Source organism: Limibacillus sp. MBR-115 (assembly GCF_040549425.1).
Classification (GTDB): domain Bacteria; phylum Pseudomonadota; class Alphaproteobacteria; order Kiloniellales; family CECT-8803; genus Limibacillus; species Limibacillus halophilus.
In genome coordinates, this window is sequence record NZ_JBEPTJ010000006.1 from 1 (window position 1) to 111,100 (window position 111,100).

109 protein-coding genes, 4 tRNA genes, 1 other RNA gene and 1 pseudogene (1 of these 115 cut by a window edge) are annotated in these 111,100 nt (G+C 59.9%); 64 read left to right on the forward strand and 51 right to left on the reverse strand.

The window, feature by feature from the left end; all coding sequences use genetic code 11:
- Positions 1 to 1,533: hypothetical protein (locus tag ABIE63_RS12695; RefSeq protein WP_354504886.1), on the forward strand; the 1,533-nt coding region annotated here is incomplete at its 5' end.
- 755 nt (positions 1,534 to 2,288) lie between these two features.
- Here the strand turns inward: ABIE63_RS12695 and ABIE63_RS12700 are convergent.
- From ABIE63_RS12700 to ABIE63_RS12710, 3 genes are all read right to left on the reverse strand, one after another.
- Positions 2,289 to 2,534: a DUF2312 domain-containing protein gene (locus ABIE63_RS12700; protein ID WP_183417805.1), complete on the reverse strand. Its 246-nt coding sequence runs from the start codon at positions 2,532 to 2,534 to the stop codon at positions 2,289 to 2,291.
- A gap of 189 nt (positions 2,535 to 2,723) precedes the next feature.
- Positions 2,724 to 3,026 (reverse strand): DUF1244 domain-containing protein, encoded by a 303-nt coding sequence (locus ABIE63_RS12705; RefSeq protein WP_354504887.1) that lies wholly within the window; start codon positions 3,024 to 3,026, stop codon positions 2,724 to 2,726.
- A gap of 71 nt (positions 3,027 to 3,097) precedes the next feature.
- Positions 3,098 to 4,102, reverse strand: coding sequence for a 4-hydroxyproline epimerase (locus ABIE63_RS12710; RefSeq protein ID WP_354504888.1), 1,005 nt, complete (start codon positions 4,100 to 4,102; stop codon positions 3,098 to 3,100).
- Between the two features lie 104 nt (positions 4,103 to 4,206).
- Here ABIE63_RS12710 and ABIE63_RS12715 point away from each other — a divergent pair, with 104 nt between their 5' ends.
- The 8 genes from ABIE63_RS12715 to hpnE all read left to right on the forward strand — a co-directional run bounded on the left by ABIE63_RS12715 (position 4,207) and on the right by hpnE (position 13,084).
- On the forward strand, positions 4,207 to 5,088 hold the full coding sequence (locus ABIE63_RS12715; protein ID WP_354504890.1) for an N-formylglutamate amidohydrolase: 882 nt from the start codon (positions 4,207 to 4,209) through the stop codon (positions 5,086 to 5,088).
- Positions 5,057 to 6,190, forward strand: a complete 1,134-nt coding sequence (locus ABIE63_RS12720) for a carboxylate-amine ligase (RefSeq protein ID WP_183417801.1) — start codon at positions 5,057 to 5,059, stop codon at positions 6,188 to 6,190. Before ABIE63_RS12715 ends, ABIE63_RS12720 begins: the two co-directional genes overlap by 32 nt.
- A gap of 173 nt (positions 6,191 to 6,363) precedes the next feature.
- On the forward strand, positions 6,364 to 8,718 hold the full coding sequence (locus ABIE63_RS12725) for a xanthine dehydrogenase family protein molybdopterin-binding subunit (RefSeq protein WP_354504892.1): 2,355 nt from the start codon (positions 6,364 to 6,366) through the stop codon (positions 8,716 to 8,718).
- Positions 8,715 to 9,491, forward strand: coding sequence for a 3'(2'),5'-bisphosphate nucleotidase CysQ (gene cysQ, locus ABIE63_RS12730; protein WP_354504893.1), 777 nt, complete (start codon positions 8,715 to 8,717; stop codon positions 9,489 to 9,491). The genes ABIE63_RS12725 and cysQ overlap by 4 nt, the downstream gene beginning before the upstream one ends.
- 2 nt (positions 9,492 to 9,493) lie before the next feature.
- A complete protein-coding gene (locus tag ABIE63_RS12735; protein ID WP_354504895.1) occupies positions 9,494 to 10,099 on the forward strand; it encodes an HD family hydrolase in 606 nt (201 codons plus the stop codon).
- 41 nt (positions 10,100 to 10,140) lie between these two features.
- Positions 10,141 to 10,995 (forward strand): squalene/phytoene synthase family protein, encoded by an 855-nt coding sequence (locus tag ABIE63_RS12740; RefSeq protein ID WP_354504896.1) that lies wholly within the window; start codon positions 10,141 to 10,143, stop codon positions 10,993 to 10,995.
- A complete protein-coding gene (gene hpnD / locus ABIE63_RS12745; protein WP_354504898.1) occupies positions 10,992 to 11,837 on the forward strand; it encodes a presqualene diphosphate synthase HpnD in 846 nt (281 codons plus the stop codon). The genes ABIE63_RS12740 and hpnD overlap by 4 nt, the downstream gene beginning before the upstream one ends.
- Complete coding sequence (hpnE, locus tag ABIE63_RS12750) at positions 11,834 to 13,084, forward strand: hydroxysqualene dehydroxylase HpnE (RefSeq protein WP_354504900.1); 1,251 nt, start codon at positions 11,834 to 11,836, stop codon at positions 13,082 to 13,084. The genes hpnD and hpnE overlap by 4 nt, the downstream gene beginning before the upstream one ends.
- A 31-nt stretch (positions 13,085 to 13,115) precedes the next feature.
- Here the strand turns inward: hpnE and ABIE63_RS12755 are convergent, their stop codons facing one another.
- Positions 13,116 to 13,598: a copper chaperone PCu(A)C gene (locus tag ABIE63_RS12755; protein WP_354505055.1), complete on the reverse strand. Its 483-nt coding sequence runs from the start codon at positions 13,596 to 13,598 to the stop codon at positions 13,116 to 13,118.
- Positions 13,599 to 13,795: 197 nt separating this feature from the next.
- Here ABIE63_RS12755 and ABIE63_RS12760 point away from each other — a divergent pair, with 197 nt between their 5' ends.
- Positions 13,796 to 14,617, forward strand: coding sequence for a sulfotransferase domain-containing protein (locus ABIE63_RS12760; RefSeq protein ID WP_354504901.1), 822 nt, complete (start codon positions 13,796 to 13,798; stop codon positions 14,615 to 14,617).
- Positions 14,618 to 14,661: 44 nt separating this feature from the next.
- Here the strand turns inward: ABIE63_RS12760 and ABIE63_RS12765 are convergent, their stop codons facing one another.
- Positions 14,662 to 15,039 carry a helix-turn-helix domain-containing protein gene (locus tag ABIE63_RS12765; RefSeq protein ID WP_183417792.1) on the reverse strand — a complete coding sequence of 126 codons (378 nt, stop codon included), beginning with the start codon at positions 15,037 to 15,039 and terminating at the stop codon, positions 14,662 to 14,664.
- Positions 15,040 to 15,162: 123 nt separating this feature from the next.
- Here ABIE63_RS12765 and ABIE63_RS12770 point away from each other — a divergent pair, with 123 nt between their 5' ends.
- Positions 15,163 to 16,074, forward strand: coding sequence for a cysteine synthase family protein (locus ABIE63_RS12770; protein ID WP_354504903.1), 912 nt, complete (start codon positions 15,163 to 15,165; stop codon positions 16,072 to 16,074).
- Positions 16,075 to 16,168: 94 nt separating this feature from the next.
- On the opposite strand, the gene ABIE63_RS12775 is transcribed toward ABIE63_RS12770, so the two are convergent.
- On the reverse strand, positions 16,169 to 16,561 hold the full coding sequence (locus tag ABIE63_RS12775) for a GFA family protein (RefSeq protein WP_354504905.1): 393 nt from the start codon (positions 16,559 to 16,561) through the stop codon (positions 16,169 to 16,171).
- Positions 16,562 to 16,760: 199 nt separating this feature from the next.
- On the opposite strand from ABIE63_RS12775, the gene dusA reads away from it, so the two are divergent.
- Positions 16,761 to 17,771 carry a tRNA dihydrouridine(20/20a) synthase DusA gene (gene dusA / locus ABIE63_RS12780; protein ID WP_354505056.1) on the forward strand — a complete coding sequence of 337 codons (1,011 nt, stop codon included), beginning with the start codon at positions 16,761 to 16,763 and terminating at the stop codon, positions 17,769 to 17,771.
- A gap of 7 nt (positions 17,772 to 17,778) precedes the next feature.
- On the opposite strand, the gene ABIE63_RS12785 is transcribed toward dusA, so the two are convergent.
- A complete protein-coding gene (locus tag ABIE63_RS12785; RefSeq protein WP_354504906.1) occupies positions 17,779 to 18,678 on the reverse strand; it encodes an NAD-dependent epimerase/dehydratase family protein in 900 nt (299 codons plus the stop codon).
- A 1-nt stretch (position 18,679) separates the two neighbouring features.
- Complete coding sequence (locus ABIE63_RS12790) at positions 18,680 to 20,047, reverse strand: MATE family efflux transporter (protein WP_354504907.1); 1,368 nt, start codon at positions 20,045 to 20,047, stop codon at positions 18,680 to 18,682.
- A 136-nt stretch (positions 20,048 to 20,183) separates the two neighbouring features.
- On the opposite strand from ABIE63_RS12790, the gene nhaA reads away from it, so the two are divergent.
- Positions 20,184 to 21,386 carry a Na+/H+ antiporter NhaA gene (nhaA, locus tag ABIE63_RS12795; RefSeq protein ID WP_354504909.1) on the forward strand — a complete coding sequence of 401 codons (1,203 nt, stop codon included), beginning with the start codon at positions 20,184 to 20,186 and terminating at the stop codon, positions 21,384 to 21,386.
- Positions 21,387 to 21,388: 2 nt separating this feature from the next.
- Here nhaA and ABIE63_RS12800 read toward each other — a convergent pair whose 3' ends face one another.
- Genes ABIE63_RS12800 through dgcN form a run of 3 tightly spaced genes read right to left on the reverse strand, consistent with a single transcriptional unit; the run spans position 21,389 to position 24,645 of the window.
- Positions 21,389 to 22,609 carry a threonine synthase gene (locus ABIE63_RS12800; protein WP_354504911.1) on the reverse strand — a complete coding sequence of 407 codons (1,221 nt, stop codon included), beginning with the start codon at positions 22,607 to 22,609 and terminating at the stop codon, positions 21,389 to 21,391.
- Positions 22,610 to 22,656: 47 nt separating this feature from the next.
- Entirely contained in the window at positions 22,657 to 23,643 is a 987-nt protein-coding gene (dgcA, locus tag ABIE63_RS12805; protein WP_354504913.1) for an N-acetyl-D-Glu racemase DgcA, read from the reverse strand.
- A gap of 3 nt (positions 23,644 to 23,646) precedes the next feature.
- Entirely contained in the window at positions 23,647 to 24,645 is a 999-nt protein-coding gene (gene dgcN, locus ABIE63_RS12810; RefSeq protein ID WP_354504914.1) for an N-acetyltransferase DgcN, read from the reverse strand.
- 160 nt (positions 24,646 to 24,805) lie between these two features.
- On the opposite strand from dgcN, the gene ABIE63_RS12815 reads away from it, so the two are divergent.
- Positions 24,806 to 26,587, forward strand: coding sequence for a gamma-glutamyltransferase family protein (locus tag ABIE63_RS12815; protein WP_354504916.1), 1,782 nt, complete (start codon positions 24,806 to 24,808; stop codon positions 26,585 to 26,587).
- A 172-nt stretch (positions 26,588 to 26,759) separates the two neighbouring features.
- Positions 26,760 to 28,145, forward strand: coding sequence for a hypothetical protein (locus ABIE63_RS12820; protein WP_354504917.1), 1,386 nt, complete (start codon positions 26,760 to 26,762; stop codon positions 28,143 to 28,145).
- Here the strand turns inward: ABIE63_RS12820 and ABIE63_RS12825 are convergent.
- The 4 genes from ABIE63_RS12825 to ABIE63_RS12840 form a co-directional block, all read right to left on the reverse strand.
- Entirely contained in the window at positions 28,142 to 29,260 is a 1,119-nt protein-coding gene (locus ABIE63_RS12825) for an aminotransferase class V-fold PLP-dependent enzyme (RefSeq protein ID WP_354504918.1), read from the reverse strand. The two genes, ABIE63_RS12820 and ABIE63_RS12825, sit on opposite strands and share 4 nt — an antisense overlap.
- A 73-nt stretch (positions 29,261 to 29,333) precedes the next feature.
- Positions 29,334 to 29,648, reverse strand: a complete 315-nt coding sequence (locus ABIE63_RS12830) for a hypothetical protein (protein WP_354504919.1) — start codon at positions 29,646 to 29,648, stop codon at positions 29,334 to 29,336.
- 3 nt (positions 29,649 to 29,651) lie between these two features.
- The gene (locus ABIE63_RS12835) at positions 29,652 to 30,353 is read right to left on the reverse strand and encodes a class I SAM-dependent methyltransferase (RefSeq protein WP_354504920.1); all 702 of its coding nucleotides are present in this window, start codon (positions 30,351 to 30,353) and stop codon (positions 29,652 to 29,654) included.
- A 62-nt stretch (positions 30,354 to 30,415) separates the two neighbouring features.
- Positions 30,416 to 31,516 (reverse strand): aminotransferase class I/II-fold pyridoxal phosphate-dependent enzyme, encoded by a 1,101-nt coding sequence (locus ABIE63_RS12840; protein ID WP_354504921.1) that lies wholly within the window; start codon positions 31,514 to 31,516, stop codon positions 30,416 to 30,418.
- A gap of 118 nt (positions 31,517 to 31,634) precedes the next feature.
- Here ABIE63_RS12840 and ABIE63_RS12845 point away from each other — a divergent pair, with 118 nt between their 5' ends.
- From ABIE63_RS12845 to ABIE63_RS12870, 6 genes and pseudogenes are all read left to right on the forward strand, one after another.
- Entirely contained in the window at positions 31,635 to 32,801 is a 1,167-nt protein-coding gene (locus ABIE63_RS12845) for an acyl-CoA dehydrogenase family protein (protein ID WP_354504922.1), read from the forward strand.
- Positions 32,802 to 32,804: 3 nt separating this feature from the next.
- A complete protein-coding gene (locus ABIE63_RS12850; RefSeq protein WP_354504923.1) occupies positions 32,805 to 33,929 on the forward strand; it encodes a CaiB/BaiF CoA-transferase family protein in 1,125 nt (374 codons plus the stop codon).
- Positions 33,926 to 34,558, forward strand: a complete 633-nt coding sequence (locus tag ABIE63_RS12855) for a histidine phosphatase family protein (protein ID WP_354504924.1) — start codon at positions 33,926 to 33,928, stop codon at positions 34,556 to 34,558. Before ABIE63_RS12850 ends, ABIE63_RS12855 begins: the two co-directional genes overlap by 4 nt.
- On the forward strand, positions 34,555 to 35,394 hold the full coding sequence (locus ABIE63_RS12860; RefSeq protein WP_354504925.1) for an acyl-CoA dehydrogenase: 840 nt from the start codon (positions 34,555 to 34,557) through the stop codon (positions 35,392 to 35,394). The genes ABIE63_RS12855 and ABIE63_RS12860 overlap by 4 nt, the downstream gene beginning before the upstream one ends.
- Complete coding sequence (locus ABIE63_RS12865; protein WP_354504926.1) at positions 35,391 to 36,404, forward strand: lipid A deacylase LpxR family protein; 1,014 nt, start codon at positions 35,391 to 35,393, stop codon at positions 36,402 to 36,404. Before ABIE63_RS12860 ends, ABIE63_RS12865 begins: the two co-directional genes overlap by 4 nt.
- Before the next feature lie 133 nt (positions 36,405 to 36,537).
- Positions 36,538 to 36,885 (forward strand): annotated as a pseudogene (locus ABIE63_RS12870) (nuclear transport factor 2 family protein); the annotation flags it as partial.
- Between the two features lie 4 nt (positions 36,886 to 36,889).
- Here ABIE63_RS12870 and ABIE63_RS12875 read toward each other — a convergent pair.
- Positions 36,890 to 37,633 (reverse strand): sulfite exporter TauE/SafE family protein, encoded by a 744-nt coding sequence (locus ABIE63_RS12875; protein ID WP_354504927.1) that lies wholly within the window; start codon positions 37,631 to 37,633, stop codon positions 36,890 to 36,892.
- An 82-nt stretch (positions 37,634 to 37,715) separates the two neighbouring features.
- Here ABIE63_RS12875 and ABIE63_RS12880 point away from each other — a divergent pair, with 82 nt between their 5' ends.
- Positions 37,716 to 39,110 carry an FAD-linked oxidase C-terminal domain-containing protein gene (locus ABIE63_RS12880; protein WP_354504928.1) on the forward strand — a complete coding sequence of 465 codons (1,395 nt, stop codon included), beginning with the start codon at positions 37,716 to 37,718 and terminating at the stop codon, positions 39,108 to 39,110.
- A gap of 48 nt (positions 39,111 to 39,158) precedes the next feature.
- On the opposite strand, the gene ABIE63_RS12885 is transcribed toward ABIE63_RS12880, so the two are convergent.
- Positions 39,159 to 39,752 carry a cell wall hydrolase gene (locus ABIE63_RS12885; RefSeq protein WP_183417768.1) on the reverse strand — a complete coding sequence of 198 codons (594 nt, stop codon included), beginning with the start codon at positions 39,750 to 39,752 and terminating at the stop codon, positions 39,159 to 39,161.
- Positions 39,753 to 40,292: 540 nt separating this feature from the next.
- Here ABIE63_RS12885 and ABIE63_RS12890 point away from each other — a divergent pair.
- Positions 40,293 to 44,306 carry an AsmA family protein gene (locus ABIE63_RS12890; protein WP_354504929.1) on the forward strand — a complete coding sequence of 1,338 codons (4,014 nt, stop codon included), beginning with the start codon at positions 40,293 to 40,295 and terminating at the stop codon, positions 44,304 to 44,306.
- Here ABIE63_RS12890 and ABIE63_RS12895 read toward each other — a convergent pair.
- The 5 genes from ABIE63_RS12895 to ssrA all read right to left on the reverse strand — a co-directional run bounded on the left by ABIE63_RS12895 (position 44,293) and on the right by ssrA (position 47,954).
- The gene (locus tag ABIE63_RS12895) at positions 44,293 to 44,553 is read right to left on the reverse strand and encodes a ribbon-helix-helix domain-containing protein (RefSeq protein WP_354504930.1); all 261 of its coding nucleotides are present in this window, start codon (positions 44,551 to 44,553) and stop codon (positions 44,293 to 44,295) included. The genes ABIE63_RS12890 and ABIE63_RS12895 overlap by 14 nt on opposite strands.
- Positions 44,554 to 44,578: 25 nt before the next feature.
- Positions 44,579 to 45,982, reverse strand: coding sequence for a class II fumarate hydratase (gene fumC, locus ABIE63_RS12900; protein WP_354504931.1), 1,404 nt, complete (start codon positions 45,980 to 45,982; stop codon positions 44,579 to 44,581).
- A gap of 93 nt (positions 45,983 to 46,075) precedes the next feature.
- A complete protein-coding gene (locus ABIE63_RS12905; protein WP_354504932.1) occupies positions 46,076 to 46,705 on the reverse strand; it encodes an alpha/beta family hydrolase in 630 nt (209 codons plus the stop codon).
- Positions 46,706 to 46,727: 22 nt separating this feature from the next.
- Positions 46,728 to 47,345 carry a ClpXP protease specificity-enhancing factor SspB gene (locus tag ABIE63_RS12910; RefSeq protein WP_354504933.1) on the reverse strand — a complete coding sequence of 206 codons (618 nt, stop codon included), beginning with the start codon at positions 47,343 to 47,345 and terminating at the stop codon, positions 46,728 to 46,730.
- A 231-nt stretch (positions 47,346 to 47,576) separates the two neighbouring features.
- Positions 47,577 to 47,954: a transfer-messenger RNA gene (ssrA, locus tag ABIE63_RS12915) on the reverse strand.
- A 166-nt stretch (positions 47,955 to 48,120) separates the two neighbouring features.
- Between ssrA and thyX the strand changes: the two genes are divergently transcribed.
- Entirely contained in the window at positions 48,121 to 49,059 is a 939-nt protein-coding gene (gene thyX / locus ABIE63_RS12920; RefSeq protein ID WP_183417762.1) for an FAD-dependent thymidylate synthase, read from the forward strand.
- Positions 49,060 to 49,143: 84 nt separating this feature from the next.
- The gene (locus tag ABIE63_RS12925) at positions 49,144 to 49,566 is read left to right on the forward strand and encodes an SRPBCC family protein (RefSeq protein WP_183417761.1); all 423 of its coding nucleotides are present in this window, start codon (positions 49,144 to 49,146) and stop codon (positions 49,564 to 49,566) included.
- A gap of 177 nt (positions 49,567 to 49,743) precedes the next feature.
- Here ABIE63_RS12925 and ABIE63_RS12930 read toward each other — a convergent pair whose 3' ends face one another.
- From ABIE63_RS12930 to ABIE63_RS12955, 6 genes are all read right to left on the reverse strand, one after another.
- Positions 49,744 to 50,013 (reverse strand): hypothetical protein, encoded by a 270-nt coding sequence (locus ABIE63_RS12930; protein ID WP_354504934.1) that lies wholly within the window; start codon positions 50,011 to 50,013, stop codon positions 49,744 to 49,746.
- Positions 49,982 to 50,509 carry a hypothetical protein gene (locus tag ABIE63_RS12935; protein WP_354504935.1) on the reverse strand — a complete coding sequence of 176 codons (528 nt, stop codon included), beginning with the start codon at positions 50,507 to 50,509 and terminating at the stop codon, positions 49,982 to 49,984. Before ABIE63_RS12935 ends, ABIE63_RS12930 begins: the two co-directional genes overlap by 32 nt.
- Positions 50,510 to 50,576: 67 nt before the next feature.
- The gene (locus tag ABIE63_RS12940) at positions 50,577 to 51,332 is read right to left on the reverse strand and encodes a hypothetical protein (RefSeq protein WP_354504936.1); all 756 of its coding nucleotides are present in this window, start codon (positions 51,330 to 51,332) and stop codon (positions 50,577 to 50,579) included.
- A gap of 38 nt (positions 51,333 to 51,370) precedes the next feature.
- Positions 51,371 to 52,345, reverse strand: a complete 975-nt coding sequence (locus tag ABIE63_RS12945) for a hypothetical protein (protein WP_354504937.1) — start codon at positions 52,343 to 52,345, stop codon at positions 51,371 to 51,373.
- A 30-nt stretch (positions 52,346 to 52,375) separates the two neighbouring features.
- Complete coding sequence (locus ABIE63_RS12950) at positions 52,376 to 54,820, reverse strand: hypothetical protein (RefSeq protein WP_354504938.1); 2,445 nt, start codon at positions 54,818 to 54,820, stop codon at positions 52,376 to 52,378.
- 319 nt (positions 54,821 to 55,139) lie between these two features.
- Positions 55,140 to 55,216, reverse strand: a tRNA-Pro gene (locus tag ABIE63_RS12955).
- 159 nt (positions 55,217 to 55,375) lie between these two features.
- Between ABIE63_RS12955 and ABIE63_RS12960 the strand changes: the two genes are divergently transcribed.
- A complete protein-coding gene (locus ABIE63_RS12960; RefSeq protein ID WP_354504939.1) occupies positions 55,376 to 55,879 on the forward strand; it encodes a rhodanese-like domain-containing protein in 504 nt (167 codons plus the stop codon).
- 16 nt (positions 55,880 to 55,895) lie between these two features.
- Here ABIE63_RS12960 and ABIE63_RS12965 read toward each other — a convergent pair whose 3' ends face one another.
- From ABIE63_RS12965 to ABIE63_RS12995, 7 genes are all read right to left on the reverse strand, one after another.
- A complete protein-coding gene (locus tag ABIE63_RS12965) occupies positions 55,896 to 56,660 on the reverse strand; it encodes a hypothetical protein (RefSeq protein WP_221205938.1) in 765 nt (254 codons plus the stop codon).
- A gap of 101 nt (positions 56,661 to 56,761) precedes the next feature.
- Positions 56,762 to 57,640 carry an SUMF1/EgtB/PvdO family nonheme iron enzyme gene (locus ABIE63_RS12970; protein WP_354504940.1) on the reverse strand — a complete coding sequence of 293 codons (879 nt, stop codon included), beginning with the start codon at positions 57,638 to 57,640 and terminating at the stop codon, positions 56,762 to 56,764.
- Positions 57,613 to 58,041, reverse strand: coding sequence for a universal stress protein (locus ABIE63_RS12975; RefSeq protein WP_183417748.1), 429 nt, complete (start codon positions 58,039 to 58,041; stop codon positions 57,613 to 57,615). Before ABIE63_RS12975 ends, ABIE63_RS12970 begins: the two co-directional genes overlap by 28 nt.
- A gap of 21 nt (positions 58,042 to 58,062) precedes the next feature.
- The gene (locus tag ABIE63_RS12980; RefSeq protein ID WP_354504941.1) at positions 58,063 to 60,708 is read right to left on the reverse strand and encodes a TRAP transporter permease; all 2,646 of its coding nucleotides are present in this window, start codon (positions 60,706 to 60,708) and stop codon (positions 58,063 to 58,065) included.
- 109 nt (positions 60,709 to 60,817) lie between these two features.
- Entirely contained in the window at positions 60,818 to 61,801 is a 984-nt protein-coding gene (locus ABIE63_RS12985; protein WP_183417746.1) for a TAXI family TRAP transporter solute-binding subunit, read from the reverse strand.
- Positions 61,802 to 62,128: 327 nt separating this feature from the next.
- Positions 62,129 to 62,983, reverse strand: a complete 855-nt coding sequence (locus ABIE63_RS12990) for a 3-keto-5-aminohexanoate cleavage protein (RefSeq protein ID WP_354504942.1) — start codon at positions 62,981 to 62,983, stop codon at positions 62,129 to 62,131.
- Positions 62,983 to 64,323 carry an aspartate aminotransferase family protein gene (locus ABIE63_RS12995; RefSeq protein ID WP_354504943.1) on the reverse strand — a complete coding sequence of 447 codons (1,341 nt, stop codon included), beginning with the start codon at positions 64,321 to 64,323 and terminating at the stop codon, positions 62,983 to 62,985. The genes ABIE63_RS12990 and ABIE63_RS12995 overlap by 1 nt, the downstream gene beginning before the upstream one ends.
- A 151-nt stretch (positions 64,324 to 64,474) precedes the next feature.
- Between ABIE63_RS12995 and ABIE63_RS13000 the strand changes: the two genes are divergently transcribed.
- Complete coding sequence (locus tag ABIE63_RS13000; protein WP_354504944.1) at positions 64,475 to 64,990, forward strand: adenine phosphoribosyltransferase; 516 nt, start codon at positions 64,475 to 64,477, stop codon at positions 64,988 to 64,990.
- Between the two features lie 153 nt (positions 64,991 to 65,143).
- Here the strand turns inward: ABIE63_RS13000 and ABIE63_RS13005 are convergent, their stop codons facing one another.
- The 4 genes from ABIE63_RS13005 to hflK form a co-directional block, all read right to left on the reverse strand.
- Positions 65,144 to 66,607 carry a DegQ family serine endoprotease gene (locus ABIE63_RS13005; protein ID WP_354504945.1) on the reverse strand — a complete coding sequence of 488 codons (1,464 nt, stop codon included), beginning with the start codon at positions 66,605 to 66,607 and terminating at the stop codon, positions 65,144 to 65,146.
- A 173-nt stretch (positions 66,608 to 66,780) separates the two neighbouring features.
- Entirely contained in the window at positions 66,781 to 66,969 is a 189-nt protein-coding gene (locus tag ABIE63_RS13010; RefSeq protein WP_354504946.1) for a DUF2065 family protein, read from the reverse strand.
- A 43-nt stretch (positions 66,970 to 67,012) separates the two neighbouring features.
- Complete coding sequence (locus ABIE63_RS13015; RefSeq protein ID WP_354504947.1) at positions 67,013 to 67,900, reverse strand: protease modulator HflC; 888 nt, start codon at positions 67,898 to 67,900, stop codon at positions 67,013 to 67,015.
- Positions 67,901 to 67,919: 19 nt separating this feature from the next.
- Positions 67,920 to 69,077, reverse strand: a complete 1,158-nt coding sequence (gene hflK / locus ABIE63_RS13020) for an FtsH protease activity modulator HflK (RefSeq protein WP_354504948.1) — start codon at positions 69,075 to 69,077, stop codon at positions 67,920 to 67,922.
- Between the two features lie 143 nt (positions 69,078 to 69,220).
- On the opposite strand from hflK, the gene apbC reads away from it, so the two are divergent.
- On the forward strand, positions 69,221 to 70,396 hold the full coding sequence (gene apbC / locus ABIE63_RS13025) for an iron-sulfur cluster carrier protein ApbC (RefSeq protein WP_354505057.1): 1,176 nt from the start codon (positions 69,221 to 69,223) through the stop codon (positions 70,394 to 70,396).
- Between the two features lie 27 nt (positions 70,397 to 70,423).
- On the opposite strand, the gene ABIE63_RS13030 is transcribed toward apbC, so the two are convergent.
- Positions 70,424 to 71,392, reverse strand: a complete 969-nt coding sequence (locus ABIE63_RS13030) for a polyprenyl synthetase family protein (RefSeq protein WP_354505058.1) — start codon at positions 71,390 to 71,392, stop codon at positions 70,424 to 70,426.
- A gap of 189 nt (positions 71,393 to 71,581) precedes the next feature.
- On the opposite strand from ABIE63_RS13030, the gene ABIE63_RS13035 reads away from it, so the two are divergent.
- The 7 genes from ABIE63_RS13035 to ABIE63_RS13065 all read left to right on the forward strand — a co-directional run bounded on the left by ABIE63_RS13035 (position 71,582) and on the right by ABIE63_RS13065 (position 79,472).
- Complete coding sequence (locus tag ABIE63_RS13035) at positions 71,582 to 71,800, forward strand: DUF2007 domain-containing protein (protein ID WP_354504949.1); 219 nt, start codon at positions 71,582 to 71,584, stop codon at positions 71,798 to 71,800.
- The gene (locus ABIE63_RS13040) at positions 71,797 to 72,573 is read left to right on the forward strand and encodes a methyltransferase (RefSeq protein ID WP_354504950.1); all 777 of its coding nucleotides are present in this window, start codon (positions 71,797 to 71,799) and stop codon (positions 72,571 to 72,573) included. Before ABIE63_RS13035 ends, ABIE63_RS13040 begins: the two co-directional genes overlap by 4 nt.
- 34 nt (positions 72,574 to 72,607) lie before the next feature.
- Positions 72,608 to 72,982, forward strand: a complete 375-nt coding sequence (locus ABIE63_RS13045; protein WP_183417736.1) for a hypothetical protein — start codon at positions 72,608 to 72,610, stop codon at positions 72,980 to 72,982.
- 84 nt (positions 72,983 to 73,066) lie between these two features.
- Positions 73,067 to 74,008 carry a glycine--tRNA ligase subunit alpha gene (locus ABIE63_RS13050; RefSeq protein ID WP_354504951.1) on the forward strand — a complete coding sequence of 314 codons (942 nt, stop codon included), beginning with the start codon at positions 73,067 to 73,069 and terminating at the stop codon, positions 74,006 to 74,008.
- Positions 74,001 to 76,139 (forward strand): glycine--tRNA ligase subunit beta, encoded by a 2,139-nt coding sequence (gene glyS, locus ABIE63_RS13055; protein ID WP_354504952.1) that lies wholly within the window; start codon positions 74,001 to 74,003, stop codon positions 76,137 to 76,139. The genes ABIE63_RS13050 and glyS overlap by 8 nt, the downstream gene beginning before the upstream one ends.
- Positions 76,140 to 76,149: 10 nt before the next feature.
- Complete coding sequence (gene ppdK / locus ABIE63_RS13060; RefSeq protein WP_354504953.1) at positions 76,150 to 78,825, forward strand: pyruvate, phosphate dikinase; 2,676 nt, start codon at positions 76,150 to 76,152, stop codon at positions 78,823 to 78,825.
- A gap of 26 nt (positions 78,826 to 78,851) precedes the next feature.
- Positions 78,852 to 79,472: a flavin reductase family protein gene (locus ABIE63_RS13065; protein WP_354504954.1), complete on the forward strand. Its 621-nt coding sequence runs from the start codon at positions 78,852 to 78,854 to the stop codon at positions 79,470 to 79,472.
- Positions 79,473 to 79,498: 26 nt separating this feature from the next.
- On the opposite strand, the gene ABIE63_RS13070 is transcribed toward ABIE63_RS13065, so the two are convergent.
- Both ABIE63_RS13070 and ABIE63_RS13075 read right to left on the reverse strand, forming a co-directional pair.
- Positions 79,499 to 79,858, reverse strand: a complete 360-nt coding sequence (locus ABIE63_RS13070; protein ID WP_354504955.1) for a hypothetical protein — start codon at positions 79,856 to 79,858, stop codon at positions 79,499 to 79,501.
- 106 nt (positions 79,859 to 79,964) lie between these two features.
- A tRNA-Thr gene (locus ABIE63_RS13075) sits at positions 79,965 to 80,040 on the reverse strand.
- Between the two features lie 170 nt (positions 80,041 to 80,210).
- Here ABIE63_RS13075 and meaB point away from each other — a divergent pair.
- Positions 80,211 to 81,137, forward strand: coding sequence for a methylmalonyl Co-A mutase-associated GTPase MeaB (gene meaB, locus ABIE63_RS13080; protein ID WP_354504956.1), 927 nt, complete (start codon positions 80,211 to 80,213; stop codon positions 81,135 to 81,137).
- A gap of 16 nt (positions 81,138 to 81,153) precedes the next feature.
- Here meaB and ABIE63_RS13085 read toward each other — a convergent pair whose 3' ends face one another.
- The 3 genes from ABIE63_RS13085 to ccmI all read right to left on the reverse strand — a co-directional run bounded on the left by ABIE63_RS13085 (position 81,154) and on the right by ccmI (position 83,876).
- On the reverse strand, positions 81,154 to 81,489 hold the full coding sequence (locus ABIE63_RS13085) for a hypothetical protein (protein ID WP_354504957.1): 336 nt from the start codon (positions 81,487 to 81,489) through the stop codon (positions 81,154 to 81,156).
- Between the two features lie 67 nt (positions 81,490 to 81,556).
- Positions 81,557 to 82,459, reverse strand: coding sequence for a folate-binding protein (locus ABIE63_RS13090; protein WP_354504958.1), 903 nt, complete (start codon positions 82,457 to 82,459; stop codon positions 81,557 to 81,559).
- 46 nt (positions 82,460 to 82,505) lie between these two features.
- Positions 82,506 to 83,876, reverse strand: a complete 1,371-nt coding sequence (gene ccmI / locus ABIE63_RS13095) for a c-type cytochrome biogenesis protein CcmI (RefSeq protein ID WP_354504959.1) — start codon at positions 83,874 to 83,876, stop codon at positions 82,506 to 82,508.
- Between the two features lie 166 nt (positions 83,877 to 84,042).
- Here ccmI and ABIE63_RS13100 point away from each other — a divergent pair, with 166 nt between their 5' ends.
- The 8 genes from ABIE63_RS13100 (at position 84,043) to ABIE63_RS13135 (ending at position 91,460) form a co-directional block, all read left to right on the forward strand.
- Positions 84,043 to 85,371 carry a dihydroorotase gene (locus ABIE63_RS13100; RefSeq protein ID WP_354504960.1) on the forward strand — a complete coding sequence of 443 codons (1,329 nt, stop codon included), beginning with the start codon at positions 84,043 to 84,045 and terminating at the stop codon, positions 85,369 to 85,371.
- Between the two features lie 16 nt (positions 85,372 to 85,387).
- Positions 85,388 to 85,738 carry a DUF6614 family protein gene (locus tag ABIE63_RS13105; RefSeq protein WP_183417725.1) on the forward strand — a complete coding sequence of 117 codons (351 nt, stop codon included), beginning with the start codon at positions 85,388 to 85,390 and terminating at the stop codon, positions 85,736 to 85,738.
- A 121-nt stretch (positions 85,739 to 85,859) separates the two neighbouring features.
- Positions 85,860 to 87,026, forward strand: a complete 1,167-nt coding sequence (locus ABIE63_RS13110) for an acetyl-CoA acetyltransferase (RefSeq protein WP_354504961.1) — start codon at positions 85,860 to 85,862, stop codon at positions 87,024 to 87,026.
- 154 nt (positions 87,027 to 87,180) lie between these two features.
- Positions 87,181 to 87,870, forward strand: coding sequence for a hemolysin III family protein (locus ABIE63_RS13115; protein WP_354504962.1), 690 nt, complete (start codon positions 87,181 to 87,183; stop codon positions 87,868 to 87,870).
- A 95-nt stretch (positions 87,871 to 87,965) separates the two neighbouring features.
- Positions 87,966 to 88,448 (forward strand): SxtJ family membrane protein, encoded by a 483-nt coding sequence (locus tag ABIE63_RS13120; RefSeq protein WP_354504963.1) that lies wholly within the window; start codon positions 87,966 to 87,968, stop codon positions 88,446 to 88,448.
- A gap of 15 nt (positions 88,449 to 88,463) precedes the next feature.
- Entirely contained in the window at positions 88,464 to 88,613 is a 150-nt protein-coding gene (locus ABIE63_RS13125; RefSeq protein ID WP_183417721.1) for a DUF5989 family protein, read from the forward strand.
- Between the two features lie 5 nt (positions 88,614 to 88,618).
- Positions 88,619 to 90,454, forward strand: a complete 1,836-nt coding sequence (locus ABIE63_RS13130) for a carbamoyltransferase (RefSeq protein WP_354504964.1) — start codon at positions 88,619 to 88,621, stop codon at positions 90,452 to 90,454.
- Between the two features lie 250 nt (positions 90,455 to 90,704).
- Complete coding sequence (locus ABIE63_RS13135) at positions 90,705 to 91,460, forward strand: hypothetical protein (RefSeq protein ID WP_354504965.1); 756 nt, start codon at positions 90,705 to 90,707, stop codon at positions 91,458 to 91,460.
- A gap of 23 nt (positions 91,461 to 91,483) precedes the next feature.
- On the opposite strand, the gene ABIE63_RS13140 is transcribed toward ABIE63_RS13135, so the two are convergent.
- Together ABIE63_RS13140 and ABIE63_RS13145 are read right to left on the reverse strand one after the other, a co-directional pair.
- Entirely contained in the window at positions 91,484 to 92,581 is a 1,098-nt protein-coding gene (locus ABIE63_RS13140) for a hypothetical protein (protein ID WP_354504966.1), read from the reverse strand.
- Positions 92,582 to 92,704: 123 nt separating this feature from the next.
- Positions 92,705 to 93,289 (reverse strand): DUF4410 domain-containing protein, encoded by a 585-nt coding sequence (locus tag ABIE63_RS13145; protein WP_183417717.1) that lies wholly within the window; start codon positions 93,287 to 93,289, stop codon positions 92,705 to 92,707.
- 175 nt (positions 93,290 to 93,464) lie between these two features.
- On the opposite strand from ABIE63_RS13145, the gene ABIE63_RS13150 reads away from it, so the two are divergent.
- Positions 93,465 to 93,989 carry a YtoQ family protein gene (locus ABIE63_RS13150; protein WP_354504967.1) on the forward strand — a complete coding sequence of 175 codons (525 nt, stop codon included), beginning with the start codon at positions 93,465 to 93,467 and terminating at the stop codon, positions 93,987 to 93,989.
- Positions 93,990 to 94,221: 232 nt separating this feature from the next.
- Positions 94,222 to 95,946: a tail fiber domain-containing protein gene (locus ABIE63_RS13155; RefSeq protein WP_354504968.1), complete on the forward strand. Its 1,725-nt coding sequence runs from the start codon at positions 94,222 to 94,224 to the stop codon at positions 95,944 to 95,946.
- 12 nt (positions 95,947 to 95,958) lie between these two features.
- Here the strand turns inward: ABIE63_RS13155 and ABIE63_RS13160 are convergent.
- Positions 95,959 to 96,033: transfer RNA gene (locus ABIE63_RS13160), tRNA-Thr, on the reverse strand.
- A gap of 117 nt (positions 96,034 to 96,150) precedes the next feature.
- On the opposite strand from ABIE63_RS13160, the gene ABIE63_RS13165 reads away from it, so the two are divergent.
- The 15 genes from ABIE63_RS13165 (at position 96,151) to ABIE63_RS13235 (ending at position 106,260) form a co-directional block, all read left to right on the forward strand.
- Positions 96,151 to 96,348: a hypothetical protein gene (locus tag ABIE63_RS13165; protein WP_183417716.1), complete on the forward strand. Its 198-nt coding sequence runs from the start codon at positions 96,151 to 96,153 to the stop codon at positions 96,346 to 96,348.
- Positions 96,349 to 96,720: 372 nt separating this feature from the next.
- Complete coding sequence (gene dcd / locus ABIE63_RS13170; RefSeq protein ID WP_183417715.1) at positions 96,721 to 97,275, forward strand: dCTP deaminase; 555 nt, start codon at positions 96,721 to 96,723, stop codon at positions 97,273 to 97,275.
- Between the two features lie 84 nt (positions 97,276 to 97,359).
- A complete protein-coding gene (gene murA / locus ABIE63_RS13175; protein WP_354504969.1) occupies positions 97,360 to 98,652 on the forward strand; it encodes a UDP-N-acetylglucosamine 1-carboxyvinyltransferase in 1,293 nt (430 codons plus the stop codon).
- Positions 98,653 to 98,676: 24 nt separating this feature from the next.
- The gene (locus ABIE63_RS13180; RefSeq protein ID WP_183417713.1) at positions 98,677 to 99,249 is read left to right on the forward strand and encodes a DUF2948 family protein; all 573 of its coding nucleotides are present in this window, start codon (positions 98,677 to 98,679) and stop codon (positions 99,247 to 99,249) included.
- A gap of 58 nt (positions 99,250 to 99,307) precedes the next feature.
- Positions 99,308 to 99,970 (forward strand): ATP phosphoribosyltransferase, encoded by a 663-nt coding sequence (hisG, locus tag ABIE63_RS13185; protein WP_354504970.1) that lies wholly within the window; start codon positions 99,308 to 99,310, stop codon positions 99,968 to 99,970.
- Positions 99,960 to 101,267, forward strand: coding sequence for a histidinol dehydrogenase (hisD, locus tag ABIE63_RS13190; RefSeq protein ID WP_354504971.1), 1,308 nt, complete (start codon positions 99,960 to 99,962; stop codon positions 101,265 to 101,267). Before hisG ends, hisD begins: the two co-directional genes overlap by 11 nt.
- Before the next feature lie 9 nt (positions 101,268 to 101,276).
- The gene (locus ABIE63_RS13195) at positions 101,277 to 101,753 is read left to right on the forward strand and encodes a UPF0262 family protein (RefSeq protein WP_354504972.1); all 477 of its coding nucleotides are present in this window, start codon (positions 101,277 to 101,279) and stop codon (positions 101,751 to 101,753) included.
- 4 nt (positions 101,754 to 101,757) lie between these two features.
- Positions 101,758 to 102,204, forward strand: a complete 447-nt coding sequence (locus ABIE63_RS13200; RefSeq protein WP_354504973.1) for an arsenate reductase ArsC — start codon at positions 101,758 to 101,760, stop codon at positions 102,202 to 102,204.
- A 160-nt stretch (positions 102,205 to 102,364) separates the two neighbouring features.
- Positions 102,365 to 102,583, forward strand: a complete 219-nt coding sequence (gene infA / locus ABIE63_RS13205; RefSeq protein WP_183417708.1) for a translation initiation factor IF-1 — start codon at positions 102,365 to 102,367, stop codon at positions 102,581 to 102,583.
- Between the two features lie 15 nt (positions 102,584 to 102,598).
- A complete protein-coding gene (locus tag ABIE63_RS13210) occupies positions 102,599 to 103,189 on the forward strand; it encodes a nucleoside triphosphate pyrophosphatase (RefSeq protein ID WP_183417707.1) in 591 nt (196 codons plus the stop codon).
- Positions 103,186 to 104,352: a ribonuclease E/G gene (locus ABIE63_RS13215; protein WP_354504974.1), complete on the forward strand. Its 1,167-nt coding sequence runs from the start codon at positions 103,186 to 103,188 to the stop codon at positions 104,350 to 104,352. Before ABIE63_RS13210 ends, ABIE63_RS13215 begins: the two co-directional genes overlap by 4 nt.
- On the forward strand, positions 104,349 to 104,594 hold the full coding sequence (locus ABIE63_RS13220) for a DNA gyrase inhibitor YacG (RefSeq protein WP_183417705.1): 246 nt from the start codon (positions 104,349 to 104,351) through the stop codon (positions 104,592 to 104,594). The genes ABIE63_RS13215 and ABIE63_RS13220 overlap by 4 nt, the downstream gene beginning before the upstream one ends.
- Positions 104,591 to 105,529, forward strand: coding sequence for a trypsin-like peptidase domain-containing protein (locus ABIE63_RS13225; RefSeq protein WP_354504975.1), 939 nt, complete (start codon positions 104,591 to 104,593; stop codon positions 105,527 to 105,529). The genes ABIE63_RS13220 and ABIE63_RS13225 overlap by 4 nt, the downstream gene beginning before the upstream one ends.
- A 128-nt stretch (positions 105,530 to 105,657) precedes the next feature.
- A tRNA-Phe gene (locus tag ABIE63_RS13230) sits at positions 105,658 to 105,733 on the forward strand.
- A gap of 287 nt (positions 105,734 to 106,020) precedes the next feature.
- Positions 106,021 to 106,260, forward strand: a complete 240-nt coding sequence (locus tag ABIE63_RS13235) for a (2Fe-2S)-binding protein (protein WP_354505059.1) — start codon at positions 106,021 to 106,023, stop codon at positions 106,258 to 106,260.
- A gap of 109 nt (positions 106,261 to 106,369) precedes the next feature.
- On the opposite strand, the gene bfr is transcribed toward ABIE63_RS13235, so the two are convergent.
- The 3 genes from bfr to ABIE63_RS13250 all read right to left on the reverse strand — a co-directional run bounded on the left by bfr (position 106,370) and on the right by ABIE63_RS13250 (position 108,829).
- Entirely contained in the window at positions 106,370 to 106,849 is a 480-nt protein-coding gene (gene bfr, locus ABIE63_RS13240) for a bacterioferritin (protein WP_354504976.1), read from the reverse strand.
- A gap of 109 nt (positions 106,850 to 106,958) precedes the next feature.
- Entirely contained in the window at positions 106,959 to 108,158 is a 1,200-nt protein-coding gene (locus ABIE63_RS13245; protein ID WP_354504977.1) for a tyrosine-type recombinase/integrase, read from the reverse strand.
- Positions 108,159 to 108,163: 5 nt separating this feature from the next.
- Complete coding sequence (locus ABIE63_RS13250; protein WP_354504978.1) at positions 108,164 to 108,829, reverse strand: hypothetical protein; 666 nt, start codon at positions 108,827 to 108,829, stop codon at positions 108,164 to 108,166.
- Between the two features lie 106 nt (positions 108,830 to 108,935).
- On the opposite strand from ABIE63_RS13250, the gene ABIE63_RS13255 reads away from it, so the two are divergent.
- The 3 genes from ABIE63_RS13255 to ABIE63_RS13265 all read left to right on the forward strand — a co-directional run.
- A complete protein-coding gene (locus tag ABIE63_RS13255) occupies positions 108,936 to 109,139 on the forward strand; it encodes a helix-turn-helix domain-containing protein (RefSeq protein ID WP_354504979.1) in 204 nt (67 codons plus the stop codon).
- A gap of 278 nt (positions 109,140 to 109,417) precedes the next feature.
- Complete coding sequence (locus tag ABIE63_RS13260) at positions 109,418 to 109,966, forward strand: hypothetical protein (RefSeq protein WP_354504980.1); 549 nt, start codon at positions 109,418 to 109,420, stop codon at positions 109,964 to 109,966.
- Positions 109,963 to 111,100, forward strand: the 5' portion of a protein-coding gene (locus ABIE63_RS13265) for a DUF3987 domain-containing protein (protein ID WP_354504981.1). Its footprint extends 374 nt past the window's final position; only the first 1,138 of its 1,512 coding nucleotides appear in the window; it begins with the start codon at positions 109,963 to 109,965; its stop codon lies off the right edge, out of view. Before ABIE63_RS13260 ends, ABIE63_RS13265 begins: the two co-directional genes overlap by 4 nt.

Sequence of the window (111,100 nt, forward strand, 5' to 3'; positions counted from 1 at the left end):
CCCCTGGCGTTCCTGAATGCCCGGCTGCCCGATACCGACGAGGATGACCTGCTGGAGGCCGAAGGCCTGATCTCGGCGGCCGAGACCACGCTGGCGGAACAGAGCGCCAACGCCGATGACCCCTTGACCGCCAAGCTGATCGCTACTCGGGCGGAGGAGGCCAAGTCCATGATGGCCGCCCTGGCGGGCGAGAAGGCCATCCGTGAAACCTCCCTGCCGTCGTCCTCTGACTTCGAGACGGGGTCTTCGACCCGTCGCCATAACCCTCACCCTGAGGAGGGGCAACAAGAGGCGGGGAGGGGCGAAGCCCCGACAGGGACGAGACAAAGCCCCGTCTCGAAGGGTGGCGACGCTGGCAGCAGCGGCGCCGGTAGCCCCAGCCAAGCCGCAGCCAAACCGCAGGATGATCCAGTAAAAGCCGATCCGCCTCAGTCCGATCCACCGGCAGACTTCGATGCGGAGCGCAACGAGGCCCCGGCCCAGGCGGATCTGGAGGCCGTGAAGGCCGACGCGCCGCTGCTGACCCAGGCTCAGCAGGAGCGCCTGCGCGGTGAGGCGCTGTCCAAGGCCGAGGCGAGCAGTCAGTCCTTTCAGGAGGAACGCCAGCGCCTTCTCAATCAGCCGATCCCCGACACCCAGGCCCTGGTGGCCCTGGAAAAGCAGCACGACGAAGGCCTCGATGCCTTGCTGCAGGACCTGCAGGCGCAAGGCGTCGCCCCGCCGGAGCCAGAATTCCGCCGTCTGGAGGGGGCTGACGCCCTGGGCGGTCTGATCCTCGATCTGCTGCCTGGCATCGGCGAACTACGCAGCGCCGAGGATGCGGTGGAGTCCTTCGAGGCGACCGCCAAGTCGCTGGAAGAAGGCGACATGCTGGGAGCCGCCTTCAACGGCGCCATGACACTGTTGGATGGCCTGGGGACCGTGCCGGTCGCAGGCAAGGCCGCAAAGATCGCCGGGTTGGGCGTCAAGGGCCTGGCCTCTTCCTTCCTTGGCATCGCCGCTCGCCAGGCGACGCGAAATCCCGAGCGCCATGCAAAGGAATTCTCCGACTGGGCGGGGGAGATCATCGAGACCGGCCGCGCCAGCAGCAAGGCCCGCGTCGTCCCGGCGGGCCGGCTGAGCCCGGAGGTCAAGGGCTTCCTGGAAGAAAAGGGCATCGAGATCACCAGCGACGCCATCGTCGCCTTCGACAAGCGCATTCTTCGCATGGTGCGGGACTCCAAGACTGCCGGTGGAAGGGCCCTGCCTCAAGAGATGATCCAGAAGATGCCGGAAGCCCTGGCCAACCCAAAGGCCGTGCTGTTCGACAAGGCAGATAACATCAGTCGTGGCAGAAACCGCTTGCTCTACGTCGTGGAAATACCGGGCGAGGATGGTAAGGCTGCGAAATTCGTCGTGGATATCGAATTCCCTACAACAACACGGGAGGGTAGGTCCGTCCAGCCCACGGTCATCAGCGCAGGCCGGGTACAAAGCGAATCCCTAATAAATGACGGCAGCTTTGACGTTATTGCCGGTTCGCTGCTGGAGTAACTCTCACAGAATTGAGGGTGGTTGCCAGGGTGGGTCGCCCATCTCCCACATACCGCCACGGGCCAAAGCCAACGGCGCCCAGGATCAAGCGTTTTCCCTGACGTCCTGGCAACCACTGGTAAGATAGTGCGATGGCGCTTAAACAGCAAGAGGTTGTATGTTTTCAGAGGGCCATGGGTGTGATCATCGCGGTGGGTCGCCTATCTCCCACATACAGTTTCACTGCTACCAGGGCAGGATAACCCCCAGGACCTAGCGATTTTCCTGACGTCACGACGATCACAATATCAAATTAAGGGTGTATATAATCTAAATCAAGAGATCGAACTGGTGGTTGCCAGGGTGGGTCGCCCATCTCCCACATACCGCAGCCAGCCAAAGCCAGACGCGCCCAGGATCAAGCGTTTTCCCTGACGTCCTGGCAACCACTGGTAAGATAGTGCGATGGCGCTTAAACAGCAAGGGGTTGTATAGAGGTTAAACGCCTCGCCCTCATCCTTCGAGACGGTGACTGCGTCACCTCTTCAGGATGAGGGGTCTTCGACCCATCGCAACAAAATCCTCGCCCTGAGGAGGGGTCGAATGACCCCGTCTCGAAGGGTGAGGGCGGCCAACAAGAGGCGCGGAGGGGCGAAGCCCCGACAGGGAACGACAAGAGGCGCGGAGGGGCGAAGCCCCGACAGGGAACCGACAAGAGGCGCGGAGGGGCGAAGCCCCGACAGGGAACCGACAAGAGGCGCGGAGGTCGTCCGGCGTTACGCCATGCCGATGGCGGTTTTGTAGAGATCGAGGAGTTCTTCCTGCTCAGCGCGGTCGCTGGCGTTCATCTTACGGAGGCTGATCAGCTTGCGCATGACCTTCGTATCGAAACCGTTGCCTTTGGCTTCGGCATAGACTTCCTTGACGTCTTCAGCCAGCGCTTTCTTCTCTTCTTCAAGGCGCTCGATGCGCTCGATGTAGGATTTTAGCTGCTCACCCGTCACGCCGGCGACATCCGCCATGCTGGCACTCCTTCAAATCTGTTGGTCTGACAAATCAGTACTGATCGCCGTCCGGCCTCCGCTGTTCAGAACGAGGCCGGAAGCTTTGCTGCGGGCGGGGAGACTAGCCCGCGGCAAAGCCACTGGCAAGCGCCCCCGGATGCACCCTCGGATACCCCCTCGGATACCCCCGAATGACCGGATTACGGGTTAGTGATTGGCTTGGGATTGGCTACGCAGGAACTCCGCCTGTTGCTCGGCGGTCGGCTCGGTGTGATAGCGCTTCTTCCATTCGTTGTAGGGCATGCCGTAAATCTCCGCACGGCTTTCCTCGTACTCCCGTTCCGCGCCGAGATCCGTGAGTGCGGCGTGATACCATTTCGACAGGCAGTTGCGGCAGAAACCGGCCTGGTTCATCAGGTCGATGTTCTGCACGTCGGTCCGCTTGCGAAGGTGTTCCACCAACCTGCGAAACGCCGCGGCTTCCGCCTGGATCGTTTTATCGTCGCTCATGTTTGCCTCCTGAATGATCAAGTCCCGGCTCAAGGTTTCTATGTAGGTACGCTTGCGAGGCCTGTCACCCATTAAACCACGAGGAAGCCCTCGGCGAAGGGATCGCGCTCGTCGATGAAGATCGTGTTGAAGCCGGTGATGCGCGCCCAACCCTCGATCGAAGGAATGATGCCCGGCTTGTTGCCAACCGTCGTTTCGTTCTCGACCCGGCCCTTGAACAGCGAGCCGATGATCGATTCGTGAACGAAACTGTCGCCGACCTTCAAACGGCCCTTGGCGGCAAGCTGGGCCATGCGGGCCGAGGTTCCGGTGCCACAGGGGCTGCGGTCGATGGCCTTGTCGCCATAGAAAACCGCATTGCGCGCGTCGGCGCCCGCGACCGTGGGCGCGCCGGTCCAGAGGATGTGGCTGACGCCCCGGATGGTTTCGTTCTCCGGGTGAACCACTTCCAGTGTCTCGTTTAGAATGCGCCGCAACTGCGGGGAGAGGCGCTGGATATCGCCCGGCGAAAGCTGGGCCATGTCCTGGTAATTCTCCTGCGGCTCGACGATGGCGTAAAAATTGCCGCCGTAAGAGATATCGACCGTCAGGCGCCCTAGCTCCGGGCAGTCGACCGTGACGCCTTCGGCCGCCAGATAGGAGCCGATATTGACGATGCGGACCGAATCCACATGCGCGCCGTTTTGCGTGTAGTAGGCATCCACCCGGCCCGCCGGCGTTTCCAGGCGTAGCAGCCCGGGTTCGCGCGGGGTCGCCAAACCACGCTCGATGGCGAAGGTGACGGTGCCGATGGTGCCGTGCCCGCACATCGGCAGGCAACCGCTGGTCTCGATATAGAGGACGCCGATGTCGCAGTCCTCGCGCGTCGCCGGATAGAGGATGGAGCCGGACATCATGTCGTGTCCGCGCGGCTCGAACATCAAGCCGGTGCGAATCCAGTCGAAGTGCTTGAGGAAGTGCTGGCGTCGCTCGCTCATGCTGGTGCCCTGCAAAAGCGGCCCGCCGCCCGCCACGAGCCTGACCGGGTTGCCGCAGGTATGTCCGTCTATGCAGAAGAAGGTGTGATGGCCCTTCATGATTTGTCCTTCGATGAGCGCCCTGCTGCGGTGCGGCCAATGCTGACCAAAGCCGGAGCCGAACGTTGAATGCTTGTTGCCGGGGAGGTTATAGTCGCATCCCCATGTCCGAGAATTTGACCCAGGAAATGCCGCGCTTCAAGAGCCAAGAGCACGCAGGGCCGTCGCCGCTTTTGGCACCGGATGAACCCGCGCCATTCCGCTTGCTCAACCCGGAAGGCCGTGGACGGAGGGCCTTGCTGGTTTGCGACCATGCAACGAACTTCGTGCCGCGCGCGCTGGACGGACTTGGCTTGCCGCCCGACGAGATTAGCCGCCATATCGCCTACGACATCGGCATTGCCGGGGTCGCGGAGCGGCTCTCGGCCCTCCTCGATGTCCCTGCAATCCTCAGCCACTTCTCTCGGCTGATCGCCGATCCCAATCGCCCACCCGACGATCCGACCCTGGCCGCGGCGGTCAGCGACGGCACGATCATCGCGGCTAACCAATCGCTCACCGCCGCCGAACTGGCGCTGCGCAAGGCGACCTTCTACGACCCCTATCATGCGGCAATCGCCAGCCAGCTCGACCGGATGCTGGAGACGGGGCCTCGCCCAGCCTTCGTATCGCTGCATTCCATGACGCCCATGATCCGAGGCGAGCGTCGCCCCTGGGAGGCCTGCATTCTATGGAACGACGATCCGCGCTTGCCGAATCTGGCCTTCGAAGACTTACGCGGTCGCGGGCTGATCGTTGGTGACAACGTCCCCTATTCAGGGCAGGACGGTCACGGCTGCACCGTGCATCGCCATGCCGAACCGCGCGGGCTTGCCAACATCCTCTTTGAAATTCGCCAGGATCTGATCGATACGCCCGCCGGTCAGGAATACTGGGCCAGCTTGCTGGCAGAGACACTTTCGTCCATCCTTGCAAAGGCGGACCTGGACCGGAACTGGAACGAGGAGCGGCAGCGTGACGGAACCCAGCTTCACGGTAGGGATTGAGGAGGAGTATCTCCTTGTCGACAAGAGCACGCGCGATCTGTGCCAGAGCGTTCCCAAAACCCTGATCGATGAATGCGTGGCCGCCTTGCCTGAAGGGCAGGTGACGCCTGAATTTTTGCAGGCGCAGATCGAAATCGGCACACGCAAGTGCGACAATATCAAGCAAGCCGCCAAGGAAGTCGCGCAGTTGCGCCGCGTGGTGGCCGAAACTGCCGGGCGGCACGGATTGGCCCCGATCGCCGCCTCGACCCACCCTTTCGCCGCGTGGGACGTGCAGCAACATACAGACAAAGAACGTTATAACATACTGGCCCGTGATATGCAGGGTGTGGCGCGCCGTCTGGTGATCTGCGGCATGCATGTCCATGTCGGCTTGGATGATGACGAGTTGCGCTGTGACCTGATGGGCCAGATCACCTATTTTCTGCCGCACCTTCTGGCGCTTTCGACTTCCTCGCCCTTCTGGCGGGGACAGGAAAGCGGCCTCAAGTCCTATCGTATCGCCGTGTTCGACGAGCTCCCGCGTACCGGATTGCCGGAGAGCTTCGATAGCTATGGAGAGTTCAAGCGGCATATCGATGTGCTGATCGCCGCCGGTGTGATCGAGGATGCCAGCAAGCTTTGGTGGGATGTGCGGCCGAGCCAGCGTTTCCCCACGCTTGAATTGCGCATCCCCGATGTCTGCACGCGCCTGGAGGACGGCATCACGGTGGCCGCGCTCTATCTGTGCTTGCTGCGGATGCTCTACCGGCTCAAACGCAGCAATCAACGTTGGCGGCGCTATGGATTGATGCTGGTGCAGGAGAACCGCTGGCGCGCCCAACGCTATGGCGTGGACGAGGGGCTGATCGATTTCGGCAAGGGCGTGATCGTGCCCTATCCCGATCTGTTGGAAGAGATACTCGATCTGGTGCGCGAGGACGCCCTGGCACTCGATTGTCTGGAGGAGGTGGAGCGGGCCCGCGAGATCATCCAGCGAAAGACATCGGCACACCGGCAGCTCGCACTTTACCACCGCGCGCTGGATCAAGGAGCGAGCAAGGAAGACGCACTGAAGTCAGTGGTGGATTTCCTCATGGAAGAGACCGTGGCGGGCCTTTGAGCATTGCGAATTGTCCGGCAGCACTTGTCTTGTCGTCGCCACAGCACCCCCCACAAACCGCGATTACATTGGATTGCGGGCTTGTTGCACTGCTTACGGCTTCCTAAGATCGCAACCGAAAAAGGCAATTAAAGCAGGCCGCAAATCGCGCCGCGTGCAGGAGAAATGAAAGCATGAGAAAATTCGGGGTGGGCCAGCCGCTGAGGCGCTTTGAAGACCAACGGCTCTTGACCGGCGAGGGAAGCTATACCGACGATCAGCGTCCGGAAGGGGCGCTTCAAGCGGTCGTGCTGCGCAGTCCGCATGCGCATGCGGTGCTGGCATCGATCGATTGTGAGGATGCACGGGCCTTCCCCGGCGTGCGCGCCGTCTATACCCACGCTGAACTCGATGCCGCCGGGATTGGTGATATCCCCTGTTTGACGCTCTTCCCCGGAAAGGGTGGCAAGCAAGCCATTACGCCCGGCCATCCCGTGCTGGCGCGCGGTAAGGTGCGCCACGTCGGCGATCCCGTTGCTTTCGTGGTCGCCGAGACCTTGGAGCAGGCACAAGATGCCGCCGAAGCCATCATGGTCGACTTTGATGATCTGGAAGCCGTGGTGGACCTGGAAGCAGCCATCGCCCCAGGCGCGCCGCAGGTTTTCGACGAGGTGCCGGGAAATGTGTGCTTCGATTGGGATATCGGTGATGCGGCAAAGACCGAGGCTTTGCTGGAGTCCGCCGAACGGGTCGTTGAGCTTTCGCTGGTCAACAGCAGGATCGTCGTCAATTCGCTTGAACCCCGGAACGCCATTGGGGAATACGACCCAGCCAGCGGCCGTTTCACCTTGACCACGTCGACCCAGGGCGTTTTCAAGCTGCGTGATCAGTTGGCGGACAAGATTTTCAAGCTTCCGCGTGACCGGTTCCGTGTTTTGACACCGGACGTTGGCGGCGGCTTCGGCATGAAGATATTTCTCTATGCCGAGCAGGTGCTGGTGTTGTTTGCGGCACGCGATCTCGGCCTGCCGGTGGTATGGAACGGCACGCGAAGCGAATCCTTCCAATCCGACAGCCAGGGGCGCGATCACCTTAGCAAAGTCCGCGTGGGCCTCGACGCTCAGGGGCGGATGAAGGCCCTGCATGTATCGACCCTGGCGAACCTGGGTGGGTATCTATCCAACTTCGGGCCCTATATTCCAACGGCCGCCGGCGCGAAAATGCTCTCCGGCCTTTATGGCCTGGAGGCTGTTTATTGTGAGGTAAAGTGCGTTCTGACCCACACGGTTCCGGTTGACGCTTATCGGGGGGCCGGGCGTCCCGAAGCGGCGTATCTGCTGGAGCGTTTGGCTGACTATGCCGCTACCGAAATAGGCCTGACGCCGGAGGAATTTCGACGCCGCAATTTCATTCCGAAGACGGCCATGCCCTTCGATACCGCAACCGGAATTACCTATGATTCCGGGGATTTCACGCGGGTCATGGAGCGCGCCTTGGAGAAAGCGGATTGGTCGGGGTCGGTTTCTCGCAAGGAGGCTGCGGCCAAGGCAGGACGGTATCGCGGTATCGGCATCGGCTGCTACATCGAGGCCTGCGCGGGTATCGGCGAGGAGGAAGCCAGGGTTCGCCTGGATGAAGACGGCGGCATGACGGTTTTCGTCGGAACGCAGACGAATGGCCAGGGGCACGCGACGGCCTATTCCCAGATCATGGCAGAACAGATCGGCATAGACCCGGCTATGGTGCGGCTGCGCCAGGGCGACAGCGATGAACTGTCCCAGGGTTCCGGCACGGGTGGATCCCGATCCCTTTTGATGGGGCGCTTGGCGATTGAAGGCGCTAGCGAAAAGGTTATTGAGCGCTTGCGTCGCATCGCCGGATTTCTTCTGGAAGCCGCGCCCGAGGATATCGAGCTTGCGGATGCCAAGTTCGCCATCGTCGGCACCGATCGTCACGTGGGGTTGGCCGAGATAGCACGGAAGGTCTATGCGCAGTCTGAAAGTTTGCCGGAGGCACTGCGCGGCGAGGTTCTGGAAGCCTATATTGCTAAGAACCCGCCGCTAACCTACCCCAACGGCTGCCATGTTTGCGAACTGGAGATCGATCCGGAGACCGGCCGTTTGATCATCGATCGTTACACGGTCGTCGACGATTTTGGCACTATCGTCAATCCATTGCTGGTCGCCGGACAGGTTCATGGCGGCTTGGCGCAAGGTTTGGGGCAGGCTTTGCTGGAGGTCACGGCCTACGATCCCGAGAGCGGGCAGTTGTTGACCGGATCCTTTATGGACTATGGCATGCCGCGCGCCGACGACATGCCCCGGATCGACTTGGAATTTATCCAGGATATTCCCTGCGCAACCAATCCTTTCGGGATCAAGGGCGCGGGCGAGGCAGGGGCCATCGGCGCGCCGCCAGCGATTGTCAACGCGTTGGTCGACGCCTTGAAACCATTGGGCGTGCGGCATCTGGACATGCCTGTAACGCCGGAAAAACTTTGGCGGCTAGCCAACGGGCTAGGCGATCAAAAAGGGGAGGCCGCCGAGTGAACGACATAGCGGCCTTGTTGCCCAATGTAACCGCGATCGCCGAGGATGCCGGGCGGGCGATCCTGGATATCTATCGTGACGAGAGTCGTACCGCCGAGAGGCAGAAAGACGATGCGTCGCCGGTCACGGCGGCAGATGAGGCGGCCGACGCATTGATCCTCTCGGCGTTGGGCAGCCTGACCCCAGAGATTCCGATCATTACCGAGGAAAGTTTCGCACCTGATCGCCTGCCGGATCTTTCGGGCGGCCTTTTCTGGTTGGTCGATCCGCTGGATGGCACCAAGGAATTCCTCAGCCGAAACGGCGAGTTCACCGTCAACATCGCCCTGATAGAAAGCGGTTTGCCGGTGTTGGGTGTCGTGCATGCGCCGGCACTGGATAGAACCTGGACCGGTGCCGGGCCGGGAAGTGCTGCGTTCCGAGATCAAGGGGCCGATGCCGTATCCGTACGCGTACGCTCGGCGCAGATGAACGCCATAACCGTTATTGCCAGCCGCCGCCACGGCAGCGGCGGCGAACTGGATCACTTCCTGTCGCGGTTCAAGGTCGCTGAGCGGGTGTCCGCGGGTTCATCGTTGAAGTTCTGTCTGATCGCCAGTGGACAGGCCGACCTCTATCCCCGCTTCGGGCGCACGATGGAGTGGGATACCGCCGCGGGCCATGCGGTCCTGCTGGCCGCCGGGGGACGCGTCGAGCGCAGCGACGGCGCCGCTTTCGTCTATGGCAAGGCGGGCTTCGAGAATCCGGCCTTCGTCGCCTATGGGGGGCTTTGAGCGTGGCGGTTCGTCGTGAAAGCAAAACCGCTCCCCGGGCATGGCAGCGAATGTTGTCGGGCCGCCGTCTTGACCTGCTGGACCCAACCCCGCTGGATGTCGAGATCGAGGACATAGCGCTGGGCCTGTCTCGCGTCGCCCGCTGGAACGGACAGACCGTGGGAGATTGGTCTTTTTCGGTCGCACAGCACAGTCTGTTGGTCGAGGAAGTCGTCGCACGCCTGCGCCCTCAGGCACCCAACAAGTGGTTGCTGGCGGCTTTACTGCACGATGCATCGGAGTATGTCGTCGGCGACTTGATCTCGCCCTTCAAGGCGGCGGTCGGTTTCGACTACAAGGCCTTCGAGAACCGCCTGATGGAGGCGATTCATATTCGCTTCGGGCTGCCGCCGCAATTGAGCAAGGAGGCTCAGCGGGTGATCAAGCGCGCCGATCACGTCGCGGCCTACCTGGAAGCCACACAGCTTGCCGGGTTCGGCGATAAGGAGGCACGGAAGTTTTTTGGGCAGCCGGGAAGCCACGTGCAGGACCTTCGTCTTGCTCCCTTGAAACCGGATCAGGCGCGGGCCCGGTTCCTCAAGCGCTTCAGAGCGCTTACACCATCCTGAGGCGCGCGACAGGGTCTTTGAGATCAGTTAGCGTGGCTGCCATGAAACAGCGGGACCCCAATGAACCACTCCAGGGTAAGACAGCGTCACAGGAGAACTTCCCAGTGGCGTCGCGCCTGTTGGCGCGCGATAAGCGCGCCACGGTGATGGCTTACTACGCTTTCGCCCGCGCAGCCGACGATGTGGCTGATGCGCCAGACATCCCGGCCGAGCGCAAGCTTGCTGATCTCGCTGCCTTCGAGAAAGGATTGCTGGAAGGAACGGGGCCGATTCAGCCTGCACTCGCGCTCCGGGGAGAGCTGATGAACCGGGCGTTGCCGCTCGATCTCGCCGGTCAGTTGCTGACTGCCTTTCGTCAAGACGCGGAGGGTGTGGAGATCGCAACCTGGAGTGATCTGCGTGCCTACTGCCGATACTCAGCGAATCCGGTGGGCCGCTTTCTGCTGGCGCTTCACGGCGAGGATGCAGCGCTTGAAGCGCAGAGTGATGCGCTTTGCAGCGGGCTGCAGATCCTCAACCATTTGCAAGATTGTAAGTCGGACTGGCAAGCCCTTACCCGCTGTTATCTACCGGGGAATTGGATGGCCGAATGCGGCTGCGATATCGGGGACCTGGAAGCAGAAGCCAGTTCACCGGGCTTGCGCCAAGTGTTGGACCGTTGTCTTGATGAAACGGGGCGACTGCTGTCCAAATCAGCGCCGCTCGCCCGCTGTATTAAAGACCGGCGCCTGGCTTTTCAGGCGGGCACCACACAAGCCCTGGCTGTAAAATTGCTGTTACGCCTGCGCAAGCGCGATCCTTTGGCCCGGTCGGTCCGGCTGTCCCGGTTCGATTTCCTGGTTGCGGCCCTATCCGGCTTCATTGCCGCAATGGGTTCGCGAAGGGAGGCGGCATGATGGACGCGGCGGCAGCGGAGAGGGAAGCACTGCGAATCGTGCGCGATTCCGGCAGTTCCTTTTTCTGGGGCATGCGCCTTGTCTCGGCCCCGCGCAGGCGCGGCATGTATGCGCTTTACGCCTTCAGCCGGGCCGTTGACGATGTGGCCGACGGCGACGGTCCTGTAAAGGAGCGTTTGGCGGGTTTGGACGCCTGGCGCGAGGAGATCGAAGCGCTTTATGCGGGATGCCCACAGACACTGATTGGCAAGGCCTTGCAGGGTCCGGTTGAGGAGTTTGATCTGCCGAAAGCGGAGTTTCTGGCCCTGATCGAGGGCATGGCGTCGGACCTGGCGACGCCGGTTTGTGCGCCTTCCTGGCAGGATCTCGCGCAGTACTGCCGCCGGGTCGCCGGCTCGATCGGTGTGCTGACCCTGCGTATCCTGGGATTTCCGGCGACGGCGGACGACCGCTTGGCCATCGCGCTTGGCGAAGCCCTGCAACTCACCAACATCTTGCGGGATTTGGCCGAGGATGCGCGTCGGGGAAGACTCTATCTGCCTGCCGAGATTCTGGCCGAGGCCGGGATCGGATCATCCCTTCCTGATGCGGTCTTGCGCGACCCCAAACTGGCGTTGGCTTGCGGTCGGGTGGCCAAGCACGCCGAAGCGGACTTTGCCGAAGCGCGCAGCGAGATTCAGCGGCGCGGCAGCCGCTCCTTGTTGGCGCCACGGATCATGCTAGCGTTCTATGCCCGCTTGCTGGTCAAGCTGTCGAACCAAGGCTGGCGGCCACATGAACCTGTGCGCCTTTCCGCTCCAGAGAAGCTATGGCTTGTTTGCCGGGAACTGCTGCGGCGATGAGCAGGGTACATGTCATCGGTTGCGGATTGGCCGGATTGAGCGCGGCGGTTCGACTGGCGGCGGCGGGCCTGAAGCCTCTGCTTTACGAGCAATCCGGTCACGCCGGCGGGCGCTGTCGGAGCTATCGGGATCCAGCCCTCGAATGCCTTCTGGATAACGGTAACCATCTGCTGCTCAGTGCCAACCGCGAGGTCCTGGCTTATCTCGATCTTCTGGATGCAAGACGCGGGCTGCGCGAGAATTTGCCTGCGCGGTTTCCCTTCGTCGATCTTGCCGACACGCGCCGTTGGGCCCTGAATTTGGAATCCGGCCGGCTGAAAGGCGCCCTGGATCTTTGCAAGGCCTTGCCCGGCGTGCGCCCGCGCGACCTGTCGGCGCTGCTGCGATTTCTGTTTGTCCGCGAGGGGGCGGTGGTGACGGACCTCGTGTCATCCAACCACGCACTGTATCGTCCTTTGATCGAACCCTTGACCCTGGCTGTGATGAACGGCCCGCCGGAGGCGGTGTCGGCAAGCCTTCTCGCTCGGGTACTGCGACAAACCTTGTTCAAGGGCGCATCCACCTGTCGCCCGCTGCTGCCCGCCGAAGGCCTCGGCCCGGCGCTGGTCGAGCCGGCCCTGGCGTTTCTGGCGGAAAGAAACATTCAGCCGCTTTATCATCATCGATTAAAGGATATCGGCCTGTCGGCCGGAGGCGTCGATCATCTCGAGTTTGCCGCCGGGCGCAGTGATTTGAAGCCGGGGGAGGCTGTCGTTCTGGCCATTCCGCCCTGGGGCTGCGATGCGTTGCAGGAACGCTTCCTCCCTCAAGTGGAAACCAAGGCCATCGTCAATCTGCATTACCGGTTGCCCAAGTCGGTCGATCACAAGACCCTGGAGCCCTTCCTGGGTGTTCTGGGCGGCAGGATTCAGTGGATTTTCAGGCGCGGCGATGTGGTTAGCGTAACGATCAGCGATGGCGAGCGCTGGATGGCGGATGCACCGGAGACACTGGCCCAAATGCTATGGCCCGAAGTGGCAACGGCCTTGCAACTGGGCGAGATCGATACGCCGCCTTTCCGGGTCATCAAGGAGCGCCGCGCAACTCCCTTGCAAAGTCCGGCAGCGGCAGGGCACCGTCGCGGAAGTCGCACGGCGTTCTCCAACCTGTTTATCGCCGGCGATTGGTGCGATACCGGTTATCCAGCCACGATCGAGAGCGCCGTCCTGTCTGGCCGTTTGGCGGCAGCGGCAATCCTGTCTAGGTGATGATTTCCGCCGGGGGTTGGAGTCCTGGGAGTCAGTTGGTCGTGTGGCTGGAGCCGGAGTGGTTGCCCATATGGCCGTCCATAGCGCCACCCATGTGGCCAATCGGCATGACCATCACGGTCGCCGTGACCTCCGCGCCGTCGTCGAACATCAGCTTGACATCGAAATGCTCACCTTCCTTAAGCGCCCGGGTCAGCCCGAAAAGCATGACATGCAGGCCACCAGGCTCCAGGGTCACGGTCTCGCCCGCTGGAATCTCGATTTCCTCCATGCGGCGCATTTTCATGACGCCGTCGACCATTTCATTGCTGTGCACCTCTGCGCGCTCGGCAAGGCTCGTTTCCGCCGAGACCAGACGTCGCGGCTCCTGGCTCTGGTTGGTGATCTCCAAAAAGACGGCTCCTGTATGTCCGGCACCCATGGTGACCCGCGACCAGGCGTTGTTGGTGGAGAGATCACTTGCCATGGCTTGCGTGGCGGCAAGGAGGAGCGCGGCGGCAAAGAAGCTGAACATCAGTCTCACGGGGATTCTCTCCGGATTGTTGTGGCGAGCGCAGCATAAAGTCCAGAGTGCGGTAGGGCAAAGGTCAGAAGCGTCGCAGGGATCGCTACAAAGCATGATCTGGGTGGTTGCCTCGCGACAAGGCTCTGTGCGAGGTAAAGAGGGCGGGACGTTAGTAAGACAGCAATTGGACGGGTGGTGTCGGGGCGATGGCGAAGATCCTTTGGTTGGCGAGTTATCCAAAGAGCGGAAACACTTGGTTGCGCACCATCGTCGACCGTTTGTTGTCGCAGGGCGAGGCGCTGGATTTAAATCTCTTGCCGCCGTCCTTCAACGGCGCGACGAACAGCTATATCAAGGACCGCAAGCTGCCGCTGGCCGAGGGTGTGCAGGGGGCAGCCAGCGCATACTGGCGCGATGTCCAGGCTTTCCTGGTTTCTGAGGCGACGCGGGACCGGGTCTTCATGAAGACCCATAACATTGCAGCGCGTTTTGGAGGCGTGCCTTTTCCGGACAGTGAGATGACCGAGGGGGCGATTTACGTCGTGCGCGATCCGCGCGACGTGGCGATTTCCTATTCCTATCATTTTCAATGCGGCCTGGCGGATGCCGTGGCAGCGCTCTGCAATCCGGAGAAGTTCATCACCAGGAAGGGCGAGCCGGGTAAGGCAGAGATGTTGGGCAGCTGGGGCCTGCATGTGAAGAGCTGGACCCAGCAAAAGCGCTTTCCATTGTTGCTGCTTCGCTACGAGGACATGCACACCAATCCGGCCAAGTCTATCGCGACGATTAGCCGGACGCTCGGGTTTTCCCATTCCATGGCCGAGATCGCACGGGTGGTCGAGGAAACCTCATTCTCTTCCCTGAAGGAGGCCGAATTGCGTGGCGGCTTCAAGGAGGCCGTACGCGAGGGCGGGTTTTTCAGAAAGGGCCGCGCCAAGCAATGGCAGGTGGTTGAGGACCAGGGCGTCTTTGCGCCGATAACGACGACCTTCGGCCCCCTGATGGAAAAGCTAGGTTATTCGCGCTGACGCCCCGGGCCTGAAGGCAGGCGGAGGCCAGTGTCCGCTAACGTCTAGAAGCGCGCTTCAGCCACGGTCTTGTCCTGAGCTGGATCATAAAGCCCGCCTCCCAGATGAGAATGTCCCCAGCTCATGATCTGCAAGAGGATGGGTTCCAACTCAATCCCCTTGTCGGTCAAATAGTAGCAATAGCGAAGCGGCCGATCCTGGTAGGGTTCGCGCCGTACCAATCCCCATTCCATCAGTCGCTTCAGGCGTTCTGATAGCAGGTTGGTTGGCATGCGCTCCTCGCTGCCTTGCAGATCCCGGAAAGTGTGCTTCCCGTGCCACAACAGGTCTCGCACGACCAATAAAGTCCATTTATCGCCCAGAATTTCCAAACTTCGGGCAATTGAGCAGCGCGAGCGAAAGTCATGATGTTGATGCGGCATATCCTGCTCCAAGGGTTTCTACCTGCTCATTCATACAATGGTCACTTTTAAAATGAAAGTTTGACGTCGGCAGTAACTTTCAATATGCAAGTGACATTAGGCGCACAACTGCGGAGAACATCGATGCGGGCGATCGGGAACACGCCATTGATCAAGTTGAACCATTTGCCTGGTTCAGACAGCGCGGATGTATTTGTGAAATGGGAGGGAGCCAACCCGACCGGCAGCATGAAAGACAGAATGGCTCTGTCGATGATTGAAGGTGCAGAACGGCGTGGCGATCTGAAGCCAGGCGGATGCGTCGTCGAATACACCGGCGGCAGTACGGGTAGTTCCCTGGCGATGGTTTGCGCAACCCGTGGCTATAAGGCCCGTTTCGTGTCTTCAAACGGCTTTTCCGAAGAGAAGCTGCAAACCATGCGCGCCTTTGGTGCGGAGGTAGAAATCATTCACGCGGACGGGGGTATTCTGACCGCGGATGTGATCAATCGAATGATCGCCCGCGCCAAGGAACTGGCGGACAAGCCGGGCACGTTCTGGCCGGATCAGGTGAACAACCTGGACAATAAGCTGGGTTATCACGGTATGGCGCGTGAAATTATCTCGCAGATTGACGGTCCCATAGACGAGTTTGTCATGGCAGCGGGCGGCGGCGGCTGTATTTCCGGCAATGCGGAGATACTGAAGGACCACAACCCCAAAACGCGCGTCACCGCAATCGAACCTTACCATGTCCGCAATATATCGGGCGGTGACACCAGGGGAAGTCACAAGCTCGAAGGGATCGGGTTGTCGTTCGTGCCGTCCATTCTGCGGCGCGATCTGATTGACCATGTTGTGTCCGTGAAAGATGAAGACGCCTATTGGGGCGCGCGTTCCTTGGCGCGGTGCGAAGGTCTGCTCGGTGGCATAACCTCCGGCGCCAACATCTGGACCGCCCTCCAACGGGCCAGGGAACTGGGACCCGGAAAGAAGATTGTGACCGTGGTCATCGATACCGGCCTGCGATACTTGAACAACGACCTTTACAGGTGATTTTCCGGCGCCGTCCTAAAATCTTTCCTGGCGTGCTCCGTATCCCCGAACGGCACGGTCCTGTTACCGGGGGGCTAGGCGCTTTTCCTTTGGCCTAGTCCTCGGAGCGGCCGGTGTCGTCACGGTCGCGGTCATATCGTCTTTTAATCGGAAAGGGCGGCAGCCAGGACTCGCGACGAACGATCCAGCTTTCGTAAGTGGGTTTCAATTGGTCGGGGGCATCGAGCGACCCCAAATTCACCTCGACCTCGTCGCCGCTGCGCGCGAAAACGGAGGAGCCACAGCCGGGACAGAAATGCCGTCCGGCGTAGTCGCGCGTTTCGCCCTCGATCGTCACCGCATCCTGAGGAAAGATGGCCGAGGCGTGAAACAGCGCCCCATGATGTTTGCGGCAGTCGAGGCAGTGACAAAGACCGACCCGATAGGGCGGGCCCGAGGCTGTGATTCGGACCTTGCCGCAGAGGCAACCGCCAGTGACTCTTTCCATGCCGCGTCTCCTCTGAGATCAAGCTGTCAGAAAAGGGGTACAACGAACGGCAGATACCTTGCAATCGCCGCTTTCGGCGCGGCCCCAAGCGTCGCGGGAATGCCTGCCCATGACTCAAAGGGGGCAGACGTGGTAGAGAATTGCCCCTTAGTGGCATCGATGCGGTTGGTGAGAGTTCAGGGCGTCAAGAATTACCGTGATAAATCAACAAACTACAATAGATCGGCGGCTGAGCGTCGCGCCTATGATGGACTGGACGGATCGGCATGATCGTTTTTTCCTCAGGCTGCTGACGAAGCGCACGCTGCTCTATACCGAGATGGTGACGACCGGCGCCCTGCTGCACGGCCCGCGTGAGCGCCTGTTGGCCTTCGATAGGGCGGAGCATCCCGTGGCGTTGCAACTCGGCGGCTGCGATCCGGCTGAGCTGGCCGAGGCGGCGGCCATGGGCGAAACCGCCGGTTACGACGAGATCAACCTTAATGTCGGTTGCCCCAGCGACCGCGTTCAGAACGGTCGTTTTGGTGCCTGCCTGATGGCCGAACCGACGGTCGTGGCGGCGGGTGTCGCGGCCATGCGCCAGGCGGTGAAAATCCCGGTTACGGTTAAATGCCGGATCGGTATCGACCAAATGGACGACTATGGGGACTTGCGCGCCTTCGTGGATATCGTCTCCCAGGAAGGCGGTGCGGACTGTTTCATCGTCCATGCGCGCAAGGCCTGGTTAAAGGGCTTGAGCCCGAAGGAAAACCGCGAGGTGCCGCCTTTAATCTACGGCAGCGTCTACCGCTTGAAGCAGGAGCGCCCCGATCTGATTGTCGTGATCAACGGCGGTATTCAAAGTCTGGAGGAAGCGTCGGCGCATCTGGACGAAGGTGTGGACGGCGTGATGATCGGCCGGTCTGCCTATCAGAATCCCTACATTATGGCGGCGGCGGATCGAGCCTTCTTCGGCGGCCAAGCCGCGGTGCCGGAGCGGCGGGAGATTGTTGCGCAACTCTTGCCCTACATCGAGCGACAGATGACCCGCGGCGTGCCCTTGAAATCCATCACCCGGCATATTCTGGGGCTCTACAACGGTCTGCCCGGTGCGCGTGTCTGGCGGCGGGTCTTAAGCGAAGAAGCCCATAAGCCGGGCGCCGGGCCCGAAGTCGTGTCACGCGCCTGCGAGCAGGTCGAAGAACTGCTGGCGCGTAAGGCGGCGGCCTGACCGGTCTCTACTCAAGCTTTGCCTGAGCCATTTCCTCGATCGCCGCTTCCAGAGATACCGTGGGCCTCCAGCCCAAAGTGTTGCGAAACTCCGCCGGATTGGCAGTCAGGTTTCCCAACAGACTTTGTGCCATCTCCCCGCGGCCCAGCAGCATAAGAACGCCACCCAGAAGCACGGGCGGCATGGGAAAGAGCCGAGCGGGCTTGCCCATGGCCCGTGCCAGGGCCTTGATCAGCCCAGGCGTTGATAGAGGCGGGGTGTCCGCAACCTCGAAGAGCCGTCCGGCGGCGCTGGGGTGATCGAGGCAGGCAGCGATCGCGGAGGCCAGATTTTCCCGGGCGATGAAGCTGCGGGCATTCTGAACGCTGGCGAAGGGCAAAGGACGCCCCTTGTCGATCCAGCGCATCAGCGTTGCCAGATTGCCGGGCGGCTGCGGTCCAATGACCAAAGGCGGTCGCAGTACAACCAGTTCCAGGGAAAGCTCGCGACAGAGCACCGCTAACTTCTGCTCGGCTTCTCGCTTGGCGATCTGGTAGGGCGTGCGCTCCAGACCCGCGCCGATGGAGGAAACAAATACCAGGCGCGCCACGCCAGCGGCCTTGGCTTGATGGGCTAGCGCCAAACTTGCCTCGACATTGGCTTGGCGTTGCAGACGAAGTCCGGCTTGGCTTTGATCTGCCCTATGGGCGCGGGCGGCTAGATGCACCGCGACCCCGGCGCCCGCTACGAGAGACCGCCAATCGCTATCGCCGGAGAGTTCTTCGATGTGGTGCCAAGAGACGCGTGCGTCCGCGGCCAAGGGCGAACGGTTGGCGTAGCTGCAAGCGAGGTCGTGTCCGCGCGCCAACAGGTCTCGGATCAGGGCTTCGCCGACAAACCCGGAGGCTCCTGTAACGGCCACGCGCATTTCAACCACTCCCAGCTGAGGCGGGCTCAGGCGTTGATTGATCTCGCTCGCTTATTGAACGCACCAGCGCCGGATAGAACGCACCCAGGGTAACAGCCCGTCCGGCCATGAAAAGCGACAGTGCAAGCCAGAGGCCGTGATTGTCGTAGTTTGGCACGAGCAACCACGATGCGAGGATAAATATACCAAGCGAAAGGACCATTGCATTACGCATCGCGCCGGTCCGCGTCGCACCAATGAAAATGCCGTCCAATTGATATGACCAAACCGACAGTAACGGCAGGGCCACGACCCAGGGTAGATACAAGGCCGCTGTTTCGCGCAGAGGCTCGATATCAGTGTAAAGCGCGATGATCGACTTGCCGGTAAAGGCGAAAAGGAGCGTGAAGAACAGCGCGAAGCCCGCCGCCCAGATAGTCGATGTCTTGATAGCGCTGCGGAATGCCGCGCGTGACCTTGCGCCGATAGCATTGCCGGTCAGGACTTCGACCGCATGGGCGAAGCCGTCGACGGCGTAGCCCATGAAGGTATGCATCTGCAGAAGGATGGCGTTGGCGGCGAGTTGCAATTCGCCAAGCTTGCCGCTCTGCGAGGTAAAGCTGAAAAAGGCAATCTGTAGACAGAAGGTGCGTAGGAATATATCGGCATTGACCCGCAGCAATGCCCCCTGTCGCTTGCGGTTTAGGAGGCTTTGCAGGTTCCAGTTTCCAGGCCAGGCGCTTAATGCCCGCGCCGCGATGACCAGACCCAGCGCCAGAGCCGCGTATTCAGAAATGAGGGTCGCCAGCGCCACGCCGTCGACAGTCATGCCAAAACCCAGCACGAACAGCAAATTGAGGATTATGTTGAGGCCGTTGAGGACGACCTGCAGCAGAAGGATCGCCCGCGCGTTCCCAATACCCAGAAGCCAACCAAGCAGGGCGTAGGTGATGAGTGTCGCAGGCGCACCCCAGATACGAATGTCGAAATAAACGACGGCCAGCGCTTCGACTTGGTCCGATGCGGACATAAATGTGAAGGCCAAGGGACGGATAACAACCTGCAAGACGACGATGGCAACGCCTAGAATCGTCGCCAGCAAGATCGGTCTTGCCAGCGTGGCGCGGAGCTCATTGCTGTCTTTCGCGCCGAAAGCCTGGGCTGCAAAACCCGTTGTTCCCATGCGAAGAAACCCGAATCCCCAATAGAGGAAACTGAAGATGATTCCGCCAACCGCGACGGCGCCGATGTAGGCGGGATCCGGTAGATGACCCATCACGGCGGTGTCCACCGCACCCAACAGGGGTACGGAGATGTTGGAGAGAATGATCGGCACAGCCAGCGTCAGGATACGCTTGTGCCACATTCTGCTGTCGTCGCTCAGTTTCATGATATCCCGGTTGTATAGCGCAAGCTCGCAGGGGCTAGACAGTGCAGAGTGTTGGTTTTAGGTCAAGATTGCCTTTGTAATAAAACCGCGCTCCGTCATAGTCGCTACTACTGAATAGCTCAGAGGAAGATATGCCGTGCCAATGGTCTTGATCCGCGATTTTTTGAAGATGGAAGCGACCGCCGGGTTGTTTCTGGTTGCCGCTGCAATTCTGGCAATGGTCTTTGCCAATGGTGGCCTGGGAGATGTCTATGCGGATTTTCTCAACACCCCTGTAAAGGTTCAGATCGGCACGTTGCTGATAGCCAAGCCGCTGCTTCTCTGGGTAAACGACGGCCTGATGGCGATCTTCTTCCTGTTGGTCGGACTGGAAATCAAGCGCGAGGTTTTGGTGGGCGAACTGTCGCGCCGGGATCAGGTCATGTTGCCTGCGGTCGCGGCGCTGGGCGGCATGGTGGTGCCGGCTGCGATTTATCTCATCTTCAATGGTGGTGACCCGGTCGCCCGACTGGGTTGGGCAATCCCGGCGGCTACGGATATCGCATTTGCGCTGGGTGTTTTGGCGTTATTGGGCAGCCGTGTTCCGCTGGCGTTGAAGGTGTTCCTGACGGCGCTGGCGATCATCGATGACTTGGGAGCCATTGTCATCATCGCGCTGTTCTACACGGCCGACCTGTCCGTCGTATCTTTGGGTTTTGGCGCGCTCTTCCTGGTGGGGCTCGTGACATTGAATCTGATGGGCGTGACCCGCATGTCGCTATACTGGATTCTGGGAATTGCGCTGTGGGTCTGTGTATTGAAGTCCGGCGTGCACGCCACATTGGCGGGCGTCGCCCTGGCTTTCTGCATACCGCTGAAAGCGAATGAAAAAACACCTCTTTATGACCTTGAGCACGCCCTCCACCCCTGGGTGGCCTACGGTATTCTGCCGCTTTTTGCCTTTGCCAACGCCGGTGTTTTCCTGGGCGGTATCACGATGGACGATGTTCTGTCGCCGATCCCGATGGGTATCGCTTTGGGCCTGTTCTTCGGCAAGCAGATCGGCGTCGTCGGCTTTTCCTGGGTGGCCATTCGCGCCGGTCTTTGCAAACTGCCGCAAAGCGTGGCTTGGCCGCATTTCTATGGCGCAGCGCTGTTGGCCGGTATCGGCTTTACGATGAGCCTGTTTATCGGAACTTTGGCCTTTCCCGCCGAGGGCTACGGCGCACCCGTGCGCATCGGCGTCTTGGGCGGATCGCTCATTTCCGGGTTGGCGGGATATCTGCTTCTGGCGCGAACGTTGCCGCGCGGCGGTGTGACCTCCGCTGCCGATCGCCCAAATCCGGCTGAGGCCGGTTGAGATTAAAACTGGCTGTAGTCGATCGGCTTGGTGCGATCCAGGCTCGCCGTCGCCTCGGGCAACGGATACTTAAGGCCGGTGGCGCAGTTGAAGAGAATCGCTTTGTCGGTCGGCTTCACCAATCCTTCCCTGAGTGAGCGCTCGTAGGCAGCCAGCGTCGCTGCGCCCTCAGGGCAAAGCAACAGTCCTTCTTCCCGCGCACAGCGGTCGCGGGCCTCCATGATGACGTCATCGTCAAGCGCCATGGCGAAACCGCCCGATTCACGCACGGCCCGCAGGATCAGAAAATCACCGACAGCGACCGGGACGCGAATTCCCGCCGCCACCGTATGTGCGTTCTCCCAGAGCGGCGCGTGTTCCACGCCGTCTTCCCATGCCTTGACGATAGGGGCACAGCCGGTTGCCTGGACGGCCACCATGCGGGGGCGCTTGCCGCCGATCCAGCCGATTTCGGCCAACTCCTGGAAAGCTTTCCACATGCCGATCAAACCGGTGCCGCCGCCGGTCGGATAGAAGATCACATCCGGGAGCTTCCAGCCCAATTGTTCGGCCAGCTCCAGGCCCATGGTCTTCTTGCCCTCGATCCGGTAGGGCTCCTTCAGCGTGGAAAGGTCGAACCAGCCGGTCTTATCCTTGCCCTCGCCGACGATCTTGCCGCAGTCGTTGATCAGACCGTTGACCCGATAAACATCGGCGCCTTGCGCGGCGATCTCCCGTAGATTGATCTCGGGCGTGTCCGCCGGCGCAAAGACTGTTGAACGCAACCCCGCGTGGGAGGCGTAGGCGGCCATGGCGGCACCGGCATTTCCGTTCGTCGGCATGGCCAGATGCTTCAAGCCCAGTTCCTTGGCCATCGCCACCGCAAGCGCCAGCCCTCTGGCCTTGAATGAGCCCGTGGGAAGCCTGCCTTCGTCCTTGACCAAAAGCCGACCGCGTTGCTGTCCCAGGCGGTCAAGAGCGATCAAGGGCGTGATGACCTCACCCAAACTGACAACATTCGCCGCACGGCGCACGGGCAGGAACTCACGGTAGCGCCAGAACCCATGGCCGCGGCGTTCGCGTAGCGCGGTCTTCGTAATCGAACGACCCAGTTCCTCCAGGTCGTAGCGAACCAACAGAGGCCGTCCTGCTTCGGACAGGCCATGAACCCGATCAGCTTCGTAAACCTTGCCGGTCATGGAGCATTCGAGATGAGATACGAACGTCGGCGTTTCCAGTTGCATTTCCTAAATCCTTCGTATCCTGCCGCAACCCCGGCTTATGTCCGGATTCAGCCCCAAAGTTTGGCGCTTGGCGGCACCATGCGGCTACCCTCGAACTGCAAGGCGTCTGCTCGGTCCTTGGCCATCCACAAGGGGCCGTCCAGATCTGTGACTTCAACACCCTGGGCAACCAGCATGGCGGGCGCCATTGCCAAGGAAGTTGCCATCATACAACCCACCATGATGCGGTACCCGGCTTTTTCGGCTTCCTGCCTGAGGGCCAGGGCTTCGGTCAAGCCTCCAGCCTTATCCAGCTTGATATTGATGAAATCGTATTTGCCGGTCAGCTTCGACAGGCTGCTGCGATCATGGCAGGATTCATCGGCGCAGAGCGGCACAGGCCGCGCTTCTCCAGAGAGTGCGTCGTCATCCCCTGCCGGCAAAGGCTGTTCGATCATCGCCACGCCGAGATCGGCCAGTTTTGGCGCCAGCGTCCGATATGCATTGATGTCCCAACCTTCGTTGGCATCGACGATCAAACGCGCGTCTGCTGCGTTCTTACGCACGGCGGCGACGCGATCCAGATCTTCCGGCCCGGCCAATTTCAGCTTCAACAGCGGTCGGGAAGCAGCCGCCAGGGCGGCTTCGCCCATTTTTTCCGGCGTATCGAGTGACAGGGTGTAGGCGGTCACAACATCCAGCGGCTCCGGCAGCCCGGCAAGGTCCCAGGCGCGTTTTCCGGCGAGCTTGGATTCCAGGTCCCAGAACGCACAATCGAGCGCATTCCGGGCGGCACCGGCGGGCAAGGCGGACTGAAGACCCATGCGGTCCAGCCCTTGCTCCAAGGCCGGGCGCATCCCTTCGATGTCCCGCATGACACCCTCGATAGTCTCGCCATAGCGCCGATAGGGTACGCATTCGCCCCGCCCGGTGACGGTGCCATCCGAGATGGTGGCGACCACCACCTCCGATTCCGTGCGCGAACCGCGCGAAATTGTGAAGGCGCCTTTGAGCGGCCAGGCTTCGCGCTTGATCTCTAAGGCCAGCCTCGCCATGGCTCAGGCCAGATTATCGACGATGCGGGCGACGCCCTGTCGCACCGGGTCGGTCGTCGCCAATCCTGTTTCGGCTTCGACTTTCTGCAGGTAGCCAAGGGCTTCGTCTTCACCTAAGCCCGAGGTGTTGATCGCCACGCCCACAAAGCGGACATCCGGGTTTGTCAGCCGCGCCATGCGGAGGTTCAGATCAATGGCCTCTTCAATGCTCGGCAGCTTGTATCCCGGGAGCCCACGCATGTGCGTGCGGGTCGGCTCGTGGCACAGCACCAGTGCATCGGGCTGCGAACCGTGCAGAAGCCCCAGGGACACGCCCGCGAAAGAGGCATGGAAGAGCGATCCCTGACCCTCAACGATGTCCCAATGATCCGGAGCGTTCTCAGGCGTCAGCCATTCGGTCGCGCCAGAGATGAAGTCGGAGACAACGGCATCGACGGAAACACCATCACCGGCGATGAAAATGCCCGTCTGACCGGTAGCACGGAAGTCGGCTTTGATGCCGCGCTTGCGCATTTCTTGCTCAATGGCCAGAGAGGCATACATTTTGCCCACCGAACAGTCCGTCCCGACGGCCAGCAGACGCTTACCGCTTCGTTTGACACCACTGGCGACGTCGAAGCTGCGGGTCGGGTGGCGCACGTCGAAAAGCTTGCGGCCGTTGCGCGCCGCGGCTTCGGCGAGGCGTGGAACGTCTGCGACCTTCTGATGCAGACCGGCGGCGATATCCATCCCCATGTCGAGTGCCTGTTCCAGCACTTCGACCCAGGAAGCGCCGATCACGCCGCCCCGGTTGGCGACGCCGACCACCACGGTTTTGACGCCCTTCTCCCTGGCGTTGGCCAAGGTCATGTCCGGGAGCTTCAGATCGGCTTTGCAGCCTTCCAGGCGAAGCTGTCCCAAACACCATTCCGGGCGCCAATGAGCGACCCCCTGGGCGACCTTTGCAGCCAGTTGATCGGGCGAATCGCCGAGAAACATCAGATAGGGGTGCTGGATAGCCATGACTTATTTGTCTCCGAACTACGACCTTGGGTTAATTACCGCCCGGCATACTAGTGAATTTTGCGCTGCTTTCCAGGGCTTGCTTTCCTGGTCCATTCTCGGCCTCATTAACGGCCTTTGATAAGGCTTTGCAAGCGGCAAGATTAGGAGCGAATCACAAATGTTCACCACGAGACCGGAAATCAAAGGCACTTACGGCGTCGCCGCGAGCACCCACTGGCTTGCAAGCGCCGCAGGGATGGCGATCTTAGAGCGCGGCGGCAATGCGTTCGATGCCGCGGTCGCCATGGGTTTTGCCTTGCAAGTGGTGGAGCCTCATCTGAACGGACCCGGTGGCGAGGTCCCGATCATCTTCCATTCCGCCAAGACCGAGCGCGCCCAGGTGATCTGCGGCCAGGGAACTGCCCCGGCGGGTGCGACTATTGCGCACTACCGTAGCGAAGGCCTGGATTTGGTTCCCGGCAGCGGGTTACTGGCAACAGTCGTTCCAGGCGCATTCGATGCCTGGATGATTATGCTGCGCGACCACGGCACACTCTCACTGGCCGAGGTGCTGGGGCATGCTATTGCCTATGCTCAAGATGGCTATGCACTGGTGCCGCTAATCTGTCAGACCATCGAGCGCGTCGAGAGCCTCTTTCGCGATGAGTGGCACACTTCGGCCGATCTCTACCTGCCGAATGGCTCGGTACCGAAACCCGGCAGCCTTTTCAGCAATCCGGTCCTGGCCGGAACCTACCGGCGATTGATCACTGAAGCGGAAGCTGCCGGGGGCAGCCGTGAGCAGCAGATCGAGGCGGCGCGCCGGGCATGGTATCAGGGCTTCGTCGCCGAGGAGATGGAGCGCTTTTGCAAGTCCGAGGCCGTCATGGATTCCTCCGGTGAGCGCCATCGTGGTGTCCTGACTGCATCGGATATGGCGGGCTGGCAGGCAACTTATGAAGAACCCGTGGGATTCGATTATCACGGCTACCGCCTGCTCAAAGGCGGTCCCTGGAGCCAGGGGCCGGTTTTCCTCCAGCAGCTAGCGTTGCTTTCCGGGTTCGATTTTACGGAACTGGACCCGACCGGGCCGGATTTCGTGCATCTCGTCGTGGAGAGCGCAAAACTCGCCTTCGCGGACAGAGAGGCCTACTACGGCGACCCGAATTTTGTTGAGGTACCGCTAGAGACACTGCTGTCGAAGGAGTACAACGACGCGCGGCGCAACCTGATTGGAGACAACGCGTCGCTCGAACTTCGGCCAGGGTCGATCGCAGGGTTCGATGCGCGCATCGTGACGGGCAAGGAGCTGGACGATGATGACGACTTCGACGCCATGGGGGCGGGCGAGCCTACTGTCCAGACGAACGGCGAGAGCAAGGGCGATACCTGCCATATCGACGTGATTGATCGTTGGGGCAACATGGTCTCGGCGACCCCGTCGGGCGGATGGTTGCAGTCCTCCCCTGTGATTCCGGCGCTGGGCTTCGGATTGAACAGCCGCGCCCAGATGTTTTGGCTGGAGGAGGGCGTGCCGGCCAGTCTTGCACCAGGTAAGCGACCGCGTACGACCCTTTCGGTCAATCTGGCCTATCGCGACGGCGAGCCCTACATGGCCTTCGGGACGCCCGGCGGGGATTACCAGGATCAATGGCCGCTGACTTTCCTGCTGCGGCATATTCACCACGGCATGGGGCTTCAGGAAGCGATCGATTGCCCGATGTTTCAGACCGATCACATGCCCTCTTCCTTCTGGCCGAGGAGTGCCGATCTGGGGTCTTTGACACTGGAGGATCGCTTCCCGGATGCGACCGTGGCGGAACTGCGCCAGCGCGGCCATCGGGCGACGACCGTCGACGGCTGGTCGTTGGGACGTCTTTCGGCGGCAACCCGGCAGGGTCGGCTATTGAAAGCCGCCGCAAACCCGCGGTTTATGCAGGGTTATGCAATCGGGCGCTAAAAGAAGGGAGGAATCAGCCCTGCGATGGTAAGGTAAATCTATTGCGCGTTAAGCATTTCGTAAGGATAAAATTTTAAATTAGTTTAACGGAATTGCCCATTTAGATGTGTTATCGCAGATATTGCACTAGGTTAGATGGGTAGAGCAAACACTGTAACCAAGGTTTGGTAAGATGAGCGGTAGTAGCAGGAGCGATGCCATCCAACAACGCTTGGGGCTCAGACGAAAGCCTGGGCAGGATGCTAATGGGGGTGCGCCGACACGGATGCCGGCGTCGCGGAAAATCCCATCGGAACCACGCAGCTTGGCGGACAGCGGGCTTAGCAAGGCGCTGGTTGAATCGCTTGTTCTCAAGGCTCTGTTACTGGGCAAGCAACCTACTGTCGCCAGTATCTCCAAGCGCTTGCTGCTCGCCTATCCCATCGTTGACAAGGTCATGGACGATCTCAAGGCGATCGGGCTCATGGAGATATTGGGCTCGACCGGAAGTGGGGCCACTGATCAGTTTCGCTTTGCGTTGACCACGGCCGGTCGCTCGGCGGCCATTGAGAGCTACGAGCACAACAAATACGCCGGCCCGGCACCGGTTTCCCTCGATGCTTTTCGAGAGCAGGTCATCGAACAATCAATCATGGGCGAGGCCATTCCGCGCGCCCGAATTGCGGAATGCTTTGACGATCTTGTGGTGCCGGATGCTCTGATTACACAGCTCGGCCCGGCCGTGAATTCAGGCCGTTCGTTGCTGCTTTATGGCTCGGCGGGAAACGGCAAGACCTCGCTGGCCGAGCGCATGGGGAAGATGTTCCAGAGTGATATCCTGATTCCCTACAGCATCGAAGTCGATGGCGAGATCATCAAGTACTTCGATCCTTCGGTTCACAAGATGGTGGATGAGCCGGAACCTGAGTCAAAGTCGATCATGCAGAAGCTTGCCATCGAGCGGGACGATTTCGACAAGCGATGGCTGCGTATTCGTCGCCCATTGGTCATCGTTGGCGGCGAGTTGACTCTTGAGATGCTGGATCTCCAGCTCAACGAAAAAAGCGGATTCTATGAGGCTCCGTCGCATATGAAGGCGTTGAACGGCATCATGATGATCGACGATTTCGGTCGGCAGTTGGTGGCGCCCGAACATCTGCTCAATCGCTGGATCGTGCCGCTGGAAAAACGCATCGACTACTTGAAACTTCACACGGGCAAGACTTTCGAAATTCCTTTTGATGCATTGGTGGTTTTCTCGACCAACCTGACGCCTAAGAAGCTGATGGATCCGGCGTTTTTGCGGCGCATTCCCTACAAAGTGAAGATCGAAGCCCCCGTTTTTGAGCATTTTGCTCAGATATTTAGGCGTTCCGCAGAGCAGGCCGACATCGCACTGGAAGAGGATACGATCCGCAAGGTCGCGGCCTTCATCGAAGACCGTGGACTGCCTCTAGCGGCCTACCAGCCTAAGTTCATCATCGATCAGGTCATCGCAACCTGCCGTTATGAGGATATCGAGGAAACCTGCGATCCGGAATTGATCGAACGGGCCTTGAGCAACCTGCACGCCGACTAGAGGCTTTTCAAGGCGGCTATCAAGCGTTCCAGGTCTTCTTCATCGTTATAGAGATGGGGTGTTACCCGGACCGACCGGCCGCGAACGGAAACAAAAATTTTCTCGGCCGCCAGACGCGCCGCTGTGCCGTCGGGCACCCCGTCAGGGAATACCAAACCCAAGAAATGCCCGGCTCGCCGTTCCTCGGGCAGCACTTTCAACCCCATTTCCTGACCGATCGCAGCGACGCGCGCGTTCTTCGCGCGCAGCTCGCTTTGAATCCATTCGGGCGTCCAGTCTAGGAGCTGCTCGACCGCGGCGATAGCGCCGGGCAGCAACGTGAAGTTAGCGCGCTCGCCAACGTCGTAGCGCACCGCACCGGGATCGTAGGCATCCACATAATCCGCCAACCGTGCAAAAGCCCGTGAATCCCTTCTGTTCATCGGGTTCTCTTCGATAGGCCGCCCGTTGTGATGGCGCGGTGCCGCATAGAGGAAAGAGATGCTGTAGGGGCAATGCATCCACTTGTAGCCGCTGGTGACGAGAAAATCGGGTTGGATACGCGTCACATCGAAGGGCATGGCGCCCAGCGACTGGCTGGCATCGACCACGAGCAATGCGTTTTGTTTACGCAGGGCACCGCCGATCCGCTCCAAATCGACCAACGCGCCGTCCATCCAGTGATTGTGCGCCAGGCTCGCCAGCCCGACATCGCCGTCCAGCGCCTCGAGGATCGCCGAGGTCCAATCACCGTCGCCGGGCCGGGCAACGAAGCGCACGACGCCACCTTGGTCTTCAGCCAAGCGTTTCCAGGTATAGACGTTGCTGGGATACTCATCCTCCAGCAGTAAGATACTTTGGCCGCGCTTCAAGGTGATGTTGGCGGCGGCGGTTGCGATGCCGTAACTGGCTGAGGGAATCAGCGCGATGTCGGCAGCTCCTGCACCGATCAGGCGGGCAAATCCGCGACGCAGGCGGTCCGGTGGGTCAAAGAAATGATCCGGCGTGATGACCCAGGGATGAACTTCACTCTGAAGCCCCGCTTCGATGGCGGAACGGACGCTTTTCATCAAAGGTGAGACGTAGGCGCAGTTGAAGTAAGCAACATCGCGCGGAATATCAAAAAGCTCTCGCATGGTCCCTCTTGCCGATCTTGGAGGATGAAATCGCCCGGTATAGTGCGTCAGGTTGGGTGTCGCTGAAAACCCGTCACGATTGCGAGCGGTTGCGTCCCCTGGCGCCGCCACGCCGCCTGGCCGTCACGGTCTGTCCCTTGGCGGCTTCGCGGATGAGCGTGACGAGCTTTGCGTGCTCGCCGCCATGATCTTCCGCTGTGTCCAGGTGATAGTCGCGGATTACGGCGCGCGCGGCTTCGGCAACGTTGCTGTCCAGCCCTAAACGCAGAGTCCAGGCAAGGAAGACATCAGCGGCGGGACCTGGAAATTCAGAGCCCATCGCCAGTGTTTGCTTAAGAATTCCCTGTGGGTCTTCGGGGGAATCATATTCCGAGATGTAGATCACCATTGCTCAGGCCGCCTTTTGGAAGACTGTGGCGCGATAGGGCGACCAGAACCGGTGCGTCCCATCTTCAAGTATTTCATCTGCCGCCGTATCGAAAGCAGCTCGAAGCTGCGTTTCGTGACGCTGAAAAGCGTCCTGACGGGCCGGATCTATGGACAGAATATCAACCTTGAGGTCGGCAAAGCTTCGATAGTCGTTCGCGCTGGCATACTCTTTGCGCGCCGTCTGTTTGAACCCGGGAAGAGCAGCGGCGCGGCGCAGTGCCTCTTCCGCCTTGGCCCGCACGAAGGTTTCGTCGTCAACCGGTCGCATGAAGGTGAACCACGGGCCTTCAGCCAGCGGTTCCAGCACATAGAGCGTCCCACCGGATTTCAGGCAACGGCAGGCTTCCATCAAGCCGGTGTCCATAAGCTCGAGCGGCAGATGATGCAGCGAGTTGAAGAATATCACCGCATCCAGAGAGCCGTCCTCGAAGGGCAGCGCTTGCGCCCCGGCTTGCAGGTACTGTTCACCACCGGCGGGGGGGACCGCTCTTGCACGCTCTAGCTGGCCTGGCTGAGGGTCGATGCCCACGGCCTTGGCCCCTTTGCGGGCAAGATAGCGGACCAATCCGCCGTCGCCGCAACCGACGTCGGCCACATGCTTTCCCTCCGGCTGCACGAACTGCTTCAGGACTTCGGTATGGCGGCTGCGGGGTCGATCGGTCACAGGCTGCAGGTCTCCGTGTTGAGGTGACGCGGGATCGCAGTGACCTTAGCGTCAAACGTTCATCAGATTAAAGACCGGAAAGCATCGGCGAAGCGTTCCTTGAGGGCGACACGTTCTGGTGTCTTGCCGACCGTCAGGCGGACAAAGCGTCCTAAAATGGGGACACCCGGGCGGCGAACGAAAACACCCATCTCGTGTAGCTTGTGCACCATCTGCTGTGATCGGTCCTCACTACCGACGTCCAAGGCCACGAAATTGGTGAATGAGGGAATGGAGGGGATATTGAGATCGCGGGCCAGCGCTTCGTAGTCGTCGCGGCCTTTGGCGACGTCGGCGATGACCGTGGCAACGAACGCCCTGTCTCCAAGGGAGGCCGCCGCCGCCAGTTGCGATAATCTGCCTACGCCGAAGTGCAGGCGAATTTTATCGAAAGCGGCGATGGTATCCCGGCTGGCGATGGCATAGCCGATGCGCAGTCCCGCCATGCCGTGAGCCTTTGAGAAGGTTCTGAAACGAATGAGCCGTGGATCTTCGGCAATGACCGGCAGTAGATCCTGATCCGGAGCAAATTCGTAGTAGGCTTCGTCCAGGAGCAAGAGGCAATGCTGCGGCAAAGCTTCGAGAATTTCCTCGACAGCGCTGCTGCCCAGGAACGTACCGGTCGGATTATCCGGGTTCGCAAGATAGAGTAGTTTGGCATTTTCGCGCCGGGCCAGATCAACCAGCGCCGCGGTGTCATTGTGGCAATCCGGTCTGTAGGGCGTGGTCAACAAGCGCGCGCCGAACCCGGCCACGTGGTAGTTGAAGGTCGGGTAGGCGCCCAGGGAGGTAACGACCGCATCGCCCGGGTCGCAATAAGCGCGCACCGTCAGTCCGAGAAGACCGTCTATTCCCTCGCCGACAACGATGTTTTCTCGGGCGATGGAGAACTCGGCCGCCAGTAACTCGCGAAGATCGAAATGTTCCGGGTCGCAATACCATGACGCGCGGTCGGCCTCGCTGCGCAAAACGGCCATGGCCTTGGGCGACAGTCCAAAGGCGCTCTCGTTGGCTCCAAGCCGAACCTCGTAGGGAGAGCCACGCATACGCTCCAGCGTTTCCGGCCCGACAAAGGGGGTGCTGGCGGGCAGGGCGGAAAGGATCTTCGAGAAGCGGGCAGACATCGTTGCACTCTCCGGTATCTTGTCGAAACGCCCCGCCGCCTCTAGACGAGAGGGCTTGGTTCCAGTCTCATGTCCTGTCAGTTTCCTAGAGGAAACGGTGCCGGGGCAAGGAGAGAGAATGCTTCAGGAAGAATATAGCGATATCCGTGCGGCGGTCAGGCAGCTCTGTCAGGAATTCCCGGGTAGCTATTGGCGCGAACTCGACCGCGAGCGCGCCTATCCAACGGCTTTCGTCAAAGCGCTGACCGACGCGGGCTGGCTGGCCTGTTTCGTGCCGGAAGCCTATGGCGGTTCCGGGCTCCCGCTTTCGGCGGGCGCGGCGATCCTGGAGGAAATTCAGAAGAGCGGCTGCAACGCCAGCGCCTGCCACGCTCAGATGTACACCATGGGCACACTGTTGAAACATGGTTCGGACGCACAAAAGGAAAAGTGGCTGCCGGACATCGCCAGCGGTGCATTGCGCTTGCAGGCCTTTGGCGTGACCGAGCCGACGTCTGGCACCGATACCCTGAGCCTACGGACAAGCGCTCGGCGCGATGGGGATTACTACCGCGTCAGTGGCCAGAAGGTCTGGACCAGCCGAGCCGAGCACTCCGACCTGATGGTGCTTCTAGCCCGCACGACACCCAAGGAAGCTGTCGCCAGGAAGGGAGAAGGGCTCTCGGTGCTGCTGGTCGATCTGCGTGAAGCGCGACAGCAGAATGGTGGTAAGGCGATGGAGATCAGGCCTCTGCGGACCATGATGAATCATTCTTCGACCGAGATCTTCTTCGACGATCTCAAGGTTCCGGCGGAGAACTTGATCGGCGAGGAAGGCAAGGGCTTTCGTTATATTCTCGATGGCATGAACGCGGAACGTATCCTGATCGCCGCCGAATGCATCGGGGATGCTCGCTGGTTTATTGAAAAATCCAGCGCCTACGCGGGTGAGCGTCAGGTCTTCGGCCGGCCTATCGGACAGAACCAGGGTGTCCAGTTTCCCATTGCCCGCGCCTATGCTCAAACCGAGGCAGCCAACCTTATGGTGCGAAAGGCCGCGGGGATGTTCGACAGCGGCCAACGCTGCGGAGCGGAGGCCAATATGGCCAAACTCCTTGCCAGCGAGGCTGCCTGGGCCGCGGCGGAGGCCTGTATCCAAACACATGGCGGGTTCGGTTTTGCCGAGGAGTACGATGTCGAACGGAAATTCCGGGAAACCCGCCTCTATCAAGTGGCGCCGATCTCCACCAATCTGATTCTCTCTTACATCGCCGAGCACGTGCTCGGCTTGCCGCGGAGTTACTGATTCATGCCCGGTCCCTTATCCGGCATTCTAGTCGTGGCGCTTGAGCAGGCCGTCGCCGCGCCCTACTGCTCGTGCAAGCTGGCGGAGGCGGGCGCGCGGGTGATCAAGGTAGAGCGTCCCGAAGGCGATTTCGCACGCGGCTACGATCACGCGGTCATGGGTGAGTCTACCTACTTTGTCTGGCTCAATCGCGGTAAGGAATCCATCGCGCTGAACGTCAAGGACGATGCGGACCGCGCCTTGCTGGAGCGCATTGTTTCCAAGGCCGATGTCTTTCTGCAGAACCTGGGGCCGGGCGCGGCGGAGCGTTTGGGTTTCGGCGCTGAAGACCTGACGGCTCGTTACCCGAACCTCATCACCTGCTCGATTTCCGGCTACGGCGAGGAAGGGCCCTACGCCGCAATGCGGGCTTATGATCTGCTTGTGCAGGCCGAGAGTGGTCTAGCTTCGGTGACGGGCCGCCCGGAAGGTCCCGGCAGGGTCGGTGTTTCGGTTGTCGATGTCGGCACCGGCATGTATGCCTATCAGGCAATTCTGGAGGCGCTCATAGAGCGGGGAAGGACCGGCCGCGGCAAGGCGATTTCGCTTTCTCTTTTTGCTGCGATGGCTGATTGGATGACAGTGCCGTTCCTGCAGTGCAGGTATGGCGGAAAGGCGCCCGAGCGTGTCGGTCTGGCTCATCCCTCCATCGCACCCTACGGAGCCTTCGCGAGCCAAGAAGGTAAGTGGATCGTCATCTCCATCCAGAACGAGCGCGAATGGATGCGGCTCTGCGAGCAGGTTCTGCAGCGGCCAGATTTGCTGAAAGACCCCGCCTATGCGGGCAATGCGCAACGAGTGGCCAACCGGTCCGCATTGGACGCTTTGATAGCCGAGCATTTTGCCTGTCATGGCCTGGAAGAGCTTGCCGCCGCATTGGAAGCCGCACAGGTGGCCTTCGGTCGGGTGAGCGAGGTGCCGGACCTTCTGCGGCATCCGGCCCTTCGCGAAGTTAAGGTGGAGACGCCCGGCGGTTCCGCCGCCATGCCGGCACCGCCGGCAAGTTTCGATGGACGGTTGCGGCAACCGGGCCCGGTGCCCGCGCTGGATGAGCAGGGCGAAGCCTTGCGCCGGGAGTTTTCCCTATGAGCCGTCTTCATCCCTATCCCTTCATTTATCTGCGGCATGGCGAGACGGACTGGAACAAGGAGAACCGCCTACAGGGCCGAACCGATGTGGCTTTGAACGCGAAGGGCATAGGTCAGGCCGAAGCGGCACGTGATGCCCTGGCGCACAGTGGCGTGACGGTGATTTACCATTCGCCGTTGGCGAGGGCGCGGCGTACGGCGGAAATCGTCAATGAAACACTCGGTCTTCCGATGCGAAGCGTCGACGATCTGCGGGAGGCCTCCTTCGGGGAAATGGAGGGGCAGATCACGGAGCGGGGTTCGGGATCATGGTATGAGGCCTGGCAGTCAGGCCATCACACGCCTGCGGGTGCCGAATGCTTCGAGGCATTCGTCTTTCGTGCCTTGACGGCGATCAATAGTTGCCTGCAAGACGCCCGGACTCGTGGCGCAAGACCCCTCATCGTTGCGCACGGCGGTGTATACTGGGCCGTTCGACGCGGCGCCGGCCTCACCTACGAGGGGCCCATCGCCAATGCCTTGGCTAGACTTCACTTGCCAACGGATGGGGCCAATGGCCTAAAGTGGCGGATAGAAGACCTGTCCAGCCGATCGGAGCCCAGCCGATCAGAGCAAGGAGCGCTCGCATGACCGAAGCCCTGCAGCAAGGGAACTGGACCGCCAAGCCGGAAGTAATCTCCGATCACGTGGACCTGATGCGCGCGCGTGCCATGCAGGCGAGCCTTGATCTTGAGGAGCGCGCCTTTGAAATCGGCGATACCCTGCCGCCGCTATGGCACTGGCTTTACTTCTGGAAGGTCGCTCCCGACCATGCGCTTGGACCGGATGGGCATCCCGAACGCGGTGGCTTTTTGCCGCCGGTCGCGCAGGCGCGCCGCATGTGGGCAGGCGGCCGTTTGATTTTTCATCGTCCTATACCGCTGGGCGTTAGGGCCGAACGCCGTTCCGAGGTGACCCGCATCGAGGAAAAGCAAGGCCGCAGCGGCCCGCTCACTTTTGTTACCGCGATCCATACCATCAGCGTCAACGGCATTGCCGCGGTCACGGAAGAGCAGGATATCGTTTACCGGCAACCTGCCGCCGGAGCGTTCGAACGACCGCCAGGCAAACCGCCGCAGGCGGAGCCGCGCTGGCAGCGCGAGTTTTGCGTCGACCCGGTGTTGTTGTTTCGCTACTCCGCCTTGACCTTTAATGGCCATCGCATCCACTACGATGCGGATTATGCCCGCGACGAGGAAGGTTATCCGGGGCTTGTCGTGCATGGTCCCTTGCTGGCCACGTTGGCGTTGGAGCTTTTTAGAGCCCACAATCCGCGTGCGCTGGTCACCGGCTACCGGTTTCGCGCACTGCGCCCTATTTTCACGGGCGAAGGATTCACCGCCGCGGGCGCTGCGGACGGGGGCTTGTGGATCATCGATTCTGAAGGGCTCGTCGCGATGGAAGCCGAAGCGGAGAGCGAATCTTGAAAGATTGCGGCCCATTCTGGCTTCTTTTACCAGTGGCCATCCTATTGGGGATGATCGGGCCGGCCGCAGCGCAGGAAGAGGCGATTCCGCCGGATGACCGTTGGGGCCTCAGTCTGGTTTGGGAGAATGACACCGTTGCCGATACGGACCGGCATTACACCAACGGCGTCATGGCTTCCCTGTTGTCCCCTCAGAACGAGACCCTGGGGTTGCCTATCGAGCTCTGGGATATCCTGCCCGGCCATGGAGAAGATGATAAGCGCCGCGTTGCATTGCACGTCGGGCAGTCCATGTTCACGCCGGAGGATATCAGCGTTGAGGCGCTGATCCCTGACGAGCGACCTTACGGCGGCTGGCTGCACGGCGGTATATCCCTGGTCTCCGAAACACGGAACCAACTACGCAGTCTGACGCTGGATCTGGGTGTGGTCGGCCCCTATTCCTTGGGTGACGAAACCCAGACCTTCGTGCATGAACTGGTGGGCGCGGGGGAACCGAAGGGATGGGGCAACCAAATCAAGAATGAACCTGCCATACTGGTCGCCTATCAGCAGAAGTGGCGCTTTCACAAGGCGCTGCTACCCGATTGGGACATCGGCGTCGATGTCATGCCGCATGTAACCGGTGCTGCTGGTAACGTCCATACCTTCGCCGGGGGTGGAGCAACCTTGCGCCTGGGCGCCGATCTACCCGGCGATTTCGGACCGCTTTTCAATCGCCCCGGTGAAGTGGGCGCCACTCTGTTCAGGCCGCAAAGAGGCTTTTCCTGGTATCTTTATGCCGGAACGGAGGGCCGTTATGTACTGCGCAACATCTTCCTGGACGGCAATACCTTTAGAGACAGCCATTCGGTAGACAAGAAGCCTTTTGTCGCCGATTTGCAGATGGGCCTGGCGTTGGAATTTCAGCAAGTGCGCCTGTCCTACAGCTTCGTCTTGCGCAGTCCGGAGTTCGATGAACAGGAAGAATCCGATCGCTTCGGTTCCCTGAATCTCACCTTCAAGTTTTAGGCTCTCGAGAAGGAGACATTACGGCCCAGGACTTCCGGGCCGAGTCACGGCTGAAAAAGCAGAGGAGAAAACGATGCCTTTGACATTGGACGCAGTTCGAACAATGGCGGAAAGCTAAGCTAGAGCCTGGAGTTCCCACGACCCTGTTGCGGTTGCATCGTTTTATGAGGAAGACGGCCGAATCACGATCAACCACGGTGAACCTACAATCGGTCGGGCGGCTATTGCGGAGGTTGCGCAAAGCTTTTACGACGCGTTTCCAGACCTCGTGGTCTATCTCGACGACATCAGGCTTGCAGGCAATGATGCGGTCTTTCTCTGGACGCTGGAAGGCACCAACAGCGGATCTGGGGGAACCGGTAATCGCGTGCGTGTCAGCGGTTGGGAGGCCTGGCGCTTGTCGGAGGATTGCCGGGTCGCCCAATCCATGGGTTACTTCGATGCGGTGGAGTACGCACGGCAGATAGAAGAGGGTGTATGACGGCTCAAAGGATCAACCCCATGACACCGACGGCACCGACGATCACCAACGCAAGGCCTTTGTAGAGAGCAGGAGAGGCCCCTCGATTGAACAGAACGGTACCGAGAAGCGTCCCTATCGCCAGAGGAATGACCATCAGGACGGCAAGCGCGGCAACCTGCAGGGTCAGCTTCCCGACAATGATCAAGCCGATGCACCCGATTAAATCGGTGAAGAGAAAGAATAGGCTGAGACTGCCGCGTATCGTGGCCGGTGTGTTACCGCCGGAAAGGAAAAACAGGATCACGGGCGGGCCGGCCATGCCACTGGCGCCGTTGGTGATTCCGGACAATGCCCCGGCGATCAAGGCGCCGCCTGTTCCGGGCATTTCTCGCCGCGGCTTCATTGCCATGACCACAACGGCCAAGAGTACGACAGCAGCGATGGTGCGCTGAAGCACCTCTGCCGGCATGACATCGAGTGCCCAAATCCCAATCGGCAAGCCGACGAGCGCCGCTGGACACAAGGTTCTGAGCGTTCTCTTGTGCCCGGTCCGCAGCGCCTCGGGCATCATCTGCAAGGCGACGACCAAGTCCAGCAACAACAGCAGCGGCACCCCGACCTGGGGGCCATAGAGCCAGGCTAGAGACGGGGATAAAACCATCGCCGAGCCGAATCCCGAAAACCCGCGCACCAGCCCCGCGAGAACGACAAATCCAATGGCCAGGGGAAACTCAGGGTTTGTCAGGAAGGGCGAGAGATCAGGCATGATTTATCCAGATTGATGGCGTGACGGCTAGTCAAAGACTGCGATTTGACTATTCTTAACAGCAATCGTTGGAGGATGCCCCATGACTTTGCCTGCTTTAAAAAAATGCGACGCTGGACCTGCGGTTGCTGAACTGAAAACGTTGCTGGGCGAGCGCCTGTCGACGGCCGCGGCAGTGCGCGAACACCACGGCAAGGATGTCTCGTATCATGAGGGCGCGGCGCCTGATGCCGTCGCTTTCGCCGAGAGCACCGAGGAGGTGGCGGAGATCGTCAAGATCTGCGCCCGCCATGCCGTACCAGTCGTTGCCTTCGGGACCGGCACCTCGCTTGAGGGGCATATCGCGGCCCTGGCGGGCGGGGTTTGTATCGACGTCTCCGGGATGAAGGCAATCCTGGAGGTCAATCAAGCCGACTTGGACTGCCGCGTGCAAGCCGGGGTAACACGCAAGCAATTGAATACCTACTTGCGCGACCAGGGGCTGATGTTTCCGATCGATCCCGGCGCGGATGCCTCGTTAGGGGGTATGGCGGCCACGCGCGCCTCAGGTACCAACGCCGTTCGCTACGGCACGATGCGGGAGAATGTACTGGGCCTGACCGTCGTGTTGCCCGATGGCCGGATCGTGCGCACTGGGGGACGCGCACGCAAGTCATCGGCCGGATACGATTTGACCAGGCTCTTCGTTGGCTCTGAGGGAACACTGGGCGTCATCACCGAGGTCCAGCTGCGGCTCTACGGTATCCCCGAGGCGATAGCGGCGGCGGTCTGCTCGTTCGACAGTCTGGAGGGGGCCGTAGATACCGTGATCGCGACCATTCAAATGGGGGTGCCGGTCGCACGCATCGAGTTGCTTGACGCCGTGCAGATGGATGCCTGCAATCGCTATTCTTCCTTGAATTACCCGGTGCAGCCGACGCTCTTCTTCGAGTTCCACGGTACTGAGCAAGGTACGCGTGAGCAGTCGGAGATGGTCGGCGCCATCGCCGCGGAGAACGGCGGCGGGGAATTCCGTTGGGAAACCCTTGCCGAGGCGCGCAACAAATTATGGCAAGCCCGGCACGACGCCTATTTTGCCGCCTTGGCGCTGCGCCCGGGCGCAGGGGGATGGCCGACCGACGTTTGCGTGCCCATTTCGCGTCTGGCCGAGTGCATCAGAGAAACCCAGAAGGATATCGAAGAGTCCGGCTTGCTGGCGCCCATCGTCGGACATGTCGGCGATGGGAACTTCCATCTTGTTTATCTGATCGACCCGGAGAATGCCGAGGAACTGGCGCGAGCGAGCGCACATAACGAGCGGATGGTCATGCGGGCGATCGCCATGGGCGGCACCTGCACGGGCGAGCACGGCGTGGGTTATGGCAAGAAAGGCTTCCTGCTGGCCGAGCAGGGTGAAGCGGTGGCCGTCATGCGCACACTAAAACAGGCGCTGGACCCTCAGGGGATCATGAACCCCGGGAAGATCTTCAGCGCCTGATTGAGTGCAATCAAGAATGCCGACGGGCATTGTCGCCCTTCGCGACAATCAGTTGCTGTTCGCTGTCTGCAGGCCCGGCTTGGCCAAAGGCTGTCCAATGTTCTTATCGGCGGCGGCCTCGGGCGTCGAATAGAAGATGTGCTGCCCGATCTTCACCGTTTGAACCAGCTTCTTGCGCCAGCTCGGCTTGACGTAGGTCGCGTGATAGCTGACGGCGCCTTGCGTCGGGTCCTTGGCGTAGCCCCAGAAAATGGCACGCGCCAGCGCCACGGAACGTTTCCACGCCTTGGCGTTGGCTGGGTGGTCGCTCTGCCCATCGCACCACCAGCTAAACTGGCAGCGATTCAGGACTTCTTGGCCGCCCTGCTTGACGACGCCGCAGATGTTGTCGGGATAGCGCTCGTCGGCAACGCGATTCAACACCACGTAACCTACCGCGATCTTCCCTTCGTCCGGCTCTCCACGTGCTTCGTGGTAGAGCGTCAAAGCCAAACATTCCAGCTCTTTATCCACGGTCGGCGCGAGATTTGCCGAGGCCTGCGGTAAAGGCGCTGTGATGCTCAAGGCCAATACGGCCAAAACCCACGTTAGAATTCTTTTCGAAACACGGGTCGGTGTAACGATGAAACTGTTCTTCATCATTCCCACTCTCGTTCTTGTTTCAACTGAGCTAACCGCCCCCGATAAGTCCCCTGCGCGGAAGACAGCGATTAACTGCCCGTTAAGATATTCATTTACCTGCAGTGGTCAACCAGGAAGAATCGCCTGCATGGCAGTCATGAGCTGAGCGGCGCATGAAGATATCAAACAATAGATGTCTGTTGTTTGTAGTACTTGTTTTATGATCTGTATTTATGATTTGTATAAATTCGTTAGTATTCCAAGAAATAGGCTATGTAATCGTACAGTGGCATTTATGACACAGTTATGCCGTAGGAATTATGGTTCTTTTGTGGCGTTACTGAGATCGCACCTGGGATCAAGCCTTTAGGCCTGCTCCGTGAAAAATTGCTTCAAGTTTTTCAAAATAATGTATTTAGCTAAAAATGTAGGGAAATTGGCGTTGGTTAAGAAGAGCTATGGTCGCTGGGCGGCCTTCTATTATGCTGAACAAACAAAAAACGATAGTCTGGCCTTCTGGCGAGGGGCGGACGCCTCCTGCGAACAGGGAGTCAAGCGTAAGTGAAGAGAGTCTTAGTCAGCCTGTTGGGCCTTCTGTTTCTCGCGATTGCGGCCGTAATCGTGGCGCCGAGCTTCATCGATTGGAACGCCTATCGCGGTGAGTTGGTGGCGGAAATTGAGCAGGCGACTGGCCGCGAAGTGAGAATTGCCGGCGACATAAGCCTGCGCATCGTGCCGAGCACGACTTTTTCCGTGGAAGGTGTGGCGATAAGCAACATCGAAGGCGGTAGCGAGCCGGAAATGTTGACGCTGGGGGGGCTGCTGGTTGAGGTGGCCCCGCTGGCACTCTTGGAGCGCCGCCTGGAGATACGCCGGATCGAGGTGCGCAAAGCCGAGATACTCTTGGAACGGTTACCCGATGGTCGTGTGAACTGGGCTTTCAGCGGGGCGTCCAAGGGAAATGGGTCCGCAGCCGAGCCCGGTCGGGGCCAAGGCCTTCTCTCTCAAGTCACGTTGCAAAAGGTGCTGATCGCGGAGTCGGCTCTGGTTTACCGCGATGGGGCAGCAGGCGTTGAAGAGCGTTTGGAGAAAATCGCTGTGGAACTCTCCGCGGAGTCGCTCACTGGGCCCTTTCGGATCAACGGAAGCCTTGATGCCCGTGGGCTGCCGCTGGCGGTCGATCTGCGCGCAGGGCGAATCGATGGAACCGAAACACCCCTGGCGTTGGAACTGGCGCTTCCTCGCGAGGGCGCCGAGTTAAAGTTCCTCGGTAAAGTAATCGAGTTGACCGGCAAGCCGAGCCTGGAGGGAAACCTGCAAATGACGGCCGGCCGCCTGGACAGGCTTATTGCCGGAGTTTCGGGGCAGTCGGGAAACGCCCCTCTGCTTGGACAGCCCTTCACGCTGGCCGGGACACTCTCGGCCAACGATAGCGCGGTTAGTCTTTCCGATGCCGAGTTGGCGTTAGGCGAGATCAAGGGGGCGGGACAGCTTTCGACGAACCTTGGCACAAGCCCCCTCGATATCGACCTCAATCTTCAGGTTGCCAGAGTCGACCTAGACGGCCTGTTGGCTCTTTCGGACACGGCGACGGCAACCCCAGGCGATTCGCTCGACCCCGGAGAGGCCGACTTTTCTCTCCCATCGGAGATGAACCTTTCCTTCGACCTGTCATCCGAAGTGCTGATCTATCGCGGTCAGGTCGTGCGGCAATTGCGCCTGGGCGGTACTCTGGCCGACGGTTTGATGACCTTGGAGCGGTTTCAGGCTCAGGTACCCGGAGGCTCGGATTTCTCCGCTAACGGCACCTTGCGGGCGGTTGAAGGGAAGCCGCAGTTCTCTGTTGATCTGGAATTTGCCTCCGACAATCTACGTTCGGTTCTGTCCTGGATGGGGGTGTCTATTGGCGAGGTGCCTGCTGACCGTCTGCGCCGCAGTCTCCTGACATTGCGCCTGCAAGGTGTGCCGGACAGCTTCTCGGCTACCGATATCGATCTGCAGGTCGATGTCAGTCGTGTAACCGGCGGTATTGCCGTGGTGACCGGGCCGCGCCTTGGGCTGGGGGCAGGTCTGACGCTCGATAAACTCGATCTGGACGCTTATTTTCCTGCCGACGGCAGCGCTCACGATTCCTCAGGGAGTTCAAGCAGCGAGGAGCGGCCCTCGCCGTTTGCTTTGCTTGAGGCTGTCGATGCGAATTTCGACCTGCGCGCCCAGCAAATCACTTATCGCGGCAAGACGGCCGAGCAACTCCATCTCGACGGGACCTTGGCGGCGGGCAAAGTAACCTTGCGCCGAGCTTTTGTCGGCAAGATTGCGAATGCGCGGCTGGAAGCCAGCGGAACTTTCTCGGACCTTTCCACGAATCCGAACGGGCGCTTGGACCTGGAACTTACGGCACAGGAACCGGCGGCACTGGCGTCACTTTTCGCCGTGCAGCATCCCTTGCTCGACCGCCTGGCGGACAGCCATTTGGTTGGCAGTGTTGCCAGCAAGGAGGGCCGCTTCGATCTGGAGGGTACGTTGGAAACGCTAGGTGGCCGTTTTAGTTTGCGTGGGGTGGTCTCGCCGCTGAAGCAGCCTGCAACCTTTGATTTGACGCTGACTGGAAAGCATCCGGCGGGTGAGCGCCTATTGGCGCGGCTTCAACCTGGCGGCCCCGCCCTGGGAGCGTTGGGAGCGTTGGGTTTCGAGGCTTCGGCCAAAGGCGATGGCAGTCGGTTCGATCTCGACAGCCGGGTCAGCTTAGGAGAGGCCGAGGCACTGCTGAAGGGACCGCTTACCCTACCGGTTTCGGGCTCGCCTGAAGTCGATTTGCAGATCACCCTGAACGCGCCTAAGCCGCTTTCGTTGTTGGCGGCCTTGGGCGTCTCTGCGCCCAACGGTTCAAACCCGGGTGCGCTGACGATTGCCGGACGATTGAAAGGCAGTGGCGATCACCTCGAGAACATGCTCGAAGGAACCCTGGGCCAGGGTCGCTATAGCCTTCGCGGTGTGCTGCAGCCTGGCAACGATCCCATCGCTTTCGAGCAATCCGTTGAATTGCATCATCCCGATGCCGGGGCGCTTGTGCAGTCCTTTGGCTCGGGGGCCGATTCTTCTGCCGGGATCGCGCAACCGCTGGACCTGGCATCGACGCTACGAGGGACGAGCCGGGAAGGGCGGGCTGACAAACTATCGGTGAAACTGGGCGCCAATGAAGTAAAGGGCTCGCTCGTCTATATGATGGACGATCGGCCGGCCTTGGAAGCCGAACTCTACGCGGGGGAACTTGATCTCGCAGTTCTATCCGCGCTGAGCGGTTCAGGGAGCGATGCCGACCGGGCGACGACCGGTAAAGTAGACAACAGTAAGAAGGGAGGCCAAGAGCGCTGGTCCGATGAGGCTATCGATTTGACGGCCTTACAGGCATATGACGGCCGCCTGACCTTGACGGCCGACCATCTGGTGCTGGCGCCTTACCGCCTGAGTGATGCTCGAGTGAGCGCGGCACTCAAGGCTGGACGCCTGACCCTGGAGCGCCTTACAGGCCGCAGTTTTGGCGGCCGCGTCTCCCTTACCGGGGTGATCGATGCCAACGGCACGCCGGCGATCTCAGGTGACTATGACCTCACGGATATCGATAGCGAAGCCGCGTTGCGTGTCCTGGCTGATTTCGATCGGATTTCGGGGCCCGTAAGCCTGACGGGAACGATGGGCACCAAAGGCGTTTCCCAAAGAGCCATGATCTCAAATTTGGCGGGCAGAGGACGAATCGATGGGCGCGTGACGTTGAAGGCGAAGACGCAGGAGCAGGCGGCAAATCTGCTCGTGGGCATCTTGGGTCAGCAGGTCGGGCAGGTTCGGGGACTGGCGGATGCGACTAACAGTGTGTTTTCCGCTTTTGCCGGCCGCGAGGCGCGATTGTCGGGAACCCATGTGACCGAGCAGGGCGTGGTGACTTCCGACGATCTGCTGCTTGAAAGTGATCGCGCGACGGCCAGAGCGAGGATGACGGCGGATTTACCGCGCTGGCTTCTGGATTTGGAGAGCAAGCTGTTCCGGCAGCAAGACGGCGACGTTCCCTTCCTCACGGTCACGGCAAAGGGGCCATTGGACTCCCCAAGCCTAAAGGTCGGCGGACAGGCGTTGAGCGGCGCACAAGCGCCTCAACAGCAGATACAGCAAGGGATTGAAGGACAATTGCAAAAGCTGGTGCCCGGGCTCATTCCCGGTACGCAGGTTGCCCCGACGTCAGCGCCAACAGCCGCTCCGAGTCCGGCGCCGGCTCAGGCGCCGATAATCCAACAGGCCCCACTTCAGCAGACTGCACCCACAGCGGCACCGACGGTTCGCAAAATCGAGCCAGTGACGGGCGCAGCCAGCAAGACGGTCGTACCGACCCAGCAACCACAGCAGGAATCCACCCCGCTGGCCACGCCGACGCCTAAACCTGCCCCCACGACCACTGAGCAGGTCGCACCCGCCCCGGCACCCGCCCCGGCACCTTCACGACCGCCGGTTCCTGGAGAGGAGCATCAGCCAGAGACGAACGACTTGGTCAAGGGCATCCTCAAGAGCCTCAAGAAGAAGTAGCGCGGTCAAGCCGTTCGCGAAGCCGGGCGAGGATCGCCAGACGAAGTGCGCTGGAGAGGTTCACACCGCGACCCTCATCTGTGTTGTCGTCGATGCGCGCGCCGTCGATCTGGGCCACCAGTTCGTTCAGGGAACGGTCTTCTTCGCTCGCCCAGTTCTTCAACTCTTGCCAGAACGCGTCCTCCAGCGAGAAGCTGGTGCGGTGACCCGCGATGGTGACGGAGCGTTTTCTAAGCGCTTGCGGCACGGTCCAGCTCTCCTTGGAAGAACCTTCAGGCTTTGCGAGGGCCCAGCATGTCGGCAGGGCTGACCCAAGCGTCGAACTGCTTCTCGTCCAGCAGGCCAAGATCGATTCCGGCCTGCTTCAAGGTTTTGTTCTCGGCATAGGCCTTTTTGGCGATCTTGGCGGCGTTGTCGTATCCAATATGTGGGTTCAATGCCGTGACCAGCATCAGGGACTCGTTCATCAGGGCCGTGATGCGGGCCGCGTCGGCTTCAATTCCGTCGACGCAGTTGCTGCGGAAGGAATCGCTGGCGTCGCCGATCAATTTTGCAGACTGCAGGAGGTTGTAAATCATTACCGGCTTGAAGACGTTCAGCTCGAAATGACCGTTCGACCCGGCAATCGTGATCGTCGAATGATTTCCCATTACCTGGGTGCAAACCATGGTCATGGCCTCGCACTGAGTCGGATTGACCTTGCCAGGCATGATCGAAGAGCCAGGCTCGTTTGCGGGTAGCAGGATCTCGCCCAGGCCGCAACGCGGGCCGGAACCCAGCAACCGAATGTCGTTTGCGATCTTCATCAGCGAGACCGCGACGGTATTCAGCGCACCGGAGGCCTCGACGATGGCATCATGAGCGGCCAGTGCCTCGAACTTGTTGGGTGCCGTCGTGAAGGATAAACCGGTAATACTGGAAACCTCAGCCGCGAATGCTTCGGCGAAGCCTTCAACAGCATTCAGTCCCGTTCCGACAGCGGTTCCGCCTTGGGCGAGCTCGCCGAGCCGTTCCAGCGTTCCCTCGATCCGCTTGACACCGTAAGCCAATTGCTGGGCGTATCCTGAGAATTCCTGACCCAACGTAAGGGGCGTTGCATCCATCAAGTGGGTGCGGCCGATCTTGATAATATCATTGAAGCTGGCCGCCTTCTCGGCGAGGGCCGCCTGCAACCGGGACAGCCCGGGCAGGGTCGTTTTAGATATCTCGCGGACCGCGGCGATATGCATTGCTGTCGGGAAGGTGTCGTTTGACGACTGCCCCCGATTGCAATGGTCGTTTGGATGTACCGGTTCCTTGCCGCCACGCTTCCCGGTAAGGATTTCGTTTGCGCGTCCGGCGATGACCTCGTTGGCGTTCATGTTCGACTGTGTGCCCGATCCAGTCTGCCAGACGACCAAGGGGAAATGATCCAGCAGCTTGCCGTCGGCGACTTCCTGAGCGGCCGCTTCGATGGCTTCAGCGATCTTGCTGTCGATCTGACCCAGCGCGCGGTTGACGCGGGCTGCCGCCAGTTTCTGGATACCCAGCGCTTCGACGAGGGCGGGCGGCATCTTCTCGCCGCCAATCTTGAAGTTCTGCAGGGAACGCTGAGTCTGGGCGCCCCAGTAGCGGTCGGCTTGAACTTCGATGTCACCCATGGAATCGCTTTCCATGCGTATTGCCTCGTTCGTCATCGTGGTTACCTTCTGTTGCGTCAAATGATCCTGTAAAAAACAGCCATGGCCGACATCGCCCCCGGCGTTCGAGCATGTAATAGCACGTCTATGTTACCCGGAAAGCCCCCGCAAGAAAGCGTCGGCAGCCAATATGGCCTCGTCCAGCGCTTCCCCATGGGATCGTCCGCTTGCCTTGCGCGGGGCCAAATGATGATCGCCGTCCTCGGTCCAGTGAATCTTGATGCCGGGAGCCAAGGTGTAACCGGCGACATCTTCGCGGTTGCCTAGGGCGTCGCGTGTTCCTTGTAGAATCAGCCCTGGCGTCTTGAGGCTCTCTAGGTGGTCCGTGCGAGTCTTTTCCGGTCGGCCCGGCGGGTGAAAGGGGTAGCCGAAGCAAAGCCATCCGATAGCCTCGGAATCATCGGCCACCATGCTGGCCATCCGACCGCCCATGGATTTTCCGGCCAACACCAGGCGGCGGCCGGTCTCGGTCGCAATCTCCTCGCGAAACCGATCCAAAAGCCGGGGTAGCGGATCGGGCGGGCGCCTGGGACCGCCGTTTCGCATGCTGGCCATGTAGGGAAACTCGAAGCGCTTGACCCTCCAGCCTCGCCTTCCCAGGGTAGCTGCGACTTTTTCCATGAACGGCGCATCCATCGGCGCACCGGCGCCATGGGCAAACAGCAGCGTGATGGGGGCATCATCGGGCCCATCGATCTTGGTTTGTGTTGGATCCGGCATAATTCCGTCCGCCAGACGGCGGCTACTTGTTCTTGCGGAAAGAGTCGAGCGTGACGACGTTGTCGCCCTCTCCAGGCTCCTTGTCATCGTCCCCGGCTTGCTTTGCGCTGCGGGCGGGCTTTTTTCCCGAAGCCTTGGTCGCGGTCGTGGGAGAGTCGGGTTGGCTCGACGTCTTGGCGTTGGAGTCTATTTCCTCCAGGCCGTCCGGTACCGGGCCATCCAGGTCGTTTGCGCTCTTGATGTCGTCGCTATCTTCTTCTTCGCTGCTGCTGAAAAGGGCCTCGAATTGCAGTCCAAAGCGAACGGCAGGATCGGCAAAAGCGCTGACTGCCTCGAAAGGTACGACCAATCGTTCCGGTCTGCCGTTGAAGGAGAGTGTGATAGCAAAGTATTCGTCCGCGACCGCCAGATCCCAGAACTGATGCTGGACGACAACGGTCATTTCCTCGGGGTAGCGGCTGCGCAGGGTCTCGGAGATTTCAACCGAGGGATGGTCGGTCCGGAAGGTGATGTAGAAGTGGTGGTCACCCGGCAACCCGCTTTCGACCGCAACCTTCAGTGCGTCGCGAACCACCGCGCGCAGGGCCCGCTCTACCATGATGTCGTATCTCAGAATGTCGTCGTCGTTGTCGTCGGCCATGGAACCTGTCGTCGTTACTGTTCAATTTACCGTTGACCATAATCCGTAGCACGCTTGTAAGCGCGAGGCGAGAGGAAGGGATAGGTTCGTTGCGGAATTTCCCGAATTTCGCTGCCGATAGCAACGTTAGCAGCGGTGGCGGTCGGGGGATAATGCCGGGGTTTTCGAAAAGGACCGGAGCTCGCAAAAAGGACCGGGGCTCGCGAAAAGGACCGGGGCTCGCGAAAAGGAAATGCCGGGCTTCTGTTGCTAGGTGCCCGACAGACCCCACCTGACGTTGCAAAACGGCAGGGATTCAGTTCAGGTCGCTAGGCTGCATTAAGCAGCTGCGCGAGCCTCAGCAAAGTTGTCGTTGGCAACTATTGCGATGGCCCGATAACGGTGGTGCCATGCCGAGCGAAAATCGTCCCTTTCAACATGCGTCGATCCTGGTTCGCCCCCTTAAAGTCCGCCCCAGTCTCTAACGAGAAACCATTGGGGCGGACGAAACTGGTGGAGGCGCCGGGTACTGCCCCCGGGTCCGCTCTGCCTATTACGAACGGCGTTTATCGCCATAGTCTCCGAGGAGACGTCTCTAATATAGGCCGAGTCCCGTCCAAACAAAAGGGGTGTGGTTTTAGTTTGCCGATGAAGGTAGGGGCAGGGGAGAGCGGCAGGGCGACCAGGGAGCCTTTGCTTTCAATAGTTTGTCCAAGGCGCTGGCGATAGGGCGCGTCAGGCGCTACCGTCGCCACGATACGACGGTCGATTCGCATATAGGAGGCAGCAACCCGCCATGTCGCTCACGCCGGAGCAGAAACAGGAGATCGAAGCCCTTAAAGGGCAGACTCAAGCCACACGCCGCGCTGTCGTCCCGGCGTTGGAGGAAATTCTCTATGACGCCATTCCCGTTCTCGACCACGGGTTCGTCAGGGTTATCGACTATATGGGTGATGATGCCGCCATCGTGCAGGCTGCTCGCGTTTCCTACGGCAAGGGTACCAAGCAATTGCGGGAGGACCGTGGGTTGATCCGCTATCTTCTGCGCCACCGGCATACGACGCCCTTCGAGATGTGCGAGATCAAGTATCATGTCAAACTGCCGATCTTCGTTGCCCGGCAGTGGATTCGGCATCGGACCGCTAACGTGAACGAATACTCGGCGCGCTATTCGATCCTGGACAAGGAATTCTATGTCCCGCCGCGCGAGCAATTGGCCGCGCAGTCGGCAAGCAATCGGCAAGGCCGCGGCGACGTTCTGGAGGGCGCGGAGGCCGAGGAAACGCTGCGTATTCTGCGCGAGGATGCCGAACGCTGCTATGCCGACTATCAGATGTTGCTGAACGAAACATCGGACGGCCAGACGATCGATCCAAACCGGCAGGGCTTGGCGCGTGAACTGGCGCGTATGAATCTGACGCTCAACCTCTACACCCAGTGGTACTGGAAGGTGAATCTCCATAACCTCCTGCATTTCCTGTCGCTGCGTGCCGACCCGCATGCTCAGTATGAGATTCGGGTTTATGCGGAGGCGATGCTGGAGACGCTGAAGCGCTGGGTCCCCGCAAGCTACGAAGCCTTCGAGGATTACGTGGTCGGGGCAGTGACCTTTTCGCGAGGCGCCTTGGACGTCGTGCAACGCCTGTTGGCGGGGGAGACGGTTGACCCTGCCGACACCGGTTTGTCTCCGCGCGAGTGGCGAGAGCTTATGCAGACCTTGGGACGCGAGGTCTGAAGGCCAGGTGGCCGAGGATGCTTGCCATCAGGGCCCAGGAGGCTCACCCTTGGTGAAATAGAAAAGCCAAGGGAGGACCTAGCAATGGCAAGTGTAAACCTGAAGCAGCCCCTATTGGTGCCAGCCGATATCGTTTGGGGATTGATCGGCCAATTCAATGGCGTGCCGGATTGGCATCCCGCAGTCGAAAAGTGTGAGATCGAAACCAAGGATGGTGAAACTATCCGTCATCTGGCGCTGGCCGGCGGCGGATCCATCGTTGAGCGCCAGACGACCCATGACGGCGGTGCGCGCAGTTATAGTTACGAGATACTCTCGCCGGGGCCGCTGCCGATCGCTAACTACAAGGCGACTATCACGGTACACAGCAAGGGCAGTGGCTGCGAAGTCGAATGGTCAAGCGATTTTGAGGCCAAGGGCGCAGCGGAAGGCGATGCTGTCGCGGCCGTTCGCGGCGTGTATGAGGCGGGCTTTGCCAATCTCAGAAAGATGTTCGGCGCAGGCTGACGTCTCAGGGCCCTAGCGGCGCTGGCACAGGCAAGACCCCAAAAAGGATTAACAAGGGCTTTGTTGAGGAGCGCCTGGACGAAGGTTCGTTCGTCCAGGTCAGAGGTGATGGCCGGGTGGCGATCAGCTTGGCCGAACCCTGTGCGATCCGCGCCTTCACGCCTTTTTCTTGCCATATCAATGATAGAATATAGGGGGCAGCTTGCGCCTTTCGTCGGCTGCGTTGGCCGAGCCCTTTCGGAAGGCGCAGCGCTCCTCGGCAAGCTGTTCCTTCAAGGTCTGGGCGACTTTCTTATTGCCGAGCAATTCCTTGTAGGCCTCCAGGGTGCCAAGACCCGGCTTGCCGTCCACTGGCAGGCTGGCCAGCGATAGGCCATGGCTGCGCGGGCGTTGGCCGGTCTTGTTCTCGATCGCGCTAATCCAAGAGGAGTTCGGTGATTGGCTCAAACATACCTATTACAAAAAGGGTCAGCGCCGAAAAATAACCAATTATTGAATTCTTTAATAAACTCCATGAGTTTATGGATTCATAGTAATAAGACTGTGTAATTATATTATCCGCATAAACAATAAAAAAATGAATCTGCTGCTTGTTTTCCATATATTCTGTAGGTGGTTTGAACCACTTATGCTTAATTCTCTCTCCTTGATCGAGTAGAATAATCAAACGCCCTAGTCCATTCTCGGTAAGGGGTATCATCCTTGGAGCTAGAGGCAATTGATCATTTAGCAGGACCTGCCGCTGCGGCAACCTGATGTTCTCTTGCTCTATCTTAAAACGTCCCTCGCTCTCTGGTGCTGACATAACAATTATGCACCCGGGCTTCACCTTGCATTGGGGAATACCTGATTCCATCGTTCCTGTGTTGTATCCCCACAGATACAAGAAGCTGCCTGCAAGAACCGACAAAACTATTGATAGATTCGTGCTGAGCTTGACCACAGGGGAATTCCATCTGCCTCACGATTGGAGATATTGAATTCTTGTTTTAATGTCATAATCATTTCTGTCATACAACCTTAAATGGCTTATCTCTAAGCTTGTTATTGCTTAGGGCATCGAGGATCACGTCTTCATCCGGCTTGCTCAAGTTGCGCGGGTCCAAGGCTAGCTGCCGCCCAACCTCATTGTTGTAAAGATCCATGAGCCGCTCGCCTGGAGTAACGAGTTCTGCTCCATTCAAAGGCGTAAATCGCGGGTTTCTCCCTAGATTCGCTATTCCCGCACGAATTCCGCCTTGGATATCACGTTCATGTGCATCGCCGAATCCCTTGGACGCTTCGTAACCGCTAGATTTGGTTAATTTGTAATGCCAGAGCGCATGACGAAAGGCGTCAGCGCCACCGTTGTGAGAGCCCGATATCCTTCCTGACTTGGCTAACTTCTCGGTCGTTAAAATGGCTTCTTCTGCTGTGTTTTTGGCCGTCATTGTATCGATCGGGCTCCGAATACTAGTGCTAAGTTCCCCATGCCCGTTAGGATCAAACTGCAAAATCCGCTCTAGATCACGTGTAACCACCGGGCCGTCGGCGGTTGGCTCCGGCAGGATAATCGGTTGGTTTTGTTTTGCTGGTGATTTACCGTGCCTGCTCGGTGCCTGCGCCACCTGAAGGTTGCGCGCCGGTTCAGACCTTGCCGTCTGCGCCTGCTGTCCCAAAGGCGCCGCCGCATCGCTTTGGATGCCGGTATCTGCGCTGGCGATCTGGATACCGTCTGCCGGGCCAGCCTGTCGGATGCGCTCCTCCTCTTCCAGCGCCGCCATCATCTCCGTGGCTTCCTTGGCAATTTGCTAAAAGCACAGAGCTAGGGCTCGATGAGATCGCGGTCCAGCAGGGTCTGGATGAAGGTCTCCTCGTCCATGCCGGGCTTGACGGCGGGGTGGTAGACAAGGGCAAGGGCGGCCAGCGCCCGGGCCTGCTCGTCCGGTGTCACGGGGCCCGGATCGAAGAACCATGCTTCTGTCGGGTGCAGGCCCAGCGCCACGGTCATGGCCCGGAAAAGGCAGTGATCCACCGTCGGTTCGCCGAGGCGGTGATGGATGCTTATGAGCGGCCTGTGCATGCGGTAGCGCTCCGCCGTCGGCATCCCGCCTCCGCCCTTCCAGGACAGGCCGGTGACGAATAAACCCGGTTTGATTCGGCAACCCTGTTCGGTCATGCGTTCATCGATACCGCGCTGGATGTACATCGCTCCTTTATAGCGGTACTCGGGTTTCCACCGCTTCAATGAAGAGTAGACGCTGATCTGGGCGTTGGTCTCGGGATCACCTGGCGGGTCTTGCGTTCCGTACTTGTCATACCCTTCCGGCAGGGCCGGGACCGTCGAGCGAATGCGGTTGTATAGGGCCACCACCTCGCGGTCGCCCTCTCTTCCTTCACCGGAGTTCCGCAATGCCACCGGCCTCTGGTCGAAGCGGCGGATGACAAGGCCATAGTCCGGGTCGGAGGCGTCCTCGGGAAAGAAATAGCGCTTGAGATCAGCGCGCGAGAGGCGCGACAGCGCGTCCGGGCCCGGCGGCGCGATCTCCGGCCAGGGCGGAAAGACCGCTGGCGCCGCCTCGATCTCCTCCGGCGGCAGAAGACGCCCGTAGCCATCGTCGGTCCATTGCTTCCAGAATACGGGCGCCCATCCGCCAATCATGTACATCGTGGCCCCAAAGGCTCCGGCAATCGCGCCGCGCCTCATCTGTTTCCTGAGCGTGTTACCCTTCTTCATGCGAGGAAAGGTAGCAATGCCTAAGCAGAGAAAACAACCGGAAATACGCAATCCTGTTGTCACTCCACCGCTCCTTCCAGGCCGAGCCTGCAGTCACTGCCTGCGCAAGGTCTTGAACCCCTCGCTGGCCGCAGCCCCGATCCCTGTATCCACCAGATCGAACCCGGGCTTGGGCGTGAGCTTGATCCCGCCCGCGAGCGATCCGGCAAAAGCAGCCACAAACTTCGCATCACCGATATCATCAATGATAGCAATGGCCTTGGCCGGATCTTCCTTCAGCAGCCGCGGCAGGGCCGCCAGATCCGCAGGATCAATTCCCTGGCGGGCGAGAAACGTTGCTGCTCCATTGGCCACGAAACCGATGACAGCCCCAAGGCTGGCACCGAACGCGGCTCCTGCAGGCCCCCCGGTGGCGCCCGTCACGAGCCCGGCAAGGGCGCCCCCGGCAGCCCCGTCCAGCGTTGCCTCAGCGACATTGAAAAGTTCGTCGCGCAACTGCTCCGGACTTTCGGCTGTCTCCATCAGCGCCGCCAGCGCCCTGGCTGCATCCAGCTTGACCAGTGGCTCGGCCGCCTCGTCGAAAGCCGCCTGCGCATCCGCCGCCTTATCGACCGCGGCCTGCTGCGATGCCTTGAGGCCGCGCAGCTGCCGGCGTTCGCGGGCGTTCAGTCCCTCTCCGGCCCGCTTCTGCTCCAGCGCCTCGATCTCCGTGGCAAGGCGGTCGAGCTCCCGGTTTGCTTCTTCGAGAACGCCGGCCTGGGTGGTCATGCGGCCGATGTTATCCAAAGCGTTATCGAAATACTGCGATGCCTCCGCCGTCAGGCTGCCATCCTGCTCCGCTTCGCCGCGCAGGCCGGCAACGAAATCCGCAGCGGCCCCGGCGTTTTCCGGCTTGTCCAGCGCGCGCTCTTCGAGTTCGCGCAGGCCCGCCACGACGCCAGCGGCCTGCACCTGTCCGACAACCGGATCATCCGTTCCGAAGACAGTCTCCGCCTCGGCCTTCGCGCTGGCGGGATCCAGGGAGCCGGTGACGAGGCGTTCCATGATCGCATCCCGCGCCTCTGTGCGAACCTTGCCGAGTTGGTCCTCCGCGCGCTCGATCTCTGCACTCACCGCTTGCTGGCGCTGACCCCGGGTTGCGGGATCGTCGCGATCCTCTGCCGTATCGCGCGACATGGCCCGTTGGCGGCGGCGCTGCCGTTCCAGTTCGCGTTCCGCCGCATCGATGGCCTCGAAACTGCGCCGGGCCGCAGCGCCGAGAGGTTGAACGTCACGTTCCCGGGCCTGCGCATCGCTCTGCCGGGGCGCCTCGTTACGCTCGGCATCGAAGTCGGCGGGCGGGTCTTCGGGACTGGTGGCCGTAGTTGCCCCGGAAGAAGCGTCGCTCTGGAATCCGGTGTCGGCGCTGGCGATCTGGATGGCTTCGGTCTCATCGCCGGAAGCAAGGCGGGCGCGCTCTCGGCCTTCAGCCAGCGCATCGATAGCCCGCGTGTCATCGCGCCGTGCAGCGCGGGCCTCGTCGGTGGTGTCGGTGCCGGTGGTGGCGCTGCCCCCGCTGCCCTCACCCTTCGAGACGGCTGCTGGCGCAGCCTCCTCAGGGTGAGGAGTGGCGGTGATATCGTCCCCCTTCGAGGCCCCGCCCTTCGAGACAGGGTCGTTCGACCCCTCAGGGTGAGGGCCCTTCAACCCTTTGCTGTTCTCCGTCTCACCTTCATCCTGAGGAGGTGACGCAGTCACCGTCTCGAAGGATGGCGAGGGCACGCTTGTCTCGCGGATGGCTTTCTCGCCCGCCAGGGCGGCCATCATGGCCTTGGCCTCCTCGGCGCGGGTGGCAATCAGCTTGGCGGTCAAGGGGTCATCGGCGTTGGCGCTCTGTTCGGCCAGCGTGGTCTCGGCCGCCGAGATCAGGCCTTCGGCCTCCAGCAGGTCATCCTCGTCGGTATCGGGCAGCCGGGCATTCAGGAACGCCAGGGGATCACCCTGGTTGCGCGCGCCCTCGCCCCCAAAGGGACGGTTCAAGGCGCTGCGGACCATCTCGGTGGTTTGCATCGGCTGGTCCTCCTGGCGCTTGGCGCCCCGCCCCGTCGTCAAGGCGATGGAGGTGGACTTGCCCGCGCCTCTTGCTTGCGTTCCCTGTCCGGGCTCGCGCCCGTCCCCGCCTCTTGTTTGCGTTCCCTGTCCGGGCTGACGCCCGTCCCCGCCTCTTGCCCGCTCCTTGGGGTCCTTGAAGCCGATGGCCCCACGGGACCCGAAGGAAAAGCCCGCCGTCTCCATCTCAGCCCGCAGACGCGCACCCAAAGCGCCTTCCTTCCTGCGCGCCTGGTCCAGCAACTGACGGCCCATCTTCATGGAAAGGTCCATCGCCCCCATGGGCTCCGCCTCCAGGGCCGCGCCCTTGGCCTCCGCCCGCTGTTCCATCGCGCGTACCAGGAAGGGATTGCCCAGGGGGTTTACGCGTTTCCCTCTCTCCCGATCACCACCGTTCTTGTTTTTCTTGTCATTCTCGTCGTCGCTATCCGGCCCGAAGGGAAACTGCATGGCTCACTCCACTGAAGAAATAAAAGCGCTCTCCCGTTGAAGGAACTAAAAACAACGGAAGAGCGCCCGAGGCGCGGAACAGTAGTTTCCGTCGCGCCTCTTGTTGTATTGTCTATAAAAATAGTAGAAAACTTGAAAACAGCAATTTAACTTTTGTATCGTTTTGTCCCGAAAGAAAAGCGTGGGAATAGCTTAGTGGGAGTCCGCAAGAGGCAGCCGGTGAATGGAAGCTGGAAGATGGCGGCGGGGCGGCCTGGGGGATGGAAATGCAAGAAGGGCCGCGTCCCTTGCGAGGATGCGGCCCTTCAACTGCCTAGACTGGTCGGGGAGAGAGGATTCGAACCTCCGGCCCCTACGTCCCGAACGTAGTGCTCTACCAGGCTGAGCTACTCCCCGTCAGGCGAGCCGCGTTATAGCCAAGCTTATGGTCATGCGCAAGGGAAACGACCAGGGGAGGGTGATTGGCTGCCTATGCTCAAACGCGACCCTTTCACTTCTGCTTGAAGATGAGGCGGGTTTCTTGTGACCGACTGTGGATAGGCATAGATTGCCTTCATGACGAGGTTGGCGCGAAAGAACGGACTATTTGCCAGTCGCCGCCGTTTTCTTGGTGTGGCGGCGGGTGTTCTGCTGCTTGGCGTGGTGGGACCCTCCGTTGGAGATTTCGTCCGGGCACAGAGTGCCGAGCAGCGTCACCTGCAAGCGGACAAAGCAGCCGAGATGATTGGCCGCAACGCGCTGATGCTGGTTGATGTCCGGTCGCCTCGCGAATGGCGTGACACCGGCATTCCGAAATCCGCGCGTACCGTCACGATTCACGATCCTGAGGGATTCGTTGCCTTCGTGGAAAAGATCGTTGCCGCGAGTGACGGCGACCTAAATCGGCCGGTTGGCCTGATCTGCGCCGCTGGCGTGCGCTCCTCCTATGCCTACAAATTGCTGCAGGAGCGCGGCTTCACGAATGTCTACAACGTCACCGAGGGGATGTTTGGCAATCCCAACTATGGCCCGGGCTGGCTGAAGCGGGACTTGCCGATTGAGCCTTGCGAAGACTGCTAGCGCGACGCGTCTGGCGTCACGCGGCGTTACGCTTCTCCAGCGCCCGGCCGATCGCCTGGATTTGCCCCTCGACACTGATATCCATGATCGAGGTGACTTCAAGGTTGCGGTCCTCGTAGACATCCTCACCGGGGTGCTCCAATTGCCATTCCTGGACGAAGCGGTCCCGAGCCCGGATCAACTGCGATATCTGCGGCTTGTAGAGTTGCAGGAAGGCCGTGATCCAGCGATTGACGGGCCAGGAGGGGCGGGTGTGGTCGATTTCGAAGTAACCCAGCATGGCAATCACGTCATCGGCCTTGTACCAGACTTCGCCGGTAACCCAGCGGTTGGTCGTGAACAGGCGGAAAGGGAGCCCGGCAGAATCCATGGATATCGCTATCAAGTGGCTAAGCTTATCGTTTGAGTCTTTGGGCATTTTGGCGCCTGGAACATCGGCCGGTTTGATCCCCTTGGGCATGCCCTTTGGGCGCAGGAAGGTGTGGAGGTGGCCGTGTTCCCGGTCGAAACGCTCTTCGAAGGGGTGGGCGTGGTAGTAGTACTGGGAATGAGTCTCCGAGTCATAGACATCGCCGGGCGGATAGTGATCCCACTCATAGAAGGTTCCGTTGTCGCGCAACAACTCGCCCACGACGTTGTCGCCCGTCTTTGCGAGTACGCGGTGCACGTTCAGCACTTCATGGCCGGCTTCGGCCATGCGCCGGAGTTCCTTTTCCGAAAGCTTGTCAAAATCCACTGTTGCAGTGACGGCCGCCTTACTGACGATCTCCACGTTCCGCATCGGGTCCCTACCTTTCTTCCCGCTTGGGGGGCGGGTTGTCGCAATTCCTCCGCAGGCTATGAGCTTCGCGGGAAAACGCAAGAGGCTCGCGTTGTTTTGTCTTAATCGTGAGAGCGCACAAGCCGAAAGCCTATCAGGATATGCTTCAGGGTTTCGGGCCGCCCGTGCCTGGCGGCGGGCCGGCAGATGCCGCAGCCCGAATCGTCCCAGGAGCCACCCTTTACGATGAAACGGCCTGACCGTTCCGGTGTGGCGGTCCACTCGAACACCTGCCCGGCGGCATCCAACAGCCCAAAAGGGCTGGCGCCTTGCAGAAAAGACCCGACCGGCAGTGTATCGAAGGGACCGGCGTCGTGGCTGTTGAGAAAACTGGCATCAAAAACGTCGCCCCAAGGAAAGCGCCTCCCGTCGGTTCCGCGCGCCGCCTTCTCCCATTCAGCCTCGCTCGGCAGACGCCAGTTCTGGCCGGTCCGCAGGCTAAGCCAAGCGGCGTAAGCCATGGCGTCGGCGTGGGTCACTAACACCACCGGGTGGTTGCCGCGCCCCGCAGGGTAGCCGCCGTCGCCCCAGGCATGCCGCCGCGTTCGTTCGTAGGGATGAATCAGCTTGTAGCCGGCCCATGTGTCTGGGTCGACGTCGGGGGCCGGGTGCTCGCTGGCCGCCACAAAGGCTGCATACTGAGCATTGGTTATGGGTGCTCGCGTGATGGCATACGCCGGTAGCTCTAGTATCTGCCGATCCGGCTCATTCTCGTACCATTTCCATTGCCGGGTTCTTTGATGGCCATACGCCGCTTCGTCCAGCTGATAGGCTGCTTCACGCTCGGTTCGGTCCGAACCAATGATGAATGGCCCGGCTGGAATTTTGATGGTTTCCGGGAGGGAGACATCGTCCGACTTCGCAGCGCAAGCCGCCAACACCAAGGCGGTCAGGAAAATGGCGAACCAAAGGGTTAACTGCGCACCACCAGGACGGAGCAATTTGCGTGCCCCACGACCTTCATTGTGTTGGGGCCGATCAGATGGTCTGAAACTTCCGGTCGGTGAGAGGCCATGACGATAAGGTCGCACTTTGTTTCCTCCGCATAGCGCAGGATTTCCCGGTAGGCCGCACCGTGCCCAACGATGTGCTGTACGGCTAGGCCTTCCGGAATGGCTTTTCCAGAGAAGGAATGGAGATCATTCTTCGCTTTCTCAAGCACCTTCTTCTCGTAGTCGGGCGGGAAAAATCCGCCGACGATAGACATCCCGAAATCCGGAACCACAGTGATTAGATGAAGCCGGGCGTCGAACTGCTGCGCAAAGGCGACAGCACTGGCGACCGCGTTGGACTGAGTATTCTCGTGGGCCAAGTCGACGGCAAGCAGTATGTCTTTGTACAATGCCTGTCTCCCAGTTTGCGTTTAAAAAGCGGGTACGTCAGTGCGTCGCCGCTGCAACATGATGACCAACGCCAAGAGAAGCAATGCCGGTATGTAGAAGATCTCCTTGGGCAAGCGATCGCGCTCCAGCTCGATGGCGACCAACTTAACGGGCGGGTCTCCATAGAAATCGAAATCCGCAAGTTTCTGCCCTGGCACACTGCCGCTGGGTCCAAAACGGAAAGGCTCTTCCAGAACCACATCGTCGCCATCGATCATGACAACGAAGTCCTCGCGGGCCAGACGCGCCTCACCATCCGGTTCGGCGTCGCCCATGGGCAGGAGGAAGTGCAGGCTTTGAACCTTGTCCGGATTTCGGATGGTCGGCCCTTCGATCACCAGCCGCAGCTCCGCGCCAGCTTCGACCGCGCCGGCTATTTCGGCGATTTCCGTTGGCGGACGCTGTTCGTAAGGTGGTTCCAGCAGATCAAGCCAGAATCCGGGCCGGAATAGCGTGAAGGCAATGACCAACAAAGCGACGGCTTCCCATACCTTGTTGCGTGCAAAGAAGTAACCTTGAGTGCCTGCCGCGAATAAGAGCATCGCGAAAGTAGCCACGATGAAGACAGCGATTGCCTCGATCACCGTAACGTCGATCAGCAGCAAGTCCGTGTTGAAGATGAACAGGAACGGCAGCGCCACGGTTCGCAAGGAATAGTAAAAGGCCGTCACGCCGGTCTTGATCGGATCGCCGCCTGAGATGGCCGCTGCCGCGAAAGAAGCAAGACCAACAGGCGGCGTCACATCCGCCATGATACCGAAGTAGAAAACGAAAAGGTGAACCGCAATCAGGGGCACGATCAGGCCATTTTGGGCGCCGACCTCGACCACCACGCCGGCCATTAGAGATGAGACGACGATATAGTTTGCGGTTGTTGGCAAGCCCATGCCGAGGATCAAACTGAATACCGCGACCAGGGCCAGCATGACCATCAAGCTACCGCCTGATAAGAACTCGATGAAAGTCCCGACGACTTGGTGCGCGCCGGTCAGGGAAATCGTGCCTACGATGATACCGGCGATGGCGGTAGCCACCGCTATGCCAATCATATTGCGCGCGCCCGCCAGCAACCCCTCGTAGAGCTCCAATGCCCCCTGTTTGAAGCCGACGAGGAAATTCAGTTGGCCACGGAACAGGGCCTTCAAAGGGTGCTGTGTCAGCAAAATGAAGATCATGGCGATCGTCGCCCAGTAGGCGGACAAGCCCGGAGAAAGGCGCTCCAGCATCAGGCACCAGACCAGCGTTACGATAGGAAGCAGATAATAAAGGCCGGACAGCACTGTCGGCCGGACCTCCGGCAACTCCACGACGGGGGAATTGGGATCGTCGATCTCAAGATCCGGCACGCGTGAAGATAAGAACAGCAGCGCGACGTAAACTGCGACGAACAGAAGACTTACCACGTAAAAGGTTGAATCGCCGGCGGCGACCTTGATCCATCCAAGTCCGTAGTAAACCGCTGCTGCCAGCACGCCGATGCCGACAAAACCGCCGAGCATTCCGGTCAGTTTTTGTAGGACCGTGCGCGCAGGCCCGGGCCGTGGCAGGCCCTTCATATCGGCTTTCAAGGCTTCCAGATGAACGATGTAAAGCAGGGCAATATAGGAAATCGATGCCGGCAGCACCGCGTGGCGAACGACCTCCAGGTAACTTACGCCTGCGTACTCGATCATCAGGAAGGCCGCCGCACCCATGACGGGCGGCATGATCTGGCCGTTTACCGACGACGCCACCTCGGTCGCACCCGCCTTCTCGGCGCTGAATCCGACCCGCTTCATGAGCGGGATGGTGAACGTTCCAGTGGTGACGGTATTGGCGATGGATGATCCGGAAATCAGGCCGGTCATCGCTGAGGAAACAACAGCCGCTTTCGCCGGGCCGCCGCGCAGATGCCCGAGCAGGGCGAAAGCCACCTTGATCAGGTAGTTTCCGGCGCCGCCCTTATCGAGAAGCGACCCGAACAGCACGAATAGAAAGATCATCGAAGCGGAAACACCCGCCGCGATTCCAAAGACGCCTTCGGTCTGCATCCAGAAGTGCCACATGGCCTTGCCATAGGAGGCGCCTTTCCACTGGATGACATCGGGAATGAAGCTCTTGTCGCCAAAGAAGACGTAGACGAGGAAAACGGAGGAGACGATGACCAAAGGCAGTCCGAGCGCGCGATAGGCCGCGATCATCAGGACCACCATGCCGATGCTGGACATCACCAGGTCGCCGGTCGTCGGCAGGCCGGCGCGCACTGCGATGTTATCCTTGAACACGAAAAGATAGAGACAAGCGGCAACACCAGCGAGACCCAGCAGCCAGTCGTACCAGGGAATCGAATCGCGTGGCGAGGACTTGAAGAGCGGATAAGACATGGCCGCCAGCATGAGGGCAAAGGCGACGTGAATAACGCGGGCATCGTCCAGATTGAAGATCAGGTTGATACCGAAAACGCTATGAATGACAGAGGGGATGTTAGAGGCGTAGTAAAGCTGAAACAGCGACCAGGTTAGCGCGGTCAGGGTCATTAAAAGAGCGACGAAACCCGTAGGCTGCCGGTTGCCGGTATCTGTCGAGGCGACAAGATCTTCGAGATCAACGGCAGGGGCAGTGGTCCGGTCAGTCGATTTTTCGCTCATGATGTTCCCCCGGAAAAACGTCGCAGCGGCACGCTGCCTCAGCAACAAAGCCCAATAAAGCAGGTAGTGAGGACGCCGATCATATAACCGGCGTCCTCATTCCTGGACCTTACATCAGTCCAAGTTCCTTGTAGGCCTTGACGGCACCGTCATGCAGCGGCGCGGATAGTGCATCGCGGATCATTTCCTCCGCTTTCAGATGCTCGAAAGCGGGGTGCAGCTTCCGGAAATCATCAAGGTTCGACATGACAGCCTTGGCAACCACGTAAACGACTTCATCGGGAACGTCGGCGGAAGATACGAAGGTCGCGCCGACACCAAAGGTGTTCACGTCTTCGGCGTTGCTCGAATACATGCCGCCGGGGATCGTCGCGTGACGGAAGTACGGATTGTCAGCAACCAGCTTATCGATCGCATCGCCGGTGGCGTTGACAAGGATCGCATCACAGGTTGATACGGTCTCCTGTGTCAGCGCTGAGGGGTGACCCACCAGCCAGAAGTAGGCGTCGATCTTGTTGTCGCAAAGTGCTTGTCCGGTTTCGGCGGACTTCAACTCGGCGGCAAGAGCCAGATCGTCACGGGACCAGCCCAATGCTTCTTCGATCACTTCCCAGGTGCCACGCGTACCGGAACCGGCATTGCCGATGTTCAGGCGCTTGCCTTTGATATCGGTAATGTTGGCAATGCCCGCATCCTTACGGGCCACGATCGTGACCGGCTCGGCGTGCACCGAGAAAACCGCGCGCAGGTTCTCGAAGGGGCCCTGGTCCGCAAAGCTGGAGGTGCCATGATAGGCATGATACTGCCAGTCGGACTGGGCTACACCGAATTCAAGCTCACCGGTGCGGATGGTGTTGATGTTGTAAATCGAACCGCCGGTGGATTCCACCGAACAGCGAATGCCGTGCTCCTTGCGGTTCTGGTTTACCAAACGGCAGATCGCGCCGCCCGTGGGATAGTAGACGCCGGTCACACCGCCTGTGCCGATCGAAATGAACTGCTGGTTCTGGGCTTTTGCTTCCTGGGTGCCGGTACCCAGCCAGGCGCCGGCAGCGAATGCCAGGGCCAAGGATGCGAATGCCAGTTTCCTCATGATTACTATATCTCCCAATCTTTTGTTTCGTCCTCGGTTGCTCTCTGAAGCGCTTCTTTACCAAGGCGCATGGATTGTTTGTTTCGTATCGCGTTGGCACCGATGGCATAGAGCTAAAAATAGCCCCATGCCAGGGGACCTGGCAGGACGCACGGCAGACCGAATGGAATAGAAACCCACAAAGGCAGCGCGCAAAGCGATGCCTTCCAAGTGTACTCCCGGTGAATTCACTAACCTGTTCAGCCAGCGCTTTTGCCGCGCCTTGCCTTGGCCCTATTGAAGCGGACCTTATGCCAGAATTCTACCCCTAATATCAGAAGGGAGATTCTATGGCACTGTCTTGGCAGCCATTCTTAGAGTATCTGCGCTGGCAAGCGGGCGACCAATAGCGCGCGCGATTGCAACCGCTTGCGCGATCAACGCGGCATTGTTGGGGGCCGGGGTTCCGTCTGAAAGAAGCAGGTTGTTCTCGAACCCAACCCGAGCATGGCCGCCAAGGGTCGCTGCGGCCGCGGCGCAAGCTGCCTCTTTCGGGCCGAAGGCGCACAGCGCCCAGCTATAGTTTGGTTTGTTGGCGCGCAGGAAAGGCAACAGATCGCTTGGCTCAGACCGCTGTCCGGCCGTGTAGCGGCCGAGAACGAACAGCAAGGACTGCGCTTGGATCGGCAGTTTGCCGGTATCCCGCAGGCTGCTGAACCACTGCAGATCTTCCTCGGAATAGACGATGTATTGCGCCATGACGCCGCGCTCGGCCAATTCGTGAGTGAAGCGAGCCGCGTCCTTCTCCAGATTCGAGTCGGAGAAAAACTCCCGTACCGCCAAGCTGACCGCTTCCGGTTCCACGGCACGGACCGACGCCATCTGCTCGGCAGGGCTGTAACGGCCCACCGCTTCGGTCGTCATCTGGATTACGATCTTATTCCCGACTCGTTCGCGTATGGCGTCGATAGCCTCGCGATAGCGCCCGGGGTCCAGGCTGTGCTGGTCTTCGGCATCACGCACATGCAGGTGGATCATCGCTGCACCGGCGGCCAGGGATGCTTCAGCTTCTGCCGCCAGTTCCGCCGGAGTGATTGGCAGGGCAGGGTGGTCGCGTTTGGTCTTGCGTGCGCCGTTCGGGGCGACGGTTAGAACTAAGGGCTCCCAGGTTTGACTGGCGGGGTCGGGTGTCGGCTGGGTCATCAACCCGAAATTCCTTCTGAGCGCAGCACCTCGGACAGGCTGGCGGAAAGTTTCTCGACGAGCTCGTCGAGATGGCTGTCTTCCAGGATAAACGGGGGAGCCAGCAGCACGTGGTCGCCCTTCTTTCCATCGACGGTGCCGCCGCCTGGGTAGCACATCAGGCCCTTCTCCATGGCCTTGGCCTTGATCTTGGCGAAGATCTTGAGAGCGGGATCGAAGGGCTCTTTGCTGTCGCGGTCCGATACCAGTTCGATGCCCTGGAAGTAACCCCTCCCGCGAATGTCGCCAACGTAAGGATTCTGACCGAAGGCATGGGTCAAGCGTTCGGTCAGGGCCGAACCTTTGTCGCGCACTTTTGCGAGGAGGCCTTCTTGTTCGATCACCTGTTGCACCGCAAGGGCGCCAGCACAGGCCGTTGGATGGCCGATATAGGTGAAGCCATGATGAAAAAAGCCGCTGCCTTGCTCGATGGCATCGAAAATCGCGCCTGAGACCAGACAGGCGCCGATGGGCTGATAGCCGGCGCCCAAACCCTTGGCGCAGGTTAGGATATCGGGCGCGATTCCATCCTGTTCGCAAGCGTAGAGCGTGCCTGTCCGTCCCATCCCACTCATCACTTCATCAAGGATCAACAGTACGCCGTACTTGTCGCAAATCTCGCGAATGCGCTTGAAATAGCCAGGTGTGGGGGGCACCGCGCCAAGGGTCGCGCCGACGACGGTTTCAGCCAGGAAACCGATCACGCTGTCGGGCCCCAGTTCCAAAATCGCTGTCTCCAGCGTGTCGGCGGCGCGCAGGCTATAGGCCTCGATGCTTTCGTCCTGGTGCTGGTGACGATAGGCGTAGCAGGGGTCGATGTGGGTGGTGTTGATCAACAGCGGCTGAAACAGTTCGCGTCGTCCAGGATTGCCGCCGACGGCCAGGGCGCCAAGTGTGTTGCCGTGATAGCTCTGATTGCGCGCGATGAAGTGCCGGCGCTGAGGTTCGCCTTTCTCAACGAAATATTGCCGGGCCACTTTCATGGCGGTTTCGTTGGCTTCCGAGCCGCCGGAAAGGAAGTAGACCTTGTTCAACCCTGCCGGGGCTCTTTCGATCAGATGCCGGGCAAGTTGTTCGGTCGGTTCGTTCGTGAAGAAGGAAGTGTGGGCGTAGGGAATCTTGTCGAGCTGGGCCTTGATCGCCTCGATCACATGGCGGTTGCTATGGCCCAGGCAGGAGACGGCAGCACCGCCCGATGCGTCCAGATAGCGCTTGCCCGTGCTGTCGATGACATAGGGACCGTCGCCAGCGACGGCGACGGGGTAGTTGGCCTTGGTGTGACGGTGAAACACATAGGTCATGACGAAAGGCGCCTTTCTGGTCTCGGCGAGGTTTAACGTTGAGGACTCGAAGCTTACGAGCTTCGGCGATTGTGTCAAAGACTCCCGGTGGCTAGATTAGCCCCTGCATTCACAACCGACGAACCAACCTTTCCGAGGCCCGGGAGCGCTCATGAACCTCAAAGACCACATCGGCCACGTCCCTGATTTCCCAAAGCCGGGCATCCTTTTCTATGACATCTCACCCTTGTTGGCGCATCCGGCGGCTTGGAAGGCGACGGTTGAGCTGCTTGCGGGTGCGGTTTCAAGCCATAAGCCCGACGTTTTGGCCGGAATCGAGTCGCGTGGTTTCTTGGTGGCGGCGCCCCTGGCGCTATACATGGGCCTTGGATTCATAATGGTTCGCAAGCGTGGCAAGTTGCCTGGGCCAACCCAGCCTTACACCTATGACCTGGAATATGGCAGCGATACCATCGAAGTACAGAAAGGCGCCATCCAGCCGGGACAAAGGGTCGTTCTGCTGGACGATCTGCTGGCAACCGGCGGCACGTTAGCGGCCGCGACGGAGCTGCTGCGCGATGTCGGTGCCGATGTGCGCGGCGCGGCCTGTATCATCGAACTGGCTTTCCTCAAGGGGCGGGATCGCCTGTCCATCCCGATCGACAGCGCAATCTCCTACGATTCCTGATTCGAAAGAATGGGTTGTGGTCGGGCAACGGCCCGCGCCTCCAAAGCCGCGCCGAACTGCCGACGGTTCTTGACGCCCCCCAATGCAAAAACCCCCTGTGCCGAGCATTCGGGACAGGGGGCTTTGAAAGGCTGTTGAATTAGCCGGTGGCGGTTATTCCTCCAAGCGCAGAGCCACCCAGCTTGGATCACCGTCGCGCAGCACCAACAAGGTGACGACACGGTAACCTTCTTCCTTGGATTGGGTTATGCGCTTTGCCACTTCATCCGGTGTGGCGATGGGGTCCTGGTCTACTTCAAGGATCACGTCGCCGGGCTTCAAGCCCTTCTCGGCGGCGTTGCCCGAGGGATCGACATCGGTAATCACCACGCCTTCGATGTCGTCGGGCAAACCGAACTGCGCCCGTAGTTCGCCGTTGATGCCGGAGAGCGTCAGACCCAGCGCTTCGACCTTGCCGCCATCACTTCCTTCGCCCATGGGGGCGGGTTCCAGCGACGCCAGTTCGTCATCGCTTGGTAACTCGCCCAGCATCACCTGCACGGTCACCTTTTCCTTCTTGTCGCGCCAGACGACCACGTCCACGGACTTGCCGATCTGCGTTTCGGCCACCATGCGCGGAAGACGGCGCATATCCTCGACTTTCCTGTCGTTGAAACGCAGGATTACGTCGCCTTGGCGGATACCGGCCTCGGCGGCGGGGCCCTCCGGCGTGACCGAGGCTACCAGCGCACCCGTGGTCTCATCCAGTCCGAGACCTTCCGCAAGCTCGTCGGTGACGGTCTGAATGCGCACGCCCAACCAGCCGCGCTTGACCTCGCCGTTGTCGCGAAGCTGCAGAATGACATTCCGCGCAAGCTGCGAGGGAATGGCGAAACCAATGCCGACCGAACCGCCGGACGGAGAGAAAATCGCCGTATTCACACCGACAACTTCGCCGTCCATGTTGAACATCGGGCCGCCGGAGTTGCCTCGGTTGATTGCCGCATCCGACTGAATGAAATCGTCATAAGGGCCAGCGTTAATGTCGCGGGCGCGCGCCGAAACAATACCGGCCGTCACAGTACCGCCCAGGCCAAAGGGATTGCCGATGGCAATGATCCAGTCGCCAATCCGCAGTTCATCGGAATCGCCCCAATCAACCGAGGGCAGCGGTTCCTTCGGCTCGATCTTCAGCAACGCCAGATCAGTTTTCTCGTCCCGCCCGATTAGTGTCGCGTCATAGGTGCGATCATCCTGCAGGATAACCTTTATCTCCTCGGCGTCCTCGATCACGTGGTTATTGGTTACAACATAACCGCTGGCATCGATAATGAAGCCGGATCCAAGAGCCGAGGGCGCACGGCGCGGGCGCTCGGGCGCCGGTCTGCCGCGGCGCTCGAAGAACTCCTTGAAGAACTCCTCAAAATTCTGCGCCTGTCCTTCAGGCACCGCTTGCGTAGTTGAAATGTTGACCACCGAAGGCAAAAGCTTTTCTGCCAGATCGGCGAAACTTTCCGGCGTGCCTCGGGCATGGACCGAGGTCGCGCTGAGCAGAGGCATCAGCAGCAGCGCCAGCGCCAGGAACAATGCTCCCGGGCCGGTAACGGATGCGCGCGAGGATGCGTGAGCTATGGTCATGACTTGCTTGCTCCTTCGAATTGGTATCTCAACGAAAGCCGCGTTCTTTCGGTTGTCTCTGGTTCGGTGACCTTTGAGCGCTGCGGGAAAGTATCTCGGCATCGATTCCCATACTGCAGCCGCATCTGGGCAAGAATGTGGCTGTGGAACAGCAAAACGACAAGGTATGGCGCTCAGCCACGTACGAACCAGACTAAGAGCACGCCTGCCGCCAAGGCGAAGATTCCACCAACACGTCTAACTTCGACCGGCAGAGTAGAAAGGTGCAAGGCTGCTCTTTCCACGAGACGCGGAAAGGCGGCCAGCATCAGGCCCTCAATAACCATTACCAGTCCAAGTGCAACGAGCAATTCCTGCCACATGATGAGCTAAGGGGCGAACCGGTGGCTCGCCCCCATTTACCTCTTACTGCCCCGCCGGGACACCTTCTTCGCTGGTGCCGAAGAAGTTGAAGAACTCCATCTGCTTCGGGTCTAGAACCAGATAGCTGTTCGTGCCCTGCAACGACTGTTTGTAGGCTTCCATGGTACGGAAAAAGCGGAAAAACTCCGGGTCGGTGCTGTAGGCATTGGCCAGGGTCGTTGTTCGCAGTGCGTCGCCTTGGCCGCGTAGAATATCGGATTCCCGTTTGGCCTCGGCCCGGATGACGGTCGCCTCACGGTCGGCCGTGGCGCGGATGCGTTGGGCCTGTTCGAAGCCCTCTGCGCGAAACTCGGCCGCCTCGCGTTCGCGTTCCGACTGCATGCGGGCGAAGACGGACTTGCTGGTTTCCTCCGGCAAGTCGGCGCGGCCGATTCGAACGTCGACCACGTCGATACCGAAACGTCCGGCCTGGGTGTTCACCTTGGCTCGGATCTCCGCCATGATTTTGGTGCGCTCTTCGGAAAGTACGCTGGCCAAGTTGACGTTACCAAGCACGCTTCGAACCGAGGAGTTGATGATCTGGCCGAGCTGGCGCGACAATCCCTGCTCGGTCGTCACCGTCTGGTAGAAGCGCAGCGGGTTGGAAATCCGATAGCGCGCATAGGAGTTGACGTTGAGAGGCTTCTGGTCGGCCAGGATCACGCGCTCGACCGGCGGGTCGAAATTCAGCACCCGCTTTTCGTAGTAGATCACGTTCTGGATGAAGGGAACCTTCACGTTCAGCCCTGGCTCGGAAATCGTACGTTTCGGATCACCGAACTGCAGCACGATCACCTGCTTGGTTTCATCGACCACGAAGAGGGCGCTGGAGCCAAGGATGCCCAGAAGGACCACGATGACGCCCAGAATGAGAGGTAGCTTGCCTTTCATATCACTTTACCCTTTTCGCTCAGTTAGCCTGCCGCGGAGCGCCTGGGGCACCCTTACGCAGCTGGTCCAACGGCAGATATTGAATTGCGCCCCCTGCGCCTTCACCCAGAATGACCTTCTCGGTCGAGCCGAGGATGTCCTGCATGGTCTCTAGATACATGCGCTGGCGGGTGATCGCCGGTGCGGCCTTGTAAGCGTCGTACACTTCGACGAAGCGCTGGGCTTCACCCTCCGCCTCGTTGATGACCTGCTCACGGTAACCTTGGGCTTCCTGCAGCATTTGCTGCGCATCGCCACGGGCGCGTGGCAACAGATCATTGCGATAGGCCTCGGCTTCGTTGCGTTGCCTGTCGCGGTCCTGTAGGGCGCGCTGCACGTCGTTGAAGGCATCGATGACCTGTGCGGGAGGCTGCACGTTCTGCAACTTCACTTCGGTGATCTCGATACCGGCTTGATAATCGTCCAGCAACTGTTGCAGAAGGTTTTTGGTGCGCTGCTCAATGTCGCCGCGCGCTTCGGTCAATGCAGGCTGAATGTCGGTTTGGCCGATGACTTCGCGCATGGCGCTTTCAGCCACGACCTTCACCGTCGCTTCAGGGTCGCGAATCTTGAACAGGAACTCACCGGCGTTGGAGATTTTCCATTGCACCGAAAAATCAATGTCGATGATGTTCTGGTCGCCTGTAAGCATCAGGCTTTCTTCCTCGACATCTCTCTTGGCGCCGCCGCCGTCACGTCCCGCAACGGCGCGGAAACCTATATCAATGGCCTCGATACGTTCCACCGAAGGCGTGAAGACCTGACCCAGAGGATAGGGGAAGTTCCAATGCAGGCCCGGCTGGGTAATCTGATTGTCCCAGCGCCCGAACTTCAACTCCACGCCCTGCTGTTCCGGAAGGACGCGGTAGAGGCCCGAAAGCGCCCAGAGAATAGCACCGATGACCAGAATTCCCATCAAGGCGGTGCCACCGCCGAAACCACCTGGAATCAGGCTACGGACTCGATCCTGTCCTTTACGGATCAATTCTTCGATATCGGGTGGTTGTTGGCCGCCGCGTCCGCCGCCGCCCCAGGGATTGTTGCCCCGATTTCCACCACCGTTTCCAGAACCCGATCCCCAGGGTCCTCCGCTTCCGCCGCCTTGTGACTGCCAGGGCATTAAGTCGCACTCCGCCATTCTGCTTTATCCATCGTTGTGCATGCTACACAACTTCGCACCGGAACCCTATATAGGGCATGCGCGGCAAACAACCCATCACATCCGTGATGTTCGTTGACCGGGCCAGGGTGCATATCGGCAGGAAGATGGAGATTTCAAGGATGGCGGGGATTACCGAGCAACAAATCATGGAAACGCTGAAAGGCGTTAAAGGCCCCGAAGGTGGCGTCGACATCGTTTCAGCCGGGATGATATCAGGGTTGGTGATCAAGGATGGGAACGTCGGGTTCGCCATAGAGGTCGACCCGAAGCAGGGTCCAAAGCTTGAACCTTTGCGCAAGGAAGCCGAGCAGGCAGTTGCCAAGCTCGACGGCGTGCTCTCCGTAACCGCTGTCTTGACGGCCCATCACGAGAGCCCTTCCGGCAATTCCGCGCCGGCCCAGGCAAATGCCGGACACGCCCACGCGGGACATTCTCATAAAGCGCCGGGCGCGGCGCAGGCCTCGGGTCCGGGTGCTGCACGCGCCTTGGTTCCGGGCGTCCGCTCCATAATCGCGGTGGCGTCGGGAAAGGGTGGCGTAGGCAAATCCACCACGACGACCAATATCGCGCTGGCGCTATCCAGGATGGGTCTGAGCGTCGGTATTTTGGACGCCGATATTTATGGCCCCTCGCAACCGCGCATGCTGGGCATTAGCGGCCGGCCCAATTCGCCCGACGGCAAAATTCTGACGCCGATGGAAAATTATGGCGTCAAATGCATGTCGATGGGTTTTTTGGTGGCCGAGGACACGCCCATGATCTGGCGCGGCCCGATGGTGCAGTCCGCCTTGCAGCAGATGTTGCGCGATGTCGCCTGGGGCGAGCTGGATGTTTTGGTCGTCGACATGCCGCCGGGCACCGGTGACGCGCAGTTGACGATGGCTCAGCAGGTTCCCCTAACCGGCGCTGTCATTGTGTCGACGCCCCAGGATATTGCTCTGATCGACGCCAAGAAGGGGTTGAACATGTTCCGAAAAGTCGATGTGCCGGTGCTGGGCATCGTGGAGAACATGAGCGTTTTCGTTTGTCCGAACTGTGGCCATGAATCACATATCTTCAGTCATGGCGGCGCGAAGCGAGAAGCCGAGCGCCTGGGCATGGAATTCCTTGGCGAAATGCCGCTTGATATTCTGATTCGGGAGACCTCGGATAGTGGCCGCCCGGTCGTGGTGTCCGACCCGGATGGCGCGCAAGCCAAGGCCTACATGGCCATCGCCGAGCGGATTTGGGCAAAAGCCAAGCCGATCATAGAAGCAGGCGGCGGTCGCCAGGCTCCCAAGATCGTTATGCAGTAAAAAACGGGACGACCGGTGGCGCGCTGATTAGAAGCGGCGCGCCACGGTGAATTCGGCCAAATCCAAAAGGGCTGTCTTCTCCGGCCGGTCGGGGAAGGGGGCCAGTGCTTGGCGAGCCTTATCCGCATAGCTCCGCGCTCGATCCATCGCCTCGTCCAACGCACGGTATTTGCGCATCAGCCGTATGGCCTCGGTAATATCCTGGTCGGTCTGTTCCAGATCTTCCAGACAGCGCCGCCAGAAAGCTTTCTCAGCCTCGTCGCCTTGCGCGAAAGCCAGGACGATTGGCAGGGTGATTTTTCCCTCACGGAAATCATCGCCGACGGTCTTGCCCAAGGCAGCCTGTTCGGCAGAGTAATCGAGCACGTCATCGACGAGTTGGAAGGCAATACCCAGGTTCATGCCGAAGCTGCGCAACGCAAGCTCTCGCTCCTCCGGCTCATCCGCAACGACCCCGCCGACCTGTGCCGCGGCGGCAAAAAGTACGGCAGTCTTGGCGCAAATGACATCCATATAGGCGGTCTCGTCGGTCGCGGTGTTGTTGGCAGTCAGTAACTGACCGACCTCACCTTCAGCAATTTCGGCCGAGGCGTCCGATAGAATTCTCAGAACCTTGAGCGATCCGTCCGCCACCATGATTTGAAAGGCGCGCGAGAAGAGAAAATCTCCGACGAGGACGCTGGCCTTGTTTCCCCATACCGCATTGGCAGTCTCCAGCCCGCGACGCAGATGGCTGTCGTCCACGACGTCGTCATGCAGCAGTGTGGCGGTGTGTATGAACTCCACGCAGGCGGCAAGTCCAATGTGCCTTTCACCTTCGTAGCCGCAAAGTCTGGCGGCGGCCAGCGTAAGAATAGGCCGCAAGCGCTTGCCTCCGGCCGCGATGATGTGTCCGGCAAGCTGCGGGATAAGGGCGACAGGCGACTGCATCCGCTCCAAAATCGTGGCATTGACCTTCTTGAGGTCTGGCTCGACAAGGCGACGCAGATCGCCCAACGGCTCACCGTTGGCAGTCTGTCCAGTCTTTTCAGTGGCATCGGCAACCAGTGGCAAAGCCGATTTCTCCCTCTCGAATGACGTCAGATCATCGCGCCCCTTGGCGCAACGGCATGAATGCTGGCAGCATAGGCCGAGACGCTTAGGCGTCAAGCTTATCCACGGCCAGCAGTTGGGGGCACTTCCTACATGAAGGAACTCGTTCGGAGCAACGATCCTGTCAAGCTATCATGGTTGCAGGCTTTGCTCGCCGACGCGGACATCGAGGCTATCATTCTGGATCAGCACATGAGCACGCTGGAGGGAACGCTGCCGATGCTTCAGCGCCGTTTGATGGTTCTGGATGAAGACTATCTGCGGGCGCGGCGAATTCTGGAAGATGCGGGCGAGGAGTTGCCGACGCGATGACCGACGCCGTCACTGCGGACCGTCTTCTCGGCGGTCGTGTATTGCTACAGCAGCCCGCGGAAGGCTACCGCGTGGCGATAGACCCGGTGTTCCTAGCCGCGGCCGTACCGGCACTGGATGGTCAGTCCGTGGTCGATTTGGGCTGCGGAGTCGGAGCTGCATCCCTATGTTTGCTGCAGCGGGTGCCAGGCGCGCGGGTCGTCGGTCTGGAGATTCAGCGGGCGCTCTTCAGGTTGGCATCGGCCAACGCCCGCGCCAATAACATGGCGGGGCGATTCACACCGGTCGTCGGCGACATCTTGTCGCTACCGCCGCGATTTGCACCGGGCAGTTTTGATCATGTGATGGTCAATCCGCCCTACCTGGAAGCGGGTAAGGCGACGTCCTCGCCGAAAGGGACGCGCGCGATCGCCGATCAGGAAGGAGAAGCCCAGCTTTCGGACTGGGTACGCGTGGCCCTGCTGCTGGTGCGCGACAAAGGCAGCGTCACTTTCATTCAACGGGCCGATCGCTTGGAAAAGCTGCTGGCGGCGTTTGACGGCAAGGCCGGCGAGCTTCTCGTTTATCCACTTTGGCCAAAGCCCGGCCGGCCGGCGCGCCGGGTGCTCGTTCGGGCCCGCAAGAACGTGCTGACGCCAACGCGATTGTTGGCCGGACTGCCTTTGCACAAGACCGACGGAAGCTATACGGACACGGCAGAGGCGGTCCTACGTGACGCCGCCCGTCTCGATCTGACAGCCGCAGATCTGCCCGACGGCCAAGCCGATGCTTGACCAGTCGTCCGGCTAGCCTCATAAACCTTGACCCATGTTGTTCAGTTTTTCTTTCCAGAAACTCATCGTCCTGGCCGGGATCATCGCTGCGGTCTGGTACGGGTTCCGTGTGGCCAACCGGATCAAGACGGAGCGCGATCGCCAAGGCGCATTCGATCAACGCAAGGAAGCCAGGAAAGCGGCCGCTGGCAGCCCTTCCTGGCGCGACCGTGCCAAGGCGGCCGGCAGGCAGGCATGGGGTGGTTCCCGACGGTCCGCAAAAGCCAAGCCGGGTGCTGACTCCGCTGGGCGGGCCGAGGCGATTGAGGCTGAGGAAATGGTCGAATGTTCAACCTGTGGCGCCTACGTTCCGGCGCACGGTTACAAGGGGGTAAGCAGGAACTGTGGACGCGGCGATTGCCCCTATTGATTCGGCTTGTTGATTCCCCACGGTTCGCTGGCTAAGGTGCAGCGCATTTCGGCAGTGCAACAAGATTGAGCGACAGGCCTTTTCATGACCGCCAGGGACCCAGAACCCAAAACGAAGAAGATTGTGGATTCGCAGCGTTGCTTCCAACGCCTCATCCTCAAGCTCCAAAATTATTGGGCTGATCGCGGTTGCGTCATCTTGCAGCCCTACGACATGGAGGTTGGCGCGGGAACCTTTCATCCCGCGACGACTCTGCGCAGCCTGGGCCCGGATCGTTTTTGGAACTGTGCTTATGTCCAGCCGTCCCGCAGGCCGACCGACGGCCGCTATGGAGAAAACCCCAATCGGCTGCAGCACTACTACCAGTTTCAGGTTCTATTGAAGCCCTCGCCGCCGGACTGCCAGGAACTCTATCTCGGTAGTCTTCGCGAGCTTGGTATCGATCCGTTGGAGCATGATATCCGCTTCGTCGAGGACGACTGGGAAAGCCCGACGCTGGGGGCCTGGGGTCTGGGTTGGGAGGTCTGGTGCGACGGCATGGAGGTGACGCAGTTCACCTATTTCCAACAGGTGGGTGGCATTGATTGCGATCCGGTTCCGGTCGAGTTGACCTATGGACTGGAGCGTCTGGCCATGTACGTACAGGGCGTGGAGAACGTCTACGACCTCGATTGGGACGGCCTTCCGGCGGATAAGGGCGGCAAAACCTATGGCGATGTCTTCCTGCGCGCCGAGCAGGAATTCTCCGCCTTTAACTTCGAACACGCGACCACCGAAGCGTTGTTTCGCCACTTCACGGACGCCGAGGCGGAATGCGCTAATCTGCTCTCGGCCAAGCTGGCGCTGCCTGCTTATGACCAATGCATGAAGGCCAGCCATCTTTTTAATCTGTTGGATGCGCGGGGCGTCATCTCGGTCACGGAACGCCAGGCCTACATCGGCCGGGTGCGGGCCTTGGCAAAAGGGTGTTGCGAGGCATGGGTGGGGGTCGCCGGCAACGAGCCAGCGGAGGCGGCCAATGTCTGATTTGCTGCTTGAGCTGCTGTCCGAGGAAATACCGGCGCGCATGCAGGGGCGTGCCGCCGACGACTTGAAGCGCCTTTTCGAAGAGTCGCTGAAGAAGGCTGGGCTGTCCCATAGCGGTATCGCCAGTTATTCGACACCGCGCCGTTTGACGCTGGCAGTGTTTGGTCTTCCGGATCGCCAACCGGATGTAACCGAGGAGCGGCGCGGCCCGCGCGAAGGCGCGCCCGAGAAGGCGATCGAGGGGTTCCTTAAGGGCAATGGCCTGACCTCTCTCGACGAGGCGGAGCTGCGCGAAACCGAGAAAGGCAAATTCTGGTTCGCCATTCGAAAGATCAAAGGCCGCGATACAGCCGACGTGCTGACCGAAATTCTGGAGTCGACTCTGCGCGCTTTGCCCTGGCCGAAATCGATGCGTTGGGGCGAAAATCAGTTCCGCTGGGTTCGGCCTCTGCATGGAATCCTGGCAATATTTGGTGGTGAGCCCTTGAAGGGCGCGCTTGATCTGGGTGATAGCAAGTTGGACTTCTCCACCAGCACGAGCGGCCACCGCTTCCTGGCGCCCGAACCTTTCACCGTGTCCTCCTTCGAGGACTATGTGGAGAAACTGGCCAATGCCAAGGTAGTCCTTGATCCGGCGGTGCGCCGCAAGGTGATTGCCGATCAGGCAGCCGAGATCGCGACTGCAGAGGGGCTAAAGGTCCGGCAGGACGAAGCGCTGCTTGATGAGGTGGCTGGCTTGGTCGAGTGGCCCAATACGCTGATGGGCAAAATCGATGAAGCCTTCATGGACCTGCCGCCCGAAGTGTTGACGACGTCAATGCGCGCGCACCAGAAATACTTCGCGCTGGAAAACGCCAACGGCAGCCTTGCGCCGCGATTCCTGCTGGTCTCCGACATGGAAGCCTTCGCGGGAACGACGCGCCGCGCCAACATCATCGCCGGTAACGAACGGGTACTACGCCCGCGCCTGTCGGATGCCCGCTTCTTCTGGGATCAGGACCGCAAGCGGACGCTGGAATCCCGTGAGGGCGATCTCAAGCAGGTGGTGTTCCATGCCAAACTCGGCACGGTGGAAGACAAGGTTGATCGGGTAACGGCGCTGGGTGTCTCGCTGGCTAGGTTGGTCCCGGACGCCGATGTGGACCGGGTGCGCTCGGCCGCCCGTCTGGCCAAGGCCGATCTCACGACCGGCATGGTCGGCGAGTTTCCCGAACTGCAGGGCACCATTGGCCGCTATTACGCGCTGGCGGACGGTGAGCACGCCGACGTGGCCGACGCCATCGCCGAGCATTATGCGCCGCTGGGGCCCGGCGACCGTTGCCCCAGCGCGCCGACCTCGGTCTGCGTGGCCCTGGCCGACAAGATTGATACCCTGGTCGGGTTCTGGGCCATCGACGAGAAGCCCACGGGCTCGAAAGACCCCTATGCGCTGCGCCGGGCCGCGCTGGGCGTCATCCGCCTGATCCTCGAGAACAGACTTCGTCTGGGGTTGCTGGACGTTTTTGATGGAACGGAAACGCAGCTTGCCAAATCGCATCCAGGCATCGAGTGCTCGAATATCACCAATCGGGATTATCGCGGAGAATCTCGGAAAGCGCATAAGAACTCCCACGACCTTTTGACCTTCTTTGCCGACCGGCTGAAGGTGGCCTTGCGAGACCAAGGCGTTCGTCATGACCTCATTGCCGCGGTTTTTGCTTTGGGTGAGGACGACTTCGTGCGTCTGGTGGACCGGGTGCGGGCGCTCAGCGCCTTCATCGAGAGCGATGCCGGCAGCAATCTTCTGATCGCCTATCGTCGCGCCGCCAACATCGTCCGTATCGAGGAAAAGAAGGACGACAGACAATTCAGTGATGCGCCTGCCAAATCGAAGCTGGTCGAGCTTGAGGAAAAGGCGCTCTACGAGGCTATTCGAAAGGCGGGTTCGGCGGCGGACAAGGCGCTGGCGGCGGAAGACTTCGGCGGCGCGATGGACGCTCTGGCTGCCCTGCGCGGCCCGGTTGATGCGTTTTTCGAGAAAGTGACAGTGAATGCCGAGGATGGCGACCTGCGCGCCAATCGCCTGCGCTTGCTGACTTCCATCAAGGCCATTCTGGATCGGGTGGCTGATTTTTCGATGATCGAGGGATAGGGAAAGATCAATGACCAAGTGGGTCTACAGCTTCGGCGGCGGTACGGCCGACGGCAAAGCGGATTTGCGTAATCTTCTGGGCGGCAAGGGCGCCAACCTGGCCGAGATGTCGGCTCTGGGGCTGCCAGTGCCGCCGGGTTTTACCATCACCACCGAGGTCTGCACCTACTTCAATCAGCACGGTCACAGCTATCCGGATAGCCTGGCGGACGAGTTGGCCCAGGCCTTGGCAAAGGTGGAAGCGGAAGTCGGCGCCTTGTTCGGCGATGCGAAGAACCCGCTGCTGGTATCGGTTCGCTCCGGTGCCCGCGTTTCCATGCCCGGCATGATGGATACGGTACTCAATCTGGGCCTCAACGATGTGACCGTCGAGGGCTTGGCAAGCCGTTCCGGCGACCCGCGGTTCGCCTATGACAGCTATCGCCGGTTCATTCAGATGTACTCGAACGTTGTGCTGGGCGTGGATCACCACAATTTCGAAGAGATACTGGAGCTCGAGAAAGAGGAAAAAGGCGTTTCGCTGGATACCGAGCTGAACGCCGAGGACTGGCAGCGCATCATCGTCCAGTACAAGGAGAGGGTTGAAGAAGAGCACGGCAAGGCCTTCCCGCAAGACCCGAAGGAACAGCTGTGGGGTGCCATTGAAGCGGTCTTCGGCTCTTGGATGAATCAACGCGCTATCACTTATCGCCGGCTGCATGGGGTGCCCGAGGACTGGGGCACTGCGGTCAATGTCCAGGCCATGGTCTTCGGTAACATGGGCGATGATTGCGCGACCGGTGTGGCCTTTACCCGCGATCCCTCGACGGGCCGGAATTACTTTTACGGCGAGTATCTGGTCAACGCCCAGGGCGAGGACGTGGTGGCCGGTATTCGCACGCCGCAGTCGTTGACCAAGGCCGCGCGCGAGGAAAGCGGCGGCGACCTGCCGTCGATGGAAGAAGTCATGCCGGAGGTCTTCGGCCAGTTGCTAGCAGTGCGCGAACGCCTGGAACGGCACTACCGTGATATGCAGGATATCGAGTTCACCGTTCAATCCGGCAAGCTCTACATGCTGCAGACCCGCGGCGGTAAACGCACGACGCCGGCGGCGCTCAAGATCGCGGTGGATATGGTTGCCGACGGCTTGATCACGCGCGAGGAAGCGGTGCAGCGCATCGATCCTCTGCAGCTCGATCAACTATTGCATCCGACGCTGGACCCAAATGCTGAGCGGGTGATCGTGGCGCGCGGGCTTCCCGCATCGCCGGGTGCGGCCTCCGGGATCATCGTTTTCTCTGCCGATGAAGCCGAAAAGCGCGCCCAGGCGGGCGAAGCCGTCATCCTCTGCCGGGTGGAAACCAGCCCGGAAGACATTCACGGGATGCATGCGGCCAAAGGCATTCTGACGACGCGCGGCGGCATGACCAGTCACGCAGCCGTGGTGGCACGCGGCATGGGCCGGGCTTGTGTTGCCGGCGCGGGCGAACTGCGGGTCGATTATCGCAACGGCACGATCCGCGTGCGCGATATCGAACTCAAGGCGGGCGATATCATCACGATTGATGGCAGTTCCGGCGAGATTTACCGGGGTGCTGTGCAGACGATCCAACCGGAACTGTCCGGTGATTTCGCAACCCTGATGACCTGGGCCGACGGCATCCGCACCCTGAAGGTCAGGACTAATGCCGAGACGCCAACGGACTGCCGCACGGCGATTAGTTTCGGTGCGGAGGGGATCGGCCTTTGCCGGACTGAGCACATGTTCTTCGATGCCACGCGCATCGTCGCGGTTCGTGAAATGATCCTGGCAGAACACACCGAGGGTCGCCGCAAGGCGCTGGCAAAGTTGCTCCCCATGCAACGGCAAGATTTCGTTGAGATATTCAAGATCATGCGTGGCCTGCCGGTCACTATCCGGTTGCTCGACCCACCCTTGCACGAGTTCTTGCCGCGCGAAGAGTCGGAGTTCTCGGAAGTGGCCGAAGCAGCGGGCGTTTCCGTAGAGCTGCTGCGCGACCGTGTCATCAAACTGGCCGAGATGAATCCGATGCTGGGCCATCGGGGTTGCCGGCTGGCCATCACTTATCCCGAAATCTACGAGATGCAAGCCCGCGCCATCTTCGAGGCCGCAGTCGCGGTGCAGAAGGAATCCGGTGAAGCGCCGTTGGTCGAAGTCATGATCCCGCTGGTATCCATGGAGGCCGAGCTGACTCGCCTTACGGCACTGGTGCGAGACGTGGCGGAAGCTGTCTTCAAGGAAACCGGCGAGCGGTTGGAGTATTTGGTGGGCACCATGATCGAATTGCCGCGCGCCTGTCTCCTCGCGGACCGGATCGCCAAGGATGCGGAGTTCTTTTCATTCGGCACCAACGATTTGACGCAAACTACTTTTGGCCTGTCGCGAGACGATGCCGGAAACTTCCTGCCCGCCTACGAGGCGCGCGGTATCCTGGAGCAAGATCCTTTCGTTTCGCTCGATCAGGACGGCGTCGGCCAGTTGGTGGCCATGGCCGCCGAGCGAGGCCGCCGGACGCGCGAAACCATCAAACTGGGGATCTGCGGTGAACACGGCGGCGACCCCGCCTCGGTTCGCTTCTGTCATGGGGTTGGGCTGGACTATGTGTCGTGCTCGCCATTCCGCGTGCCGATTGCCCGCTTGGCCGCGGCGCAGGCGGCGCTGCAGAAAGCCGAGCGCGACGTTTGACAGGAATACTGGAGTAAGTTCGGCCCATGTACTACGAGGCAGGTCAGCATAAAGCCGCAGGGTTACCCTACAATCCCTTCAAGGCGATTGTCGCGCCGCGCCCGATCGGTTGGATCACCACATTGGATGGACAGGGGCGCATCAATCTTGCGCCCTACAGTTTCTTCAATGCCGTGTCGGATTCTCCGCCGACCGTGTTCTTCGCATCCAGCGGACGTTCACGCGAGGTTGGCGTCAAGGACAGTCAGGCCAACGCCGAGGAAACCGGCGAGTTCGTCTGCAATATGGCGACCTGGGATTTGCGCGATGCAATGAACAAGACCTCCGCGTCCTTACCGGCCGGCGAAGACGAGGCAGCCTTCGCCGGCTTGGAGATGGTGCCGTCGCGGCTGGTAAAGCCACCTCGGGTCAAGGCTTCGCCGGTGCATTTGGAATGCCGGTATCTGCAAACCCTGGAGTTGCCCTCAAATGATCCGGGCAATGGGAACTTCGTTGTGTTCGGAGAGGTCGTGGCGGTCCACATCGACGACGCGATGATTGACGAGAAAGGGTTGCTGGACGTGACTCGCTATAAGCCGATCGCGCGACTGGGCTACATGGATTATGCCGTGGTCGAGCAGGTTTTCTCTATGGATCGACCGAGCTGATCCCTTTGGTCCGCTGAGGTTTGCCGTCAGTCGGTGTCGAATTCAAACAGGCCGTTCTGGCCGCCCAGACCTTCCTCACCGCCGTCTTGACCGCTTCCTGGTGTGCTTGGTGCATCTCCGGGAGACGAGCCTGCCGCGCCACCTGAACTTCCACTACCGGCGGTGCCGCCGCCCACACTGGCACCGCTGTTGCCGTCGGAAGGATTGGACGCGGCCGCGTGGCTGGGCGAGGCCTTGAAAGAATCATGAGCTTCGCGCCAGGTCGCGGCGGTGAAACTTGCGATGGACGTGAGAATGATGGTGGCGGCAATGGCCATCAAGCCGATGACCAAAGATTCCTCGACAAGGCTGGCACCCTCGTCTTTCCGCAGGAAAGACTTCCACATTTGAACCCCCCAGTAGATATCCGTAGTGCCCAGCGGAATTGTTTTTTGTCCGTCAGGGCTTATCGCTAATTAGGCGGTAAATGGTTAACAAAAGGTTAATGGGAGGTGGTGCCGACGGCAGGACTTGAACCTGCAACCTACCGCTTACAAGGCGGTTGCTCTACCATTTGAGCTACGTCGGCGTCATGCGGAGCCCGGCCGAACCGTCCGCTTGAGTTTGCTCGCCGCTGGTTTGCCTCAGCAGCGCGGGCGGTGCAAGCGTTTTGAGTAAATTTGCTACTCCTAGAGTCTTCACAGCGCGTTCTACTGCGTGCAATCTGTTATCGGCCGAAGAGGAGCAACGAGGTTTACCTTGACCCTAGAAGAGATCAGAAAAGAAGGAAAAGCGGGCCTTGCACGGGCTTTGGCTCTCCTTGAGCGCAAGCCCGAGGACGCAAAGAATGTCGCACTGCTCGATGAGGCCTACCGCGCATCCCAGGCGCGGGTTATTGGTCTGACGGGGCCGCCAGGCGTCGGCAAATCCACGCTGGCGGGTGCGCTCATCGGCCGACTTCGTGCTTCGGGCCAGAGCGTGGCTGTCATCGCCGTTGACCCTTCTTCGCGCCGTTCCGGCGGCGCTTTGCTCGGCGATCGAACGCGTGTTGCGACCGATCCGACCGACGATCAAGTTTTCGTGCGCTCCATGGCGGCGCGCGACCGCCTGGGAGGATTGGCGGAACTAACCCTCGCGGCCATGGTGTTGATGCGAGCGCTCTATGATGTCGTGCTGGTCGAGACCGTCGGGGTCGGGCAATCGGAAACCGATGTCGCCGAGGTCGCCGATAGCGTGGTGTTTTGCGTGCAGCCGGGTTCGGGAGATGCTTTGCAGTTCATGAAAGCGGGAATCATGGAGATTCCTGACGTAGCCGTGGTCACCAAGTCCGACAGCGGCCCCAACGCCCGCAAGGCGCTCGCCGATCTGAAGGGCGCACTCAGTTTGGCGGACGATGGCGCGGAGGACGCGTGGCCCGTGGAAGTGCTGGGCGTTTCTGCCCAAAGCGGCGACGGCGTGGATAGCTTACTGGCCGTCCTGGTAAAGCACTGGGAGTGGCTCAATGAATCAAGCCGTCTGACCCGTCGGCGCGAATCGCAAGCGCGCCAGTGGCTGGTGGAAGCGTTGCGGGAACGTTTCGGTCGCGAAGGCTTGCGTCGCCTTGGACTGCCCGACTTGCCGGTCGGGGCCTCGCCCTTCGGACGTCTTGCGGAGCTTTCCGCCAAGGTGCGCAGCGCACCGGTTTAGCGGCTTACTTTACCCGCTATCGCCCACGACAAAAGGTCGCGGTCATCTCGGCCGAGCTCTGATCTTCCGCCAGATGGGTTAGATTTGTCGTTTGACAGCGATAGACCCGCCGCACCGCGGTTCGCATGTCTTCGGCGACGCCTTTTCCCTGATCCCGGCTGCTGACGTAAAAGCGGTTATCCTGGCGCTTGTCCTGCCCGACACCATAGGTCACGCCGCCGACCGTCTCGTAGGTCAAAAACGAGATGCCCTCGACATCGCGGTACTGCCGCGATCCGCTGCAAGCCGAAGCCAGAAGGCCTAAGCCGAACAACGCCAGTACAGCCTTGCTGTTGAATCCCGTACCTGTCATCGGAGGAGATTAACCCGGTCAAGGCGGTCGCCTCAAGACGGGCTTTCGGCGTGCGCCACTCCGGCCATCAGACCTTGGGCAGCCGCATCCAGCTTGGCACGGATGGAATGATGGTCGTCGACCCTGATTGCAGTGGCGTGCTTGGGTGCGGCGTCTCGTCGAGTGCCTCCAGCCGCAGCAGAGCAATAGCCCCCAAATTGTCCTGTGAACGCAGTTCGCCGACAACCTTGTCACCTTGGGTTATTTCGCCTCCCGGTTGGGGGGGCGGGCCTTTGAAAACCACGGGTACAAGCCGTCGCTTTACGAGGCCACGGTAACGCATCCGAGCGGTTAGTTCCTGGCCGATGAAGCAACCCTTTTTCCAGTCGATACCGCCCAGCTCATCGAAACCGGCCTCCATCAGCGTCGTCTTCTCTATCTCCAGATCCCGCGACCCGTCGGGTATGCCCAAGCCGATTCGAAGCCGTTCGTAGGCTCCGGGCTGCTCGGGCTCAAAGCCTGCTGATTCGAGCGTTGCTGCGAAGGAATTCCGAGGGAGAAGGGCGCGCAGCCCCAGGTCCGGCAGGCGCGGGTCCGCGAAGGCGATGCCGTCGAAAACCGGTTTGGCGGCGCCGGCTATTTTCGGTAAGGTGGCTTTCTCATTGGCGTCCGCTCCGAAAAGGGCAACCACGGCGAGCTCGGGCGCCGGTGTAAGGGTGACTTTCGATCGCAGTTTGTAGAGCGTAAGTCTTCTGGTCAGGTCGGGCAGGCGCTCGGCTTCACCTTCCAGGAATAGTGTTTCTCCTTGTTCCACCAGGCAAAATTCGTGAAGAAACTTACCCTGGGGGGTCAATAGCGCAGCCCAAGCCGCGCGGTCGCGGCCGAGAGTCAGAGCATCGTTGCTAATCAGACCTTGCAGCAGATTCTTGCGATCCTCGCCTTCTATCTTGAGGGCGGCGCGATTCTCCAGGTGACGGTAGCAAGGTGCCATTCACACAATCTCCTATCGGTCATCGTATCAGGACTTGGTATCAGGATCAGGGGGATAAAAGGTCCAATTGCGCCGTCACGAAGGCGCGAACTTCCGAATCCGGCGGCAACAATGGCAACAATCTGGTCCAGTAGGTGCGCGCTGCAACGCCGTCGTCGCGCTGGCGTGCCACTTCGCCCAGGAAGAACAACGCATCGATCGAATCTGGGTCCAGTGCCAGGGCGCGCTCAAAATAGGTCTGTACGCTGTGCGGTAAATTCTGGCCGCGACCAGTAGCCTTGACCCATGCCATGGCGGCCTGACTCTGTGCCCCGATGTCGTCGGACAACAGGTCCGCAGCCCGTGAATAGGCTTGTGCGGAATTGACCGGTTTACCGAGGACGGTATAGGCCTGTCCCAACCGTTGCCAGCCCTCCGCGTCATCCGGTTGCGCCTCCAAACGAGCCGCCAAACCCTCGACCATGTCATTGATCATCTGGCGCTGATCTTCATCCAATCCGGCAAGGCCGTCTTCTGGTTGCCCTTGGGGCGTGGCCATCAGGGCACTCGGCAGCTCGCGATCCAACTCGGCCGCTAGTTCCTGCGCAGCGGCAAGCACGCCGGGTCGCCAGGCAGCGTCCGCCGGTGCTTCGTTCAGCAAGCTGATCAGTTCCGTTAGTGCAGCCTCACCCTGACCCTCTCGCGAGAGAAGTATGGCGATAAAGAATCTGGCCCGATGGTCGTTAGGGTCGATTTCAAGGGCCTTCTCCAAAGCCCGCTTGGCTCCGGGAACAATGGTGCCTTCGTTGGCCAGGATCAGCGCTTCAGCCATACCTGCATGGTAGCGCGCCTGGCTTTGATCGAGTTGCAGGGCGCGGCGCAAGGCGTCACTGGCGTCGCTGTAGCGGCCCAGTTGGACCCGCGTTTGTCCCAGGTTATACCAAGCCTCCGCATCACCCGGCGTTTCTTCCACCTGGGCGGTGAGGCGGGTCTCCAGGTCAATGACCGGTTGCAGCGACTTCTGTTGCTCGGCAATGGCCAACAGTTCCTTTTGCCGTTCGGCATAGGGGCGACCCGGGACGCTCGGATTCCCGATCAGCAAATAGAGCGCGAGACTCGCCATAGGGATGGCAAGCCCCAGCGCAACCAGACCCCAGATCGGTACCAAATTAGGGTCTCGTTTGTGCGCCTGCTTCTTGTTTTGCTCTTCGGTCTTCAAAATCTTCCTACTAATTTCCGTAGTCGCTGCGGTGAACTCCTGCCGATCGATCAGGCCACGTTCGAAGTCTCGCTCCAGTTCACGAAGCTGTGCCCGGTGGACTTCCAGCTCATGGGTCGCGCGGTCAGAATCGGTTGCGGCACGTCGACGCAATCCCGTCAGTATAAACAAGCCAGCGACAAACGCGCTTAATAAGGCTATCGCAAGCCAGATATTCATCGATATGGTTCCGGTCCTTCCTGCACGGCTACGCGCGATTAACGCCATTTAGGGAGTTGAGCGTTCGGATGCGAGGCCATTTAATTCAATGCTTCAGCTATCTTCCTGGTTTGGTCCGCTCGGATCAGCTAAAACCGAGAGGCCAACGGTTACCGGGAGATGCAGTATGTCGCAAGTGTTCGATCTCGTTTTAAAAGGGGCGAAAGTCGCTACGCCGAACGGATTGGAGAAGATATCCGTCGGAGTCAGCAACGGACGAATCGCAGGCCTGGGCAAGATCGACGCCGATGGCGCCGAATGCCTGGACCTTGGAGGGTTGACCGTACTTCCGGGTGTGATCGATAGCCAGGTACACTTTCGTGAGCCGGGACTCGAGCATAAGGAAGACTTGGAAAGCGGTACCCGGGCCGCCGCTCTGGGAGGGGTGACCGGCGTCTTCGAAATGCCGAACACGAACCCCTCGACCCTGACGGCGGACGACCTTGCGAACAAGCTGGCGCGCGCCAAGGGACGGACCTGGGTGGATCATGCCTTTTTCATGGGGTCATCGGAGGAAAATGCTCACGCCCTGGCCGAGCTTGAACTCCTACCGGGCTGTTGCGGCATCAAGATTTTCATGGGGTCGTCGACGGGAAGCCTGTTGGTGGAAGATGACGAGGCGTTGCTGGAGGTGCTCAAGTCCGGGCGTCGCCGGGTCTCGATCCATGCCGAGGACGAAGCGCGGTTGCGCGAGCGCATGGCGCTGGTGCGCGATGGTGGACCGGTATCGTTGCACACAGAGTGGCGTGATGTGGAAGCGGCGCGTTTGGCGACGGACCGGATTTTACGCCTTGCGCGTAAGGCGGGGCGCAAAATTCACGTGCTCCATATTTCGACGGCCGAAGAGATTCCGCTGCTGGCCGCCAACAAGGACCTGGCGACCATGGAGGCGACACCTCAACACCTCACCTTGGCGGCGCCGGAATGCTACGAAGAATGGGGCAGCCTTGCCCAAATGAACCCACCCATCCGGGAAGCGCGTCATCGCGAGGCGCTTTGGCAGGCAGTGCGGGACGGCGTCGTGGATGTGATCGGGTCGGATCACGCGCCGCATACGCTGGAGGAGAAACAACGCGACTATCCGCGTTCGCCATCGGGGATGCCCGGCGTGCAAACGCTCTTGCCGCTCTTACTGGATCATTTCAATGCCGGGCGCCTGACCTTGCAACGCCTGATCGATCTTACCAGCGCGGGAGCAAACAGGATTTTCAATATTGCGGGAAAAGGCCGTATCGCCCTGGGTTACGATGCCGACTTCACAGTGGTCGATCTCAAGGCGAATCGAACCATTGAACCGGATTGGTTGGCCAGCAAATGCGGCTGGTCCCCGTTTGAAGGCAAGGCGATCAAAGGTTGGCCTGTCATGACCATCGTGCGCGGCCATGTCGTGATGCGCGAAGGCTCGCTGCTTGGCGCGCCGATTGGCGAACCGATAAGGTTTCAGGAGACCCTGTAGCGGGAGGGCTGGATCCATGAACATCTACAACGGATGGTTCGATCTGAAGGAAGGCGTATCCGACCTGGACTTCGTCGAAGCGCTGGATGCCTATCTGGGAGCCTTGGAGGAAGATGGGCTGATCGTCGGTTGGCGTTTGATGCGTCGCAAGCTGGGCCTGGGCCCCTCACACTTGGGCGAGTTCCATCTGATGATGGAGGTAGCCGGGTTGGCGCAGTTGGACGAAGCCTTCAACGAAGTGGCTTCCAGACGCGACCCGGTCGAGGGGCTGCACTTCGAGGTCAACCGATTGGTGAAAAATGTAACCTTCGCTCTATATCGCGACTTTCCGGACCCGGTACGCGAGCATGGGCAGGAACGTTTTTAGAAATCCTTCGCGTCACCTTCGCACTTGCGGTATCGACTTTGTTGGACCATCTTCGACTCCAAGACGTCGAAGCGAAGTTTGATCGCACCGCCGTTCGAGGACGGCAGCGCAAGGAGGAAGCATGACCGCCTGCATCGTAGGTTGGAGCCATACGCCGTTTGGAAAACACGACGGCCTGGATGTCGAGGACCTGATCGGAAAAGTGGCGCTGGCCGCCCTTGACGATGCCGGTATCTCGCCCGAAGACGTTGACGAAATCGTCGTTGGCAATTTCAACGAAGGTTTTTCACCGCAAGGGTTTCCTTCCTCTTTGGTTCTTCAGTTCGATGACCGCTTTCGGTTCAAGCCTGCAACGCGGGTTGAAAACGCCTGTGCGACGGGCTCGGCCGCCATTCACCAGGGTATGAAGTCGATTGGCGCCAAAAAAGCGCGTTTCGTACTGGTGGTCGGTGTTGAAAAGATGACCGGCATATCCGGTCCGGAGATCGGCAACACCTTGCTCAAAGCCTCCTACCTCAAGGAGGAAGCCGATATCGAAGGTGGTTTCGCGGGTGTTTTCGGGCGCATCGCACAGCAGTATTTTCAGCGGCACGGCGATCAAAGCGACGCATTGGCCGCGATAGCCTCTAAGAACCACAAGAACGGTTGCGCCAACCCTTTGGCGCAGATGCGCAAGGATCTGAGCGTCGAGTTCTGTCGTGAAATTTCCGATAAGAACCCGCTGGTTGCAGGCCCCTTGAAGCGTACCGACTGCTCCTTGGTTTCCGACGGCGCGGCGGCCGTGGTGCTGACCGATGTCGACACAGCCCTGTCGATGCGCAAGGCCGTGGTGTTCAGATCGGCGGCGCAAGTCAACGACTTCCTGCCGATGAGCCGGCGCGACATCGTCAAGTTCGAAGGTTGTGAGATGGCTTGGAAAAAGGCATTGGGTGAGGCCAAGCTGACCTTGAATGATCTCAGCTTCGTGGAAACGCACGACTGTTTTACCATTGCCGAGTTGCTGGAGTATGAGGCTATGGGACTGACGCCCGAGGGACAGGGCGCCAGGGCCGTACTAGAAGGTTGGACCCAAAAAGACGGTAAATTGCCGGTGAATGTATCCGGGGGGTTGAAGTCCAAGGGTCATCCGATCGGTGCGACCGGCGTTTCCATGCACATCATGGCGTCGATGCAGTTGACCGGCACGGCGGGCGACATGCAACTTGCCAATCCCAAGCTTGCCGGAATCTTCAACATGGGTGGCGCGGCTGTCGCGAATTACTGCTCTATCCTGGAACCGCTTCGCTAATCGAACCCCGGCGCAAAAAAAGTGCCCCGCGAGCAACTGCTGGCGGGGCGTAGGCGACGTGAGATTGAGAAGCTAGATTTAACTCTATGCCGATCTCGCAGGACTGCAACAATCGCTCGGTTAAAAAACATTAACAGCTTGGGATTTTAACGGCATGGCGCGCGTAGTTGGGCCGCCAAAATGCAGGGAAACAGGTGGGGATGCCTTTGATTTTCCCGACTATTCCGTCCGTGAACGCAAGGCTGACGCTGGAGTTCACTGGATAGGCGTCGCAGCCTCGATCATCGCTTCCGCTTGGATGTTGATTAAATCGTCGCACCTCATGGACGTGACGGTGACGGCGAGTCTTACCGTTTACTGTTTCGGGCTGGTTTCAACATTTTGTGCCTCAGCGGCATACAATCTGACGACTCCGGGGCCGCGCAAGGAATGGCTCCGGCGGATCGATCACGCGGTAATCTTCGTGATGATCGCAGGATCTTACACGCCTTACGCGGCTGCGAGCCTTGGCGGAGAGGCGGGTGTCTTGCTGTTGGGTGCCCTTTGGACGACGGCGTTTCTCGGCGTAGTCCTCAAACTGCTGTTCCCGAGACGCTTCGAACGCCTCTCGCTCCTTTTGTATCTTGCAATGGGATGGATGGCATTGGTCGTGGTAGAGCCGCTGATCGCCGCCATCTCATCTCAGACCCTATGGCTCCTGGCAGCGGGCGGTATCGTCTATTCCCTGGGAGCGGGAGTGCACAGCCTGAGGCGGCTGCCCTTTCACAATGCCGTCTGGCACGCCATGGTTTTATTGGCTGCCGGGTTGCACTTCGTGGCGGCAAGCGTGGAGTTTCTTTTATAACCGGGTGTCGCCGTTCGATCACCGCGTGCCCGTGGTGCGCGCATAGAATTCCCCCGGCCCTCGCGATAGAATTCCGTTGTCAGTCTAGCGGCGTTATGCAAAGACATAGCGCCAACACCGATCTGCTGAGGAATGGGACCGTGGCGCGCAAAGGGCATCACGAGTATACGACTGATCGCGACGACACGAAGGCGCCCTCGGAAAAGTCCTTTGGCATAACCTTTGCGGTTGTTTTTGCGCTTCTGGGCGCGTGGCTGCTTTACAGCGGCGGTCTCGGCCCGTGGTCCATAGCCGCATTCGTTGTTTCGTCGGGTTTCTTGCTGGCAGCGTGCGTGGCGCCCCTGTGCCTGCGGACCATGAATCTGCTGTGGCTCAAGTTCGGTCTGCTTTTACACCGGATTGTCAATCCCTTGGTCATGGGCCTGCTGTTTTTTGTCGTCTTCACGCCGATGGGACTGGCGATGCGGCTATTCGGCAGCGATCTATTGCGGCTTCGCAAGCGACAGGATGAAACCAGTTACTGGATCATCCGTGCAAAAGAAGACGTTGACCAAGGTTCCATGACAAATCAGTTCTAGGATTAGGGACACTTCATGTCTTTCATAAAAGAGCTCTGGGCATTCATGCGGGCGCGCCGCAAGTTTTGGTTGATGCCGATCATCGTCATGGCTCTTTTGCTGGGCGGTCTCGTGATCTTGGCCAAGGGCTCGGCTGTCGCACCCTTCATCTACACGATATTCTAGGCCCCATGCGTATTCTTGGGATTTCCGCCTTCTACCACGACAGCGCCGCCGCGCTGGTTGAGGATGGCCGCATCATAGCGGCGGCGCAGGAAGAGCGTTTTACACGCAAGAAACACGATGATGATTTTCCGCATCATGCTATTTCCTACTGCCTGACCGAAGCTGGGATCAGTGCCGCGGATATCGATCACGTGGTTTTCTACGAAAAGCCCTTCATCAAGTTCGAGCGCCTGATCGAAACCTACCTGATGTTCGCACCACGCGGGTTTACCTCCTTTCTTAAGGCCATGCCCTTATGGCTGAAGGAGAAGCTTTTCCTGAAGCGCCTGATGGTGGAAAAACTGGGCGAGATCGCCGAAGATGTGGATTGGCGTTCTAAGTTGCTGTTTGCCGAGCATCATCAAAGCCATGCGGCCAGCGCCTATTATCCTTCGCCCTTCGACGAGGCGCTGGTGTTGACCATGGATGGCGTCGGCGAGTGGGCGACCACGTCGCTGGGTGTCGGTCGGGGCGACAGCCTGACGATCGAGCGGGAGATTCGCTTCCCGCATTCCCTGGGTCTTCTTTATTCGGCCTTTACCTACTACACCGGCTTCAAGGTCAATTCCGGAGAGTACAAGGTGATGGGCTTGGCGCCCTATGGCCGCCCAACCTTCACCCAAACCATTCTCGATAACATCATCGATATCCGCGAGGATGGCTCCTTCAAGCTGGACCTCAGTTACTTTGATTTCTGCACGGGCCTCACCATGACGAACAGCCGTTTCGACAGGCTGTTCGGCGGCCCGCCACGCGGGCCCGAGGAACTGCTGACGCAACACCACATGGACCTTGCGGCGTCGATCCAAGAGGTGACTGAAATCGCCGTCATGCGTATGGCGACAGCGCTGGCCAAGGAGACCGGGATCAAAAATCTGTGCCTTGCGGGCGGAGTGGCGCTCAATTGCGTTGCCAACGGTAAGCTCCAGCGCTCCGGCCAGTTCGACCGGATCTGGGTGCAGCCGGCCGCGGGCGACGCCGGCGGCGCCCTGGGGGCTGCCTTGGCCGGTTATCACGACCATTTTGGTTTGGCGCGACCGGCGCGCGAAGGGCTGGATGCCATGGTCGGCTCCTATCTGGGGCCGTCCTTCTCGCAGGAGCAGATTGAAACCGAGCTGACGGCCGCGGGTGCGGTTTTCACCGCGCTCAGCGATTCGGAGGTGATCGCACGGACCACCGATGCCCTGACCGAGGGTAAGGCCGTGGGTTGGATGCAGGGACGCATGGAGTTTGGCCCCCGAGCGCTCGGCAATCGCTCCATACTGGGCGATCCGCGGTCACCGACCATGCAGAAGCTGCTGAACCTCAAGGTCAAGTACCGCGAATCCTTCCGGCCCTTCGCACCCTCGGTGCTGCGTGAGGATCTGGAGGACTGGTTCGAACTGGATTGCGACAGTCCTTATATGCTGATGGTGGCCGATGTGGTCGAAAAGCGTCGGCGTCAGATGACCCCCGAGGAGGAGGCGCTGTTCGGTATCGAAAAGTTGAATGTGGCCCGCTCGGAGATTCCGGCTGTCACGCACGTCGATTTCTCGGCCCGCATACAGACCGTCCACCAGGAGACCAACCCGCAGTATCACGCGCTCTTGTCGGCCTTCAAGGCGGCGACGGGTTGTCCGGTGCTGGTTAATACCAGCTTCAACGTGCGGGGCGAGCCGATCGTCTGCACGCCGTCGGACGCCTTCCGTTGCTTCATGGGAACGGATATCGAGGTTCTGGTGTGCGGTAACGCGTTTTTGAGTAAGGACGACCAGGACCCGGCCTTGAAGCAGGACTACAAGGACCGGTTTGAACTGGATTAGCCGTTTCGGTAACGTGAGATTGTGCCCCGCACTGCGGCAAGAAAACGCTGCTGCATTTGAACTCTGGGCGCCGATAAGGCCGTTCAATCAGCATATCCGACCTCAGCAGAATCGAGGATCTTTTAGAGACCTCCGGTAAGGCGTTCTTATCGTCAAATCTGACAAACGAAAGGAGGCCACGAGACTGGACCTTGGCGACCGGTTATGGTCATTTATGTCTTTTACGACAAATAAGTGATTCTCCTTGGCCATGCTGAAGTTTGAAAATGTCCGGATGCGCTATGAGCCTTATCCGCTGGCGGTGATCCGTCCCGCGATGGAGGCGAGCCAGTATGCCGAACTGGTGGCCAACTTCCCCGACATCGCGCTTTTCGAGCCGCTGGGCAAGTATCCCTTCAAACTCAGCCTTTCCGAGAAGTTCGCGCGGCGGAACTACGAGCGTTTTCTGCGGGAAAACGCCGCCTGGGGCCGGGTTCATGCCTGGGTGAAAAGCGAAGCCTTCATTCGCAGCATCGTGGAATTTCTCCGGGCCAACCACGTTGACTTGCCTTTGGATCAGGCGTTCGAAGACTGGCCAACCCGTCTCAGGCGTCAGGGGAAATCCTTGTTGCGGGGTCGTCTGCCGCAACCGGCAATGCGCTTGCGTAGCCGGTTCGAGTTTTCGGTGCTCAAGGCCGATGGCGGCGAAGTGGCGCCCCACACCGACGCCGAACGCAAGGTCATCACGATCGTCATGTCGATGATCGGCCCGGATGACTGGCGCGAGGAAATCGGCGGTGGCCTGGACGTCAACCGGGCAACCGACCCGCGTTATGCCTACAACTGGAAAAACCGCGTCATACCCTGGGAGAGCATAGAGGTGCTGGAAACGGTTCCCTTCGTGCCGAACCAGTGCATGGTCTTCGTGAAGACCTTCAACTCGCTGCATTCCGTTCAGCGCATGACGGAGACCGGTTCCGACTTGCTGCGCAAGACCATCACCATCGTGATTGAGCGTGACGAGTAGGGCGGTCGGAGACCCGGCCTAAGTCATTTCATCGCGGCGCTGATTTTCTCGGCCAGTAAGCTGTTGCCGAGCGGCGTGACGTGTACGTGATCGATCAACAGCATCTGATCGTTGTCGAGAGCGCCGCTGAGATCGCTGAACCAGGGATGCGCCCGGGCTGCCATCTTCTCAAGGATCAGCGGGTAAACGGCTGCGAACTGGGCCCGCTGGGCAATCTGATCGGCATCGCCTAAGTCCAGGTAGTCGCTGCGCGGGTTTGCGAAATAGGCGGAAGGCTGCAAGAAGGCGTGGAACCGGCCGCCGTTGGCACGCACCAGGACTTCGGCCATCTCCAGAGTGCGTACGAACATCTCGGCGACCGCATCGGCGCGCTGCGGGTCCTCGCTGCAGCCTGACAGGTGGCTGTCGTCGCCACCGCCGGAAATCCGCGTGACGAAGGCCAGGATCGGGACCAAAATCGTGTTGTAGAGGTAATCCTCCTTGCCGGTGCGATCGAGTGCGGCCTGGATGCGGCGCTCCTCCAGATGGCCGTTCAGGTGCTCTGTCACCGCGTAGTTGCAATGAACCCAGACATCGTTGAAACCTTCATAAAAAACAACGACTTCGGGCGCTCGCTGTTCGTTGATGAGGGTCATGAGATCGATCAGGTTTTGCAGCGTCGTGTAACCGCGCTCACCGTAATTCGTCACCTCGTACTTGTCGGTCAAGGCATCGAGCTGTGCCGGAATGGTGCCGTTGTCGTCGACGCCTGTGCCCCAGACGGTCGACCCGCCGAATACGCCTAGCGTCGCAGCCCCGGCATCGTTGTCACGCCCGATGCCATGCTGGCGACGGCCATTGGCATCGATGGTCAGGGTTTCTCGGCTGACCTCGGACTGACGCCATTCAACAAAGGGGATGTAATCCTTGATGCTGCCCTTCTGGTCGCGGAAGATCTGGCGGGCATACTCGGGGTCCTCGTAGCTTGGCAGGTCGGCGCGTTTGTCGTCCTTCGGGAACAAGGATTTCGCCAGATTGTAACCGTCACCCAGTAGCGCGGTGACGAAAAGGAGTCCTAAAATCAACCCGATCAGAACGGCGAAATTGATGAAAAGAGTCCGCAGCGCGGATGTGATCTGCATGGGGCCTTCCCTTGTCGTTCCTCGGCGACCGCATGCGAGGTGCCGGGTGCCGTCTGGCGGGCATCATAACGGCGCCGCTTTTCCATGAGAAGGGCAGCGCCGTCATGCAGTCGGGGATGCTTGTCAGTTCTTGGTCGGCGGCTTCAGGCCTTTACCCTGTGACCAGCGCACAGTTGCCTCGGCGGCATCGACCCCCAGCTTCTGCACAAGCTCGTTGGTGCTGATCATGTCCAGGCCACCAATTCCCGCTCCACCGGCGTAGTCGGTCTCAATATTAAAACGGGCCAAAGAGCCGCCACCATCCGCAAGCTCAAAGGTTCCGGCGGCGGTGGTGGAACCGGCCCCGAAGCCAATCAGAAACCGTAGAGCCTTGCTACCCTCGTCCATCGTAGTCAGTTGACCGGAAAGAACCAGCAGACGCTCACCTGCCGGGTCCGGCAAACTGACGTGGACCCGCTGGAACTTTCCGGATTCCTCCAGCTCCTTTGCGATGCCTTCACGCAGGTAGGGCAGGTAGTGATTCCAAATCTCACGCGTCGCCGTCAGGTCGCCGATTGCGACTTCCTGATAGAGGACCGGCGCATTTGGCACGCTCGCCTGCTGCGGGCTTTCGCTCAACGGTTCGACTTTCGCCGAAGTGCAGGCAGCAAGCGGCAAAATAATGGCCGCAAGGATTAACAATTTTCGGATAACACAGACCCGCAGCATTCAACTCTCCAAGACTAAACGTCTGATTGAACAGAACACGACCCTGAAGCCGCCATATCGCGCTGGAGCGCAGGGAAAATCAATGCTGTTTTTTTGTGTGGCGGTTGAAGGTTGGGCGGGCGGGAGGGTATGGTTCGTCTCGCTTGGCCCCAAATCTGCAAAAACAGGGGTCAAAATGACAGATTTGAAGACGGAAGGATGCGGCAAGATGACTGAGCGGCGTTGGACGGTTTACCTCTCGGGCGAGATTCACTCGGACTGGCGCGAGCGCATCAGCGATGGGATCGCGGCGGCGGGTCTGCCGGTCGATGTGACGGCGCCCGTCACGGTGCATGAGGATTCCGACGACTGCGGCGTGGCCATCTTCGGCGCCGAGCCGAACAAGGTCTGGCACGACCGCAAGGGCGCGCAGTTGAATGCGATCCGCACCCAGACATTAATTCAGGACGCGGACTTGGTGGTGGTGCGTTTCGGCGAGAAGTACAAGCAGTGGAACGCCGCTTTCGATGCGGGCTACGCGGCGGCCATGGGCACGCCCTACATTACACTGCACCCCAGCGAACATGACCACGCACTCAAAGAGGTCGATGCCGCCGCCCATGCGGTGGCCCGGGACCCGGAACAGGTGGTCCAGGCATTGACCTACATCCTGACCGGAAAGCTGCCCGCGCAACGCGCCGATACCAAAGCCGCGGAGTAACGACCGCGAGAGTCGTTGACGTCCGCTTATTTCCAACTCATCGCGTTAACCGTGGCGCGCAAGCAGCGCCCCCCATATTCCTCAGGCTTGCGTAGAATCAGTCGTGAACAAGAGTGAGCGGACACAATAAAAACAGGCACCCAGGGTAGAATTTTTGAAAATTGCTTAACACAACAGGAAAATGAAATTAAGTTCTCAATATTGGACGATTATTCTGTGGGGGAGGTTTGTTGTGAAAAAGTTTTTTCGCGTTTTTTTCTTGGCCATTCTTGTTGTTTTCTTGAGCGACCATCAGAACCGAACATCGGCACAAACAACGCTTGCGGATTCAAACCCGCTTCAGGTCGTGATCGATGAGCGGGGAATTGCGGTTGGTGTCTTCGGCCTTTCCAGGATCCAAGCCTTTCAATTGCGTATCGAAATGCCAGGTGGTGCCGTGGAAACCCACAGGATTGCGTCGGACACCTTCGCTTGGGATCTGCCCGCCGATGCCGCCGACGGCCTTTATCGCTATGAGGTAGTCGTGTTAGAGGGCGCTGCCTCCACGACCTTCACCGATGGCGGCCAGAAATCCTTGCCTGAGTACAGGCAAAGCGGCCTCTTCGAGGTCGAGCGCGTTTCAATCAAATCCTCGACGACTTCCATGGAGCAACGGTCGAGTCTGTTTCAAGATTTGATCGAGGGCTTTGCGTCATTGCTGGAGGAAACGCTGATCGGTCAGGCCGCCGCCGCCAACCTGACAGCATCCGATTTATTCCCGACCGTGTTCTTCAATGACACATTCCTGGTAGATCAGGTAGACGAATGGGCGGTCGGTGCGCTTAGAAGTACTGCTGTGTGTACGGAAACCGTAAGTGGCGGAGCATCCTATTTCTTCGTAGATGACTTGGTACAGAACAATAGCGTTTTCACAATTTGCAATTCGGCCAACAATTCAGGAACCATGACCGTCGATAGCGAAGGGGATATCACTTTCGCGGCCAACAAATTTTTCATGGATCGCTTAACTGGATGGCTCGGCCTCAGCACCACCGTGCCCTTGGCGCCAATTCATATCTCACAGCAAGCGCAGTCCACCATACTGATGGAGGCGACGGGTCGAGGTGACACCTTGGAGTTCGGCCTCTATGACCCCTTCGTCGTGGATAACCCTGAATTTCGATTCACCTTTGATAAAAGCGGTGCGCCTTTTCCAACGGTGCCGGTGATGTTCAACCTGAATGCTCCGAACGGTGCCATGCAACTCGATGCGACGGGAAAGCTGACCGTGTTTGATTTTGGATGCTTGGTTGGGGATTGCGTGACCGCAGCAGACATTGCGGACGGCACCATAACACCCGATGACATTCAGCCCGGCTCGATCAACGCGACGGTTATCGCCAGCAACACCATCGGTCCCAACAAGCTCATTCCCGGCTCGATCAATGCCGCGACCATCGCCAACAATTCGATCGGTCCCAACAAGCTCATTCCCGGCTCGATCAACACGGCGACCATCGCTAACAATGCGGTCACCGGCAACAAGATCGCAACAGGCGTTGTCAGCAGCGCGAAGATCCTGAACGCGACGATCCTGATGGAAGACCTTAGCCAGGAGGTGGTGGACGCCATCAACGCGTCTCCGTCATCGCGATTCTATAAGACCGATTTCGAGCCTGTGGATTCGGCGGATATCCTGCAGCGCATAACGGCGATGGACATAAAGCGCTGGCGATATCTAGAGGGCCAAGGTGACGGCGGGCGTCATATCGGCCCGATGGCGGAAGACTTCAATGCCGCTTTCGGCCAGGGTGGGAACCCGCAGATGATCAGCCGGGTCGATGCCGACGGTGTGCTCTTCGCCGCCGTTCAGGCCTTGGCTGCCAAGGCCGGGAGAATCGCAGAGCTGGAATCGCAAATTAGAGAGCAGAACGCCCGGCTCGACCGTCTTGAGGCGGCACTGATCGACACTGACTAAGGTTAGGGAAACTGGTGCCGCCGCACAGATTTGAACTGTGGACCTCTCCCTTACCAAGGGAGTGCTCTACCCCTGAGCTACGGCGGCGAAGGCGATGGGGTGCTGGACCCCGAAAGCGGGCGCAACATGCCACCGCACCTTTTCAAAGGCAAGGGGCAATCGACCGTCTTGCAAGTCGCGCCGTACGCGGGGCATAGTCGGCCCATGAGCGAACAAAAGAAAGCAGGTACTCCCAGTGTCGAGGCCGAAGGCGAGTCCGGCAAAGAGCGTCAGGCCAAGCAGAAGCTAGCCCGCGCCGAGCGTCAGGCGGCGGCTCTTCGCGCCAACCTGAAACGGCGAAAGGAACAGGCCAGGGAAAAGGCCAAGGCCCACAACCCTGATTCCGCCAAAAGCGCTTCTTAGTCAGACTCGGAGCCGACTAACCGCCGGGACCTCATAAAGCGCGAATCCAGCCCTATTGACGCCATCTTTCTGCGCCACAAAAGGCCTGTGGAACGGCCGGACCGGCGCAACCCCGCCCAATACTTCGGGATTACTGGGGCTTGAGCCGGGAGCGGCGAAGCATTAGAACCCCGCGCATACGCCGGGTAGTTGTGCGGCCAAGGCGGCGGATCAAGCGCTAGTAATTTCCCGTGGCGGGCGTTTTTTTGCGCAGAGAATCGGACGCTTTTGCTAGGCTCGCCGAAGTTTTCTGAGCCGCGTCAGGTGTGGTGACCGCGGTGGGACGGAATTGGGGCCGGTATGGCCCCCGACTGAGGATGGAGCATTCAAGCCATGGCGATCATGCCTGATAAATGGATCCGTGAGATGGCCGAGGGCAAGGGCATGATCGAGCCTTTTGTCGAAAACCAGCGCCGCGAGGGCGTGATCTCCTACGGGCTTTCTTCCTATGGCTATGATGCCCGCGTCGCGCCTGAGTTCAAGATTTTCACCAACGTCGATAATGCCGTTGTGGACCCCAAGAATTTCTCGGACCAGAGTTTTGTCGAACGCAGCAGTGATGTCTGCATCATCCCGCCCAACTCCTTCGCACTGGCGCGCACGGTCGAATACTTCCGAATTCCGCGCGACGTTCTGGTGATCTGCCTGGGCAAGAGCACCTATGCGCGCTGTGGTATCATTGTCAACGTCACGCCGCTGGAGCCGGAGTGGGAAGGGCATGTAACCTTGGAGTTTTCCAACACCACGCCGTTGCCCGCTAAGATTTACGCCAACGAGGGTGCCTGTCAGTTTCTGTTCCTCAAGGGCGAGGCGCCCTGCGAGGTTTCCTACAAGGACCGGCAGGGCAAGTACATGGGGCAGCGCGGCGTTACGCTACCGAAGCTGTGACCGGTTGAGCCGCGACCGACGGAATGAAAAAGGCGGTCCAAAAGTTCCAAGCGGCGGCTAACAGATAGAAAAGCAAAGTAACCAATGGACAAGATTATCATCGAAGGCGGCCAACCCCTGATCGGGGACATCGTGGTCAGCGGTTCGAAGAATGCTGCATTGCCGCTCATGACCGCCAGCCTTCTGACCGAGGAGACGTTGTCGCTTTCCAACCTGCCGCAGCTCGCCGACATCACGACGCTGGCGAATCTGCTCGAGGGTCTGGGCGTGACGCTGCATATGAACGGCGATGCCCAGGAAAACGGCGCGCTCTACGGGCGGACGCTCGATTTATGCGGCGGCGGCGTCAACGATACCTGTGCTCCTTACGACCTGGTTCGGAAAATGCGCGCAAGCGTATTGGTGCTGGGGCCTTTGCTGGCCCGCTTCGGCCATGCGGAGGTTTCGCTGCCGGGCGGTTGCGCCATCGGCACGCGTCCGGTCGACTTGCATCTGAGCGGGTTGGAAGCCCTGGGTGCGCAGATCGACCTGGAGGAAGGCTACATCAAGGCCCGCGCGCCCAAGGGCTTGAAAGGCGCGGAAATCGTTCTGCCGATCATCTCCGTCGGCGCGACGGAGAACTTGTTGATGGCGGCGAGCCTCGCCGAGGGCCAGACGCGTTTGATTGGCGCGGCCAGCGAACCCGAGGTCGTGGATCTGGCCGACTGCTTGGTAAAGATGGGCGCGAAGATCGCGGGTATCGGCACCTCGGAACTGACGATTACCGGCGTTTCCCGGCTGTCCGGCGCGGCCCACAGAGTGATCCCCGATCGAATCGAAGCGGGCACTTTCCTGATGGCGGCCGGTCTGACGGATGGCGACCTGAACTTGCGCGGCGCGCGAGCCGATCACCTTAAGTCGGTCATCACCTTGTTGGAGAGCGCCGGTTTGAAGATTGAAGCCACCAACGAGGGGCTACGTGCGCGGCGCGCCAACGGTCCCTTGCAGGGGGTCGATGTCATGACCGAGGCCTATCCCGGTTTTCCAACCGACTTGCAGGCGCAGTTTATGGCACTGATGGCCACCGCCGAAGGCGCTTCGATGGTTTCTGAAACGATTTTCGAGAATCGCTTCATGCATGTGCCGGAACTCATGCGCATGGGCGCTAACATAACGGTCCACGGCGGCACGGCACTGGTGCGTGGCCGCAGCCGCTTGAAGGGCGCGCCGGTGATGGCCACTGACTTGCGGGCGTCCGTCAGCCTTGTCATCGCGGCCCTGGGTGCGGATGGGCAAAGCGAGGTTAACCGGGTCTATCATCTGGATCGGGGTTACGAGCGGGTTGAGCAGAAGCTGGCGGCTTGTGGCGCGCGCATTCGGCGGGTGCCTGCTGAATAGGTTGCGAGGGGGTAGGATCTGAGCATGACCGAAGGCGACAGAAATCGGGGCTTGAAGCTGCGGGTGCGTGATGCGGAGGATTTGGCCGTTGCTTCGGCGATGCTGCAAGACGCGTTGATCCCGGTTCAGGAGATGCGTTTCCTGGCCAAGGAGAAGCGCTTCGCGCTAGTCGCAAATCGTTTCTGCTGGGAGCGCGCCCCCGAATCCCTGGCGGCTGATGCGGCCGAACAGGATGAGTATAAGGACGGAAGCAGCGAAGACGTCGCTTTTGCAGCGGTCGGGTCGGGTGGTGAGGCGGTTTACGAACGGGTCAATTGCGGGGTTATCGTTCATTGCGTGAAACTCGCACGCCTGCGCGGCTTTGATTTAGCTGACCGGGGCCGCATCTTGGAACTTCTGGCCATTACTTTGCACGGCAAGCGGGTGATCTTGACCTTCGCTGGTGGTGCCGCCGTTGAGTTGACCGTGACTCGATTGAGTTGCCAGCTCGATGATCTGGGCGAACCCTGGCCGACACTGAGACGGCCGCAGCACGCGGACTCGCCTCCAGATGACCTGGAGAAATCGCCTTCGGGGAATCCTGATCTGGAGTCCTGACGGCCTTGGTGGTAAGCCTCTGCCCCGACATACCGAGATAAAGAGGGAGATGCGAGCGGTGAGCACGCAAGAAGGCCTTGTTGTGGCCTTGCCGAAAGGACGGATTCTAAAGGAGATACTGCCGCTGTTGAAGCGCGCGGGGATCGAGCCGGAGGCTGCCTTTCACGACGAACATGCGCGCCAGCTTCGTTTCACCACCAACCGTCCGGGCCTGGACCTCGTGCGCGTGCGCAGTTTCGATGTGGCGACCTTTGTTGCCTTCGGCGGCGCACAGCTTGGCGTTGCCGGGTCCGATGTGCTGATGGAGTTCGACTACCCGGAAATCTATGCGCCGGTCGATTTGAACGTCGGACACTGCCGTCTTTCGGTCGCCGAACCCAAAGCACTGGCCGATAGCGACGATCCATCGCGTTGGAGCCACGTGCGCATCGCAACAAAGTATCCTGAGGTCACCAAGCGGCACTTCGCGGCGCGCGGTGTCCAGGCGGAGGTCATCAAGCTGTCCGGCGCGATGGAACTGGCGCCCAGTTTGGGGCTGTGCCGCCGCATCGTCGACTTGGTCTCGACCGGCAGCACTCTGAAGGCAAACGATCTGGTGGAGATCGAACATATTGCCGAGATCAGTTCGCGGCTGATCGTCAACCGCGCAGCGCTCAAGACAAGGCCTGAAGCGGTCGGCCGCTGGATCGATATCTTCCAGGAGGTAGTCGATGCCGGTTAAACTCAACAGCAGTGACAGTGATTTTGCAGCAACGTTCGAAGCGTTTCTGGGGCTTAAGCGCGAGATCGACGAAAATGTCGACCGAGCCGTCGCGGAGATACTGGAGGCTGTTCGAACTAAAGGTGACGCCGCTGTCATAGCCTACACGGAACAGTTTGATCGCCTGACCTTGACGCCGCCGACGCTGCGGATCGAAGAGGCCGCCTTTGACGCGGCGGCGCAGGAGGTTTCCGCGACAACGCTGGAGGCGCTCAAAGTCGCCGCGGCGCGTATCGAGGACTTTCATGCCCGCCAGCGGCCGACGGACCTCAGTTATCGCGATGCTGAGGGAAACCTCCTCGGTTACCGGTGGACGCCGGTCGATGCGGTGGGCCTTTATGTACCGGGCGGAACGGCGGCCTATCCTTCTTCGGTGCTGATGAATGCCTTGCCCGCCAAGGTGGCCGGCGTCGAGCGGCGCGTCATGGTGGTGCCGTCGCCGGACGGCAAGATCAACCCCTTGGTATTGGTGGCTGCGCGCCTGGCGGGGATCACGGAAGCTTATCGGATCGGCGGCGCCCAGGCGGTTGGGGCGCTTGCCTTTGGCACGCACACCATCGCCGCGGTCGATAAGATCGTCGGGCCGGGCAATGCTTATGTCGCTGCCGCGAAGCGTCGGGTCTTCGGCAAGGTCGGCATCGATTCCATTGCCGGGCCATCCGAGATTCTGGTTGTCGCCGATGGCGACAACGATCCGCGCTGGATCGCCGCCGACCTGTTGAGCCAAGCCGAACACGATACCGCCGCCCAGTCCATTCTGATAACCGATGATGCCGCCTTCGCCAAGGCGGTCGAAGCGGCGGTCGTCGCTTTGCTGAAGCGCTTGCCGCGTAGTGCCATAGCGCAGCAAAGCTGGAACGAGTACGGCGCGATTATTGTCGTCGGGGCCTTGACCGATGCGCCTGCGTTGGTAAACCGCATCGCGCCCGAACACCTGGAACTGGCGGTGGCCGACCCGGAGGGAATGGCTGCCATGGTTCGCCATGCGGGCGCGATCTTCCTCGGACGCCATACGCCTGAGGCAATCGGCGACTATCTGGCGGGCCCCAATCACGTACTGCCGACGTCGCGCACGGCGCGTTTTTCCTCCGGCCTTTCCGTTCTTGATTTCATGAAGCGTTCGTCGCTGATTGGCTGTACAGCGGAGGGTTTGAGCGCCATCGGTCCCGCTGCGGTTTTGCTGGCGGAGGCAGAAGGTCTCGACGCCCACGCACTCTCCGTCGCCATCCGTCTGGCGAATGCGGACGCCGCGCAGTAGGCTGGCGGGATGGGGAAAGCCTGTCACCGAATCACGGATATCAAGCTCGACGAGAAATCGGTCGTGCGCCGCACCGCCGACGTAGAGCATGAACGGGCAGTGGCCATCTATGATCTGCTGGAGGATAACCACTTCGCGCCGACCAGCGGTGTTGACGGGCCGTTCCGGCTGACGCTTCGCCTGGAAGAAGACCGGCTTATATTCGATATCGGCGACGAAGCGGATGCCTTGCTTGAAAGCATCGCCATGTCGGTGAAGCCCTTCCGCAGGGTCATCAAGGATTACTTCGACGTCTGCGAAAGCTATTTCGAGGCTATCAAGACCGCGACACCGTCGCGGATCGAGGCCATCGATATGGGGCGGCGCGGCCTGCACAACGAAGGATCGGAGGTTCTAAGAGAACGGCTCGGCGATCGTGTGGAAATCGATTTCAACACCGCGCGACGCCTCTTCACGCTGCTTTGCGTATTGCATATCAAGGGTTGAGCGCGTGACCGATCACCTGCCGGAGGCCGTCCTCTTCGCCTGCACCCGCAATTCAATCCGCTCGCCGATGGCTGAGGGTCTGCTCAAGCATCTGCTGGGGCACCGGGTCTACGTCGATTCCGCCGGCGTCCACGACGGAGAAGTTGATGGCTTTGCCATCGCGGCGATGGACGAGATCGGAATTGATCTTTCCAGGCACCGCAGCAAAACCTTCGACCAACTCCAGGACAGCTCTTTCGATCTCATTATTTCCCTGTCGCCGGAGGCCCAGCACCGGGCGGTCGAAATGACGAGAACCATGGCCTGCGACGTCGAATTCTGGAACACTTTCGACCCCTCCTTGGTCGAGGGTAAAAGAGAGGAGCGCCTGGATGCTTTTCGTAAGGTCCGCGACGACCTGATGGAACGCATCAAGAAGCGCTTCACGCTGGACCTCAAACCGGTGGTGTGAAAGTCGGTTTGTCCTTGGCGCATCACTCGGTTATAGTCCGCGCCAACGAGAGAGCGTCGGGGCTCCCTTGGTATCGGCTCGATGTCGAATGGAGCCGCGTGTCAGGGATGAATCGCTTGTGAATGCTTTCCTTAATCAAGCAACCAACAATGAGATGTAGATGGCGAAGGAAGATCTGATCGAATTTCAGGGGACTGTCGTTGAGCTGCTGCCCAACGCCATGTTTCGCGTGAAGCTGGATAATGACCATGAGGTCCTGGCTCACACGGCGGGTAAAATGCGCAAGCACCGCATCCGCGTGCTGGCCGGTGACCGGGTAAATGTCGAAATGACCCCCTATGATCTGACGAAGGGGCGGATAACCTTCCGCTTCAAGTAAGGAGCCTTTGCGCTCATGACGGCGTCTACCCGCAAGGCCCAACTGGTGTTGGCATCGGCCTCGCCGCGACGCTTGGACCTCCTCCGACAAGTAGGCATCGTGCCGGATCAGGTTGATCCGGCTGAGATCGATGAGGCCGTGCTGCCGCGTGAACTGCCGCCCGTCTATGCCCGCCGCGTCGCTTGGGCAAAGCTGGATGCGGTCTGCCAGCGGCATTCCGGCGCTTATGTTCTGGCCGCCGATACCGTGGTGGCCCTGGGTCGGCGAATTCTGCCGAAAGCGGAGACCGAAGACCAGGCGCGGCGTTGCTTGGAGATGCTGTCGGGCAGCCGACACAAGGTACTGGGCGCGGTGGTTCTTCAAGGACCGGACGGCACCCGCGTGCAGCGACTCGCCGAGACGGCCGTGCGCTTTAAACGCTTGAGCGATAGCGAGATCGCCAGTTATCTGGCCGGTGATGAGTGGCGCGGCAAGGCAGGCGGTTATGCCATTCAGGGGCGGGCTGCGGCTTTCATCCCCTGGATCAACGGTTCGTATCCCAATGTAGTCGGTCTGCCGATCCTGGAAACGCTGCTGCTGTTGAAGGGGCTCGGATACCAGCCATGAGCCGCGTCCTGATATCCAGCCTGCCGGGCGAAGTTCGCATGGCTAGGTGCGTGGATGACAGGCTGACCGATCTGCTGATCGAATATGCTTCCAATCCCTCGCGCCTCGGCAATGTTTATCGTGCACGGGTGACCAAACGGGATCGTGGTTTGGCCGCGGCCTTTTGTGATATTGGCGAGGAAATTTCGGCTTTCCTGCCGTTGGAGAAGGATGCAGCCCTCTCCGAAGGTGATGGCGTGATCCTCCGGATTGTAAGGGAGGCGGAAGGCGAAAAGGGGCCGAAGGCGGCGCTCTACAGCGAGGCGTTGCCGGAAGGCCTGTCAGCGCAGTCGGCGCCTTGCCTGTTGTTGCGTGCCGCAGACCCGGTCCTGGCTCTGCTCCAAAGCGCCGAGGCACCGGCTGAGATCGTCGTTGATGACCCGGCATTTCACCAGCGGCTGAAACGCCTGCTGGCCGACGGGCGGCCAGACTTGGTGGCGGCCTTGACGCTCTATCACGGAAACACGGCGCTCTTCGAAGCCGAAGCGCTGGAAGAGGAGGTGGAGGCGCTTTTGCGGCCGGAAGTGCGTCTGCCTTCGGGTGCGCGGCTCTGGATCGAACCGACACATGCTTGCGTCGCCATCGATTTGGATAGCGCGCGGCAAAAATCTGCCCGCGCGGCCAATCGGGAGGCGGCCTGGGAAATCGCACGACAGGTGCGTCTGCGCAATCTTTCCGGCCTGATCCTCATCGACTTTCTCGATCTTCAGCAACGCAGCGCACGTGAAGAGTTGGAGGGCGTTCTGGCGCAGGCATTTGCGGACGATCCCGAGCCGGTGCAGTTCCATTCAGTCCGGGCGTCCGGTCTCTTCACCATGACGCGCAGGCGCAGCCGTCTGGCGTTGCATGAGCTCGTTACCGCACCTTGCGGCACGCAGGGCAGCGGCCGAGAATACACGCCCTTGAGCCAGGCTTACCGTGCTTTACGCGCCCTTCAAACCGCGGCCCTGGATCGACCGGGCGACACCGCGGGCTTGCGCGTGACGCCGCAGGTGAAGCAGGCTTTGGAGGTGGAGGCTGCTGAGGCACTTCAATCGACCAACCGTCGGATCGGCTATGAAGTTATGATAACGCCGGACAAAAATTCGACCGGGTTCGACGTAACATGGGAGGCGGACCGATGAACGACAAGGCCCCGCAGGTGGTACCTTTACCACAAGCGCGGCGCAGCAAAGGCGGCTGTCCGATTTGCCGCCGCGCGCCCACGACCGAGCATCGCCCTTTCTGTTCGGCCCGTTGCGCGGAGATAGACTTGGGGCGGTGGTTTACCGGGGCCTACAGGGTGCCGACCGACGAGCCGCCCTTGTCCGGGGATGACGGCACCTATGGAGATGGAGGAGTGGACGGCGAGGGAGACGACGAATGACCCTGCGCCTCCTATCCCTGCTTCTGTTACTGCTGCCCAGCGCTCTGGTTTTTGGACTGAAAACCACGGTTGCTTTTGAAGACCGTTTCTTGAATTCGGTGGTCAGTGTCCTGCCGACATGGCCGCAGAACGCGGGGCAGCAGCGCCTGGAGGAGCCCGAAGGCAGCGGTTTTGCCTATGCCAGTGGTGGCGTTGTCGCCACGGCTTGGCATGTTGTCGGACAGGCGACGGCTATTCGCGTGCGGTTGGCCGACGGGCGGCAGTTTCCAGCGGAGGTGATTGCGGGCGATCCTTTGAGCGATATCGCGCTGCTGCGGGTGCCGGTCGACCTGCCGGTGCCCGAACGAGCCGCGCCGCCGCCGTTGGGAGCCAAGGTCTGCGCGGTGGGAAATGCTTTCGGTCTTGATTTGTCGGTAACCTGCGGCGTCCTGTCGGCGAGCGGTCGGACCGGGATAGGTTTCAACGTGGTGGAGGATTTTCTGCAGACCGATGCCGCCGTCAATCCGGGCGCGTCGGGCGGCGCATTGTTCGATGAACAGGGTCGATTGATCGGCCTGCTCTCGGCGATTTTCACCAAGGAATCGGATGCCAACATCGGCGTAAATTTTGCGGTTTCCGTGGCCTTGCTGGAGCGCGTGGCCGAAGAACTGTTGGGCAACGGCAAGGTGCGTTACCGGAGCCTTGGCTTAAAGGCCGAGGCGGAAATTACCGGCGATGGAATGCCGGCTTTGAGGATTGTCGGTTTGTTGCCGGACGGCCCCGCCGCGAAAGCAGGCTTGCAAGCCGGGGATCGGCTGTTGGCCGCCGCTGGCCAGCCGCTTCGCAGTGAAGCCGCGTTGTTGCGCGCGGTGCAATTGCTTTCCGGCGGCGAGGTTCTGTCATTGGTCTTTTTGCGTGATGGGGAACGCCGCGACCTGCAGGTTTCCTTCCCCTGACCTTACTTGGTAGGATTGGTCGACGCTCCGAATGCTTTCTCCACTGGACAGGGGCCGCCAGTTTTCCTATAAGCGCCCTCGCGCATACCAATGCTGGCCCAATTGCATAGATTGGGTCGATCGCAAGTGCCCAGGTAGCTCAGTTGGTAGAGCACGTGACTGAAAATCACGGTGTCGGTGGTTCGAATCCGCCCCTGGGCACCACTTTTTTCCATAATAATTTCAATTAGTTACAGAGTCTAAGCCAGGGTCGCGCCATGGCCTGCTGCTTAGCTGTTTGTGTAATTTTGGTGTAATCGTGCCAGGAAAAGGCGGGATGTTGGAGGTAGGGTCGAGGCTAATGGTGGGCACTACCCCCCCTTTGCCAAAACTGTCAAAATTGCCAGAACTTAGACGCATGGCACATATACCATCGTTGTTCGCGGTTATTATTGCGAATAGTTCGCATCCGCATTATCTTCAAAAAAGGTCATATCCGTGTCGGAGATGAAATGTACGTCTGTCTTTGCAATGGTTACAGGTGCCATGAAATCAGAGAAGTTGCGCGCGAAGGAGCAAGCTCGGCTGAAGATGCATATCTAATGTTGGGAGAAGCTGCTTGCTGCCGCCGCTGCCTCCCAACCGCGCAAGCCTTAATTGACGAAGAAAGGTCGGACGCACATCGAGAAGGTGTCGGCAAAGATGTGGCAGAGCCCCTTGGTTTGCAGTTTGCCCTGGGCTCTGCAACATGATCATATGGCGCAACCTTCAACCGGGTATCCTGGCTGCCGTTCTTCGTAAACTCTCACAAGGCGGACAGTCGAAGGAAGCTAAGGGAAAATAACTGCCCGAGGACTCCCGTTAATCACTATCCGTTTGGCTTTGGGATTGGGCGTAGTTTTCAACGCCCATACGTCTGATCAGGTCAAACTGAGTTTCAAGCCAATCGACGTGTTCTTCCTCGTCTTCCAAGATGGCGACGAAAACATCACGGCTGACATAGTCTCCAAGCTGCTCGCAGTCTGCAATGGCCTTCTTTAAGTCGGGGATTGCCTTCAATTCCAGTTTGAGATCGCATTGCAGAACTTCCTCGACGGTTTCGCCGATTAAGAGCTTATCTAGGTCCTGCAGGTTGGGAAGGCCTTCGAGGAATAGAACTCGCTCAATCAGTTCGTCCGCATGCTTCATTTCTTCGATGGATTCCTCGTACTCGTGATGGGCGAGCCGTTCCAGGCCCCAGTTCTTTAGCATGCGGGAGTGCAGGAAATACTGGTTGATCGCGGTCAACTCATTGCGCAATACCTTGTTAAGGTGCGCGATGATCTTTTTTTCGCCTTTCATGGCCAAGCCTCCTATTCATTGGGCTGGCGCTCGGGACGCCTCTTGATGAATCGTATCACAGCCTAAAACTATGTCATGTAGCAAAGTCAACACACGTCACCTAAGACCGTTAGCCAGCGTCCGTCTTTCCATGCCATTTGGCCGCCATGACCGCATCCTTCCCATCTTGGATGCCAATACCAATAGCTCCGATCGCCTCATCAATGTCGCTGCCGTGAACGTGCGTATAGCGTAGCACCATCGCCAGCGTCTTATGTCCGCTGATTCGCTGAATGACCGGCAGCGGTGCGCCGGACCGCACGAGGTTTGTAATCGCTGTGTGCCGCATTACGTGGGGTGTGATTTGCTCCGGGTCCAGGCCAGCGTCTTTGACTGCACGATTGAAAGGCTTGTCCATGCGGTGCCGGTGCCCTGCCTTGTTCTGTCCGGGCCGGGGCGTGGCAAATATAAAGCCGTCGCGATCTTTCTCATCTCGCATATCGCGCTCGCGTTGCAGGGCTGCTGCAAGCTGCGGGGTGATAGGCTGTTCTCGTGCGCCTGCTTTTGCCAGAGGGACAAAAAGACGAAGCCGCCCGAAGTCGATTTGATCGAAACGCGCCCGCAGTATCTCCCGGTGACGCATGGCAGTGTTAAGGCCGAACAGTACAAAGATGTAGCAGTCGGGGTCACTGTCGGCAATCGCGGCGGCCAAGAGTGCGGCGCTTTCCTTATCGGAGAGGGCAATAATCCTGCCTTGCGGCTCTTGCAATTTCTCTATGTGGAAAGGCTGCTCTTTGATTAGCTTCCTACGCACTGCCGTGCGGTACATATGGGAAAGGGTCGCCAGTTCCCGGTTCACGCTTGAGGGGGAAGCCTTCTCGTCAAGGCGTTGCCGGATGAATTGCTTTACAGTGAAGTCTGTTAGGCTGTCCGCTCGCTGGCTTTTGAAGAACGGCTTTAGCCTGTCAGCGATCTGCTGACGCTTTCGCTCGAGGTTCTTTCCCCCTGTGGCTTCCTGATCCTCAACATACTTGTCGGCAAGCTCGGAGAAGGTGAGGGGGCGCTTGCGGCCTGGGGGAAGATGGAGGCGGCCTTCTCGGGCCTCGGTTCGAAGCTGGGCGATTAGTTCCTCAGCCTGGGTGCGGGTGACGTTATCGGATTCCCTGCCCACAGTGCGGTGAATCCGTTGCCCGTCCACCATGACATTTATGGAATAGCGCACGTCCCCGTTCGGCAACCGTTCGGCAATAATACCCTGTTCCGTGATCCGCTCACCGGGCTCCAGGGCGCGTATGTTGGGACGGGTCAGGCGGGTGAAGCGCGTGGCCATTAGTCCTAATCCTCACGTTGGGTAAAGAGTTTGGTTGTGGCTTCTTTTGGCGTGTTGCGAATGATACCGCTGGCGATCCAATCCCCAAAGATCGTTTGCGGGTCGTCTCCTGGAGCGCCGCGTCCGCCCGAGGTATGAGCAATTACGGCTTCATTAAGTTCTTTAGTCAGGGCGTGAACCTTAGCGTGCGCTTCTTTAAGGTTCACCAGCAGATTGAGGGCCGTCGTCGCCTCCATATTGGCCGGGTCGACGTTTGCCAAGGCTTCGAGGGCCGCAGTCTTATCTTCCTCAGCCGCCACCCAATCCTTCTGCCACTTTGCCCATTTCCCGGTCGCTTGCGGTGCTGCCTTTTCAATGAGCGCAGCAACCGCGATATGAAAAGGTTGGTACTCTAAGAATCCTTGGTCCCAATCCATAGCGTTATGGTTCCCAAGTATCAGGGCGACACGTCGCAATGCGTGAAGCATAGCCGCAGCGCCGGGCGCTGCTAATTCACGATCCTCGTAAACGCTCCGCTCTAACCGGCTTTGAACCTCTTGGCTCAATGAGCGGTCGTTCCGGGCTGCATAGTCTTCCAATGTTTCCCGTAAATTTGGGGGAAAGCGAAAACCAGTCGTCTTTCCCCTCTTTTGATCTTCCGGCTTTAGCGGGCGGCCTCGTTTTCCGGTCATACTGCGCTCCTTTTAATGATGCATCATGATGGTGCAAAAAATCCTTGTCAAGCCCGAAACGTCCTGATATTATGATGCACAGTATTGGAGCAAAAAAGAGGTCACAATGGAAATCGAGAGAGTGAGAATCACTCCAGATGGGCGGCTTACTGCGAAAGAAGCGGCTCGTTTTTTGGGGCACGAGCCCAAAACGCTGGCTAATTGGCGATGCCAGGGCAAGGGGCCTCAACCACGTAAGGTTGGCGGGCGCGTATTCTACCGCCTGGAAGATCTCCAGGCTTTCGTCAACGGAGAGACCGAAGCGGCTTGATGGAGCAGCAAACGGTTAAGAAGAAGCCTCCCGCTATAGCCCATGAATCGGGCGCGGCGTTGGGGGCTTTTTGTGTCTGGAAAGTAAGAAGCCGCACCTGTGGCGGGCGCGGCTTCTATAAACTCGAAAGGGTCATCTATTGCAGAATCAATATAGCGAATTTGGGGCCAACGTGCAAGTGCGGGCGGCTAAGCCGCTGCCCATCGGCAGGGTGCTCCGAAGCGTCATACACAACATCGACCGTAAGCGGCAGCGCTGGCAGGGGCGGGAGGTGGTCAATGACTGACTTGATTGACCTTTGCCTGGCGTTACCCAGCCCGACAGCTACAGCTACGACCACGATTCCGGGTTTTGATTGGAGTGCTGTTCACAAAGCCTCGTGGGGGCTGTTCTGGACTAGGGTAAGGCCGTGCCGGGGTGGCTTGTTCAGCCTAGCCGAAAGTTGCGACCGGGACTCTGTGCCAGTGTTCCTATTGCCGATTTTTGAAGACGGCCAAGCTGTAGACCTGGTGGCCTGGCAACCCGGCAAGCCCTCACGCTGGCGACGGCTTCGGGGTGACGCCGACATGCTTGGTGCGGATCAAGCATTTGACGCGGATTTTATGCAGCAGCCGCTAAAGGTTTACAGCACACCGCAAGATTGGCTTGTTGCTGGTGGCGGTGGCTGTTGCCCGCTTACTGATGCGGCGTTGCTGCGGTTGGTAAGGGCGGAGTCACTGGTGGTCGATACCAAACATCTTGGCGAGCGCTTCGAATCGGCTTTCCGCTCTACGTGGCCGGAAGTGCTGATGGAGGTTAAGACCAGTAAGGGGAGGGCCGCCGCATGAACAAAGAAGCGTTGGTGCCCTTCCGCATCGCGCCGGATGCGGCGGGCTGGCAGGAGGTTGATTTTGCTGTTTTGGGGGATGAACGTCCGCCTGCTCCAGAGTTCCCGGCAAGCCTCTTTGGAGAGTTCTGGTCTCGCTGGTTGCAACAAGCGGCAGCTGCGAAGGGTGCTCCCATTGACTATGTAGCCGCTGGCTTGTTGGCCGGGTGCGCCGCCTCAATCGGCAACGCCCGGCACGCGCTCTTGTATGAAAGCTCCAACTGGACCGAACCGCCGCTTTTGTGGTTCCAGCTTGTGGGCTCTCCCTCCAGCGGCAAGAGTCCGGCGTTGGATGCAACCTTTTCAATGCTGTCCGATATCGAGAGTGACTTGAACGCGGATTGGGAAGGCCGCAGGGCGGATTATGACGCGGCGAAGGAAGCCGCCTCCGTGGCGCTTGAAGATTGGAAGGGGCAAGTCAAGACAGCGGCAAAAGAGGGGGTTCCCCCACCTCAAAGGCCCGAGCGGGCGCGAGAGCCTGATAGGCCGGAACGGAAACGCATCAGAATTGGAGACGCCACCATTGAGGCAGTGGCCCGAATCTTGAAGGCCAACCCCAAAGGTCTGTTATGCCATCGTGACGAGTTGGCGGGATGGCTAGAAAGCTTTACGCGTTTTTCCGGCGGCAGCGACCGTCCATTCTGGCTAGAGGCTTACGGCGCTCGTGCTTACACGGTTGACCGGGTGAAGGCGGACGGGGAGCCGGTCTTTATACCGCGCCTCACAGTTTCGGTCATTGGTGGCATTCAGCCAGCCCGCTTAGCGCCGTTGTTCAATCGGGAGCAAGACGATGGCTTGCAAGCCCGCTTCCTGTCGATATGGCCGGAACCGGTTGGGGTAACGCGTCCGGGCGTCATTGAAGGGCGCGAGCAGGCTTTGAACGCGTTGCGGCGGCTTGCCAACCTCCAAATGGTGACAGACCAGAGCGGTAGATTAGCGCCGTCCTATCTGCCATTTACGGATGGAGCGGAGGCTGTTTTTCACGAGTGGCGGACTGAGAATCACAGGCCGGAGCTTGAAGGTTTGATAGGCGGCCATTGGGGCAAGCTTCCCAACTACTTTGGCAGGCTGGCGTTGATTATGGAGTTAATGACTT

Excerpts from the sequence above, each read along its gene's own strand:
- ABIE63_RS12700 (WP_183417805.1), bottom strand. The coding sequence starts at position 2,534 with ATGGCGGATGTCGCCGGCGTGACGGGTGAGCAGCTAAAATCCTACATC.
- ABIE63_RS12705 (WP_354504887.1), bottom strand. The coding sequence starts at position 3,026 with ATGAGCGACGATAAAACGATCCAGGCGGAAGCCGCGGCGTTTCGCAGG.
- ABIE63_RS12710 (WP_354504888.1), bottom strand. The coding sequence starts at position 4,102 with ATGAAGGGCCATCACACCTTCTTCTGCATAGACGGACATACCTGCGGC.
- ABIE63_RS12715 (WP_354504890.1), top strand. The coding sequence starts at position 4,207 with ATGTCCGAGAATTTGACCCAGGAAATGCCGCGCTTCAAGAGCCAAGAG.
- ABIE63_RS12725 (WP_354504892.1), top strand. The coding sequence starts at position 6,364 with ATGAGAAAATTCGGGGTGGGCCAGCCGCTGAGGCGCTTTGAAGACCAA.
- ABIE63_RS12740 (WP_354504896.1), top strand. The coding sequence starts at position 10,141 with ATGAAACAGCGGGACCCCAATGAACCACTCCAGGGTAAGACAGCGTCA.
- hpnD (WP_354504898.1), top strand. The coding sequence starts at position 10,992 with ATGATGGACGCGGCGGCAGCGGAGAGGGAAGCACTGCGAATCGTGCGC.
- hpnE (WP_354504900.1), top strand. The coding sequence starts at position 11,834 with ATGAGCAGGGTACATGTCATCGGTTGCGGATTGGCCGGATTGAGCGCG.
- ABIE63_RS12755 (WP_354505055.1), bottom strand. The coding sequence starts at position 13,598 with ATGTTCAGCTTCTTTGCCGCCGCGCTCCTCCTTGCCGCCACGCAAGCC.
- ABIE63_RS12760 (WP_354504901.1), top strand. The coding sequence starts at position 13,796 with ATGGCGAAGATCCTTTGGTTGGCGAGTTATCCAAAGAGCGGAAACACT.
- ABIE63_RS12765 (WP_183417792.1), bottom strand. The coding sequence starts at position 15,039 with ATGCCGCATCAACATCATGACTTTCGCTCGCGCTGCTCAATTGCCCGA.
- ABIE63_RS12770 (WP_354504903.1), top strand. The coding sequence starts at position 15,163 with ATGCGGGCGATCGGGAACACGCCATTGATCAAGTTGAACCATTTGCCT.
- ABIE63_RS12775 (WP_354504905.1), bottom strand. The coding sequence starts at position 16,561 with ATGGAAAGAGTCACTGGCGGTTGCCTCTGCGGCAAGGTCCGAATCACA.
- ABIE63_RS12785 (WP_354504906.1), bottom strand. The coding sequence starts at position 18,678 with ATGCGCGTGGCCGTTACAGGAGCCTCCGGGTTTGTCGGCGAAGCCCTG.
- ABIE63_RS12790 (WP_354504907.1), bottom strand. The coding sequence starts at position 20,047 with ATGAAACTGAGCGACGACAGCAGAATGTGGCACAAGCGTATCCTGACG.
- ABIE63_RS12800 (WP_354504911.1), bottom strand. The coding sequence starts at position 22,609 with ATGCAACTGGAAACGCCGACGTTCGTATCTCATCTCGAATGCTCCATG.
- dgcA (WP_354504913.1), bottom strand. The coding sequence starts at position 23,643 with ATGGCGAGGCTGGCCTTAGAGATCAAGCGCGAAGCCTGGCCGCTCAAA.
- dgcN (WP_354504914.1), bottom strand. The coding sequence starts at position 24,645 with ATGGCTATCCAGCACCCCTATCTGATGTTTCTCGGCGATTCGCCCGAT.
- ABIE63_RS12815 (WP_354504916.1), top strand. The coding sequence starts at position 24,806 with ATGTTCACCACGAGACCGGAAATCAAAGGCACTTACGGCGTCGCCGCG.
- ABIE63_RS12820 (WP_354504917.1), top strand. The coding sequence starts at position 26,760 with ATGAGCGGTAGTAGCAGGAGCGATGCCATCCAACAACGCTTGGGGCTC.
- ABIE63_RS12825 (WP_354504918.1), bottom strand. The coding sequence starts at position 29,260 with ATGCGAGAGCTTTTTGATATTCCGCGCGATGTTGCTTACTTCAACTGC.
- ABIE63_RS12830 (WP_354504919.1), bottom strand. The coding sequence starts at position 29,648 with ATGGTGATCTACATCTCGGAATATGATTCCCCCGAAGACCCACAGGGA.
- ABIE63_RS12840 (WP_354504921.1), bottom strand. The coding sequence starts at position 31,516 with ATGTCTGCCCGCTTCTCGAAGATCCTTTCCGCCCTGCCCGCCAGCACC.
- ABIE63_RS12845 (WP_354504922.1), top strand. The coding sequence starts at position 31,635 with ATGCTTCAGGAAGAATATAGCGATATCCGTGCGGCGGTCAGGCAGCTC.
- ABIE63_RS12850 (WP_354504923.1), top strand. The coding sequence starts at position 32,805 with ATGCCCGGTCCCTTATCCGGCATTCTAGTCGTGGCGCTTGAGCAGGCC.
- ABIE63_RS12855 (WP_354504924.1), top strand. The coding sequence starts at position 33,926 with ATGAGCCGTCTTCATCCCTATCCCTTCATTTATCTGCGGCATGGCGAG.
- ABIE63_RS12860 (WP_354504925.1), top strand. The coding sequence starts at position 34,555 with ATGACCGAAGCCCTGCAGCAAGGGAACTGGACCGCCAAGCCGGAAGTA.
- ABIE63_RS12875 (WP_354504927.1), bottom strand. The coding sequence starts at position 37,633 with ATGCCTGATCTCTCGCCCTTCCTGACAAACCCTGAGTTTCCCCTGGCC.
- ABIE63_RS12880 (WP_354504928.1), top strand. The coding sequence starts at position 37,716 with ATGACTTTGCCTGCTTTAAAAAAATGCGACGCTGGACCTGCGGTTGCT.
- ABIE63_RS12885 (WP_183417768.1), bottom strand. The coding sequence starts at position 39,752 with ATGATGAAGAACAGTTTCATCGTTACACCGACCCGTGTTTCGAAAAGA.
- fumC (WP_354504931.1), bottom strand. The coding sequence starts at position 45,982 with ATGACGAACGAGGCAATACGCATGGAAAGCGATTCCATGGGTGACATC.
- ABIE63_RS12905 (WP_354504932.1), bottom strand. The coding sequence starts at position 46,705 with ATGCCGGATCCAACACAAACCAAGATCGATGGGCCCGATGATGCCCCC.
- ABIE63_RS12910 (WP_354504933.1), bottom strand. The coding sequence starts at position 47,345 with ATGGCCGACGACAACGACGACGACATTCTGAGATACGACATCATGGTA.
- thyX (WP_183417762.1), top strand. The coding sequence starts at position 48,121 with ATGTCGCTCACGCCGGAGCAGAAACAGGAGATCGAAGCCCTTAAAGGG.
- ABIE63_RS12925 (WP_183417761.1), top strand. The coding sequence starts at position 49,144 with ATGGCAAGTGTAAACCTGAAGCAGCCCCTATTGGTGCCAGCCGATATC.
- ABIE63_RS12940 (WP_354504936.1), bottom strand. The coding sequence starts at position 51,332 with ATGATGGCGGCGCTGGAAGAGGAGGAGCGCATCCGACAGGCTGGCCCG.
- ABIE63_RS12950 (WP_354504938.1), bottom strand. The coding sequence starts at position 54,820 with ATGCAGTTTCCCTTCGGGCCGGATAGCGACGACGAGAATGACAAGAAA.
- ABIE63_RS12960 (WP_354504939.1), top strand. The coding sequence starts at position 55,376 with ATGACGAGGTTGGCGCGAAAGAACGGACTATTTGCCAGTCGCCGCCGT.
- ABIE63_RS12965 (WP_221205938.1), bottom strand. The coding sequence starts at position 56,660 with ATGCGGAACGTGGAGATCGTCAGTAAGGCGGCCGTCACTGCAACAGTG.
- ABIE63_RS12980 (WP_354504941.1), bottom strand. The coding sequence starts at position 60,708 with ATGAGCGAAAAATCGACTGACCGGACCACTGCCCCTGCCGTTGATCTC.
- ABIE63_RS12985 (WP_183417746.1), bottom strand. The coding sequence starts at position 61,801 with ATGAGGAAACTGGCATTCGCATCCTTGGCCCTGGCATTCGCTGCCGGC.
- ABIE63_RS12990 (WP_354504942.1), bottom strand. The coding sequence starts at position 62,983 with ATGACCCAGCCGACACCCGACCCCGCCAGTCAAACCTGGGAGCCCTTA.
- ABIE63_RS12995 (WP_354504943.1), bottom strand. The coding sequence starts at position 64,323 with ATGACCTATGTGTTTCACCGTCACACCAAGGCCAACTACCCCGTCGCC.
- ABIE63_RS13000 (WP_354504944.1), top strand. The coding sequence starts at position 64,475 with ATGAACCTCAAAGACCACATCGGCCACGTCCCTGATTTCCCAAAGCCG.
- ABIE63_RS13005 (WP_354504945.1), bottom strand. The coding sequence starts at position 66,607 with ATGACCATAGCTCACGCATCCTCGCGCGCATCCGTTACCGGCCCGGGA.
- ABIE63_RS13010 (WP_354504946.1), bottom strand. The coding sequence starts at position 66,969 with ATGTGGCAGGAATTGCTCGTTGCACTTGGACTGGTAATGGTTATTGAG.
- ABIE63_RS13015 (WP_354504947.1), bottom strand. The coding sequence starts at position 67,900 with ATGAAAGGCAAGCTACCTCTCATTCTGGGCGTCATCGTGGTCCTTCTG.
- hflK (WP_354504948.1), bottom strand. The coding sequence starts at position 69,077 with ATGGCGGAGTGCGACTTAATGCCCTGGCAGTCACAAGGCGGCGGAAGC.
- apbC (WP_354505057.1), top strand. The coding sequence starts at position 69,221 with ATGGCGGGGATTACCGAGCAACAAATCATGGAAACGCTGAAAGGCGTT.
- ABIE63_RS13035 (WP_354504949.1), top strand. The coding sequence starts at position 71,582 with ATGAAGGAACTCGTTCGGAGCAACGATCCTGTCAAGCTATCATGGTTG.
- ABIE63_RS13040 (WP_354504950.1), top strand. The coding sequence starts at position 71,797 with ATGACCGACGCCGTCACTGCGGACCGTCTTCTCGGCGGTCGTGTATTG.
- ABIE63_RS13045 (WP_183417736.1), top strand. The coding sequence starts at position 72,608 with ATGTTGTTCAGTTTTTCTTTCCAGAAACTCATCGTCCTGGCCGGGATC.
- ABIE63_RS13050 (WP_354504951.1), top strand. The coding sequence starts at position 73,067 with ATGACCGCCAGGGACCCAGAACCCAAAACGAAGAAGATTGTGGATTCG.
- glyS (WP_354504952.1), top strand. The coding sequence starts at position 74,001 with ATGTCTGATTTGCTGCTTGAGCTGCTGTCCGAGGAAATACCGGCGCGC.
- ppdK (WP_354504953.1), top strand. The coding sequence starts at position 76,150 with ATGACCAAGTGGGTCTACAGCTTCGGCGGCGGTACGGCCGACGGCAAA.
- ABIE63_RS13065 (WP_354504954.1), top strand. The coding sequence starts at position 78,852 with ATGTACTACGAGGCAGGTCAGCATAAAGCCGCAGGGTTACCCTACAAT.
- ABIE63_RS13070 (WP_354504955.1), bottom strand. The coding sequence starts at position 79,858 with ATGTGGAAGTCTTTCCTGCGGAAAGACGAGGGTGCCAGCCTTGTCGAG.
- ABIE63_RS13085 (WP_354504957.1), bottom strand. The coding sequence starts at position 81,489 with ATGACAGGTACGGGATTCAACAGCAAGGCTGTACTGGCGTTGTTCGGC.
- ABIE63_RS13090 (WP_354504958.1), bottom strand. The coding sequence starts at position 82,459 with ATGGCACCTTGCTACCGTCACCTGGAGAATCGCGCCGCCCTCAAGATA.
- ccmI (WP_354504959.1), bottom strand. The coding sequence starts at position 83,876 with ATGAATATCTGGCTTGCGATAGCCTTATTAAGCGCGTTTGTCGCTGGC.
- ABIE63_RS13100 (WP_354504960.1), top strand. The coding sequence starts at position 84,043 with ATGTCGCAAGTGTTCGATCTCGTTTTAAAAGGGGCGAAAGTCGCTACG.
- ABIE63_RS13105 (WP_183417725.1), top strand. The coding sequence starts at position 85,388 with ATGAACATCTACAACGGATGGTTCGATCTGAAGGAAGGCGTATCCGAC.
- ABIE63_RS13110 (WP_354504961.1), top strand. The coding sequence starts at position 85,860 with ATGACCGCCTGCATCGTAGGTTGGAGCCATACGCCGTTTGGAAAACAC.
- ABIE63_RS13115 (WP_354504962.1), top strand. The coding sequence starts at position 87,181 with ATGGCGCGCGTAGTTGGGCCGCCAAAATGCAGGGAAACAGGTGGGGAT.
- ABIE63_RS13120 (WP_354504963.1), top strand. The coding sequence starts at position 87,966 with ATGCAAAGACATAGCGCCAACACCGATCTGCTGAGGAATGGGACCGTG.
- ABIE63_RS13125 (WP_183417721.1), top strand. The coding sequence starts at position 88,464 with ATGTCTTTCATAAAAGAGCTCTGGGCATTCATGCGGGCGCGCCGCAAG.
- ABIE63_RS13130 (WP_354504964.1), top strand. The coding sequence starts at position 88,619 with ATGCGTATTCTTGGGATTTCCGCCTTCTACCACGACAGCGCCGCCGCG.
- ABIE63_RS13135 (WP_354504965.1), top strand. The coding sequence starts at position 90,705 with ATGCTGAAGTTTGAAAATGTCCGGATGCGCTATGAGCCTTATCCGCTG.
- ABIE63_RS13140 (WP_354504966.1), bottom strand. The coding sequence starts at position 92,581 with ATGCAGATCACATCCGCGCTGCGGACTCTTTTCATCAATTTCGCCGTT.
- ABIE63_RS13145 (WP_183417717.1), bottom strand. The coding sequence starts at position 93,289 with ATGCTGCGGGTCTGTGTTATCCGAAAATTGTTAATCCTTGCGGCCATT.
- ABIE63_RS13150 (WP_354504967.1), top strand. The coding sequence starts at position 93,465 with ATGACAGATTTGAAGACGGAAGGATGCGGCAAGATGACTGAGCGGCGT.
- ABIE63_RS13165 (WP_183417716.1), top strand. The coding sequence starts at position 96,151 with ATGAGCGAACAAAAGAAAGCAGGTACTCCCAGTGTCGAGGCCGAAGGC.
- dcd (WP_183417715.1), top strand. The coding sequence starts at position 96,721 with ATGGCGATCATGCCTGATAAATGGATCCGTGAGATGGCCGAGGGCAAG.
- murA (WP_354504969.1), top strand. The coding sequence starts at position 97,360 with ATGGACAAGATTATCATCGAAGGCGGCCAACCCCTGATCGGGGACATC.
- ABIE63_RS13180 (WP_183417713.1), top strand. The coding sequence starts at position 98,677 with ATGACCGAAGGCGACAGAAATCGGGGCTTGAAGCTGCGGGTGCGTGAT.
- hisD (WP_354504971.1), top strand. The coding sequence starts at position 99,960 with ATGCCGGTTAAACTCAACAGCAGTGACAGTGATTTTGCAGCAACGTTC.
- ABIE63_RS13195 (WP_354504972.1), top strand. The coding sequence starts at position 101,277 with ATGGGGAAAGCCTGTCACCGAATCACGGATATCAAGCTCGACGAGAAA.
- infA (WP_183417708.1), top strand. The coding sequence starts at position 102,365 with ATGGCGAAGGAAGATCTGATCGAATTTCAGGGGACTGTCGTTGAGCTG.
- ABIE63_RS13210 (WP_183417707.1), top strand. The coding sequence starts at position 102,599 with ATGACGGCGTCTACCCGCAAGGCCCAACTGGTGTTGGCATCGGCCTCG.
- ABIE63_RS13215 (WP_354504974.1), top strand. The coding sequence starts at position 103,186 with ATGAGCCGCGTCCTGATATCCAGCCTGCCGGGCGAAGTTCGCATGGCT.
- ABIE63_RS13220 (WP_183417705.1), top strand. The coding sequence starts at position 104,349 with ATGAACGACAAGGCCCCGCAGGTGGTACCTTTACCACAAGCGCGGCGC.
- ABIE63_RS13225 (WP_354504975.1), top strand. The coding sequence starts at position 104,591 with ATGACCCTGCGCCTCCTATCCCTGCTTCTGTTACTGCTGCCCAGCGCT.
- ABIE63_RS13235 (WP_354505059.1), top strand. The coding sequence starts at position 106,021 with ATGTACGTCTGTCTTTGCAATGGTTACAGGTGCCATGAAATCAGAGAA.
- bfr (WP_354504976.1), bottom strand. The coding sequence starts at position 106,849 with ATGAAAGGCGAAAAAAAGATCATCGCGCACCTTAACAAGGTATTGCGC.
- ABIE63_RS13245 (WP_354504977.1), bottom strand. The coding sequence starts at position 108,158 with ATGGCCACGCGCTTCACCCGCCTGACCCGTCCCAACATACGCGCCCTG.
- ABIE63_RS13250 (WP_354504978.1), bottom strand. The coding sequence starts at position 108,829 with ATGACCGGAAAACGAGGCCGCCCGCTAAAGCCGGAAGATCAAAAGAGG.
- ABIE63_RS13255 (WP_354504979.1), top strand. The coding sequence starts at position 108,936 with ATGGAAATCGAGAGAGTGAGAATCACTCCAGATGGGCGGCTTACTGCG.
- ABIE63_RS13260 (WP_354504980.1), top strand. The coding sequence starts at position 109,418 with ATGACTGACTTGATTGACCTTTGCCTGGCGTTACCCAGCCCGACAGCT.